Below are 82,731 nucleotides of genomic sequence, written 5' to 3' on the forward strand. Positions count from 1 at the left end.
GGGCGCCCCCCGCGGGCCCCGCGCGCGGGCGCGGGGCGCCGGGGTCGCCCCGCACCCCCCCGCCGGTCCCCCGCCACCGACCTTGGCGAACAGGGATTCTGATCAACCGTCAGGATCTCGGCGTGCACCCGTCACGAGCGCCACCGGGGCCGCCCGCCGGGCCGTGGCCGTGCGGTGTCCGGGGCCGTGGCCGGGCAGGGTCCGGGCTACCCGGAGGCTCCCCCGGCGGGCGGTCCGGCGGCGGCCGTCCGGGCGGACACCAGACCCGACTCGTAGGCCGCGATGACCGCTTGGGCGCGGTCCCGGACGCCGAGCTTGCCGAAGACACCGGTGATGTGGTTCTTCACCGTGGAGACGCTGAGGTCCAGGCTCCCGGCGATGCCGGCGTTGTCGAGCCCGGTGGCCATCAGCCGCCACACCTCGACCTCCCGCGGCGTCAGCTCGGCCAGGTCGGCGCCGCGCGGCGGCGGGGCGTCGTGCGGGGTGCGCACGTAGGTGGAGATCAGCCGGCTGAGCAGGCGCGGCGCGACGACGGCCTCGCCCGCGTGCACGGTGCGGATCGCCGCGCTCAGGTCCTCCGGGGAGCTGTCCTTGGGGAGGAAGCCGCAGGCCCCGGCGCGCAGGGCGCCCACCACGTACTCGTCCATGTCGAAGGTGCTGAGGGCCAGGACCTTGCAGTCGGGCACGGTCGCGGCGAGCTCCCGGCTCGCGCCGATCCCGTCGAGCACGGGCATCCGGATGTCCATCACCACGACGTCGGGGCGCAGCCGGCGGGCGAGTTCCACGGCCTGCGCGCCGTCCTGCGCCTCGCCCACCACCTCGAGCGCCGGGTCGGGGGAGAGGATCAGCGACAGGCCGCGGCGGACCAGCGGCTGGTCGTCCGCGATCAGCACCCTGATCCTCGGCACCCCCGGCGCCGCTCCCGCCCCTGCCCCGGTCACCGGGCCACCTGCTCGTGCTGGACGGCGGCCTCGGCGCTCTCCTCCGCGGCCAGCGGCAGCTCGGCCACCACGGCGAACCCGCCGTCGGCCTGCGGGCCCGCCGTCAGGGTGCCGCCGTGCAGGGCGACGCGCTCGCGCATGCCGACCAGGCCGTAGCCGCCCCTCGGCCGTGACGGCTGCTCCTGCGGTCCGGCGCCCGCGCCGTCGTCCCGCACCTCGACGGTGACGCCGTCCCGGCGGTACGTCAGCCGCACGCTGGTACGGGCGGTGCCGGCGTGCTTGTGGGCGTTGGTGAGCGCCTCCTGGGTGATCCGGAACACCGTCAGGGCGGCGGTCGGCGGCAGCGGGCGCCGGGGCCCGTGGACGCTGAACTCGGTCGGCAGACCGGCCCGTCGGGAGTCGGCGACCAGCCGGTCGAGGTCCTCGACGCCCGGCTGCGGCTGCGCCGGCGCGTCCTGGTCCTCCGGCTCGTCGCCGGCCCGCAGCACGTCGAGGAGCTGACGCATCTCGCGCAGGGCGAGCCGCCCGGAGGACTCCAGGGTGACGAGTGCCTCCCGGGCCACCTCCGGTGTGCCGAGGTTGGCCCGGGCGCCGCCGGCCATCAGCTGCATGGTGGTGATGTGATGGGCCACGATGTCGTGCAACTCCCGGGCGATGCGGCGCCGTTCCTCGGCCACCGCCCGGTCGGCCAGCAGCCGCCGGTTGGCCTCCACCTCCCGCTGCCAGCGGTTGACCACCAGCGCGGCGCCGGCGACGATCCCGGCGGACAGCGGCGCCGACACGGCGTTCTGCCAGGACGGGACGTGGCCGGCCGACTGGCTCAGCAGCGTCACCGCCACCGTCGCCACGACCGCGACCGCCGTCACCGGGCCGGGGCAGGACCTGGCGACCGTGAACAGCGCGACCACCAGGACGGCGCCGAAGTGGCTGGGCAGCGGCAGCGTCAGGGCGGCGGCCGCGTCGAGCGCCAGTGCGGCGGCCAGCGCCGTGACCGGGTGGCGGCGCCGGGCGAGCAGCGGCGCCGCGGCCAGCCCGACGAGCAGGAACCCGGCCACGCTGACGTCGGGCCCGCCGTCGGCGGACGAGCCGCTGCCGGGCGGGGCGAAGAAGACGTAGCTGAGCAGGTTCAGCGCGCAGGCCCCGCCGGCCACCAGGGCGTCGTTGCGGGTCAGCGGGGGCTCGGCGCCCCCGGCGTCCGGCCGTGGCCGGGCGCCGTCGGGCCCGGTGTGTCGGCGCCTGTGCATGGTGGTTCTCCCTGTGTCCGGCTTCTCCGCCTCCGGGCCAGCGTGTCACAGCCGAGGTGGGGGCGGCACCGGCGGCCCCGGAACCGGGCCCCTCGCCCGGTGGCCGGGACAGGGCCGCTGACCAGCACCGGGACGGCCTCCGGGGCCGCGCCGGGGACTGCGCCCGGGCTGCGGCGGGGCCGGGCGGACGGCGGCGACCGGGACCGCGACCAGGACCAGGGTCCTGGGTCCCCGACCGCGGCAGGACCCAGGACCCCTCCCCGGATCCTCCGTCGCCAGGACGCCGACGGGCCGGTCCGGGTGATGGTCTGGAGTCCGGCCGGGAGCCCCCGGTCCGAGGGTCCGTCCCCGAACCCCCGTCGCCCCGTGGACGCGGGTCGGCAGACGGACCCGAGCCCCGTGACAGCCCGTCCGTCGGAGGACAGCACGTGATCCGCGCCCTGACCCGATTCTCGACCAGACACCCGTGGAAGGTCATCGCCCTGTGGGCGGTGCTGGGCTTCGCCCTGGCCGGCCTCGCCCCGTCGCTGATGGCCCGGGTGACCGAGAGCCAGACCGGGGACTTCCTGCCCCGCAGCTACGACTCGGCCGCCGCGCTGCGGATCGCCGAGGAGCAGTTCGGGGTCGACCCGGACGCCACCACGGTCACCGTGCTGGTCGCCCGGGCGGACGGCAAGGCCCTCGGGGCCGCCGACGAGGAGCGGGTGAAGGCCGAGGCGGCGAAGCTCGCCCAGCGCCGGGTCGTCATGCCCAGGGTGGACGACCGGCCGCAGTTCCTCGTCCCCGACCGCTCCCAGACGCCCCGGGTCGCCCCGGCGATGGTGGCTCCCGACCGGAGCTTCGAGCTGCTCTCCGTGGAGCTGGTCGGCAACGCCGCCGACGAGGGCGTCCAGGGGGTGTTCCGCAGCTTCCGGGACTCGGCCCGGACGCAGTTCGCCGAAGCCGGCCTGCGCACCGGGTTCACCGGGAGCCTCGCCGAGGTCGTCGACGGCGCCGACGCGCACGGGACGGCGGCCAAGGTCGGCGGCATCCTGGTCACGGTGCTGATCGTCGTGCTCAACGTGCTGGTGTTCCGCAGCGTGCTGGCGGCCCTGCTGCCGCTGCTCGCGGTGGCCGTCATCGGCGGTGTGGCGGGGGGAGCGGTCGCCGGCCTGGCGCTGCTCACCGGACGCAAGCTCGACGCGAGCACCCCGTCGCTGATCAGCGTCGTCCTGCTCGGCATCGGCATCGACTACCTGCTGTTCCTGCTGTTCCGCTTCCGCGAGCACCTGCGGGCCCGGCCCGAGCAGCCGGCCCGGGAGGCGGCCGCGCAGGTCGCCGGCCGGGTGGGCGGCGCGATCACCTCTGCGGCGCTGACCATCGTGGCCGCGTTCGCCACCCTGGGCCTGGCCAGCTTCGGGCAGTTCCGCTCCCTGGGCCCCGCGATCGCCGCGGCGGTGCTGGTGATGCTGCTCGGCAGCCTGACCCTGATGCCGGCGCTGCTCGCGGCCGCCGGGCGCCGGATGTTCTGGCCCTCCCGGTCGCTGCAGCGGGTGCCGGCCGCCGGCCGCGCCGGTCGCTTCGGCCTGCTGGTCGCGCGCCGGCCGCTGACGGTGCTCACCGCCTCCCTGGCACTGCTGGGCGCGCTCGCCGCCGGCCTGATCGGCATCCGGATGGACTACGGCCGGGGCGACTCCGGGTCCGGGACCCCTGCCGCGGCCACCGCGACGGAGATCTCCCGTGCCCTGCCCGCCGGCGTGTCGGACCCGACGAGCGTCTACGTCGCCGCCACCGACGGCGCGCTCCTCACCACGGCCCGGCTCGACGAGCTCTCCCGGGCGCTCACCCGGGTCGAGGGGGTGGGCCAGGTCGCACCGACCGTCCTGAACCAGGACCACCGTGCCGCCAGGATCGACGTCTACCCGACCGTGGACCCGCAGAGCCCGCAGGCCCGCGAGCTCGCCTCCGGACCGGTCCGGGACGCCGTGGCCCGGCACACGCCGGCCGGGACCCGGGCCCACGTGGGCGGGACGGCGGCGATCTTCGCCGACGTCGCGACGGCCGTCGACCACGACCTGAGGATCGTGTTCCCGGTGGCGGCCGCACTGATCGCACTGATCCTGCTGCTGCTCCTGCGCAGCCTGCTCGCACCGGTCGTCCTGATGCTCGCCGTCGGGCTCGGCTTCGCCGCGACCCTCGGCGCCGCCACGCTGCTGTTCCAGCACTCCCTGGGCAGGCCGGGGGTCAGCTTCACCCTCCCGCTGGTGCTGTTCCTGTTCGTCGTGGCGCTGGGCACCGACTACAACATCCTGATCACCGACCGGATCCGGGAGGAGATGCAGCGGCCCGGTCCGGCGCGCGCCGCCGTCGCCCGCGCCGTCCGGCACACGACCCCGGCCATCGCGACCGCCGGCCTGGTGCTGGCCGGCTCGTTCGCCACCCTCGCCACGACGCCGGGCAGCGAGCAGATCGCCTTCGCGATGGCGCTCGGCATCATGCTCTCGGCGCTGGTGCTCTCCCTGCTGCTGGTGCCCGCCGTCGCGGCCCTGCTCGGCCGGGCGGTCTGGTGGCCGGTCCGCCCCCGGCCCGCCGCGGCTGCGCCCGCCTGGACGCCCTCGGAGCCGTCGGCCGACGAGCGGAGTGACCACTCGTACGCCGACTCCCGCTCCTGGTCACACATGTGAGGAACTCTCGACGCGGAACGCCCGGGCCCCGGCCCGGGCGTTCCGCGCTGCGCGTCCCCGTGCGTCCCGCTGCCCCCGGTCGGCAGGCTCGGGGCGGTGCGGGGCGGTGCGGGGACGCGCGGTCAGTGCGGTGAGTCGGCGGGGAACGGCGCGGGGTAGGCCTCGGCGAAGTCGGCCGAGCGGGCGACCTCGCGCCACTTCGTGTCCTCCTCCAGGAGTCGGCGGTCCATGGCGATGGAGCCCTCGGCCGCGTTGACCCCGAGCGGCAGGTGGTGGGGGACGTCGTTCCGCTTGGCCATCCGGACGAGGATCCCGGCGGCGCGGACGGGGTCGCCGGCGGCGCCGTCGCCGCTCTGCCGCAGGCGCTGGTTGACCGCGCCCACCGTCTGCGCGTAGGCCTCCGGGATGTCGTGGACGACCATCGAGGAGCCGGCCCAGTCGGTGCGGAACCCGCTGGGTTCGACGACCAGCACCTTCACGCCGAAGGGCGCCGTCTCGGCGCGCAGGACGCGGCTGAACCCGTCGATGGCGAACTTGGCGGCCTGGTAGGACGCGATGCCGGGGGAGCCGCCGACCCGCCCGCCCATCGACGAGAACTGCATGACCAGCCCGCCCTTCTGCTCGCGCAGCAGCGGGATCGCGGCCTTGGTGACGTGGTAGACGCCCCAGAAGTTCGTCTCGAACTGGGCGCGGAAGTCGGCGTCCTCGGTGGTCTCGATCGGCGAGACGTTGGCGTAGCCGGCGTTGTTCACCAGGACGTCGATCCGGCCGAAGCGGCGGTGTGCCTCGGTGAGTGCCGTGCGGGCGGCTTCCGGGTCGGTGACGTCCAGCGCGAGCGGGAGGATCCGGTCGCCGAACTCTTCGGCGAGGTCGGCCAGTTGCTCGGGCCGGCGGGCGGTCGCGGCCACCCGGTCGCCGGCCTCCAGGGCGGCGCGGACGAGGGTGCGGCCGAAGCCGCGGGAGGAGCCGGTGATGAACCAGGTCTGTTCCATGCCGTTAGTAAAACACTGTTGCGTTAATAGTGCAACGCCGTTGCGCTAACATGGATGGGTGGAGACATCGGAGTTTCAGCGGGCCCGCTCGCCCGAGGCCAAGCGCCGGCGCGAGGCCGCGATCCTGGAGGCGGCCCGGTCGCTCGGCCGGGAGCGCGGCATCAGGGACGTCACCCTGACGGACATCGCCGCCGCCGTGGGCATGCACAAGTCCGCGCTGCTGCGGTACTTCGAGACCCGCGAGGAGATCTACCTGCGGCTGACCGCGGAGGGCTGGCAGGAGTGGTCCGACGCCCTGTCCGCGCGGCTGAGGGAGACCACCGACCCGGGCCCGGCGGCCGTGGCCCGGGCGTTCGCCGCCACCCTCGCGGCCCGCGGCATGTTCTGCGACCTGCTTGCGCACGCCCCCCTCAACCTCGAACGCAACGTCTCGCTCGACGCGGTGCGCGCGTTCAAGCTCGCCACGCTCGCCGCCCGCGGGCCGATCACCGAAGCCGTCCGCGAGCAGCTGCCCGGCCTGGACGAGCAGGACGTGGTCGACCTGGTTGCCACCGCCGTCTCCCTGGCCGGGGCGCTGTGGCAGATCGCCAACCCGGGCGCGGAGGTCGCCGCCCTCTACCGCAGCGACCCCCGGCTGGCCCACGCCGTGGTCGAGGTCGAGCCCCGGCTCGCCCGCATCCTGACCGCCACCGTCACCGGGCTGGTGCGGTCCGGCTGAACGCCCGGGCCGATCCGGGTCGGAGCGTGGTCCAGGGCCTCCCGTCCGGGCCCACCGGCCACCCGATCCCGCCGGTCACGCCGTGCGCCCGGTGCCGGGTGCTGAGCCCCGGTCCTCGGCGGCCGCGCCCCGGCACAGGCCGAACCGGGCGAGCAGACGGTCGACGTCCTCGGCCGTGCCCTCGACGGCTATCGGGCCGTCGACGCGCAGGGTCAGGTGGGCGAAGCGGGGCGCCAGCTCGGCGAGCGCGGCCCGCGGGTCCTCCAGGTCGTCACTCCCGCCGACGGCCAGCTCCCGGAGGGCCAGGGACTCCAGCCCGGCGAGGACCGGGGAGTCGGCGAGCGCCGACAGGACCTCGACGGACGGGGCGTCGAACTCCACCCTGCCGAGGTCGAGGTGCCTGAGCGCGGGGTACGGCGCCGCCGCGAGCTCGTCGAGCTGCTCCACCGGGCAGCCGACTCCGAACACGTCGCAGCCGAAGTCGACTTCCAGGGAAGCCAGTTCGGGAAGGCGGCCGAGGGCGAAGACGGAGCCGTCCGAGACGGCCGGGCCGCGGACCCGCAGCCGGGTCAGACCGTCGTGGTCCACCGAGTGGAACAGGAAGGCGCCCTCGAGCTCCAGGGTGCGCAGGGCCGGGAGCGAGCCCCACATCGCGGTCTGCACGAGGCCCCGGTCGTGGTGCTCCAGCGGATCGAGCCGACGCCCCGTCGAGGCCGTGCCGTCCTCGTACAGGAACTCGAACCCGTAACCGAAGTACAGGTGCTCCAGCCGCGGGAACGGGCGTGCGGCGACGGCGCGCGCGGCCGGCTCCGCGGAACGGTGGTAGTCGGTGAGGTGCAGCTCCAGGACCCGCAGCCGGCGCGCGGCGGGGTGGGCGAGCAGCGCGCCGATCAGGGCGCCCTCCCACTGCTCGGGGTCGGCCGGGTCGGGGCCCTCCGGACCGGCGGCCGGGGCCGGGCACTCCGAGCGGAGGCGCCCCACCAGCTCCCCCCGCTGCGCGCGGGTGTCCCCGGCGAGCCGGAAGCACGCCTCGTCGAGGAAGCCGCGGCTCCAGGTGAAGCGCCAGGAGCCGTCCTCCCGCAGCGCGCCCAGCCCCAGCCGCCGCTCCACCTCCCGGTAGGCGGCGGCGAGTTGCTCCCGGTCCTGGTCCGTGCCGCCCCGTGCTCCCGCAGCGGTGCTCCAGCCGGATCGCCGCGCCGCGCGGGTCGCCGGCGTCCGACAGTCGCCGCGCGTAGGCGAGCCACGGCTCCCAGTCCGCCGTCCCGGTGCCGGCCGCCCCCGTGCCGGGCGCATCCTCCGAGAGGTGTGCATCGTCGAAGAGGTGTGCATCGGAGAGGTGCGTGCCGAAGAAGTCCATCCGTCCTCCGCAGGTGGCCGGCGGTCTCGGGCCTGATCCGGACGCGCCGGGGTCCACGGTAGGGTCCGTCACCGACACGGTGCAGGGCCGTCCGGTCCCTGGCGCTCCGTCAGGAGTGGTCGTGCCAGGAGATCGCCGCGATCCGCCAGCCCCCGGGGGTCCTGACGAACTGGATCGCCTTGCTGCCGGTGCCCTCGTACGGTGCGCCGTCGAGGACCCCGGACTTGCGGTACTCGCAGAAGCGCGAGGCGATGTCCCCCGCGACGTCCGTCCGCTCGGAGGTCTCCCACTCGGAGAACTCGACCAGCCGGCCGCCCGTCAGCAGCACCTCGCGCGGCGCGATGAACTGCTCCACCGAGTAGACCGTCAGCTCCGGCCCGGTACGGAAGATCACGCCCTCCGGCAGCACCAGCCGGCGGATCCGCGCGACGTCGGGGGCCTTGCCTCCCCGGTTGTCGAAGGCGCCGAAGAACTCGGCCGTCACCGCGTCGATCTCACCCTTGGACATGGCCTCGACGGTAACACCCGCCGTCCTGGCCCGTCCTGCGCCCCCGGACCGGCCGGACGCCCCGGCCGGTCCCGGCCCCGACTTCGCTCCGGAAGCGGGTACGGGCCCGGGGCAGGCCCTACGCCTCCTGGCGGTCGATCTCGCTCTCCCGGACCAGCCAGAGGGCGAGCACCGCGCCCACCAGGCTGACCACCCCGCCGAGCATCAGCACCAGGTTGAGGCCGTCGAGGAAACCGGTGCGGGCGGCGGCGGTCGCGGCCGCCCGGGCCGGCTCGGGGAGGGCGGTGAGCGCCTGCTGGAGGCTGCCGGAGGAGGCGGCCTCGATGAGTTCGCGCGGACGGGCCCCCTCCGCGGTCGGCGAGCCCGCCGTCAGCTCGCGGATCCGGTGCGAACCCCGCCCGACGAAGATCGCCCCCCAGACGGCGATGCCGACCGCGATGCCGACCTGCCGGAAGGTGTCGTTGATGCCGGCCGCCATGCCGCTGCGCTCCTTGGGCACCACGCTCACCGCGACGTCGGCGATCACCGGGTTGATCAGGCCGACGCCCGCGCCGCCGACCAGGAAGCCGGGCAGCAGCCCGGTCCAGGTGTCGGTGGGCTGGATGTCGCCCATCAGCAGCAGGCCCGCGCCGACCGCGACGAGGCCGACGAAGAGCATCAGCCGGGCCGGCACCCGGGAGAGCAGCACCCCGGCCAGCGGCGCCACCAGGAAGCTGAGCACGGTGATCGGCAGGTAGCGCACGCCCGCCGCGAACGGCGAGAGCCCGAGGTAGTCCTGCAGGTAGAGCGTCAGGTAGAGGAAGAGGGCGAACAGCGAGCTGGAGACGGCGAACGCGGCCAGCTGCACCCCGGTGAACGCGTGCCGGCGGAACAGCCCGAGCGGCAGCATCGGCTCCGGGACCCGGCGCTCGATCACCACGAACACGGCCAGCAGGACGGCCGCGCCGACGAACAGTCCGACGATCAGCGCGCTGCCCCAGCCTTCGGCGTTGCCGCGCACCAGCGCGAGGACGAGCAGGAACAGTCCGCTGCTGAAGGCCGCGACCCCCGCCCAGTCGATCCTGGTCGCGTTGGGGTCGCGGCTCTCCGCCAGCTTCAGGTAGGTGACGGCCAGGGCGGCCACCCCGATCGGCACGTTGAGGTAGAAGATCCACTCCCAGCCGAGCGAGCTGGTGAGCGCCCCGCCGATGAGCGGTCCGACGGCGACCGCCACCCCGATCGTCGCGCCGTAGACGCCCATCGCCGTCCCGCGCTCGCGGCCCGGCGGGAACTCCTGCGCGACCAGGGCCAGCGAGACCGCGAACATCACCGCGCCACCGACCCCCTGCACGGCCCGCGCGACGTTGAGGAAGGTCGGGTTCGGGGCCAGCGCGCAGAGCAGCGAGGCTCCGGAGAAGACCACCAGCCCGGCGGCGAAGGCGCGGCGCCGCCCGAGCCGGTCGGCCAGCGAACCGGCCGTCAGCACCAGGGTCGCCAGCGACAGGGCGTAGGCGTCGAACACCCACTGCAGGTCGGTGAAGCTCGCGTTCAGGTCCTCGCGGATGGACGGCAGGGCGACGTTGACCACGGTGATGTCGAGCAGGAGCATGAACGTCGCGACCGAGACGGCGATCAGCGTCCACCACTTGCGTTGCACGGCTGCCGGTCTCCTCATGCTTCGACGGGGCGCACGGATCCGCCGGCCTGCGTGCGGGTGGCGGTGCCGTCGACCGTACGCACCGCCACCGCCCCGACCCCGGCGGAGGCGTTCCGACGCGCCCGGGCAGTCCCCGTCCGGTCCATGGGGGAGGGCCGTCCTCGGCCGCCCGACGCCGGGCCGGTCGGCCGCCCTGGCCGGAGGGCCGCCCGTCGCCCGACCCGGTCGCCCGGCTGGCCGGAGGGCCGCCCGTCGCCGGGCGCGGGTCAGCCGCCGGCCAGCAGGTCCCGGGTCAGCCGGACCAGGTCCGGGATCGCCGGGTGGGTCGGGACGCCCCGGCGCCAGGCGAGGAGCAGCGGCACCGGCGGGGCGTCGGTCAGCGGGCGGTAGGCGATCGTGGGGTGCTTGTGCAGCTGGCGCCCCTGGCGCCCCGGCGCCAGGGGCGCCGGGGCGCCAGGCCCGCGTCGCCGGGCCCTCAGACGATCAGGACGCGGCGCCCGCGGGTGTGGCCGGCCTGGCTGTCGACGTGCGCCGCCGCGGCGTCGGCGAGCGGATAGGACTTCTCGACGGGGATGTGGAGTGCTCCCCGGGCGATCAGGCGGACGGCTTCGGCGAGCGCGGCGGGCACGCTGCCGGCCGTGCCGGAGAACCGGACGCCGTGCTCGGGTGCGCCGAGATCGGCGATCGAGACGACCCTGCGCGGATCCCCGGTGAGCTCGACGAGCTCGCGGATGACGCCCGAGCCGGCCAGGTCGAGCGCGGCGTCGACGCGGCCGAGCCGCCGTACGCGCTCGACCCAGCCCCCGCCGTACGTCGTCGCGGTGGCCCCGAGGCTCCGCAGGTAGTCCTGGTTCGCGGCTCCGGCCGTGCCGATCACCGCGATGCCGCGGTCGCGGGCGATCTGCAGCACCGCCGATCCGACGCCCCCGGCCGCGCCGCTGACCAGCAGGGTCTGCCCAGGCCGCACTCCGACCTCGCGGAGGACGCGCAGTGCGGTCTCCACCACGGACGGGTACCCGGCGGCCTCCGCGAAGCCCAGCCCGTCGGGCATCCGGGCCCAGGCCGACAGCACCGCGAACTCGGCGTAGGTGCTCGACCCCTCGCCGAACACGCGGTCGCCGACCGCGACCCCCTCGACGCCCGCCCCGACCTCGTCCACCACCCCGGCGGCGTCCAGCCCGACTCCGGACGGGAGCGCGATCGGGTGGGCCTTCAGGGCCTGGCCCTCACGGATCCGCCAGTCGACGGGGTTGACGCCCGCGGCCCGTACGGCGATGCGTATCCGGCCCGGGCCCGGGTGGGGCTCCTCGGCGTCCACGAGGCGCAGGACGTCCGGTCCGCCGAACTCGGCGAAGTTCACTTTCCTCATGCCCGCCACCGTAGGGCTAACGGTTAGGGTTTCGCAACGGTTAGGAATTCCTAGCTGGTAGGGTCGGCGCATGCTGCCCCCCGGACGCCGCGAGCGCAAGAAGGCCGAGACCCGGCGGAAGATCGCCGACACCGCCCGGCGACTCTTCCTGGAGCGCGGCTACGACGCGGTGGGCATCCGTGACGTGGCCGCCGAGGCCGACGTGGCGGTGACCACGGTCTTCGCCCACTTCGCCTCGAAGGAGGCGCTGGTCTTCCAGCAGGACCAGGAGTTCGAGCAGGGGCTCGTCCGGGCGGTCACCGACCGGACGCCCGACGAGCCGCTCGTCCCCGCGCTGCGCCGCGAGGTCCTGGCGCTGGTGCGGCACTGCACGGCCGACGGCTCCGCGCCGATCCGGCGGATGGTCGAGGCGTCACCGGCCCTGCGCGCCTACGAGGACTCGATGATGCTGCGCCACGCGGAGGCGCTGGCCGCGGCCGTCGCCGCCGATCCCGGGCAGCCGCGGAGCGCGACGGCCTGCCGGGCGCTCGCGAGGTTCGCGGTCGACGCCTACGGGCTGGCCCGGGAGGCCGACGATCCGCAGGAGGCGGTGGACGAGGTCTTCCGGATGATCGGGGCCGCCTGGGGCGCCGCAGCCCCGGCCGCAGCACCGGCCGGCACCCCGGCCGCAGGCACTGCCACCGGCAGCTGAGTCCGGACGCCGTCCGGCGGGGAGCAGTGGGCCGGTGGGTCGACGACGGACCTACGCGTCCTCCGGCCAGTCGTCGTCCGGCCAGTCGTCCAGGGACCAGACCGGCGCGACGGCGCCGCTGCCCGCGCCGCCCGGCTGCGGGAACTGCTCGGCCCAGATGATCTTGCCCTGGGGGGTGTACCGGACGCCCCAGCGCTCGGTGAGCCGGGCGACCAGGAACAGGCCGCGGCCGCCCTCGTCGTCGGCGACGGCGTACCGCAGGTGCGGGGCGGTGCTGCTGGTGTCCGACACCTCGCAGATCAGCGTGCGGTCGTACAACAGCCGCACCGTGATCGGGCCCGTCCCGTAGCGGATCGCGTTGGTCACCAGCTCGCTCAGCACCAGTTCGGTGACGAAGGCGGCCTCGTCCAGACCCCACGCGGTGAGCTGGCGGGTCGCCCGGGCCCGGGCCCCCGCCACGGACTCGAAGGCCGGGTCCACCTCCCACTCGACGATCCGCTCGGGTTCCAGCACCCGGGTACGGGCCACCAGGAGGGCGATGTCGTCGGTCTGGCGGGCGGGCAGCAGCGCCTCCAGCACCGCGTCGCAGACGTCCTGCGGGGACCGGCCGGCGTGGCCCAGCGACGCACTGAGGACGTCCAGCCCGATGCCGAGGTCGCGGCTGCGGTCCTCGACGAGACCGTCGGTGTAGAGCACCAGGCTGCTGCCCGGCGGCAGCCGCACCTCCAGCGCCTCGAAGGGCATCCCGCCCAGGCCCAGCGGCGGGCCGGCGGGCAGGTCCAGGAGCTCCACCGTGCCGTCCGGGTGCACCACGGCGGGCGGCGGGTGGCCCGCCCGGGCCAGGACGCAGGTCGCGGTCGTGGGGTCGTAGATGGCGTAGAGGCAGGTGGCGCCGGTGATCGCGAGCGCGCCCTCCACCGCGGACGTCTCCTGGTCGATGTGGGAGACCAGGTCGTCCAGGTGCCCGAGCAGCTCGTCCGGCGGCAGGTCCAGGGTGGAGAAGTTCTGGACGGCGGTGCGCAGCCGGCCCATCGTCGCGGCCGCGTGGAGGCCGTGGCCGACCACGTCGCCCACGACCAGCGCCACCCGGGTGCCCGACAGCGGGATGACGTCGAACCAGTCGCCGCCGACCCCGGCCTGGGCGGGCAGGTAGCGGTACGCGACGTCCAGGGCGTTCTGCTCGGGCAGTGCGCGCGGCAGCAGGCTGTGCTGCAGCGTGACGGCCATCGTGTGCTCGCGGGTGTAGCGCCGGGCGTTGTCGACGGACACGGCGGCCCGGGCGGCCAGTTCCTCGGCCAGCGACAGGTCGTCCTCGTCGAAGGGCACCTGGTCGCGGCCGCGCCAGAAGGAGGCGACGCCCGTCAGCACGCCCCGGGCCGTCAGCGGCACGGCGATCAGCGACACCAGGCCGAACTCCACCACCGCCCGGGTGCGCTCGGCGTCCTGCCGGCGCCACCCGGCGTCGGCCGCCACCTCGGGGACGAGTGCGGAGCGACCGCTCACGAAGCCCTCCGCCTGCGGAGTGCTCCCGGCCCAGGTGACCAGTTCCCCCGGCGGGTAGAGCGGGGCGTCGTTGCGCACGCCCGTCACCGCCACCCGCCGCAGCTCGACCGGGGCGCCGACCGCCAGCGGGTGCGGTTCGTCGCCGTGCAGGACGTCGTCGGCGAGGTCGACGGTGGCGTAGTCGCAGAACTCCCGGGCGGCCGTCCGGGCGAGCTCCTCCGCGGTGCGCCGGACGTCCAGGGTCGTGCCGATCGACATGCTCGCGTCGTAGAGCAGCCTCAGCCGGCCGCGGGCGACCTCGGCCTTCCCCGCGAGGGCGAGCAGCTCGGTGGAGTCGCGCAGGGTGGTGACGCTGCCGGACGGGCCGCCGCCGCTGTCGGTGGGGCGGGTGTTGACGGCCAGCAGGAGCTCCCCGACGGGGAGTACCTCGTCGCTCACCGAGCGTCCGGAGAGCAGCAGTTCGGTGGTGCGGGCGTCGAGGCCGAGGTCGGTGACGGCGCGGCCCTCGACGTCGGGCGGCAGGTCGAGCAGCCGGCGGGCCTCGTCGTTGGCGAGCCGGACGGTACCGTCACCGCCGACGATGGCCACGCCCTCGCGCACCGCGTGCAGCACCGCGTCGTGGTGCTCGTACATGCGGGTCATCTCCTCGGGGCCCAGCCCGTGGGTCTGCCGCAGCAGGCGTCTGCTCACCAGCGCCGTCCCGGCCGTGGCCAGGCCGAGCGCGACCGTCCCGGCCCCCAGGACGACCGGCAGCTGGTGGTTGATCGCGCTGCTCACGTTGGCGACCTTCATCCCGGAGGAGACGATGCCCACCACCGCGCCGTTGGGGTCCTCCACCGGGACGACCACCTGGTACTCCTCGCCGAGCGGGCCGTGCACCTGCTCGACGGTGACCTTGCCCTCCAGCGACGGCTCGATGGTGCCGACGAACTTCTTGCCGATCTGCTCCGGCTCGGGGTGGGTGTAGCGGATGCCGTTCCGGTCGGTCACCACGATGAAGTCGACCTGGGCGTCCTTGCGGGCCGCCTCCGTCAACGGCTGGAGCACCGCGCTGGGGTCGGGGCCCTGCATCGCCGCCACCAGCCCGGGGCTGTGGGCGAAGGCCTCGGCCGCGGCGAGCGAGCGGTCACGCGCCGCGTCGAACCGGTCGCTGCGGGACTGGATCAGCAGCGCGACGACCGCCGCCACCACCAGTAGCACCACGATCGACACCTGTAGCAGGAACATCTGCCCGGCGACGCTGCGCAGGCTCATCATCGACCGCAGGGGTCGCACCGACTGCTCCCGTGCCCCCGCGCGTCGGTCGCCCCGCCCACGACGGCCACCCGGCCGACGCCGCGGCGGCCGGGAGGCTGGGCCCGTGTCTCTGGCCATACACCCATGGTCCCCCCGCGCACGACCGGGACACCTCGCGGGGGTCGGGCGGTGCGACGGGTGGGGTGCCACGGGCGCGGCCCGTGCCCGCGGGGTCAGTGCGCCAGGGCGGTGACCACGCGGTGGATCAGGTCGCGGCGCCCGGCCCGGTCGGCGCTGCCCAGGACCGTCAGGACCTCGGGGTTGGAGGCCGACCACAGCATCGCCACGTGCACCAGCAGGGCGAACAGGACCTGGGGCTCGAACCGGGTCGAGATCAGCCCCCGGGCCTGCGCCTCGGCGATGGCGGCGCTGCGGCCGCGCACCTCGGCGACCCCGAGGTCGTTCAGCGCGTCGCCGTGCTCCAGCCGCTGCCAGGTGATGAGGCGGGGCATGTCGGGGTGTTCGGCGTAGAGGTCGCTCAGGCCCGCCGCGAACCCGGGCAGGTCGTCCGCGTCGAACGGCACGCCGACGACGATCTGCTCGACCAGCTCGTTCCAGACGGCGTCGAACAGCCCGGCCTTGTTCCCGAAGTAGTGGTAGATCTGCGCCTTGTTGCTGCGCGCGGCGGCGGCGATCCGGTCGACGCGGGCGCCGTGCAGCCCGTGCGCGGCGAACTCGGCCCGCCCGGCCGAGACGAGTCTGCGCCTGGTGGCCTCGGCGTCGCGCTCCATGCACCCAGCTCCTAACCAACCGTTTACTTGACATGCTCTGCCGGGGCACAGTCTAATCAACTAACCGTCTAGTTGAATAGGGTCGCGGGCGCGCACCCGGGGGCAGGGGAGGGATCCGGGCTTGGAACCGGGCGTGGTGATGGTCGGTCGGGACGGCGAGCGGGAGCAGTTGTCCGCGTTCGTGCGGGCCCCCGGCGGAGCGGCCCTGGTGCTCCGGGGAGAGGCCGGTGTCGGCAAGAGCACCCTGCTCGACCTGGCCGCGCGGCTCGCGGCCGAGGACGGGCACCTGGTGATCCGGGCCACCGGGGTGGAGGCGGAGGCCGAGCTGCCCTACGCCGGGCTCCACCAGATCCTCTACCCGCTGCTCCCGGTCGGCGCACACGCCGGTGGACAGCCCGCTGGACAGGCCGGTGAACAGCCCGGCGATCCGTCCGGCGACGCGGCTCGCGATCCGTCCGACGGATCGTCCGACGGGCCGTCGAACGCCGCGTCCCGGGCGGCCCTCGACGCCGCCTTCGGCCGGATGGAGGGCCCGCCGCCGCCCGTCATGGCCCTCGGCATCGCCGTGCTCAAACTGCTGTCCCGGGCGGCCTCGAAGCGTCCGCTGCTGCTCGTCCTCGACGACGGCCAGTGGCTGGACGAGGCCAGCGCCGACGTCTGCGGATTCGTCGGCCGCCGACTGGCCGGCAGTCCCGGGGTGAAGCTCCTGGTGGCCGTCCGCGGGGACGTCGCCTCGCGGTTCGACACCGCCGCGCTGCCGGAGACGCCGGTCGGGCCCCTCACCGACGCGGACGCCGCGTGCCTGCTGGACCGGCACCACGCGCGGCTCGGCGAGCGGATCCGCGGCCTCGTCCTCGACCAGGCCCGCGGCAATCCGCTGGCCCTGCTGGAGCTGCCCACCCACCTCGCCTCCCGTCCCGGCCACCACGTGGGGGAGGACCTGCTCGGCCCGCACGGCGTCCCGCTGCCCCGGCGGATCCAGGAGATCTACGCCGTCCGCCTCGCCGGACTCGACGACACCGTCCGGAGGGAGCTCCTGACGGGCGCCCTCGACGGTGCGACGGCCCGGTCCGGCGACGGCCCGGGCCCGACCGCGCGGTACCGCATGCGCGGCGTCGACGCGGCGGTGGCGTGCGGCCTGCTGGTCGTCGAACCGGCCACCGGTGACCTCGCGTTCCGCCACCCGCTGGTGCGCTCGAGCGTCGTCCAGCTGGCCACCACCGACCAACGCCGGGACGCGCACCGGGTGTTGGCCCGGGTGCACCGGGAGAGCCCGGAGCGGCGCGCCACCCACCTGGCGGCCGCCACCGTCGACCCCGACGAGCGGGTGGCCGCAGCCCTGGAGGCAGCGGCCCGGTCGGCGACCCGGCGGGGCGGCGCGCGGATGGCCGTCTCCTGGCTGACCCGTGCCGCGGAACTCAGCGAGAACCGCTCCGACCGCTCCCGGCGGCTGGGTGACGCGGCGTACGTCGCCGGGCAGGCGGACCGCCTCGGCCAGGCCCGCAGCCTCGCCCTGGCCGCGTCCGCGCCCGGTGCGGAGGAGAACCCCGCCGCGGTCCTCGCCAACGCCTACCTGGCGCTGTACCAGGACGGCGACGTCCGGGCCACCCACCAGCGGGTCGCCGCGGCGGTGGAGCGACTGCGCGACGGCCGCGCCCCGGACGGGGGCGTTCCGGGCGGCCCGGGCGCCGCCGACGGCCCGGTGGCCCCGGACGGCCCGGTACCGCGCGACGAGGTGCTCGACCGGCTGGTCAGCCTCCTGCTCGCCGTCAGCCAGTACGCCGGCAGCCCCACCGCCTGGCAGCGCACCCACGAGGTCCTCGGGTCCCTCGGCGAGCTCGCCACCGAGCGGGCCCGGATGTACGGCAGCACCTGGAGCGACGTGGTCCGGCACGGCGCCGGCTGGTGCGCTCCGGTGGAACGGGCCGGGGCCGTGCTGGAGGACCAGGACCCGTGGGACGTGACGCGGCTGGCCGTGTCCGCCTACCACCTCGACGTCCTGAGCCCGCTGCGCCCGTACCTGGAGCGCGTCGTGGACCGTGAGCTGGACACCGGGGCGATGTCCAGCGGCATCGTGATGCTGCACCTGATCATGCTCGACCAGATGGGGCTCGGTCAGTGGGAGGCCGCCGAGCGCACCGGACACCGCGCCCTGGCCCTGTCGACCGAACGCGGCCACGGACTGTTCGCCCACCAGACGCGGGCCTACCTCGCCCAGCTCGCGGCCGTGCGCGGGCGGGCGGAGGAGGCGCGCGACCTCCAGGCCGCGGTCGACGCGTGGGCCCGCCCGCGCGGCATCGGGTTCCTGACCCAGATCGCGGACGCGGTCGGCGCGACCACCGCACTGAGCGCCGGCGACTACGAGACCGCGTTCCTGTACGCCATCGGCATCACGGCGCCGGGGGCGTTCCGCCCCTACGCCTACCAGGCGTCCAGGACGCTGCTCGACCTGGTCGAGGCGGCCCTGCACACCGGCCGGGTCGACCAGGCCCGGGCCCACGCGCTGGCCGCGCGCGACGCCGGCCTGCCCGAGCTCTCGCCCCGCCTGGCCCTGATCACGTTCGGGGCGCTCGCGATGACGGCCGACGACGAGGCGGAGGCGGCGGAGCTGTACGCCCGGGCCCAGTCCCACCCGGCCGCCGAGCGGTTCCCGTTCGAGCTGGCCCGGATCCGTCTCGCGCACGGGATCCGGGTGCGCCGCGCCCAGGGCGGCGCGGCGGCCCGCGTCACCCTCGCCCAGGCGGCGGAGACGCTCGACCGCCTCGGCGCCACCGCGTGGGCCGAGCGGGCCCACGCGGAACTGCGGGCCGCCGGCGTGGTGCCCCACACCACCGCGCCCGCCCCGGTCCAGCTGACCTGGCAGGAGCGCCGGATCGCCGAGCTGGCCGCCCGGGGGCTGACGAACAAGGAGATCGGGGATCAGGTGCGACTGTCCCCCCGCACGGTCAGTTCCCACCTCTACCGGGCGTTTCCGAAGCTCGGCATCACCACGCGCGCCGCCCTGCGCGACGCCCTGACCGAACTGGCCGACCGCTCCACCGCGCCCTGACCACGGCCCGGCCCGCGCCCTGACCACGCCCCAGGGTCCGACTGCGGCCCCGACCACAGCGGCCCGGCCCCGCGGGGAGTCCGCGGGGCCGGGCCGGTGGGTGGGGCCGGTCGGGTCAGTGCTGCCAGACCCGCACGTAGTCGACCTGCATGTCGGCGGGGGCGACGGCCGGGTACTTGGCGTCGACCGCGTTGTCGAGGATCAGGTACATCGGCGCCGAGGTGATGCCGGAGGTGATCTGTCCGACCTTCACACCGTCGTAGTAGTAGGTGACCGAGCCCGGCGCCCACTCGGCGCCGTAGGTGTGCCAGCCGCTGAAGTCGCCGTGGGCGCACGATCCGGGGCCGCCGGCGTCGGAGTGGAAGTGGTAGCAGGCGTCGCCGCCCAGACCCTCCATCACGTCCAGCTCGCCGTCGGTCGGCCAGTTCTGGCCGTCCGCCCAGAAGGCCGGCCAGTTGGCGACCTGCGAGCCCGACGGCGGCGAGTAGATCCGGGCCTCGAACGCGCCGTAGGTGAACTGGGCCTTGCCGTTGGTGTTGATCAGGCCCGAGGTGTACGGGTAGGTCTTGCCGTTCACGGTGGCCGGCTTCTGGGCCACCGCCAGGTGCAGGCTGCCGCCGCTCACCGAGACCTGGGACGGGGAGTACGCCGCGGCCTCCTGGGAGTTCACCGGCTGGGTCGTGCAGGTGCTGCAGCCGAACCAGTTGGGGTTCCACTTGGCGGCGTCGAGCGAGGTGCCGTTGAACTCGTCCGCGAAGACCGGGCGCCAGGAGCCCGAGATGCCCAGCGGGCCGGCGGAGGTGCCGGTGGTGGGGGAGGCCGTGGCGGTCGGCGACAGCGGGGAGGTGGCCGTCGGCGACGGGGTGCCGGTGGCGGTGGGGGACGGCTTCGAGGTGGCGGTCGGCGACGGGGTGGCGGTCGCGGTGGCCGTCGGAGACGGCACGGTGGTGGGCTTCGCCGTGGCCGTGGGCGACGGGCTCGGTGCCGGAGTCGTCGCGGTGCCCGAGGTGAAGGTGCTCACCGGGGTCAGGTTGTGCCAGCGGTTGCCGCTCTCGTACGCCACGAAGTAGGTGTACGTGCCGGCCGGGAAGGTGCGGCCCTGCGGCGTGAACGTGAGCTGCGAGGAGGTCAGCGTCGCCGGGATCGCGCCGCGGAAGTCGTAGTGGGTGCCGTCGGCCGCGCGCACCGCGACGGTCAGCGCCTGGACCGCGGTCTGGCGCGTCGCGTGCAGCTTGGCGGTCGCCGTGACCGGGCTGGTGGCGGCGGAGCCGGTCGGCGTGATCGAGAGCGAGTCGACCACCACCGGCTCGGTCGGCGCGCTCGGCATCGCCCAGGCGGCCGCGCCGCTTCCGGTGGCGGCCAGTGCGATCCCGAGGGCGAGGAGACGGCGCCTGGCGCCGGGCGTGCTGCGGCGGTGCTTCGAGTGTCTGGGCATCAGAGGGAGGACCCTTTCGTTCCCCCCTCGACTGCGGACTCGGAGCAGCCTGGGGGAGGAGACGGTCCGTACGCAAGCCCGCTGCCGGGCCCGAGCCGGCGGCATCGATCGTGTACCCGGCGAAGTCTCCTGGTCAGGTGGGGTTTCGGGATCGCGTCACCGGCGGGCTGTGATACGGCGCACAGCGGAGTGCCCGGTCGCCGCCCGGGCCGGCTCGGAGGGGGCGCCGAATTCCCTTGGCAGGCTTGCCGGGTGGTGATGTTTGTGGGCAATCCGGACAAATAGCTTGAAAGTCGAGAATCCGTCCACGGGTACCCGCCGCGGCCCGTCCCGTTCCGCCGGGTCCGCGACTGCCCCGTCCTCGAAGGGCCATTCGCAAACAGATCTCTAGACGCAATCAGTTTGTCATGCAAACCTGTTCCCATGACGACTCACTCCGCCCCGTCCGCGGGCGATCCCCATCACCTCCTCGCCATGAAGCGGGCGCTGGTCCACCGCGTCCGCCGCGAGCAGCGCGGTGCCTGGTTCGCCCTCCTCGTCTTCGCCGCCGTGCGGTTCGGAGCGGCGCCGGTGGTCCGCTACGGCCAGGGCGGTCACCACCCCGGAGAGCTGCCGCCCGCCATGTGGTACTGGCCGGTGGCGCTGGTGCTCGCCTACGCCGCGATCACCTGGTTCTACCTGCGACGCTCCGCCCGTCTCGGGGTGGGGACCCGGGTCGGACCGTACCTGGCGCTGGGCATCGGCCTGGTCGTGCTCATCACCGCCTACGTGACGTGGCAGGTCCTGCATCCCGGCTCCCTCATCACCTTCCGGGAGCGGTCCCTGCTCTCCGTCGCCTTCGACACGGTGGTGAGCCCGGCCGGCACGATCGGCCTGGCGCTGCTGCTGCTCGCCCGGATCGAGCGGAGCTGGCCGCTCCTCGCCATCACCTGCGGGTACCTTGGCCTCATGATCCGTTCCGGTGACCATCCCGCCCTGACCCCGTGGGGCTTCCCGGGCATCCTGTTCGAGGGGGGAGTGCTGCTCCTCGGCGGTGTCGGCCTCGCACTGCTGCAGTGGGTCCAGGGGCGGTCGGCCGCATGACCGAACACCCCACCAGCAGCCTCGACGACGTCGTGCACCAGCGCGTCCGGCTGGGCATCCTCGCCGTGGCCAAGGAGGCCCGGCGGGTGGAGTTCACGTTCCTCCGCAGCACGCTCGGACTCACCGCCGGCAACCTCTCCCAGCACCTCGCGGTGCTGGAGAAGGCGGGCCTGGTCACGATCGACAAGGGTTACGAGGGCAAGCGGGCCCGCACCTGGATCCAGCTCACCAGGGCGGGCAAGAAGGCCCTGCACGACGAGATCGCGACGCTCAAGGCCCTCATCCACCAGCTCGAGGGGCCCGCAGTGCCCGCCGGGCCCGGCGCGCGCGACGGGGAGGCCGACCCGGGGCCGGCCGCCGCCCCCGCACCGGGCTGAGCGTCCGGCGCGCCGGGCCGGGCCCTCGGATTTTGGACTAGACCAATGCTGATCCGGTCAACTCCTTCACGCCTTCTCCATTCCTCCCGCCGCTCCTCGTAGCGTGGCCACGCCTCGCACAACGCGTGGCCACAGCCCTGGGAGAGCTCTGTGAACTCGCTTACGGCCAAGACCCGTTGGGCCATCGCCCTCGCCGCATCCGCCGCACTCCTGTGCTGCGCCGCACCGGCGGGTGCCGCCGGACCCGCCGGTGCCGCCGACACCGCCGTCGGCTGGCGGGTGTCCGGCATCGCCGTCAGCGCCGACGGCAACCACGCCTACGTCGTCGCCCAGGACAACGTCGGCAGCGGCCACCCCAACCTCCTGCGCACCGTCGACACCCGCACCGGCGCCGTCGTGGCCCAGACCCTGCTCAGCCAGGACGGCACCGCCGGCCGGCCGGCCCTCAGCCCTGACGGCAACCGGGTCTACGTCCTCGCCGCCGACCAGCTGCTGACCGTCGACCTCGCCACCGGCAGCGTGCCCTTCCGCACGCCCGTCGACGGCCCGCGTGCGCTCGCCGTCAGCGCCGACGGCTCCCGGGTGTTCGTCACCCAGCAGGGCACCTCCGGCCCCGGCCGGGTGCTGGTCTACGACACCTTCGCCCGCTCCTTCACCGGCGCCGTGACGCTGGGCGACCCCGACGTGGACGGGATCGCCCTGCACAACGGCGGCGCCGACGCCTACGTCGCCACCGGCGGGGGCGTCGTCCACCTCGACCTGACCTCCCCCGTCCCGACCGTCACCCGCACCGTCCGGCCGCTCGCCGCCGCGACGGAGGTCACCGCCTCCCGCGAGGGCACCCGCCTCTACGCCCTGGGCAGCCGGTCCGCCCAGGGCTCCGGCTACGAGCTCGACCCCTTCACCGACACCTCCCGCACCGTCTTCACCCTCGGCGGCCCGGCCTCCTCCGCCGACACCCACCTCGTCTCGGTCACCCCGGACGGCAGCCGCCTGTTCGTCCTCAAGGACGGCTGGAAGCCCTCCGCCACCGTCCTGGCCTACGACACCGCCACCAACACCGCCCTCCCCGCCGCCGACCTCACCGGCTTCGGCCTCGACGGCGTGGGCGCCACCGCCCTCGGCCCCGACGGGCACACCCTCTACCTGGCCGGACCGCGCGGCGAGACCAGCTACCTGAAGGCCGTCGCCTTCTGACGCCGCCGTCCGTCAACGGCGCGCCGCGGGCCGGGGCACTCCAGGGTGATCCACGACGGCGGATCGGCCGCACCGGACGATCCGCCGAGCCCGGCCCGGGCCCGGCCCGAGCCCGCCGGGCGCCCCGTTCGGCCCGTTCGGCCCGGAACCCAACTACCGCCCCCGCCGGGCCCGCTGGGTGACGGCGTGGCGCGGACTCGGGCCGCCCGGTGGCGACGGGCGTCCGGGCGTCGCCGACCGGCCCGCGCCCGGGCCGGTCGGCGACCCGGCCGTGTCCTGCTTGACTCGCGTGACCGGCGCCAGCACAGTGCGGACCCATGAGCACCGACGCGATCTTCCTGGGCCTGGGCCTGACCGCCGTGCTCGCGGTCGGCTCCCAGGTGCTGGCGAGGTGGCTGCGCGTGCCCGCGCTGATCGTCCTGCTGCCGGTCGGGTTCACCGCCGGCGTGCTCACCGACGACCTCGACCCCGAGCGGCTGCTGGGCGCGGCCTTCTCCCCGCTGGTGTCGCTCTCCGTGGCACTGATCCTCTACGACGCGGGCCTCGGCCTGGACCTGAAGCACCTCCAGGGGCACAACCGGCGCGTCGTGGTCAGGCTGCTGCTGCTCGGGGTGCTGCTCACCGGGTTCCCGGCCGCCTTCCTGGCGGCGCAGTTCCTGGGGATGTCCTCCCGGGCCGCGCTGATGCTCGGCGCGATCCTGGTGGTCAGCGGCCCGACGGTGGTCGGGCCGCTGCTCAACTTCGTGCGGCCGGTGGAACGGCTCCAGCAGATCCTCACCTGGGAGGGTTCGCTGATCGACCCGATCGGCGCGATCCTGGGCGCCCTGGTCTTCCACTCGATCGTCGCGAGCACCCATCCGCACGTCGGCGTGCGGGCCGGCCAGTTGGTGCTGAGCTTCGCCGTCGGGATCGCCGGTGCCCTGGTCGGAACGGCGGTGCTGTGGCTGCTGCTGGGCAGGTTCCGGATTCCCGAACCGCTCGGCACGTCCGTGCAGCTCGCCACCGTGATCGGCACGGCGGCGGTCTGCGACGTGCTGCGCGACGACACCGGACTCATCGCGGCCGTGGCCATGGGGGTGGCCGTCGCCAACCTCCCGTCCTTCGACATCCCTTCGCGCAACCCGTTCTTCGAGACCCTCGTCCAGCTGATCATCGGACTGCTGTTCATCTCCATCTCGGCGACCATCACCCCGGACTCGCTCAGCGGCGTCATGCTCCCGACGCTCGGCCTGGTCGCCGTACTGGTCCTCGTCATCAGGCCACTCGTGGCCGGGCTGTCCACGCTCGGGACGGACCTCCCGCAGGGCGAACGCGCCTTCATCGGCTGGATGGCCCCGCGCGGCATCGTCGCGGCCGCCACCGCCTCGACCTTCTCCACGACCCTGGTCGCGGACGGCGTCGGCGGAGCCGAGAAGATCCTCCCCGCGACCTTCCTGGTCATCGTCGCCACGGTGGCGGTCTACGGCTTCACCGCGGTGCCCGCCGCCCGCCTCCTCCACGTCAGGCGCTCCGCCCGCTCCCGCCCCCTGCTGGTCGGCGGCGCGCAGTGGGTGGTGGAGGTCGGCCGGGCCCTGCGTTCGGCGGGCCTCGACGTCCTGATGTGGGCCGGCCTGGAACCGGAACGCGAACGGATCCGGGCCGCCGGCCTGGAACTGGCCCCGGGCGAGCTGCTGGCTGCCGCCACCGGCCAGGGCGCGGAACTGGAGGGCATCACGGCCGTCCTGCTGCTCACCGACGAGGACGACTTCAACGCGCTCGCCTCGACGATCCTGCAGGGCGGCGTCGAGGGCCGGGTCTACCGCCTGGGGCCGCCCCACAGCAGCCACGGAGTGGTGGCGCCGTACACCGGCGGCGAGATCCTCTTCGACGAATCCCTGGCCCGGCCGGCCCTCGCCCGCCGCCACGCCGACGGGGCCCCGCTCCTGGCGACCCCCGGCACCGGTACCATCCCCACCGGCCACGACCTGCTCTTCCGCGTCCGCTCCAACGGCACCCTCGCCCCCGTCGTCAGCGGCCACCCACCCCCCGAGGAACCCGGCGACATCCTCATCCTCCTCGGCCCACCCCGCCACCCCACCCCGCACTGACCGGAGCCCCGGAGGCTCCGAAGCAACTGCCGACGGCCGCTCATCGCACCCTCTTCCCGGGCGAGGACCGGGGCGCCGGTGGTGATGACCCCCGGCCCGTCGAACGGGCTGTCATGGTGAGGAGGTCGGAGCTGCAGGGGCCGTTGCCCGTGGGCAAGCCGGAATTTCGACAACGGAGTCGAGAGGGCGACCGATCCCGCTACTTCGTGCACAGTTTCCGATGCACCGCTGCGTTTCGGCGATCGATGGCGTGATGTCGACCAGTGCCCTTGTCGGCACGCATCGTCCCCGTAGCATGACCGGATGTCGGATTCGGTCGCACAGGGAGGATCCCGCTGGTGCTGCACTTCAGCACGCTCGGATCGCTCAGGGCGCGGCGCGGCGACCGGGAGCTGCGGCTGAACCGGGCTCGGGACCGCGCGGTGCTCGCCGTCCTTCTCGCGAACGCCGGGCGGCCGGTGCCCGTGGCGGAGATCATCGACGGCGTCTGGGGTGAGGAGGCGGACGGGGCGCCGGACCGGGCCAGGGGATTGCCGGCTACCATGTACCGGCTGCGCAGCGCCCTGGCCGGCACGGACGGCACCGTCGAGGGCGGTTCCGTCAAGGGTGGGTCCGGCAAGGGTGGGTCCCCCGACGGCGGCAGTGTCCTGCGGCACGTCGGCAAGGCGTACCGGTTGGAGGCGGACCCGGCCAACATCGACCGCGCGGTGTTCCTCGCCGAGCTCGCCGCCGCCACCGCCGCCCGGCGCAACCGGCAGCCCGAGCGGGCCCACGCCCTGCTCACGGCCGCACTCGGCCGCTGGTCCACGCCGGTGGCGCTGGACGGCGTGCCGGGCCCGTTCGCCGAGCACGACCGCCGGATGCTGGCCGAGCGCCGGGAGGAGGCCCGGCTGGCCCGGCTCGAACTCGACGTCGAACTCGGGCTCCCGCTCGTGGAGGATCCCGCCGCTGAGCAGGCCACCGTCGTTCCCCGCGCGCTGGCGCAGGGCCGGGCCGGCCGCACCGAGCAGGCCCTCGCGCTGCTCGTCGGCGCCGCCCCCGGCAGCGAGGCGGCGGCTCTGGCGGAACGCCTCCGCGACCCGGCCGCGGATCTCGCGGACTGGACGCCCTGGGCCTCCCGGACCGCCCCCCGGCAGGTTCGTCGGCCGTTCCAACTCCCTCCCGACGTCGTGGACTTCACCGGCCGGGCGACCCTGCTGGTGGAGCTCGCCGACGCCCTGGGCGGGCCGGGGCCGCGGTGGGTCACCGTCACCGGGCCGCCCGGCTACGGCAAGAGCGCGCTCGCCGTCCACGCCGCGCACCTGCTCGCCCCCGGCCATCCCGACGGCCAGCTCCACGCCGACCTGGGCGGGAGGGCCCCCGGTACGGATCCGGCCGCCGTCCTGGCCTCCTTCGTACGGGCCCTGGGCGTCGAGGAGCACGCCGTCCCGCCGGGCCTCGCCGACCTGCGCGCGCTCTACCTCCGGCTGCTCGCCGGACGGCGTGTCCTGGTGTTGCTCGACGGCGCCGTCGATGCCGAGCAGGTCCGCCCGCTGCTGCCGGCCGAGCCGGGGAGCGCGGCCCTCGTCACTGCAGGGCGACCGCTGCCCGGCGGACACACCGTCACCGTCGGCCGGATGAAGCCCGACGAGGCGATCGAGCTGCTGTCCCGCGCCCTGGGCGCCGGGCGCCTGGCCCGAGAACCGGACGCGGTGCGGGCCCTGGCCGCCGCGTGCGATCATCAGCCCCGCGCCCTGCGGCTGGCCGCGAGCCGTTTGGTGGGTCGCCCTGCCTGGCCGGTTTCCGCCCTTCTTCAGCACCCCCGCGAATAGCATCCGTCTGCGAATAAACGCGAGCGTTCATCCCCCGTCAACCGGACCATCACAAAATCCCGTCGGCAGCCGCGATCACCATCCGATCAGGTGAGCCACCCGGAATCCCCGGCGATGGGAAGAGGACGAACTGATGAGTGGGACCGCCACACGTATCAACCGCGGGCCGCACGGGACCGACGCCGGCCGACTCCGCGGCAGGATCCCCGGCCCGGGTTCCACCGAGAGCCCCCACGTCGTCCGGCCGGTGCCGGAGAACCACTGAGTCCCGCACGCCGCGCCTCCGGCGTCCGATCCCCGGCCCCCGACCCTCAGCCCCCACCCCGCTGCGGGTCACCCACGCGCCACCGCCATGCACCACCCCCGGCGCGCCGTCCGGCCGGGGGCCCGACGAGCCGCCGGGAGAGCCGCCATCGCCACCGAGCCCGAATCCGCCACCGAGCCCGAGCCCGCCACCGAGCCCGAACCCGAACCCGCCCCCGAACCCGAACCCGAACCCGAGCCCGAGCCCGCCACCGAACGCGCCCCCACCGGCACACCGGACCTGCGGTTCCAGCTGCTCGGCCCGCTCACCGCCCGGGTCGGCGACCGCCGCCTCGACCTGGGCCGCAGCCAGCAGCAGGCCTTCCTCGCCATGCTGCTCGCCCACCCCGGTCGGCCGCTGGCCGCCGCCCGCCTCGCCGAGGGCGTCTTCGACGAGGACAACCCGCCGGCCCGGCCGCGGTCCCTCCTGGCCACGCACGCCTACCGGCTGCGTCGTGCGTTGCGCGACCACCACGCCGACCACCTCCTGGTGACCGTCGACGGCGGCTACCGCCTCGACGTCCCCGCCGAGTCGCTGGACTCCGTCGTCTTCGACCGTCTCGTCGCGCAGGCGGAGGACCCGGTCGTCGACCGCCCGAGGGCACGTGACCTCCGCCACGACGAGTACGGGAGAGCCTGAGGATCGGACCGGGTGCCGGGAAGCCTGGGCCCTCGGTGCAGGCGGACGGCGCCGTCCGCGCAGCCCGAGCCGTGACTGTCCGCCGCGCGGGTTCCGGTCACCACCGGTCCGCGGCCGGCGACAGGCCTGCGGTGCGCGCGGCGGCGCCCGCCTGGACCGCGAAGAGGCGGTCCCGCGCGTCCTGGTCGAGCGTGTGGAAGTGGCCGTGCGCCTCGAGGGTGACGAAGCCGTGCACGGTGGCCCAGGCCAGCATCAGGGCTTCCGCCGCGTCCGGCACCAGCGGGCTGCCGAGCCGGCCGCGTTCGGCCGTGTCGGCGACGAGTTCGACCATGTGCTCCATCGCCCGCCGGCCGGCCACCACGGTCGGTCCGTCCGGTGGGGCCGCGTACCCGGGCACGGGGGCGCCGAAGATGAGGGCGAAGCGCTCCGGATTCCGCTGCGCCCAGGTGCGGTAGCCGGTGCAGGTGGCCACGAAGCGTCCGTCCAGGTCGTCCGGTGGCACGGTCTCGCGGGTCGCCGTCAACGCGTCCGACAGGCTGTCGTACGAGTCGGCGACCAGGGCGGTGAGCAGCTCGTCCCGGTCGGCGAAGTAGCGGTACAGCGCCGGCGGGGTCATCCCCATGCTGCGGGCGATGTCGGTGAAGCGGAGGTTCGCGGCGCCGCGCTCGACGATCAGGCCCAGGGCCGCGCGCTTGATCTCCTCCACGGTGTCGGCGCGCAGCCGCTCACGGCGGCTCCGCCCGCCGCCCTCGTCGGCCGACCCACCCGTCATCGCCACTCCATCCGCTCGCCGCGTCAGTCACCGCGTCAGTCACCGCGTTGACAATCCGTACCCGTCGAGGGAAACGTTACGCTTCGTAAGGCGCGTTATGAAGCGTAACGCTTTGCCGGGGGGCGGAGCCCCTGACGATGCACGGAGGACCACATGCCCCAGGGACTGCGCGAGGACCGGCGGAAAGCCGCCGGGGAGAGCGGGCCGCACAGGCCCGGCCCGCTCGGCCGAATAGCCGGTTGGAGCTTCCGGAACCGGGGCCGCACGGTGCTGCTCTGGCTGCTCGCCGCCGGCGCGGCCTTCGGCCTCTCGGCCGGCCTCGGCGCCAAGTACAGCGCCGACTACGCCGCGCCCGGCTCGGACTCCAAGCAGGCCCAGCAGCTGCTGGCGCGGGACTTCCCGGGGCTGGGCGGTGAATCGATCAGCCTGGTGCTGACCTCGGACGGCAGCGTGACCGACGCCGCCACCCGCGACCGGGTCAAGGACCTGCTCGCCCGGATGGCCGAGGTGCCGCACGTCAGTGGCATCGACGACCCGTACGGCCCGCGCGGCAAGGTGTCGGCCGACGGCCGCACAGCCCTCGGGCAGATCCACCTGGACGTCGCCGTCGCCCCCGACATGCCCAAGGCGGACACCCAGCGGCTGCTCGACCTGGCCCGCCCCGTCGACGGCGGCCTGCGCGTCCACCTCGGCGGCATGACGGTCCAGCAGACCGAGCAGGGCGCGATCGGTTCGGAGGGCATCGGCATCGCGGCCGCCGCCCTGATCCTGGTGATCACCTTCGGCTCGGTCGTGGCCGCCGGCCTGCCGCTGCTCACCGCACTCGGCGGGCTCGCGGTCAGCAGCGCCCTGCTGCCGGTCCTCGCCGCGATCATGCCGGTCCCGGACTGGTCGACCTCGCTCGCCGCGATGCTCGGCATCGGCGTCGGCATCGACTACGCGCTGCTGCTGGTCACCCGGTTCCGCGAGTGGCGCGCCGAGGGGCTCGAACCCGAGGCCGCCACGGTCGCCGCGCTGGACACCGCGGGCCGCGCGGTCGTGGTCGCCGGCATGACCGTGGTGGTCAGCATGCTCGGGCTGTTCGCGATGGGCCTGTCGTTCATGCGCGGCGCCGCGGTCGCGGCGATCCTCTCCGTGTTCGTCGTGATCGCCGCGTCCGCCACTCTCTTCCCCGCCCTGCTCGGCTACCTCGGCCGACACATCGAGCGCCTCCGGCTGCCCCTGCCCCGGCGCCGCGCCGCCCGGGGCGAGAGCCCGGTGGGCGCCGGCTGGCTGCGCTGGAGCAGGCTCGTCGAGCGTCACCGCGTCCTCGGTGCCGTCACCGGGGTCGTCGTCCTGCTGGCGCTCGCGGCACCGTTCCTGGGCGTCCGCTTCGGCTTCCCCGACGCGGGCAACGACCCCGCCGGGCGCTCGAACCGGCTGGCGTACGACGCGGTGGCCGCCGGTTTCGGGCCGGGCAGCAACGGACCGCTGGTCCTGGTCGCCGAGTTGGCGCCGGGCACCCCCGCCGACGCGACGGCCTCGCTGCCCACCGCGCTGAAGGCGGTGCCCGGCGTCACGGCCGTGACCCCTCCGGTGCCCGGCTCCGACGGCCGCTCGCTGCTGCTCACCGTCGTCCCGGACAGCGGTCCGCAGTCCGGCGCCACCAAGACCCTGGTCCGCGAACTGCGCGATCACGTCATCCCGGGTGCGGTCGGCCCCGGCGTCCGGGTGCACGTCGGCGGGGCGACCGCCAGCGCGATCGACAGCACCGACAACATCGCCCGCCGCATCCCGCTGCTGGTCGGCGGCGTGGTCACGGTGTCGATGCTCCTGCTCCTGGTGGCCTTCCGCAGCCTCGCCGTCGCCCTCAAGGCCGCCGTGATGAACCTGCTCTCCGTCGGTGCCGCGTACGGCGTGGTCGCCCTCGTCCTCGAAGGCGGCACCGCCGGCCGGTTGATCGGCATCGACAGCCCCACCCCGCTGCCGGCCTTCGTGCCGGTGCTGACCTTCGCCGTCCTGTTCGGCCTCTCGATGGACTACGAGGTCTTCCTGGTCAGTCGGATGCGTGAGGCCTGGCTGCGCAGCCACGACAACGCGGAGTCCATCGTCAGCGGACTGGCGGGCACCGCGCGGGTGATCACCGCGGCGGCGGCCATCATGGTCGCCGTGTTCGCGGCCTTCGTCCCGTCGCCCGACCTGCCGATCAAGGTCATCGGCGTCGGCATGGGGTCGGCCATCCTGATCGACGCCACGCTGGTCCGACTGCTGCTGGTACCGGCCGTGATGCACCTGCTCGGCCGTGGCAACTGGTGGCTGCCCACCTGGCTGGACCGCCGCCTGCCCCACCTCCACGTCGAAGGACACACCGAGTTCTACCAGCCGAAGGCCACCCCCGAGGCACCCCGCACCCCGGCGGTGGTCGGGTAGCGGCACCAGCGGACCGCGGGCGCCCGACGACACCCGCGGTCCGCCGTCACGGTGGAAGGCGGCGAGCGGCATCGGCGCCCAGCCGGCCACGATGGCCGCGGGGGGAAACGGCACGGGGTGGTCACCGGCGAAGGACGGGACGGCTGCCAGTACGGTCGCCAGGCCCGCTTGCTCCGCGAACCTCGCCCGATGGGCAGCGATCACGTTCCGGCGGGCCGCCGGCCGCGAGGCGGCGGCGAGCGTGGCTCATCGCGGAACTGCAGCGCCTCATGCCCCCCATACGGCCCGGCATCCGCGACCAGACCTCGTCGGCCGTCTGCGCCGGAAGCCACCCGCTGGGCTGCGTCGCCCGGAGGGCGCTCACCGCCGCGCGTGAGAAGACGGTCCTGCGGCGGCGTAGGACCGGTGCAGGCTGCAGCATCGAGGTGAGCTACGGACGTCAAGCACGTGACAATACCCCTCTAGGTATATTGGAAGGGAAGGGAGAACCCCGACTTCTCCCGACCGATCGCGAGGAGTTTCGCCATGTGTCGACGTACCACGTGCCGCACCTGCGGCAAGGCGACCTATGCAGGGTGCGGCATGCACGTCGACCAGGTGCTTGCCGGAATTCGCAAGGCCGACCGCTGCAGCTGCGACCGGAGCACGGCCAAGGGCGGAGGCTTTCTGGCGAGGCTGCTGGGCCGCCGCTGAGCGGGCGCCCCTCGATCGGGCCGTGCCGGGGATCCCCGGCACGGCCCGATCCATCTCCGTCGGCCGGCGCTCCTGCCACCGGCAGCCGGATCGGTCACCCGGGGGAGAAGGCCACATCCGGAAGGATCCGGTCGGCCACGCGGGGGTGGGCCAGGCGGCCCGGGCGGTCAGCGGAAGCACGGCCGGGAGCAGGACGAGGCGGACCCGGGCGGCGTCGAGGAGGACGGCGGCGCCGAGGACGATGCCCATGGTGGACGGCGTCGCTCCGCTGAAGGACGCCGGCCGCCTCGGGAGACCGGACGACGCGCGGCCGCGCCCGGGCGAGGCCATGATGGGAGAGGCAGACCTCGTACGGGCCACCGACGAGAACAGAACCGAACCCGGGCTTTCCCATGACGGATCCAGGTGAGCGCGCGAATACGTCGCTGCCCGTCCCCGACGGCGTCGACCGGGCCGTGATGAACGCGCTTCTCACCGAGTCGCCGGTCGGGCTGTACATCGTCGACACCGACCTGCGGCTGATCCGGTTCAACACCGCCTCGGCGGGTGTGCGCGGGGTGCGGGGCGAGGAGGTCATCGGCCGGCCACTGCGCGAGTTGGCGCCGCTCCTGGTCAACGACGCGAACGAGCGAATTCTCCGGGAGGTCGCCGAAACCGGGGAACCGGTCATCGACCTGGTGCAGCGCGGCTCCCCGCCGTCCGATCCGGAGCGGGAGCACGTCTACTCCGTCTCCGCGCTGCAACTCGTGGGCAGCGACGACCAGCAGGTGATCGGCGTGGCGACGATCGTCATCGACGTCACCGAACGCTACCGAGCCCGGGACAGGCTGGAGCTGCTCGCCCGCTCCAGCGCTCTCATCGGCACGTCCCTGGATGTGACGCGGACGGCGGAGGAACTGACCGAGGTGGCGGTCCCGCAGCTGGCCGACGCGGTGGCGATCGACATCCTCGACCCGGTGTTCCAGGGCTATGCGCTCGCCCCCGGGCCGGTCGGCGACGACGCCACCCTGCGCCGCACCGCATTCCGTTCGGAGCCAGAAGGCCGCCTGCAGCCGGCCTTCCCGGTCGGGACCGTCAACGTGATCTCACCGCCCACTCCCTTCAGCCAGTGCTTGTCCGACCTGCGCCCCCGCCTCGTCCGGGACGTCGAGGCGGCCGAGGACTGGCTGATGCGCGAGCCGCTCAGGGCGGAGCGCATCCGGGCGGCCCAGGTGGACTCCCTGGTGGTGGCGCCGCTGGCCGCCCGCGGGGTGATCCTCGGGGTGGCCTCGTTCTACCGCTGGCGCAGACCCGAGTTCGACGAGGACGATGTGACCACCGCCGTGGAGCTCGCCGCCAGGACCGCCGTCTGTGTGGACAACGCCCGGCGGTACACCCGGGAGTCGCGGGCCGCACGGGCCCTCCAGCACAGTCTGCTTCCCACCCGACTGCCCGACCAGAACGCCGTCGAGGTGTCCTACTGCCATGTGCCTGCAGCCGAGGCTGCCGGCTGGTACGACGTCATCCCGCTCCCGGGAGCGCGGGTGGCGCTGGTGGTGGGCACCGTCGGCAGGGACGGCCTCCGGGCGGCGGCCGCCGCCGGCCGGCTGCGGGCCGCCGTCCACACGCTCGCCGCGCTCGACCTGCCGCCCGACGAACTGCTCGCCCACCTGGACGACCTGATGGTCCGTCTCGGCGGGGCGCCGGAGGAGCTCTCCGACGAGGGCACGCCCGTGCGCGGGCCCTCCGGCGCCACCTGTGTCTACGCCGTCTACGACGCCACCAGCGGTGAGTGCGTCTTCGCCCGGGCAGCACACCCGGCGCCGGAGATCGTCCATCCCGACGGCACCGTCGCGGCCTTCCGTGTCCCGGACGGGCCGCGCCTGGGCCTCAACAGGGCGCCTTTCGAGAGCTGCCGCCTGCACCTCCCCGCCGGGAGCCTGCTGGCCTTCTACACGCCCGAGCTGCTGCGGTGCCTGCACGGCCGCCCCCGCCGCGGCCTCCAACGCCTTCGGCGTCAACTCGCCCACCCCGAGCGGTCCGTGCAGGACACGTGCGACGCGACCATCTACTCACTGGTCCGGGAGCGGCCACGCAAGGACGTCGTCCTCCTGACCGCACGAACCCGGCTCCTCAACGGTGACCGAATCGCGTCCTGGACCTTCCCCGACGATCCCGCCATCGTCGCCACCGCCCGCCGCCTGGCCTCCAGCCAACTGGTCACCTGGGGCCTGGAGGAACTCGACACCACCACGCTGCTCCTGGTCAGCGAGCTGGTCACCAACGCGATCCGGTACGCCGGCGGGAAGGTCCAGCTGCGCCTGATCCACGACACGACGCTCACCTGTGAGGTCTCCGACCGCAGCAGCGCGGCACCGCACGTCCGACATCCCCGGGCGAGCGACGAGGGCGGGCGCGGTCTGCTCCTCGTCGCTCAGCTGGCCGATCGCTGGGGAACACGGCAGACGGTGGACGGCAAGATCATCTGGGCTGAACAGGCCCTTCCGGTGCCCGGTACGGCCCCGATCCCACCCCCCTGAGCTGCCGCCCGGTCTGCGGCGACACCGCGATGCCGACCGGACGGGTCACGGCACCACGCGTGCGAGGCCTTCGAAGCACGGCACCGTCTCGATGTCCGCCTGGATGACCGTGCACCCCCGGCGGGCCTCAGCCCGTCCGAAAGGCTGCGATCCTGGCCGTGCCATGGGCCTGGCGCACCGCGAACGTGCCCGCCACGCCGCCGAGCTCGTCCCTCAGCTGATGACCCCCGGCCATCAGCTGACGACCGGCGCCGCCTGGCACCAGCGGCCCAGCACCTACGTGGTCTGCGCCGCCGCTGGTGTCACTTCACGGATCCGGCCATCGCTCCCTGGACGAAGAACCGCTGGAAGCAGAGGAACACCCCCACGGGGACCAGGAGGGACACGAACGCGCCCGGTGCGAGGACGTCCATGTTGCTGCCGAACTGCCGCATCTGGGACTGCAGGTAGACGGTCAGCGGCTGCGAGTCGTTGCCGGCGAAGATCAGCGCGACCAGCATGTCGTTCCAGACCCAGAGGAACTGGAAGATGCACAGCGAGGCGACAGCCGGTGCGGCGAGTGGCAGGGCGAGGGTGCGGAAGATCCGCCACTCGCTGCAGCCGTCCATCCGCGCAGCCTCCAGGAGTTCGGCGGGGATCTCCAGGAAGTGGTTGCGCATCAGGAACACGGCGAACGGCAGCCCGTAGCCGACGTGGAACAGCACGACGCCGGGGACGGTGCCGAACAGCCCGACGGCGCCCTCGAGTTTGGCGACCGGGATGAGCCCGACCTGGACGGGGACGACCAGCAGCCCGACCACGCCGAGGAAGACGGCGTCCCGGCCGGGGAAGCGCATCCAGGCGAAGGCGTAGCCGGCGCCCGCAGCGAGGGCAACGGTCAGCAGGGTCGCCGGGACGCTGATGAGTACGGTGTTCCACAACGCCTTGGGGACGTCGCCGCCGCCGAGCAGCGCGGTGTAGTTCTGCAGGGTGAGCTGGGCGGGCTCGGTCAGTGCCGTCCACCAGCCTCCGGTGGCGGCGACCTGCTTGGGGCGCAGTGAGGAGACGAGCAGGCCGACGGTGGGTACCAGCCAGGCGACGGCAGCCACGGTCAGCACGGCCTGGACGAGGCCGCTCCGGGTGAGGGCGGCGACCCGGGCCGTGCGCGGCAGTGCGGGCCGGCCGGCGGGCGTCGGTGCGGGCACGGTGGTGGTAGCGGGCGGGGCCGCCTGGGTAGTGGTCATGCGCGGCTCCCTCGGAAGTGTCGGACGTTGAGGAGCATCACCGGGACGACGAGCAGCAGCAGCAGGACGCTGAGTGCGCTGCCGAGGCCCTGGTCGTTGCCGCCGCCGAAGGAGACCAGGTAGAGCCGGAGCGCGAGCACGCTCGCGTCCTGCTGCACCGGTCCGGGCGCGATGATGTACACGAGGTCGAAGATCTTCATCACGTTGATGACCATGGTGATGAACACGACGCCGAGGACCGGGGCGAGTTGGGGCACGGTGATGCGGCGGAAGACCTGCCATTCGCCGGCACCGTCGATCCTGGCCGCCTCGATGGTCTCGCGGGGCAGGTTGGCGAGGCCCCCGGCAATGATGACCATGGCGAAGCCGGCCCAGATCCAGATGTAGGCGCCGATGATGGCTGGGGTGATGAAAGCCGGACCGAGCCAGTCGACGCCGCGGTAGGGAGCGGCGAAGTTCGCGGCCGGTATCACCACCGAGGCGGTGGCGGACGGGGCCGCGCCGAACCGGAAGGTACCGTCGGCGGCGGTGGTGGTGGTGTCGACCGTCCTTCCGCCGTCCCGGAGTTGGACGGTGACGCCGGGCAGGCCCTTCTTCCCGGCGTCCAGCCGGCCGGGGTGGCCGCCGCCGCCCGGGACGAAGTCCAGGAACACCGTGCCGCTGACCCCGTCGCCGGCGGCCGGCTCCCGGGCCGTCCGGGCGGTGGCCGGGACCGCGCCGGGCTGCACGCCGACCAGCGGCAACAGCACGACGCGCGTGGGGGCGGGCGCCGTGACGTCGCCGCCCTGGGCTTGGTCGAGGCCGCCGCCGGCGCGTAGGTGGGCGCCCGGATAGGTCGGCTGGTCGTTGAAGGTGTCGTGGACGGCGACCGCGGCGGCGTTGAGCACGCCGCGGTGCGGGTCCGCGTCGTACACCGTGCGGAAGATGATCCCGGCGGCGAGGAAGGAGATCGCCATCGGCATGAAGACGAGCAGCTTGAACGCGGTGGCCCAGCGGACCTTCTCGGTGAGCACCGCGAACACCAGGCCGACGGCGGTCACCAGCGCCGGGGCGACGGCGACCCAGATCGCGTTGTTGCGCACGGCGGTGAGGGTGGCGTGGTCGGTGAAGGCGGTGCCGTAGTTGTCGAGACCGACGAACCGGTGGCCGGAGGCGTCGAAGAGGCTGCGGGCCACCGAGTAGCCGATGGGGTAGACGACGAGGGCGCCGAGCAGCAGCAGGGCGGGCAGGACGAAGAGCAGGGCGAGGCCCCGGTGGCGCCGGAGGGCGCCACCGGATGCCCGGCCCCTGCGGGGTGAGCGCAGAGACATGGTGGATCAGCCCTTGTAGGCCTTGGCCGCGTCGGCTTCGAGCCTGGCCGCGGCGCCCTGGACGTCGGAGGGGTTGGCGAGGAAGTCCTGGAGGTCCTTCCACTCGCCTTGGCCCGCGGTGCCACCGAACGCGGCAGGGGCCTGGTCCGACATGTCGAAGCGGAAGGTGTCACCGGCGTCGATCACCGACTTGGCGAACTGCCGGGTGGTGTCGTCGGGGTAGACCGAGGGGTCGACGGCCTTGTCGGGCGAGATGAAGCCGCCGGCCTTGGCCCAGACGGTCGCAGCCTCGGGGCCGGCCAGGAACTCGACGAACTTCTGCGCGGCCTCGGGGTGCTTGGCACCCTTGAGGACGACCGCCGCGTCGCCCGCGCCCATCACCGGGGCCTTGCCGCCGTCCACGGCGGGGAACGGGAACACCTTGGCGTCGACGCCGACCTGCTTCTTCAGCTCGGAGGCGATGACGCCGCCGACGAAGTCGCCCTCGTGGGTCATGGCGGCCTTGGGTTGTGCTCCGAAGACCTCCTGGACGGATGTCGGGAAGTCGGTCTGCAGGGCGCCCTGCCCACCGCCGGCGACGAGTTGCTTGTCGCCGAAGACCTTGCCGAGGGTGGTCAGGGCCTTGAGGACCGACGGGTCGGTCCATGGGATCTCGTGCCGGGTGAGCTTGTCGTAGAGCTCGGGTCCGGCCTGGGAGAGGTACACGTTCTCGAACCAGTCGGTGAGGGTCCAGCCGGCTTGGCCGCCGACCGAGAAGGCCGGGGTGCCGGAGTCGGAGAGCGTCCGGCCGGCCTTCAGCAGGTCGTCGAAGGTGGCCGGGGGCTGGACGCCGGCGTTCTGGAAAGCGCTGGGGCTGTACCAGACGGTCGACTTGTCGGCGGCCTTGAAGTAGAGGCCGTACTGGGTGCCGTTGACGGTGCCGAGGCTGGACCAGATGCCGGCGTAGTCCTTCCTCGCGGCGTCGGTGACGGCGGACGAGAGCGGCGCCAGCCAGCCCTTCTCGGCGAACTGCCTGATCACGCCGGGCTGCGCGACCATGACCACGTCCATCGGGTCGCCACCCTCGATCTTGCTGCCGACCACGGTGGAGAGGTTGTCGCCGGTGGAGGTGTAGCTGACGGTGGCACCGGTCTTCGCGGTGAAGGCGTCCAACACCTTCTTGAAGTTCTCCTGCTCGGTTCCGCTCCACACGGCGGCGACGGTCAGGGTCTGTCCCTTGAGTTCCCGGGTCGCGGAGTCGGCGGCGGTGCCGCTTCCCCCGCTGCCGCAGGCGGTTGCGGTGGCGGCCAGCACGACGGAGGCGGCCAGGGTGGGCAGAGCGGTACGGAGTCTCATCGTCGAGTCTTCTTCCGTGAGGCGGGTGGGGGGCTTCGTGATGCGGTGAATGGTCAGATAGCGCTGACAGCGGTGGGATTGATCCACCAGGCGGCGGTGGCGGGCGGCAGGAAGCCGTCATCGCAGGGACCGCTGGTCAGCAGGGCCGGACCGACGACCGGGGCCGGCGCGGGAGTGTCGCCGAAGTTGACGGCACACACCAGGCCCTCGCCGCGGACGAACGCGAGAACGCCGGGCGGGGTCTCCAGCCACCGCAGCGGGCCCTCGCCGAGCTGCGGGAGTTCACGGCGCAGTTGGAGGGCGGTGCGGTACAGGTGGAACACGGATCCGGCATCGGCCCGCTGCCGCTCGGCCGTGTGGGCGGCGAACGAGGCCGGTTGCGGCAGCCACGGTGCGGCCGGGCTGTCCGGCGGGCTGAAGCCGAACGGGGCCTCGGCGCCCGACCAGGGCAACGGTATCCGGCAGCCGTCGCGGATCCCGGTCCGGCTACCGGTGCGGTGAAAGATCGGGTCGGTGATCAACTCATCTGGCAGGTCGATGACTTCGGGCAGGCCGAATTCCTCGCCCTGGTAGATGTAGGCGGCTCCGGGCAGAGCCAGCATCAGCAGGGCGGCGGCCCTGGCCCGGGCGAGGCCGGAGGCCGGGTCCTCCCCGAACCGGCTCACCGTGCGGACCTGGTCGTGGTTGTTGAGCACCCAGGTGACCGTCGATCCGGTGGCGGCGATGTCCCGCACGGCGTCGTCGATGACCCGGTGGAAGTGCGCGAGGTCCCACGGCGCGTGCAGCAGGTGGAAGAAGAATGCCTGGTGCAGTTCGTCGGGGCGCACGTACAGCGCCTGCTCGGCCGGCGTGGGCACGGACGCCTCACCGACCAGCAGCCGCTGCCGGCCGTCGCGGGCGGTGTACTCCTCGCAGATCGCGCGCCACCGGCGCCAGACCTCGTGCACCTCCGGCTGGTTCCAGGCCAGCGGGTTGACCGAGTCGCGGGTGCGCTCGTCCGCGTCCGGGTCGGGCGAGTCCGGCAGCTCGGGGTGCTTGTACAGCCCGGCCGCCACGTCGATTCGGAAGCCGTCGACACCGCGGTCGAGCCAGAACCGCAACACTTCCTCGAAGTGGGCGGCGACGTCGGGGTTGCGCCAGTTGAAGTCGGGCTGCTCCGGGGTGAACAGGTGGAGGTACCACTGGCCGGGCCGGCCGTCGGCCTCGGTGGCCCTGGTCCACGCCGGGCCGCCGAACATGGCCCGCCAGTTGTTGGGCGGCAGCTCCCCGGCCTCGCCGCGCCCGTCGGCGAAGTGGAACCGCGCCCGCTCGGGGCTGCCGGGTCCGTTGGCCAGCGCCTTCCGGAACCACGGGTGATCACTTGAGCAGTGGTTGGGGACGACGTCCAGGACCAGCTTGAGGCCGAGCAGTCGACAGTCCGTCACCAGGCGGTCGAACTCGGCGAGGTCTCCGTAAACCGGGTCCACGGCGCAGTGGTCGGCGATGTCGTAGCCGTGGTCGTGCTGGGGTGAGACGTAGAACGGGTTGAGCCAGACGCCGTCGGCGCCCAGCTGCCGCACGTGGTGCAGCTGGTCCCGGACGCCGGCGAGATCGCCGATGCCGTCGCCGTCGGTGTCACGGAAGCTGCGCACGTAGATCTGGTAGATCACGGCGTCGCGCCACCAGGCGGCGGTGGCGGGGGTGGTGGGGGCGTGCGAACGAGCGCGCGGCAAGGTGACCGCGTCGCCGTCGGGGAGGGTGGGGTTGGGCATCTCGCTACTCCAACGGTTATGCATTCGCGTTAGGTATAGCAGGCAGATGTCAGCGCTGTTAAGCCTTTGTTTGGTGGAGTTTTCCAGGAGTTGCGAGATGACATGCCTGGATCAGTTATAGATATGCGTTAGGTACCGGCTGGTAGGAGCCTGCGAAGCAGGGGCTGAGCGCCCCCAGGTCGTCGTCGGCGTCGGCTCAGCCGACGATGGAGCGCAGGTCCGCGGCCAGCCGGGGCAGCGCCGCCTCGGCGGTCCGACGGCCCGACACGACCTCGAACGCCGTCTCGCTGAGCGCGAGGCTCAGCTGCTGGTACTGCGGCACGCCAGGGCGCGCCCCGGCCGCCAGGATCGCCGTGCGCAGCACGGGCAGGTACGGGAACCGGGCCGTCAGGTCCGGGTCCGAGTAGAGGTCGGCCCAGACCGGCGGCAGCCCGCCGTCGGTCAGCACGCGGTACTGCGCCCGGCGGCTCGTCAGGAAGCCGATCAGTGCCCGGGCGGTGCGCTGGCGCCGGGAGAACCGGCTGACCGCCAGGCCCGAGCCCCCCAGCACACCGCTGCCCGGCCCGTTCGGCCCGGGCAGCGGTACCACGCCGAACCGTCCCTCCACGGGGGACCCGGCGGCGCCGACCGCGTGGTAGACGTACGGCCAGTTCCGCAGGAAGAGCAGGCCTCCCCGGCCGAAGGCCGCGCGGGACTCCTCCTCCTGGTAGCCGAGCACCTCCGGTGGGATCCAGCCGTCGCGCACGCCCCCGGCCAGGAACTCCAGTCCGGCCAGGGCCTGCGGGCTGTCGACCACCACGGTTCCGTCGCCGGCCAGCAGGTCTCCTCCGGCCGAGCGGATGGCCTCCAGCGCGTTGACGGCGAGGCCCTCGTAGGGGCTCAGCTGCCCCGCGTACCCGGACAGCCCGTGCGCGGGGGCCAGCGTCCGTGCCTGCCGCGCCAGTTCCGCCCAGGTGGTGGGCGGCTGCTCGCCGGCGGCAGCCAGCACGTCGCTCCGGTAGTACAGCAGGGCGGCGTTGGCGACGAACGGCACCGCGTACAACTGCCCGTCGTAGCGTCCGGTCCGCACGACCGGCGGCAGGAAGCTGTCCAGTGCGAAGTCCGACTCGTCCAGCGGCACGGTCCAACGCTCAGCCGCGAACTCGGCCGTCCACACCACGTCGAGGTTGAGCACGTCGAAGCGGCTTCCGCCGGCCGACAGCTCGCCGGCGAGCTGGGCGTGCACCTCGTCCGCGGCCTCGGGCAGCTCGACCAGCTCGGCGGGCTGGTCCGGGTGCTCGGCGTTCCAGTCGGCCAGCAGCCCACGCAGGTAGCGGGTGGTGTCCCGGCCGGTGGCCAGCGTGACCGGCCCGACGCCCTCCGGGTCGCCCGCCGCCTGCGCACCGCCGGCCAGGCCGTACCAGGCGGAGGCACCCCCGGCCGCGAGCACCGCCGCCCCGCCCACCAGCGCGCGCACCACGCGCCGACGGCCCGCGTCGGGCCCGGTGGGCGGCCGGTTGTCCATGGAGCTCCTTCGATCCGCCGGCACGGGTGGGCGCCGACGTACGTCCCTTTATACGGCCTCCCTGCTGGTGGGGACCCGTCTGCCCGTACTGTGTGACCGAGGTGTAACCAGCGAACAGGGACGAGAAGGAAGAGGTGACGCCCGGTGCGCCATCAGCTGCTGGCGCTGCTGGCCCGGCAGCCCGCCTACGGGTACGAGCTCAAGCAGGGGCTTGAGCAGACCTTCGGCGCGGCGTACCCTCAGCCGAACATCGGCCAGATCTACGTGACCCTGAGCCGACTGGAGAAGTCCGGACTGATCCGCGGCACCGAGGTGACGCAGGAGGGCAGGCCGGACAAGAAGGTCTACGAGATCACGGAGAAGGGCACCGAGGAACTCGCCGGCTGGTTCGAGGCTCCCACCGAGGGGCCCCGGGTCAGGGACGAGTTCTTCATGAAACTCATCCTGGCCGAAGGCACCGACCTCGCCGACCAGCTGACGCTGATCAACAACCAGCGCCGGCACTGCATCAACACGATGCGCGGACTCAACAAGCTGGCCGCCACCGAGCGCGGCAACCGGACCTCGCTGCTGCTGATCGAGGGTGCGGTCCTGCACCTGCAGGCCGACCTCGACTGGCTGGAGCGTTGCCAGGAGGAACTCACGTGACCGGCTCGGAGCCGATACCGCCGCTGCTGGCCGCCGACGGTGTGGTGCGCTCGCACCTGAGCGGCTCGACCCTGATACCGGCGGTCAGCGGTATCAGCCTGCGGATCGACCGGGGCGAGTTCGTCGCCGTCATCGGCCCCTCGGGCGCCGGCAAGTCCACCCTGCTGCACGTCCTCGCCGGCCTGCTGCGGCCCGACAGGGGCGAGCTGTGGCTCGACGGGCGCCGGGTGGACCGACTGCGCGAATCCGCCTGGGCCCGCCTGCGCCGTCGGCACTACGGCATCGTCTTCCAGAGCGGCAACCTGCTCCCCGACTTCTCCGTCGCCGACAACATCGAACTGACCGCGGTGCTCGCAGGCATGTCCGGCCGCACCGCCCGCGAACGCCGCCGGCAACTCCTCGACGACCTCGGCCTCGCCCACAAGGCCGCCGCCGGGCCCGGTGAGCTCTCCGGCGGTGAGCGCCAGCGGGTCGCCCTGGCCCGCGCGCTGGTCAACCGGCCGCAACTGCTCCTCGCCGACGAGCCCACCGGGAACCTCGACAGCCGCAGCACCCGTGATGTCCTCGCCCTGCTCAGCCGATACCACGAACAGGGCACCACCATCGTGCTGGTCACCCACGACGCCAGGGCGGCGAGCACCGCCGACCGCGTCGTCAGCCTCTTCGACGGCCGGATCGCGGACGACGCCAGGGTGGAGGAGCCCCCGGCCGCGCGGCGCGCCGTCGGGGTCCGCGACATCATCGATTTCGGCGGGTGAGCCGGTGCCTGCCATCCTCCGCTGGATCCGTGCCGACCTGCGCTCGCACCGCCTCCACGCCCTGCTGATCGTCCTCGCCACCGGCGGCACCGCTGCCGCCCTCCTGCTCGCCGGCACGCTGCTCGGCGCCGCCGCCGACCCGTGGCAGAGGCAGTTCCATGCCGCCGGATCACCCCACATCCGGATCGACCTGCGCCCGTCCGCGCCCGCCCGGGGCAGCGCCGACGAACCCTCGGCCGCCGTGCTCGCCGGCGAACCCGGTGTGCTCGCCGTCTCACCGCCCCAGCACACCGCCGAGACCACACTGGTCGGCCGACGCGCCGACGGCGCCACCACCGCGGGCCCGCCCGGCCGCACCACGCTCGTACTGCGCGGCGACGACCCGGACGCGGCGCGCCCGCTGCTGCGCTCCGGCACCTGGCTCGACCCGGACGACATCCACGGCATCGTGCTCGAACAGTCCGCGGCCGACGCCGCCTGGGCCCACCCCGGGGACCACCTGACCGTCCTCGACGCCCGCGGCGGCCCCGTCGACCTCCAGGTCCGCGGCATCGCGGACAGCCCCGACCAGCTGCCCAGCCAGGCCGCCGGCTACGACCTCGGCTGGGCCCCTCCTGCCACCCTCGACCTCGTGCAGCCGGACCGGGCGGCCCAAGGACTCACCCTCGGCCTGCGGCTGGCCCACCCCGCCGACGCCGGGTACACGGCCCAGCGGGTGGTCAGCGTCCTCGGCGCCGAGCGGGTCTCCCGGATCACCACCTGGCTGGACGCGCGGGCCGCACGGCAGCAGGACAACCGGCTGGCCGGCCTGCTGCTGGGCCTCAGCGGACTCGCCGCACTGCTCGCCGCCGCCCTCGCGGTGGCCGGCGCGGCCGGCGGGCGGATCCGCGCCAGGACCGGCGACATCGCCCTGCTCAAGGCGCTCGGTTTCACCGCCGGCCAGGTCGCCTGGATGTTCATCGCCGAACAGCTCCTGCTGGCAGGCACCGGAGTGCTGCTCGGCGCCGGCGGGGCCGCGATCGCCGTCCACACCGTACCGGCCCTCGGCGGTGGGACCGACGCGCTCCACGGGCTCGTCCCCGGCGGCACGGCGACCACCGGCGCCGTGGTCGCCGCCGCGCTCCTCGCCGTCGGAGCCGCCGCCGCACTGCCAGCCCTGCGGGCCGCCCGCGTCGCCCCCGTGCCCCCGACCGACGGCACCCGGCCACCCGTCATGACGGCCCGGCCGGTCCGGCTCGGCCCACTCAGACAGCTGCCGCCGGCCCTCGTGTTCGGGCTCGGCAGCGTCCTGCGCCGACGCTCGGACCTGGTGGGAAGCGCCCTGCGGCTGACCGTCCCGGTCGTCGCCGCCACCCTGGCCCTGAGCACCTGGACCACCCTCGACGCCGTCACCCGGCCCGACGGCGGCGTCACCGTCCCGTCCGTCACCGCCCGCCGCACCACCCCCGATCAGACGCCCGGCGACGGATGGCTCGCCAATGCCCTGGCCGCCGACGCCGCCGTGCAGGGCGTCTACCCGGGCACCGAGATGCAGGCCCTCGCGCCCGGCCAGTCCGCGACGCTCACCCTCCACGCCGTCGGCACCACCGACGCTCCGTACCCGTACACCGTCGTCGAGGGCCGGGCAATCCACGCCACCGACGAGGCCGTCGCCGGACAGGGCGCCCTCGACCTCCTCGGCGCTCGGGTCGGCCAGTGGGTGCGGCTCACCACCGGGAGCACCCCGCGCATCCTGCACATCGTCGGACGCAATCTCGAACCGCAACACGGCGGCCGCGTCCTGTCCACCGGCTTCGACACCCTCGACCGGCCCGGCGACCCCACCCACCCCGACTTCTGGCAGCTGACCCTGCGCCCCGGCCAGGACCCGGCAGAGGTCCAACGCGACCTCCCAGCCCGCGCCGGCCTCGCCGGGCAGACGGAGATCCGCCTCCCCACCGGCCCGGTCACCCGGCCCGGCGCCCTGCGGGCCAGCGTGGTCGGCCTCCTGCTCCTGCTCGCCCTCATCGGCCTGGTCGACCTGCTCACAACGGCCACCGCCGGCTTCCACGAACGCCGCCGGGACCTCGGCCTGCTCAGGGCGATCGGCCTGACTCCGGGCCAGTCCGCCCTCGTGCTCGCCGTCCGCGGGACGGCCATCGCCCTCATCACGGTCACCGTCGGCTCGGCCGTCGCCATCCCGCTCGTCCGCCGGCTCATCGACCGGCAGGGCGAACTGAGTGGCATCGGCGCGGGCATTGCCCGCGCGCCCTCCACCTGGACGGTCCTCGCCATGGCCGCCATCTGCGCCACTGCGGCCGCCGCCCTCTGCGCACTCCCGGTGCTGCGCATCCCCCCGCCCACCCCGGCCCCGGACGGCTCCGGCCGGTAGACCTCCCCGGCCCCACACCCGCTCACCACCGGTTCCATGCTCGCCCTCCCGCCCACGGGTTGTTCGGCGATGGCGTCGACGGCTTCGCGGGCTCCGGCCTTGGTGACGTGACCCGTCGACGACCTGCGCCTCGGGGTGGAGAGGGCGGCCGTCGTCGGCCACGGCCGATGGCCCGGCTGCTTCGAACCCGCACCGCATCGCGCGCCGAGACCGCATCGAGGATGACGGGCATTACCTCCCGACCGAAGCCCAACTACTTTGCGCACCGGGCCCGGTGGGCAGCGATCAGGTCGCGGTACCAGGCGTACGACGCCCTGGGGTTGCGCTTCTGCGTGGCGAAGTCCACGTGGACGAGGCCGAAGCGCTGGTGGTAGCCCTCAGCCCGTCGAACACCCTGTCATTGTACAAATCGGTCGATCATCGTTGTTGGCGTCACACCAACTCGCCGCGCGCCCTGTTCTGGTTCAGCGCTTCGCCGGAGCCTTGATGTATCCGTCGTGCACGTGGATGTCCCTGGTACGCAAGGACCTCCACCACCTTATACACGGCGTCCTCGACGGCCTCGTGCTCCCACACCCTCAGGGGGTGCCAGTCAAGCCGGAGAAGGGTGGCATCGGTGTCCCTGTCACGACGCGTGTTGTCGTCGAACTTCCGCCACCACCACTCGGCGTTGTGCTTCGGCGCGTGCAGGTGTTTAGGACAGGCGTGCCAGAAACACCCCTGCACGAACACCGCCGTTCGCCAGGGCGCGAACGTGATGTCCGCCCTCCGACGCCGCATCGTGGGGAGGGGATGGTTCACCCGGTACCGGAAGCCCATCGAGTGAAGCGCCCGCCGGAGGGCGAGTTCGGGAGCCGTGTCCACGCTGCGCTGTGCCCGCATTACCCGACGGGCGTTGGCATCCCTCGGCGGCGGAACGTCAATCCGGTTGCCCCTGTGTCCCATGCACCGATCAACCTCGGTCGAGGTGCAGTGGTCACCCTCCCGGAGACGGCGATGACATCGATCGGCACGCCGCACCTCGACAACGGCCTCCGCGCCGGCCCCGGAGCTCAGTCGAGTGGCAGGGCAGCCAGGCGGAGCTGTTCCTCCTCCACGATCCGAACTGCCAATGACTGCTCCGAAACGTCCACGGCCTCCGGCGTCGACTCCGCCACCTCGCTCCGCCGTGCGTAGTCGTCGAAGAGCCGCTCCTTCGCCCGCAGTATCTCCAGCATCCGCTGGTCGACGCTGTCGGCGACGAGCAGCCGGTGCACCTGGACGCGCCGGACCTGTCCCATCCGTTGCGACCGGGCGACGGCTTGGCTCTCCAGGGTGGGCTTAACCTGCGGCTCGCACAGGATGACGACCGACGCCGCCTGGATGTTCAGCCCCACGCCTCCGGCCTGGATCTGGCTCAGGAGCACCGCGTGGCCCGCCACCGCGGCGAACCGGTCCACCACCTCCTGGCGCCGCGCTGCCGGAAGACTGCCGTCGATCGGTCCGAACACCCCTCGGCCAAGTGATCCTCGGACGGCCCCCAGGACGTCGTGGAAGAACGAGAAGACCACGACCTTCCGCCCGTTGTCGGCGGCCTCTTCGACGATCTCCCGCAGCCGCTGCAATTTGGCCGACCGCGCGGGGTCCGCGTAGGCGGCGCGGCGCATGGCCATGAAGTTCCCGGCGGCAACGGCGGCCCGATACGCCGCGAAGTCGGCCGTCGTGAACTCCTCCCACTCGTCGACGTGAACGGCATCGGGAAGCTCAGTGAGGACATCCTTCTGGTTGCGGCGCAGGTAGGCCGGGGCGACCGCCTTCCGGAACGCATTCGGACCGACCCCGGTCGAGCCGTTGTGGATGCGGGACAGCAGTTCGGGCTGGAGGTAGTGCACCAGGTTGCGGAACTCCTCGACCCGGTTCTCCATCGGAGTGCCGGTGAGGAAGAGCACCCTCTCGACACGGTCGGTCCACGCAGCCACTGCCCGGGAGCGCTGCGTCGCGTGGTTCTTGACGTAGTGGGCCTCGTCGACGACGACCATTCCCATCGGCTGTTCCGGTGGGACGTCCAGCTGGCGGAGACCGTCGAACGTCACCACCACGACACCACCGTCACGGAGCCAGTCGGCACGTGCCGGTTCCCGCTCCGGGCCGTGGAACCGGTAGGCGCGCAGATTGCTCCGGGTCTCGATCTCCCGGGTCCAGTTGATGAGGACGCTCGCCGGGCAGACGACGAGGAAGTGTGTGCTCCCCCGCGCCCGGAGGTGCGCCATCGCGGCGATGGCCTGAACGGTCTTCCCCAGGCCCATCTCGTCGCCTATGATCACCCGCTTCTGCTTGAGGGCGAATCGGGCGCCGAACGCTTGGTACCCGCGCAGTGAGACGTTGAACTGCGTCTCGTCCAGCGGCTCGGCCCGGACTCCGTCGGACAGTTCCTCGGGCAGGAAACCCTCGGCCGCGCTGACCTGGTCCGGAGCGAGCCCCGCGATGTCGCCGAGAACGCCGTAGAACTCGGCAGAGCGGTGCTCGAAGTCCGTCCACGCCTCGACATCGGAAGCCGGCGACCGCAGGAGGTCCGCCGAAGCCTGTGCGAAGAGCATCGGTACCGCCTGCGCCTCCGACTCCGCCAGCAGAGCCGTCAGCTGTTCGACGGCGGCGAGGGCCTCCTGCTTCCGCTGCCGACCGGCCAACAGGCCGCGGATGGCCCCCCGGGCTGGTTGGGCCGTCGAGACGAGTGCAGCGACCTCGCCGACAACGCGCTGCGCGACCTCATTGGCGTGGGCCGCCTCGGGACCGGCGACGACGAGCCGCTGAAGCGCGGTGACCAGTGCCGTACTCATCGTGTCCTGGTGGTCGACGTCGAGCCGGACGGCCACGCTCCGCCCGGCCGCCTCCGCGATCCGGCGAGCAGCGGCGACGGTCTGGGCAGCTGTCTGCGCACCGATTCCCGGGACCGACTGCAGCGAGTACGCCGATGCATCGACGATCCGCTGGACAGTGCGGAAACCCGCAGCCTCCAACGCGCCGACCCTGAGACGCCCCGCGGTCACGTCCCTGAGCCGTGCGACGGGAATGGTCTCCAGCTCCTCGCGAACCAGCCGGTCCCTCAGAGCGGTTGCGGCCCGGGTCACCTGCGCGACGGCATCCCGGTGATCCTCGATGACCGCGACAGCGGCCCCGTGGAGTCTCTCGGCATCCGCGAGGACGTCCTTGGGCTTACGAAGGGTCCGTTGCCTGTCCGCCACTCACAGCCCCATCTCGGCTCAACCGTCCGTCGTTCTCTTCGGATCGGAGCTCCACATGATTCCACCCCTGCCCTGCCCGTGCCGCCACGATCGTCCTCCTCGTCCGTGACCCGTGCTGGACTCGACGCGCCCCAGCGCGCCCGGCGAGAGGGCGCACGACCCGCGCAATCGCTGAACATCTCCCTACGCCCGTACGCCCAAGTCGTTCACGTCAAGAACCATCCGTTTCCCGCCAAAGGCGAGATCCACAGGCATAGTCCTGGCTACGCTCATCACTCCGCGTGCGAATCGACACGCAGGCTGTTGCGAGGGGGCGTCGTGGAAGAGCTTCAGGTAGCACAACACCGGATCGAGTTCTTGGACAGCGACCCGCTGCGCGCACGGCGAGAGGCCCGCGAGCTGACCACAGCGCTCTCGGCTTCCAAGATCGAAGCGACCCTCCTCCTTCCCGGTACCCAGCCGGCGGCCGGCACCGACAAGGGGGCCGATGTGGCGGAGTTGGTCGGCGTACTGATCTCCGGGGGCTCCCTCGTCGTCTCGATCGTGCAGACCTGGCTCGCCCGAGTACCCAACCGCACAATCAGCGTCACGCGGCGTTCTGACGGTGCGACGCTCACCGTCTCCGGCAGGCGGGTGCGGGAGGATGCGGCGCTCCTGGAGCGCTTCCTCTCCGAGGACTCCGCAGGCCCGGAGGAACAGGACAGCTCCGCCGGATCCGAAGGCTGAGACCGCCCGTGGACAACGACCGCTATGCGCTCCTCCTCGGAGTCTCGGTGTACGAGAACGACGCCTACCACGACCTCCCCTCCGTCCGAGCCGACCTGCACTACATGCGCGCCGTGTTGGAGAGCACCGAAATCGGGATGTACAACGAGTGCGCCGTGGTGGCCGAGCCCACCCGGGCCGAAATGCTGCGCTCCCTTGAGGACTTCCTAGCGGAACGCCAACCGAGCGAGACGACCTCGCACGCCGATGCAGCCGACCGGCTCGCCGCCGCCACCGAGGCGCCGCTCGTCGGTGTCCTCACCGGGTGGTTCAGGGCCCGGGCCACGGCCGCCCGCAGCGCCGAACCCGGCGGACCGACCGCCGCCACGGCAGCAGCGCACTACCGCGCTGCCGAGGACACCCTCCGGACGGCCGGAATGCCTGGGCTGCACCGCGGTCTTTTCCCGCTCGCCCTTCTGGGACTGCGCCTGCTGCACGACCGGCCCGCGCCCACCGACCCGCACCTCGACTGGGGCCCGTACGGGCCCTGGACGCGACCCCTCGTGCTGGTCGCCCAGAACCGGGGCGAGCAGGCCCGTACCGCCCTCGCCGCGGTGCCCGAACCACCGCGTGACCACATGCAGGAGGCCATGCGGTGCCTGATCGCCCGTGCCGCCGTACGCCTCGGCGAGCGCGGAATCGCCGCCCGCGCTGCGGCTGCCCTGCGTGATGCCCGTGCAGAACACGCGGGCGCCGCCAGCGGATTGCTGACCCTGGGCCCGGTGGCGCGGTACCTGGCAGAAGCGGAGGCATGCGCCGGAGCGGGGTGAGCGACCGCTGTCCGCGAGCCCCGGGCCCGTCCGCGCTCACCTCACGGCCCGCGGGATCAGGTCGCCATGACGTTCAGGGGCCTCTGTGGCCGACACCAGGCAGTCGCGACGGCTCGGCGCCACGCGTGGTGATCCACATGCTCACCCTCGTACCCCCGCTCCGTAATGGCTTGAGGTGATCGTGCCGGAGGACCGCGGCCCGGGCCGCCGGCCCGATTCACTTGATGCGGGCCCGTCTGCGATCGATGTGCCGGCGCGGTCGCCGGTGCCCGGCAGGTCCTTGGCGAGCCGGCCTGCGAGTGCGCTCACCGGGCATCGACCGGGTGAGGACGCCGAGTGTGAGCAGAGCGAGCGCCGGCAGCACGGCGACGATGATTCCCATCGGCAAGGCGTCGGTGGCGCCACCCGCGCCGGCCAGCGGAGCGAGTGCCCCGCCGAACATGAACTGGCTGAAGCCGAGCAGAGCGGCGGCCGACCCGGCGTGTCCGCCGTGGTCGGCCAGGGCCTGGGCCGCGGCGTTCGGCATGACCAGGCCCACGCTGGAGACCAGGACGAACAGGCCGATCAGGAGCACGGGCAGGGGTGCCCGTGTCAGCACCGCGCCCAGGACCGTGGTGCCACCGGCTGTCGCGCCCAGCAGACCGGCGAGCAGCAGCACGCGGGCGCCGGCCCGGGCCGCCAGCCGGCCGCTGATCTGGGCGGCCGCGATGAGTCCGGCGGCGTTGACGGCGAACACGGCGCTGTACTGCTGCGGTGACAGGCCGTGGATTTCCTGCAGGACGAACGGCGAGCCGGAGATGTAGGCGAACATCGCCGCGAAGACCAGGCCGTTGGCCAGGACGTACCCGGTGAAGACCCGGTCGCTGAGCAGCTGCCCGACGACAGCCGGCAGCGGCTGGCGTGACGCGGAGGGGCGGGTCTGCGGCAGTCCTGCGGCGGAGGCCGCCAGCATCACGGCGCCGAGTACGGCCAGGGCCACGAAGATTCCGGGCCAGGCCGTGACGCGCAGTAGCTGGCCGCCGAGGACCGGCGCGAACACGGGCGCCAGGCCGGTGATCAAGGTCAGTGCGGAGAAGAGACGTGCGGTGCGGGTTCCGGAGGTGCGGTCGCGGACCATGGCGTTGGCGATGACGATGCCGAACCCCCCGCCGATGCCCTGGACCAGGCGCAGGCCGACGAAGGTCCGGACGTCGGGTGCCACCGCGCAGAGCGCGCTGGCGATCGTGTAGAGGGCGAGGCCCGCCAGCAACGGACGCCGCCGGCCGTAGGTGTCGCTCAGCGGCCCGGCGATCAGCTGCCCGATGGCCAGCCCGGCCAGACAGGCGGTGATGGTGAGCTGGGTGGCCGCGGCGCCGGCGCGCAGGTCGCCGGCGAGTTCCGGCAGTCCGGGCAGGTAGCCGTCGATGGACAGTGGTCCCAGGGCCGCGAGCGCTGCGAGCAGGACGATGGATCGGGTGTGCCGGCCGGCGGCGTCGTTGCTCATGGCTCAGTACGCCACGGTGATGCGGCGGCGGATCGCGGTGCCGCTCTCGATCGTGTCGGCCAAGGCGATCGCGTAGTCGGCGTACGAGATGCGGCTGTTGCCGTCGGCGTCGGTGAGCAGGGTGTCCCCGGCGCTGCGGTAGGCCCCGGTCCGCTCGCCCGCTGCGATGACCGCGGCGGGCGACACGTACGTCCAGCCGAGGTCGTGCACGCCGCGGTAGAGGTCGAGCGCTTCGGACTGGGCCTCGGCGTTGGCCTTCCACAGCGCGGGGAAGTCCGGGTCGTCCATGACCCGGGCGCCGGTCGGCGTGCGCAGGCTACCGGCGCCGCCGATGGTGACCAGGCGGGTGACGCCGGCTCGGCGGAGTCCGTCGATCAGCGCACGGGCGGCTCCGACGATCGTGGCGCGGTCGTTCTCCTGGCCGATCCGGGGGCCGACGGCCGACAGTACGGCGTCGTGGGAGGCGGCGAGGCCGGCGACCGCGGCGGCGTCCGTGACGTCACCGGTGGTCACGGTCAGGGCCTCGTGCTCGAGTCCGTCGACGTGGCCGGCTCGGGTGACCGCGGTGACGGTGTGGCCGCGACGCAGGAGTTCCTCGGTGGTGGGCCGGCCGATGTTGCCGCTGGCACCGAACAGGACGATCTTCATGTGTGGCTCCTTGTTTCCGATGGTCACAGGACGGGCCGGCCGTCGGCGATGACGGCCGCGGTGATGCCGCGCTCGGCGGCGGCGTGCCGGAAGCGCTGCTCGATGTCGGGTTGTTCGGTGTAGAACGGCGGGTTGTGGAACAGGCCGTAGTGCATGGCGCAGACGGTGGCGGCGCCGAGTGCGACGGCGGCCTCGACGCCCTGCTCGGGGGTCATGGTCGCCGGGACGTTGGCCGCGTAGCCCTCGAAGTGGGCGATGACGCCGTTGACCGGGACGAACGCGACGTCGAACGGGCCGTGGTCGCGGGCGATCTGCCACCAGCTGCCGTGCCACTGGGTGTCGCCGCAGTGGATGATCCGCCGGCCGGCGCCTTCGACGACCCAGGCGACCTGGTCGCAGTCGTTGCCGCGCCAGTCCAGCGAGGTCACCGGGGTGACGGTCAGCTCTCCGATGCGGCGTGGCTGGCCCAGGTCCTGGGCAACGGGGGTGATGCCCGCCTCGTGCAGCGCCGCCGCGCTCGGGGTGTGGCAGCCGATCGTGCCGGTGGCCGCGATCCGGGCGATCAGGTCGTGGTCGTAGTGGTCGGGGTGCAGGTGGGTGATGAGGGCGTGGGTGCCGGGCGGGGTGTCGACCGGGTCGACCGGCCGGTGCGGCGGTCCCATCACCGGCGCCAGCGGAGCGACGTTCTCGAGCGGGTCGATCAGCAGGCGGGTGTCGCCGAGACGGATCTCGACGCCGGCCCAGGCCAGCCGACGCACGGAAAGGGTGGTGGTCATGGGCAGTGACGCTAGACCGCCGTTGTTGAGAAAGTCAACAAGAGAGTTTTGAATCTCAAAGCCGCAAGGTAGGGTGGTGGCATGCGCACCTACGGGCAGTACTGCGGCATCGCGAAAGCACTGGACACCATCGGCGACCGGTGGACCCTGCTGATCGTCCGTGAACTGCTCGCCCTGGGTCCGTGCCGGCACACCGACCTGCGCAACGGGCTGCCCGGGATCGCCAGCAACCTGCTGGTCGACCGGCTCCGCGAACTGGAGGAAGCCGGCCTGATCCACCGCAAGGCCGCCCCGCCGCCGGTGGCCACCACCCTGTTCTCCCTCACCGAGCGTGGCCGCGCGCTGGAGCCGGTGCTGCAGGAGCTGAGCCGGTGGGGCGTGCCACTGCTGCGTGAGCCGGGCGGCAGCGACACCTTCCGCACCCACTGGCTGGACATGCCCGCCCGGGCACTGACCGACCACCGCCCCGACCAGCCGGCAATCGCCCTGCAACTGCACGCCGACGGCAACGAGGACCTGGTCATCGAAGTCAAGGACGGCTCGGTGCACACCCACGCCGGCCGGGTCGACCACCCCACCGCGTCCCTGAGCGGACCGCCGCACCTGCTGGCCGCGACCCTGCTCGGCGACCTCGACCTGAGCACCGCACTACAGCAAGGCCTGCGGCTCAGCGGCGAACGCGAGGCAGTACTGCGCATCCTGCCCCGCTGATCGACCGGGTGCTCGCGGACCTGCGACCTCAAGCCCTACCGAGTCCGCGCCGGTCTCAAAACGGTCCTTTGCCGTGCGCAACGGGCTGCTGGGACCGGCTGCCGTGGCCGCGGCGATCACCACCACGGTCTCGCTCGGGCCGTGGCCAACGGAACCAGAGCATCATGTCGCCGTGACTCGCGAGGGGCAGATGCTCCCGCACGCATGGGGGACCGAAATTCTCGTGGTACTGACCGGTCTGAATCCCGGTCGGACCTACCGTGTGCTGACCGCCAACGCCGCTGGGAATCGCGCCCTGGGCGGCGGCGTGCGCATCCCCGAGGGTGAGACCGTGCACATGAGGATCACGACGGCCGTACCACGCCAGGCCGTAGCGGTGGTGCTCGTGGAGGACGAGAGCGGCCGGGAGATGGCGCGGATGTCCGTTTCCCCGACTGCCCGATGACCCCAGCAGCGGACCGTGCCGGACTCCCGGAGAGGTCTGCGCTGTGCTTCCCCTCGTAACGTAGAGTTCTGACCCGATGTGGAGTTGAGGGCGGGTAAGCGACGTGGCGACGACGCCGAGTTCCGTGAGGGGGCGGTGTGGATCGTGCTGGAGACTGCACGACTTGTCCCCGGGCCGGACGGGCACGCCTCGCCCCGGTGGCCGGAACCCGTGGCGGCGGTTTCAGTTCCGCGCGCGGCATATCGGTCCAACACCCCTGAGCCTGCGCGGCCCGCCCCCAAGCCGGCCGTACCTGTACGGCTCACAGCCTCAGCGTCGGTGCCGGGCCTGATGGGCCGCGATCAGGTCGCGGTACCAGGCATAGGAGGCCCTCGGCGTGCGCTTCTGGGTCTCGAAGTCGACATGAACGAGACCGAACCTCTGATTGAACCCCTCCGCCCACTCCAGGTTATCGATCAGTGACCAGGTGTAGTAGCCGCGGACGTCGGCGCCTTCGGCGACGGCTTGTGCGAGGGCGTCGAGGTGGGCGGCGAGGAAGTCGATGCGGGGTTGGTCGGGGGTGGTGGTCTCGGCGACGGAGCAGCCGTTCTCGGTGACGGTGACGGGCGGGAGTGCGGTGCCGTAGGTGTCGCGGAGGCCGAGGAGGAGCCGGCGGAGGCCGTCGGGGACGACGGGCCAGCCGAAGGCGGTGTGGGGGACGTCGGGGATGTCGACGAGGTCGAAGGGGAGGACCGGGTCGGTGGGGGCGGCGATGCGGGTGGGGTTGTAGTAGTTGAGGCCGAGGCCGTCGAGGCCGGGGGAGTGGATGAGGTCGAGGTCGCCGGGCCGGACGGCTCCGAAGATGTCGTCGGGGACGCCGAGGGCGGAGAGGTCGGGGTAGCGGCCGAGGAGGACGGGGTCGGTGAACAGGCGGTTGTGGAGCGCGTCGTAGGCCGCCGCGGCGGTCGCGTCCGCGGGCGAGAGGGTGGCCGGCTCGACGGGGGTGAGGTTGTTGGAGAGCATCACCTCCAGGCCGCGCTCGTGGAGCAGTGAGGCGGCCAGGCCGTGGGCGAGGAGTTGGTGGTGGGCGGCCGGCAGGGCCTCGAACATCAGGGTGCGGCCGGGGGCGTGGATGCCCATCGCGTAGCCGAACACGGTGTGCACGAAGGGCTCGTTGAGGGTGATCCAGGTGGGGATGCGGTCGCCGAGCCGGTCGGCCGTGACGGTGGCGTACTCGGCGAAGCGGTACGCGGTGTCGCGGTCGAGCCAGCCGCCGCGGTCCTCCAGGGCCTGGGGGAGGTCCCAGTGGAAGAGGGTGGGCAGCGGGGTGATGCCCGCTTCCAGCAGGGCGTCCACCAGCCGGTCGTAGAAGGCGAGTCCGGCGGGGTTGACGGCGCCGGCGCCGGTGGGCTGGATGCGGGGCCAGGCGATGGAGAAGCGGTAGCCGTCCAGTCCGAGGCCCTTCATCAGGGCGATGTCCTCGGGGTAGCGGTGGTAGTGGTCGCAGGCGACCGCCCCGGTGTGCCCGTCGCGGATGGCCCCGGGCCGGACGGTGAAGGTGTCCCAGACGGACGGTCCGCGTCCGTCCTCCTCCACCGCTCCCTCGATCTGGTAGGCGGCGGTGGCGGCACCCCAGCGGAAGCCCGCCGGCAGGTCGTAGCGGTCCGGCATGGCAGCCTCCAGGTGAGCTTCCGATTCAGAAATGTGAGGAGTGCTCATGTTAGCGCTGCGGCGCCGAATCACTAGAGGCAATCAAGAGAGCGCGGAGGCCGCCGATCGACACCGGCACGCTCGACGCTGCGGCTTCGGGCGCAGCAGTGCAGTTCGCGGGCCCCTTGTCGATGCAGGCGCCGAAGCCCCACCGGGTCGCGGGTGGCGCTGCAGCGGCGCGGCGCGCTTCAAAGCGCCATTCCGACAACTGCCTCCATGGCCGGGGCGCCGAACGCGCCGGGCCATCGGCATCAGCCCTCCGAACCGTCAGCACGACAGCCACGGCAAGCCGGCCGAGGAGGGTGGACGACAGGTGTAGGTGCGCACGCTGACGGCGTGGTTGGCGAGGGGGCAAGTGGATCACTGGTGCTTCTGTAAAGCCGAAGCACTGCAGACCGGCAGGGGGCTCACCCTCTCGGAGCCGCGAAGCGGGCACATCAAAGGATGCATTGAGCCATCCTTGTTTCAATAGAGGCGCTATCGGCTCTCTTTGGCGCGGGGCCGTCCGTGCCAAGGCAGGCGGCCGGGCTCAGCCCTGAATCCCCCCGATCGCCCCCCTCGCAAGCGGCAGATGGCAGCACATGGCGGAACCGCATGGCTCGCGCGGGCGGACAGTGCGTCGTTCAAGGCCGGCCGACGGGCGTAGGAGGGTGTTCACCGACATCCTCGTAGTCAGCACGTAGCGGACCGTAGATCGGTGGACAGCCATGTCGATGCATCGCCGACGCTTCCTGAAGGGCGCTGGCCTGGGTTTGCCCGGCCTCGCCCTGCTCTCGTTCCTGTCCGCCTGTGACGACAGCGGCGGCGATGGGGAGTCCAGTCCGCCGGGTTCCTCCGGACGCCAGAAGGTGATCGTCGTCGGAGCCGGTGTCAGTGGCCTGGGCGCTGCCCGCTACCTGGCGGACAAGGGTCACGACGTATCGGTACTCGAAGCGCGCACCCGCGTGGGTGGGCGCATCTGGAGCAGCTTGCAGTGGCCCGGGGTGCCGCTCGACCTGGGCGCGTCGTGGATCCACGGCATCGACGGCAACCCGATCACCGACCTGGCCCAGCAGGCCGGCGCACGCACCGCGGTGACCGATCCAGCGAGCTCCACCGACTACGCCCCCGACGGCCAGGAGCTCGATGGCACCCAGACACAGGCCCTGAAACGCTGGCAGGAGGAGACCGCGAAAGCACTGTCGACGTTCCAGAACGACGACAGCAAGGACGAGGCTGTCCGCACCGTCGTGCAGGACGCACTCGGGTGGCCGAACCTCTCGGACCCCGACAAGACCCTGATCTCCTACGCACTCAACGACTACGAGCACGAGTACGCGGGCAGTGTCGACCAGATGTCCGGACTGTACTTCGACGACGACGCCAAGATCAGCGGCAAGGACGTCCTCTTCCCCGAGGGTTACGGCGCTGTCACCGACTACCTGGCCAAGGGACTGCCGGTGAGGACCGGGCAGGTGGTCAAGCAGATCGACTGGACCTCCGGCGGTGTCACGGTCAGCACCGGCCAGGGCACCTTCCAGGGTGACCACGTCGTCGTCACCCTTCCTTTGGGCGTCCTGCAGAGCGGGGCGGTCACCTTCGGTCCAGGGCTGCCCCAGAACAAGACCACCGCGATCAGCAAGCTCGGCATGGGTGTGCTCAACAAGTGCTACCTACGGTTCCCGAAGGTGTTCTGGCCCGACACCGACTGGATGACCTATGTCCCGGACCTGAGCCATTACGGCCAGTGGGAGCAGTGGATCAACGTCGCGCGTGCCGACAACCAGCCCGTGCTGCTCGGCTTCAACGCCGCCGACTTCGGCCGCACGATCGAAAGCTGGAGCGACAACCAGATCGTCGACAGCGCCATGACCACGTTGAAGACCATCTTCGGTGGCGACATCCCCGCCCCGACCGAATACCAGATCACCCGCTGGGCTTCGGACCCCTACGCCTTGGGCTCGTACTCGTTCAACGAGCTCGGCTCGACGCCCGACATGCGTGACCAGCTGGCGGCCGCCGTCGACGGACGTGTTCATTTCGCCGGAGAGGCGACCAGCCGCCAGTCCTTCGCCACCGTTCACGGCGCCTACCTGTCGGGAATCCGAGCGGCCAAGGAAATCGCCGGCTGACACCTCCTTTCGCAGCGGGGAGACCGTCACATCGCAGGCTCCACCCCGGCCGTACGCCCACACGGCTCGTCAGGCTGCTCGCCGGTAGTAGGTGATGGAGACCTTGACCGGTCCGTCGTTCGAGGCGGTGTTGAGGGTACGGACGATGGCGATGTCCTGACCTCCAGGGGCCCGGACGCAGAAGCTTCTGTCGGCGCGGAGAGTGCTGTACGGCAGGTTCGCCGTGGGCTGGGTCTCGATGCCCTTGAGGCAGTCGGGCAGGGTGAGAGGCCCGGCCGGCGGAATGTAGGCGTCGCTGTCCTCCGGGATGTAGAAGGCTCCGGCTTGGCGGGCGAGGTACCAGGCTGAGGCGTCCTGGGTCACCTTGCCGCTCTTGAGATCGAACTCGTAGTCGCGGTCGGGCGAGGTGAGTTCTAGGTTCGCGTAGGCGGCGCTGTAGCCGGGGACCCCAGCCGGCGGTTCCGATGCGGACGGCGTGGCGGGGCTGGAAGCAGTGGGCAGGGCCGAACCGCTCGTCGCCGCGGCGGGCTGGGGCTGGTCTGCGGACTCGTCGAAGTACTCGGTGTAGTCGAGCAGGAGGAACGCTGCGGCGGCACCGACGAGGAGCGCGGCGCTGGTCACCAGCGCGGTGCGACCGCCTCTACCCCTGCGTCCGGCGGGAACGGCCGCGCGGCGGCCGGTCGTGACGGCGTCCACGCTGGTGGGCGTCGGCTCCAGCTTGGTGGGTGACGCGGCATGAAGGACGCGTGCGGTCCGGGCCTCCGCTGACACTGCCGGCTGGGCGGCAGCGGGCGTGGCGGGCAGATCGGTGTGGTTCTGGAGGTCACCACTGACGTGCGGAGGCAGCCAGCCGTCGGAGAAGCGCAGCTCTCCGCCGGTGGCGGGGTGGTTCCGTGCGGCCTCGATCAACCAGGCGGTTCCCGGACGGTCACCGGGGTTCTTGGCCAGGCAGAACCGGACCAGGTCGTGCAGTCCGTGCGGCAGGTGCGAAAGGTCGGGTTCCTCGTGCACCGCTCGGTACAGGGCCATGGGCTCCGGACCGTCGCCGAAGGGGGGCTTGCCGGAGCCGATGAAGGCAATCAGGGCGCCGAGCGCGAAGACGTCGGTGGCCGGGCTCGCGGGCTGTCCGAGGGCCTGCTCGGGGGCCATGAAGCCGGGTGAACCGATCCGCAGGCCGGTTCCGGTGAGCGGGCTCGCATCGGCGGCGCGGGCGATGCCGAAGTCGATCACGCGCGGCCCGTCGGGGGCGACGAGGACGTTGCCGGGCTTGAGGTCGCGGTGGACGACGCCCGCGGCATGGATGGCCTGCAGGGCCTCGGCGATGCCGGCGAGCAGGAGCAGAACGGTGCGCTCCGGCAACGGTCCGTGCCGGCGGACGACCTGCTGGAGGGAGGGGCCGGGCACATACGTGGTGGCGAGCCAGGGGCAGACGTCGTCAGTGCCCGCATCCACGACCTGGGCGGTGTACAGACTGTGGATGCGCCGAGCGCTTGCCACTTCCTGGGCGAAGCGGTAACGGAACTCGGGGTCTTCGGAGAGTTCGGGCCGGACCACCTTGAGCGCGACCGGACGCCCGCCCGGAGTGTAGGCGAGATAGACGCGCCCCATGCCACCCGCACCGAGCCGGGCACACAGACGGTAGCCACCGATCTCGCCGGGGTCCTCCAGGCTCAGAGCCTGGAAGGCCGGGGAAACGGGCGCGCCGAAACGCTCTGTGGTCATGCTGGCTCCCAGCGGGTCGTGCGGTGGAGATGGGGACGCGGAGGAAGGTGCGCGACTGAAACGCGCCCTCGGCGAATGCCGGCGTCCGGATCGCACCGGATCATAACCGGATCCTCCGTCTCCCCTTGTGTCGGACCTGTGCACCTGATCCGTCCCCTGCCAGGCTCACATCTGCCTCCCGACTGGCCGGCGGCCGCCGGGGTTCGGGGACATGCCGCTACGGGCACCGACGGCAGGGCGTTCGCCCCTCGTAGGAGGGGCGAGTCCTGGGCATCGGTGCCCGCACGGTCGTTTCAGCCAGCGATTTCCTTGGCCGCGCGGATGCCCGAGAGGTAGGCCCCGTGGACGGTCGCGGACGACTCGCGGTGCGTGGCCTCGCCGGCGAAGTGCACCCGATCACCGATCCGGGCCGCGAGCGCGTCGCGCATGCCCGGGGTGGAACCGGTCTTGTAGTACGAGTACGAGCCGCGTGCGTACGGGTCGGAAGCCCATCGGGTGATCTGGAAGTCGGTCGGCTGGGGGATGTCACCGCCGTACATCGTCTTCAGCGTCTCCATCGCGCCGCCGACGATCTGCGCGTCGCTCCAGCCCTCGATCGTCCGGCCGAAGTCCGCGGCGTTGAAGCCGAGCAACACCGGCTGCCCGACCCCACGGTTGAGGTTGATCCACTGCTCCCACTGCCCGTACTTGTCCAGATTGGGTGCGAACATCAGCCAGTCGGTGTCCGCCCAGAACACCTTGGGGAAACGCAGGTAGCACTTGTTGAGCACACCCATTCCGAGCTTGTCGATCGCGGTGCGCTTGTCGGCGGGCAGGCCGGGACCGAACTTGACCGCGCCGCTCTGCAGCACACCCAGCGGCAGCGTCACCACCACGTGATCACCTTGGAAGACCCCCCTGTCGGTGGTGACCGTCACACCGGCGCCGTCCCAGTCGATCTGCTGGACGACGTGCTCGGTCCGCACGTCCAGGTCCTTGGCGAGCAGATCGGTGATCTGGTGGTAGCCGCCCGGGAACAGCACGTCCTTGCCCCTGATCGAGGCCCCGTTGTCGAAGTAGAGCGCCGACATGTCACTCACGCTGCCGGAGTACTCGTGCTCGTAGTCGTTCAACGCGAAGGAAGCCAGCGCCTTGTCGCCGTTCGACAGCGACGACCAGTTCAGCGCACGCTCGACCACGCTGCGCATCGAGACGTCCTTCTGGTCGTCGTTCTGGTCCTGGTTCGCCTCCAGTGCCTTTGCGGCGGCCTTGCGCCAGCGCTGCATCGCCTGCTCGGAGGCGTCGTCGGCCTTGTGTCCGTTGGCCAGGTAGTCGGTGGCACTCTCGGGGTCGGTGGTGACCATCCGGGCTCCGGCCTTCTTGGCCAGGTCGGTGATCGGATTCTTGTCGACACCGTGGATCCAGGAGGCACCCATGTCCACCGGGGTGCCGCCCCACTGCTCACTGGTCCAGATCCGGCCTCCGATCCGGCCGCGGGCTTCGAGCACCAGCACGTTCTTGCCCTTGTCGGCAAGGTATCGCGCCGCCGCCAGACCGCTGGCCCCCGCACCGACGACGATCACGCCGCTGCGGTCCGACGGGGAGGAGCCGGCCGGAGCCGACGGTGAGCCGGTCGGGTCGCCGTCGCCGTCGTCCACGCCGTTTGTGCAGGCGGCCAGGGTGCCGAGGGCCGTGGCGGCGGTCAGGCCGAGGCCCATGTTGGTGAGGAAACGTCGGCGGTGCATCGTCATTGGCTGTATACCGATCTGGATCTGCCACGGGCGTGAGGAATCACTGGAGCAGCGCGCTCGGTCGATGCCTGGCCCGTGGGGTTGCGAAGAGGGACCGCGAAGCCTTCGGCGGCGCGCCCGACATCTCCCGGAACCACCGGATGCGGTGGTGCGAATCCGCCTCGTGATTCGCTCGTCGGGCGGCACCGGTGATGCCGCGTACCGAGATCGGAGCCGCGCGACGCTGCGCGGCTTGCCTGGTCCGCCGACCGCTCCCATGCCGACACCGGCTCCCGGGGGATACGGTGGCCGAACGGAACTGACGGATTCACAGCAGGTTCCGGAGGCCCTACCGACGCGCACGGTGCGAGCGCGAAGGAGATTCGCATCACCAAGGAGCAGGTCCGACCGCGGGCGCGGCAGGTGTCCCTCTCTTCAGTACAATGAAGCTGATACTGCAGAGCATATATTGAGGCACTGATGTGTCAATAGAGGCATGGGGAGTGGGTAGAGGTTGCGCACCGACGCGACAGAGGTACTGGACGCAGCGATCCCGGTTCTGGCCAAGGACCGCGGGGCGTCCATGCAGGTGATCGCCACACGCGCCGGCATCAGCCGGGCCACGCTGGTGCGCCTGTTCCCGACCCGCCAGCACCTGGTCCAGGCCATGGCGGAGAAGATCCTCGACGACTGCGACCGCGCCCTGTCCCGGGCGGAGAGCGACGACGCTCCCGTCGAGGTGCTGCTCACTGCACTGGGCGCCGAGTACCCGCCCTTCGCGCAGCTCTGGAACCTGGTCTACATCGAACCCGACGTTCTGGGCGTGCCGGACGCCAGCGCCCGGGCCGGAGACATCTTCAAACGGACCGTGGCGTTCGTCGAACGCGCACAGGGCGCCGGGCTACTGCGTCAGGACATGGCGGCCACCTGGCTGGCGTCGACCTTCTGCAGCCTCGCCGAAACCGCGTGGGAACTGACCCTCGAGGGCCACATGGGTTCGCGACAGGCGCCGGAATTCCTCATGTCGGTCCTGCTGCGAGGTACGGCCGCCTGACCGCAGCCCGGTTTCCCGGCCGCGTCCGTTCCGTGCGTGCTCACGTAGCGGTCGGACGCGGTGCCAGCTCGACCGGCGCTCCCCTCGGCACCACGTAGACCACCGAGAACGCCACGATGGCCTCGGCCCACAGGAACGCGGTGTAGTCGAGCAGGCAGCCGATGGGCGGCGCCCCGGGGGCCAGGTTCCGGAAACCTGCCAGGGCGAAGAGGGTCGCCGCCATCCAACCCAGTGCGGGCCACCGCGTAGACGGTCTTGATGGTGGCCTTTCCGGTCGTGCGGTCGCCACCGTGAACAGGCTGCTGTTCCCCGGCGCCCGGCAGGCCGTCCAGATCAAGCGCCGCCGCACCGACCGCAAGACCGGCAAAACCACCGTCAAGACGGTCTACGCCGTCACCAGCCTGACCGCCGAGCAGGCGCCCCCCGCCCGGCTCGACCGGCTGGTCCGCGACCACTGGGGCATCGAGTCCCTGCACCACGTCCGCGACACCACCTTCGCCGAGGACGCCTCCCAACGCGGACCGGCAACGCACCCCGGGCGATGGCCACGTGGCGCAACCTCGCCATCGGCATCCTGAAACGCTCCGGCGTCACCAACATCGCTGCCGCCCTCCGCCGCAACGCTCGCGACCCCCGCCGCCCACTCGCCCTCCTCGGCCTCGGATGATCAGAAGCCGGGCATCATCCGACTACGCCGAAGCCCTGGGGATCGATGTCCAGTCCCAGGACGTTGCAGCCGAGGTGGTGGATGTTGCGTTCGATGCCCGACCGCGTGCTGAGCCCGGGGGTCCTGGCGATGTCGTTGACGATGGTGAGTACGGCCTGTACCCGGATGCGGGCCTCGGCCGGCGACATGCCGGGACGGACGGTGCGCAGCAGGACCAACCACTCGTCGATGTAGTCGCGCTGGACCTGGCGGATCCGGTGCCGTTCGTCGTCCGGGAGGTGCTCGGTCTCGGTGACGATGAGTGTCACCAGGTCCGGGTGGGCCAGTGCGAACCGGGTGTACTTCAGCACGAGAAGCCGCAGGGCGGCCGCGTGGTCGTGCGCGGAGGCGAGCGCTTCTGCCAGGTCGAGCCACAATCGCTCGGCACTGCGGTTCATCGCGGTGGTGAGGATCTCGTGCTTGCTGGAGAAGTGGTTGTAGATGCTCTGCCCGGCGATTCCGACCGCGGCGCCGGTTTCCTCGAGGCTGATCGAGGCGTAGCCGCGTTCGGCGAACAACGTGATTGCCGCGGCCAGCAGGCTCTCCCGGCGGGACCGGTGCGGGATTGCCCGGCCACCTCCGAGGCGGTCCGCCGCGCGATCCCCGAGATCCGGGAGGTCGGCGATCGCCATGTGCCGCACGAGGCCGGCGAGCAGGTTCGGATACTCGGGTGTGGGCAGCTCGACGTGCTGGTAGGCGATGCTGGTCGCGATGTCGAGCGTGCTCCAAGCGAGGAGTTCCACGTGGGCGGCGTCCAGGCCCGGCCGGAAGACGGTCAGCTGATCGACGAACAGACGTCGGGCAGCTCGCAGTTGCTCGCCGAGTTCGGCGTGCTGTTCGGGCGGCAGGTGCCGGGCTTCGCGTTGCCACAGCACGCCGAGTTCCGGACGGGCCAGTGCGGCTTCGGCGAACTCGTCGGCCAGTGAGTCGAGGTCACCTGGCGTAGCGGAGCGCAGCCGGTCGAGGAACGTCTCCAAAGCCTCGGCGACAACCGCGCGGAGCAGTTCCTGCTTACCGCTGAAGTGCCGGTACAAGGCCGAGGGGCCGATACCGACGGCCGCCGCGATGTCGCTCATCGCCACGTTGGCGTAGCCGTGGCGGTAGAACAGCTCACGGGCCGCGGCGACGAGTGACGCTCTTCGATTGCGGGGCCGGGTGCCGCGCGCAGAAGCCGCCGAGGCCTCGGTGTCGACCGTCAACTGTCTTCTCCTGGCTCTGGTCCGGTTGCTGGGCGAACGGGTTCGGTACGCCTTCGCCGTCCGCCCAGTATTTCCGGTGCAGCCCGCGCGTGGAAATCCCCGCCCACCCGAAAGCGTGCAGGTGAGGGCAGGGCAGGAGAGGACTGAGGCCTCCAATACACGGCACTCTCATGTTCCGCCGGTGCGGCCGCCGGGCGCGCCCGGCCGCCGCGGGCTGTCATCGGGCAGTCCGGGCTCCTTCGGGAGGACGCCCCCGCACTGCTTCGGACACCGGCATCAGGCGCTGTCCCACGTGATCGTCATCCGAGGTCGAGGGATCGGCCGATGATCTCCTTCATGATCTCTGTCGTACCTGCGTAGATGCGGGTGACCCGGCTGTCCTGCCACGCCCGGGCGATCGGGTACTCGAGCATGTATCCGTATCCACCGTGCAGTTGGACGCATGCGTCCACGACCCTGCCCTGCAGTTCGGTGCACCACCACTTGGCCTTGGCGGCGTCGACGGCCGTCAGCTCGCCCTCGTTGAGCGCGACGACGCAGCGGTCCAGGTAGTGCTGGGCCACGTCGATCTCGGTGACCAGTTCGGCGAGCCGGTGTCGGATCACCTGCAGCGATCCGACGGGCTTGCCGAAGGCCTTGCGCTCGCGGACGTAGGCGGTGGTCCAGTCGAACGCGGCGGTGGCCTGTGCCAGGCCGGACACCGCGACGGAGATCCGCTCCTGCGCGAGGTTCCCGGTCAGGGCGAAGAAGCCCTCGCCCTCGGTTCCGAGCAGGTTGGCCACCGGTACCCGGGCGCCCGCGAAGGACAGTTCGGCGGTGTCCTGGGCGTGCAGTCCGACCTTCTCCAGTTTGCGACCGCGTTCGAAGCCCGGGGTGTCGCGTTCGACGACGATCAGGCTCAGGCCGCGGTGCGGGTGATCGCCGGTGCGGACCGCGACGATCACCAGGTCGGCGTTGATTCCGTTGGTGATGAAGGTCTTCGCGCCGTCGATGACGTAGTGGTCGCCGTCGCGGACCGCCTTCGTGCGGATCCCGGACAGGTCGGATCCGGTGCCCGGCTCGGTCATGGCGACTGCGGTGATCAGTTCACCGGAGGCGATGCCGGGAAGCCAGCGGGTCTTCTGCTCATCGGTGGTGGATTCGAGGAAGTAGGGCATGCAGATGTCGGCGTGCAGTGCAGGGCCGAGCAACGCTGGGAAGACCGCCGCTCGGGCCGCCTCCTCCTGCAGGACGACGTTGTACCGGAAGTCGCTGGTACCCGCACCGCCGAACTCCTCGGGAACGGCGATGCCGAGCGCGCCGAGGCGGCCCAACCCGGTGAACAACTCGCGCGGCACGATGCCGGCCTTCTCCCAGTCCGCGAAGTGGGGCACGACTTCCTTGTCCAGGAAGGTCCGCACGCTCTCGCGGTAGGCCTCGTGCTCGGCGTCGAACAGGATCCGTTCCACTTGTGTCTCCGAGTGTTCGCAGGGTGAAGAGGAGTCTCGAAGGTCCGCGCGGAGCGCGGTGTCAGATCACGAACCCGCCGCCGCAGACCAGGGTCTGCCCGCTGACGTAGTCCGACTCGGGGATACAGAACAGGTACACCGAGCCCGCGGCCTCCGCCGGGGTGCCCGCACGGCCGAGCGGGATCGCGTGCTCCATCGCGGACATCAGGTCGGGGCTGACGCCGACCTTGATCTCCTTGCCCTGCACGTCGATCGTTCCGTCACCGGCGGGGGTCTCCGTCAGTCGGGTCCTGATCAGCCCGAACGCCACCGTGTTGACCGTCACGTTGTAGCGGCCCCACTCCTTGGCCAGGGTCCTGGTCAGGCCGGTGATCCCGGCCTTCGCGGCAGCGTAGTTGGCCTGGCCGGCGTTGCCGCCGAGACCGGCGATCGAGGAGATGTTGACGACCTTGCGGCACGGCACCGGCTCACCGACCTGCGCGGCATGCTTGGCTGCGGCGGAGATCACCGGCTGCGCGGCCCGCAGGATCCGGAACGGCGCCTTGAGGTGCACGTCCAGGATGGCGTCCCACTGCTCATCGGTCATCTTCTGGATGACGCCGTCCCAGGTGTAGCCGGCGTTGTTGACGATGATGTCCAGCCCGCCGAAGGTGTCTGCGGCCGTCTGCACGAAGTGCTCGGCGAAGCCCTTCTCGGTGACGCTGCCCGGGCAGGCCACCGCCTGCCCGCCGGTGGCCTCGATCGCGGCCACGGTCTCCTTGGCCGGCCCGGCGTCCAGGTCGTTGACCACGACGGCGGCGCCGTCGGCGGCCAGCTTGAGGGCGATCTCGCGGCCGATGCCGCGGCCCGAGCCGGAGATGACGGCGACCTTGCCGTCGAGCTTTCCCATGCGGATCACGTACCTTTCAGTCCAGCGCGACGACGGCGTCGCCGGCGAGGGTGAGGGTGCCGTCGTCCAGGGCGACGGTGAGGGCGAGCGTGGCCAGGCCGCCCTCGACGGACACGACGCCGGCGGTGCAGGTCACGGAGGCGTGCACGGGGGTGAGGGCGGCGAAGCGCACCCGGTAGGAGCGGATCCGTTCCTGCGGCACCCAGTCGGTGAGCAGCCGCGCCAGGTAGGCCATGGACAGCATCCCGTGTGCGAACACGTCGTCCAGGCCGGCGGACCTCGCGACGTCGAGGTCGATGTGGATCGGGTTGTGGTCGCCGGACGCGCCCGCGAACAGCGCCAGCGCGGTCCGGGAGATCGGCGCGATGTGCAGTGCGGGCAGCTCGGTGCCGACCTCGATGATCTTCGGGATCGTCACTGAGTCACCTCCGGGTTGCGCACCACGAGGACGCCCTGCATCTCGGCGATCAGCTCGGTTCCGCGGTGGACCTCGGTCTGCTTGACGAGGAAGTCCAGCGCGCCGCCCTTCTTGCTGTACACGTCGACGATGCGTGGTTGCAGGGTGAGGGTGTCACCCGCGTGGGCCGGTCGGTGGTAGGTGAACGCCTGCTCGCCGTGCAGTACCCGACGCAGGTCCACGCCCAGGGAGGTGAGGTAGCCGAATGGGTCGGGCGCCTCCAGTTCCAGGCTGAAGAAGAACGTCGGCGGAACCGGCAAGTCCCGGTGACCGGCCCGCCCGGCGGCATCCACATCCGTGTAGACGGGGTCCGTCTGACCGGTGGCCTTGGCGAAGAAGCGCAGTCGGCCGCGCTCCACCTGGACGGTGATCGGATCGAGCGCCAGCTTCATGGCCGCCGCTGTGTCGATCGCCATCGCTCAGCCCACCTTCTGGTAGAGCGTCACCACGGCGGCACCGCCGAGGCCGATGTTGTGCTGCAACGCCACGGTCGCGCCGTCCACCTGCCGCGCCTCGGCGTGGCCGCGCAGTTGCCACGCCAGCTCGGCGCACTGGGCCAGCCCGGTCGCGCCCAGCGGGTGGCCCTTCGACAGCAGGCCGCCGGAGGGGTTGGTGACCACGCGGCCGCCGTAGGTGTTGTCGCCATCGCAGACGAACCTCTCCGCCGTGCCCTCCGGCGTCAGTCCGAGCGCCTCGTACGTGAGCAACTCGTTCGTGGTGAAGCAGTCGTGCAGCTCGACGACGCGGACGTCCTGCGGCCCGATGCCGGCCTGCTCGTAGACCTGTTTCGCCGCGGCTTTCGCCATGTCGTAGCCGACGACCCTGCGCATGTCCGTGTCCGCGAAGGTCGACGGGAAGTCCGTGGTCATCGCCTGGGCCGTGATCGCCACGTCGCTGGGCAGCCCGTGCCGCCGTGCGAACTCCTCGGTACACAGGACGGCCGCCGCCGCGCCGCAGGTCGGAGGGCAGCACTGCAGCCGGGTGAGCGGTCCGTAGATCCGCGGTGAGGCGAGCACCTCCTCGACCGTCACCGGCTCGCGGAACACCGCGTACGGGTTGTTCGCCGCGTGCCTGCGCGCCTTGACCGCGATCTTGGCGAAGGTGTCCTCGGCCAGGCCGTACTCCCTGGCGTAGGCCGCGCCGGCACCGCCGAAGTACTGCGCCGCGAACGGGGCGTCCGATTCCCCCTGCACTGCGAGGGCCACCTCGTCGAAACGAGCGAAAGGGCTGGTCCGGTCCTGCCAGTGCGACGCCAACGCGCCGCGCTGCATCTGCTCGAAGCCCAGGGCGAGCACGCAGTCCGCCGTTCCGCTCTCGATCGCCTGCCGGGCCAGGAAGAGTGCCGAGGACCCGGTCGAGCAGTTGTTGTTCACGTTCACGATCGGGATGCCGCTCTGGCCCACGCCGTACAGGGCGGCCTGGCCGCAGGTCGAATCGCCGTACACGTAGCCGACGTACGCCTGCTGCACCAGGGCGTAGTCGATCCCTGCGTCGGCAAGCGCGGTCCGCGCCGCCTTCTCACCCATCACGTCATAGGACTCGCTCTTCCTCGGGGTCGTGAAGGGGATCATCCCCACGCCCGCAACGATCACCCTCGATGCCATGCCAGCTCCAGCCTTCCGGTCCATCTGTTGCGCTGGAGACTACTGGTGATTCACTTACTGGGGAAGATGCCTCTTTCCAGTGGAGTAAACCCGGTCGATTTGGTAGATATGGACTTTCATGTATTCACTTAGGAAGGCGTCCACCGCCAGGGTCGGGGTCTGCGGCGCGTTGTGGTCGGTGACGTGACGCAGCAAACGCCGGCCTGCTACCGGGCGCGCCCGGGAGGTCTCGCGGCGGCTCCGGCTCAGACAGGGCGGAACGGACACACACACCCCGACCGGCCACGCGAGACGGGAACCCGGAAGGCGGGAAACGGACCGGGGGGCAACCACCCCCCGAAGCGGAGGACCCTCCCGAGTCGGGCTCCGCCGCCGCGGACTCCGGGCGCGGCGACGGCGACAGAGTGTCAGAGACGTAACCAAAGAACTGCCATGTCCTCAGCTGCGGCCAGGTGTACCCCCACTTGGATAATCAGCGCTTCATCGGCCTGTCGCCTCACAGAACGGGATGGGGAATGCAACCGATTTCCACGGATACGACCAGCCCCGCTTCCGCAGCTCAGTCGTCCTTCCCGCTACGGCGGGTGAAGCTCACGCCATTGATCGCGCTGATCTTCTTCAGCGTCTCCGGCGGTGCGTACGGCATCGAGAAGCTGTTCTCCACCTCGGGGCCCGGGATGGGCCTGCTGCTGCTCGTGGCCACCCCGCTGATCTACGGCATCCCGCACGCCCTGGTCTGTGCCGAACTCGGCACAGCCATCCCCGTCGAAGGCGGCCACTACCACTGGGTCCGACGCGGACTGGGGAAGTTCTGGGGGTTCCAGCAGGGCGTGCTGAGCTGGGTGTGCAGCTTCGTGGACATGGCCGTCTATCCTGTCCTGTTCACCAGCTACCTCCAGTCCATGGTCGCCTCGGTCGCACCGGGCAAACACGTGCTGTTCTCCATCGGCGCCATCAGGATCGACCTGAACTGGATGATCTGCCTCGCGGTCATCGCGACGTTCACGCTGCTCAACCTGATGGGTGCGGCCTGGATCGGCGGCTCCTCGGTCGTGTTCGCCGTCATCTGTCTGACTCCCATGCTGCTGCTGACCGTCGTCGGCCTCGCTCATCTCGCGACCGACGGCGTCAGCCCCGTAGCGCCGTTGACGAGCGCGCCCGACCAATCGGCCTGGAACGCGTTCGGCGCCGGGCTCTTCATCGCGATGTGGAACTACAGCGGCTGGGACGCCGTATCGACGGTCGCCGGCGAGATGGAGAACCCCCGCGCACACCTGCCCAGGGCACTCGCCGTCTCGGTGTTCCTGATCACCATCGGCTACCTGCTGCCGGCGATCGCCTCCCTGTCCGTCGGCGCCGACGGCTCGGCCGGGTGGCGGAGTTGGGAGAGTGGCTCCTTCTCCAGCGTGGCCGAGTCGCTGGCCGGACCATGGCTGCAGGTCACCGTCACGGTCGGCGGCATGTTCGCCTCGGCGGCCATGTTCTCCGCCCTGCTCACCACCAACTCGCGCCTGCCCTTCGCCCTGGCCGAAGACGGCTACTTCCCCCCGTGGCTCGCCAAGCGGAGCGCCCGGAGGCAGGTCCCCGTCGTCTCGGTCGTCGGCTCGGCCGCGATATACGCTCTGTTCTGCCTGAGCAGCTTCAGCAATCTGATCATCGTGGACGTCTTCCTGACCAACCTCGCGCTGCTGATGCAGGTCGCAGCGCTTCTGGCGCTTCGCGTACGGGAGCCGGACCTGGAACGGCCCTACCGCATCCCCGGAGGAGCCCTCTCGCTGGTCCTGATCACCACGGCGCTGACCGGCGTCACCGCATGGGCGGCATGGCAGCAGTACATGGAGAACGGCACCCAGGCGGTCACCTACTGCCTCGTCGCCGTGGCCGGCTCCAGCCTCCTCTACTTTCCGCTCGCCCGTCGCCGCAAGAGGGCCGCCGCCGTCGCCGGGATCTGACACCAAGAGGGTCCTGACGGCGCCGGAACGACGTTCCATCAGGAACGTTGCTCCGAAGGTCAATGAGCGAGCAACCCGATGCCGATGCGACAGATGGAGGCGGCGACAGGGGTACGCGGCGGCCGGCCCCACCCGAAGGCCCCCGGGACAACTGCTGTTCCGCTGCTCGGCCTGCTCGATCCCACCGCCGCACGAAGCCGCCGTCGCGGCGTTCCCGTCGCCCGCACCGTCCGGTGCCACACCCCCGGAGGTGCGGTGTCCGAACGGCAGGTCAACCCGCGCCGGAGCCCGCGTGAGCGGGCAGCGCGACACCGGGCGCACGCCACGTGGAGAACATCCGACGCCACGCGGGGCGATCGCGGCCGCCAGGGATCATCAATGCCTCTATTGACACATCCTTGCCTCAATATATCCTTTGCTGTGTCCACCTTCTGAGGCGGCAGCAGGTCCCGCTCCCCTGCCTGCCGCGCTCGACCCTGAGGAACACCTCCCTCCCCGTCCCCCGGCGGGGTGGTCGGTTGCCGCACTTCCCGGCGCGGTGCCCCCCAGCCCTCAGTGAACGAATGCACGCATCGCTGCGTGCAGCCCGAAGGTGCGCTTCGTGTTTCGCCACGCAGCGGGCAGTCCGACACCGACTTCGGTGTCCGGCCGCCGACATGATCGGTGAGGTCCGCCGGTCGCGCTCCCACGCCGCGGCCGGCGGACCGATCATCTCGACCGGAACCAGTTCACCCCCACGTACGAACGAATCCCGCGTCAGATCGCAGATGGGTTGACCACCATGAGCATGCAACGCCGAAATCTTCTGAAGGCCCTCGGGCTCGGCATACCCGCCGCGGCCGTCCTGGGCGCCACCGCAGTGCCCACCGCCGAAGCGGGCGTTTCCTCAGCCAGGAACGTCCCAGCCGTCGACCGGCCGGACGTGATCGTGATCGGTGCCGGCATCAGCGGTTTGTCCGCAGCCCGCTACCTCGCCGACCGCGGCGAGGACGTCCTGGTCCTCGAAGCCCGGGATCGGATCGGAGGCCGGATCTGGACCAGCGCGCGCTGGTCCGACTCACCCTCCGACATGGGGGCGTCCTGGATCCACGGCGTCACCAACAATCCGATCAGCGCACTCGCCGCGCAGGCAAAGGCCAGGACCGTACCGACGAACAACGACAGCACCACCTACTACCTGCCCTCCGGCAGCCCCGCCACCGCCGCTCAGGTCCAGGCCCTCAACAGCTGGGCCGCCAAGACCGCGAACGCCCTCACGTCGTACCAGGACACGCAGGACTCGGACGCCTCCGTCCGCTCGGTCGTCCAGAAGGCCCTCGGCTGGTCCTCCCTCTCCGAGTACGACAAGGCCCTGCTCGGCTACGACCTGAACGACTACGAGCACGAGTACTCCGGCAGCATCGACCGGATGTCGGCCCTGAACTTCGACAGCGACGCCGACCTCAAGGGCGGCGACGTGGTGTTCCCCCAGGGGTACCACCAGATCACGGACCTGCTTGCCGCAGGACTCTCCATCCAGACCGGGCAGGTCGTCGAACGCGTCGACTGGAACTCCACCGGCGTGACCGTCACCACCGACCAGGCCGTGTTCCAGGCCGACCACGTGGTGGTGACCCTTCCGCTCGGTGTGCTTCAGAGCGGAAGGGTGACCTTCGGCCCCGGCCTGCCCGCGACCAAGCGCACCGCCATCGGCAAGCTCGGCATGGGCGTCCTCAACAAGTGCTACCTGCGCTTCCCCCGCACGTTCTGGCCCGGTACCGACTGGCTCGGGTACGTGCCGGCCTCGGCCAAGTACGGCCAGTGGGCACAGTGGGTGAACGTGACCCGCACGAACGGGCAACCGGTACTGCTCGGCTTCAACGCCGGCGACTTCGGCCGCTCCGTCGAGAGCTGGAGCGACGCCCGGATCGTCGACAGCGCCATGGGCACGCTCAAGACGATCTTCGGCGGTGCGATCCCCGCTCCGATCGACTACCAGATCACCCGGTGGGCGTCCGACCCCTACTCCCTGGGCTCCTACTCCTACAACGGGGTCGGCTCCACGCCGGCCATGCGCGATCAGCTCGCGGCCGCCGTGGGCAGCCGGGTCCACTTCGCGGGCGAGGCGACCAGCCGGACCTCCTTCGCCACGACCCACGGCGCCTACCAGTCGGGCATACGTGCCGCCAGGGAAGTCCTGGCCTGAGCCAGGACTTCCCTGGAGTCCCGGGTTTCGGCCCGCCCCTACAAGCGGGCCGAAACCCGCTCCACCGGCCGGTCCGACCGACGGGCGACGGAGTGCCGCGGAAAGCCGAGCCCCTCATATCGTCCTGCACGTCTTCGCACCTCACAGCCCCGCAAGGCGTGCCCTCACTGAGCCACGACGCACACGGAAGCAGGTCTGAAGTGACCACGCCCATCACGGTCAACGGCGGTGTCTCCCACTGGTACTCCGCACTCGGCCTCCCCGTCCCGCGTCCCGCTCTCGAAGGCTCCACCGAGGTCGACGTCGCCGTCGTCGGCGGTGGCTACACCGGCCTGTGGACGGCCTACTACCTCAAGCAGGCCGAACCGGGCCTTCGCATCGCGGTCCTGGAGGGACACTTCTGCGGCTACGGCGCGTCGGGCCGCAACGGTGGCTGGCTCTACAACGGCTTCGCGGGCCGCTCCGTCTTCGCCCGGCAGTACGGCAAGCCGCGCGCCATCGCGATGCAGCGGGAGATGAACGCCGCCGTGGACGAGGTGTTGCGTGTGTGCGCAGTCGAGGGCATCGACGCCGACCAGGTCAAGGGCGGTGTTCTGGAAGTCGCCCGCACCCCTGCCCAGGTGGAGCGGCTGGACGCGTTCGTCGCCGGCGAGCATGCCTTCGGAGAGGCGGCGGTGCAGCGGCTGAGCGCCACCGAGGCGTCGGAACGGATCGCGGTCGACGGAGTCCTGGGGGCGAGTTGGACCCCGCACGGCGCCCGGATCCAGCCAGCGAAGCTGGTCCACGGGCTCGTAGAAGCGGTCCGGCGCATGGGCGTGGAAGTCTACGAGCAGACCCTCGTCACCGAGATCATCCCGGCAACCGGCCCGGTTCCCGCCCGAGCGATCACCCCGCAGGGCGCCGTCTCGGCACGGTACGTGCTTCGTTGCACCGAGGGGTTCACCGCGAATCTGCGCGGCGAGAAGCGATCCTGGCTGCCGATGAACTCCTCGATGATCGTCACCGCTCCGCTCCCCGCGTCGTTCTGGGAGTCCGTGGGCTGGGTGGCCGGTGAGACCTTGGGAGACTTCGCCCACGCGTACATGTACGCCCAGCGCACCGCGGACGATCGCATCGCTCTCGGAGGCCGCGGCCATCCCTATCGGTTCGCGTCCCGGACCGACGATGACGCAGCCACACCGCACAGGACCGTCGAGCAGCTGAGCCGGATCCTCACCCACTTCTTCCCCGCGGCACGTGACGTGGCAGTCGAGCACGCGTGGTCGGGCGTGCTCGGCGTTCCGCGCGACTGGTGCAGCACGGTCAGGCTGGACCGAGGCACCGGCCTGGGCTGGGCCGGAGGCTACGTGGGCAGCGGTGTCACCACCGCCAACCTCGCCGCGCGCACCCTGCGGGACCTGATCCTCGAGGAGCGGACGGAACTCACCGGGTTGCCGTGGGTCGACCACCGGGTCCGCAAGTGGGAACCCGAGCCGCTGCGCTGGATCGGTGTGCACGGTCTCTACGCCGCCTACCACTTCGCCGATGCACAGGAGCGCGGAGGCCGGCCCCGTACCTCGCCGGTGGCGCGGGTCGCCGACGTGATCTCCGGCCGACACTGACGTTGCCACGTCGACGGGCGTTCGGTTCCGCATGTCGCCTTCAGGCTGACCCCGCCTTCCCGGGGCGGGCCGGAGGACAGTCTCGAATCCGATCAACCACCAGCCGCAGGTGACGAAGCGGCAGGGAACATCACGCCGTGACGGCACGAAATGGTTCTGCGTCCCGACCTTCACGCAGACACCCGAACCACACAGATGAGCAGGCGTCATCACACCGGTTCGCAAGAGACCCGCTACAGCGATCACCACACCCAGGAGCCTCCGTGACCATCGTCCTCCACCGCGCCGACCGAACGGACCTCGGAGCGCCTCTGCCCAAACCGACGAGCACCACAGTGGGCCAGGTCGAGGCCGCACTCGTGGTCTGGGAAGGCACGGAAGGCGTGGAGACCGGCGTATGGGAGGCCAGCACCGGCACCTTCACCGCCAGTCGGGACGGCTACCACGAGGTCTGCCAGATCCTCTCGGGCCGGGCGACCGTGACGCAGACCGGAGGCACGCCGGTGGAGATCGGCCCCGGTGACACCCTGATCACGCCTGCCGGATGGACGGGTGTCTGGGAAGTGCACGAAAGGCTGCGGAAGACCTACGTCATCGTATCCGCGCCTCGCCGCCTGTGAAGCACCAGCCAGTACGTCTCCGTCCGCCCGCGCCATTCGCGGGTGCTTGACCTCAGCCGCGGAACGATGGTGCCCTCGGCGTCGAGCCCGCGTCGAAACCACGCCTCTGCTGAGGCGACCGGCCAGCAGACCGTTGGCAGCGTGCCGGCGACCTGCAGGGGGGTGCGTCCGCGGCTGGAGGTGAGGGCGGTGTGGCTGCACGCGGGACGCGCGAGGTGCCGTCGCCCGAGGACCGGTGCCCTCGCGGTGCCGATCGCGTCGTCGACGGACCCGGGAGATTGCCGTGCCGTCCATCGGGTGCACGGTTGATGAGGCTACTGACGGGGGAACGGGCGGGTGGAGCGCTGTACTCCACCCGTACGGACGGCCCGCGCCCGTCCTCCTCCACCGCTCCCTCGATCTGGTAGGCGGCGGTGGCAGCACCCCAGCGGAACCCCGCTGGCAGGTCGAAACGATCGGGCATGACAGCCTCCAGCAAGAATATGAGGAGCCCTCATGTTATCGACGCTTCACCGGAACGCCGGAGCACCGTCGACCGCGTGCCGGAGACCTCGCAGCCGGCCCACTCTGTGGTGGCTGAAGCCCGGCAGGGGAACAGCGGCCTCCTGTCGGATCTCCTCGAGGGGCATCGTTGACGTCGTATCAGGGTCGGTGCCCAGTCGGAGGGGCGATTCGCCGCCTCCGCATCCGGGCTGCCGCTGGGCCGAGCGGATCACCTGATCCTTCGTCAAGGCGACCTTCCCATAGGGGTGCCGAAGGCTTTCGGCCGGCCGGTGAAAGGGAGGCGGACGTGGCCATTGACGACGGGCCCGGCCACCCGGATCCTCTGCCCTACGGCCCGGCCACCGGCCCCGGCCGCACCGACGATCCGGGGGTGGTCACCGATGACGAACCAGTTGGCGGACGAGCGGATGCCGACATCGCTCAAGTGGGTGGTCGCGGGGGTCTGGCTGCACGCCGTCCTCAACGGTGCCGGTGGGATCTTCCTCTTCGTGCTGATTCACGGCCAGCACGGTAACGGCCTCGTCCTGGTGACGTTCATCGGCTTCCTCTCGATCGCGATCGGCGTCCTGCTCGGCATCTGCGCGGCCCTGGCGCCGGGTGGGGCCCGGTGGACCCGGAAGACCGTGCTGGTGATCGAGTGGCTCACGATCATCACCGGCGTGATCCAGCTCCTCGCCGGCGCGACCATCGCGCTGGTCGGCATCGCGATCGCGGGCATCATCGTCCTGGCGTACAGCTCCGCCGAGGGCAAGTAGTGGTTCACGGTCTGAAGTGGCCGACCGTCATCACCGGGCTTCCGATCCAAGGGCATGACGAGTGCTCATGGTGCCGGCGGACGGCCGGGACGCCGGAGGGGTCGGCCGGGCGGGTGCCGCCGGGGCTGCGGACGGGTCAGTCGACGACGACGGCCATCTTTCCCAGGGCCAGGCCGGCCTCCATCACCCGGTGGGCCTCGACGATCTCGTCGAAGCGGAAGATCCGGGTGGGGCGGGCCCGCAGGGTGCCGGCCTCCACCTGGGCGTAGATCTCGTCCAGTGGTACCTCCGAGAGGGGGAAGGCGGGGGTGCCCAGGACGAAGGCGCTGCCGAAGAAGCTGAGCCGGACACCGCTGGGCAGGTCGGCGATGGGGTTGAAGTCCGCTACCGGGGCGAGTCCGCCGAGGAAGCCGACCTGGCAGACCCGCCCGCGCGGCCCGACCGCGCGGAGCGAGTCGCGAAGGGCGGTGTTCCCGACGACGTCGAGCAGTGCGTCGACGGTGAGGCCGCGGCGCTCGACCTCCGCGGCCAGCTGCCCGTCGTCGATGAGCACGTCGGCGGCCCCGAGGTCCCTGAGCAGGGCCGTGTGGGCCGGGTTGCGGGTGGTGGCGAGCACCGTCGCGCCGTGGTGGACGGCGAGGTTGACGGCGGCCTGTCCGAGGGAGGAGGTCGCGCCCCGGACGAGCAGGGTCTCCCCGGCTCGGAGGGCCAGGTTGCCGTGCAGTGCGCTGTGGGCCGTGGCGTACACCTCCGGCACGGCGGCCAGGTCGGCCCAGGGCAGTGGCGAGTTCACCGCCACCACGTTGGTCGCGGGGACGGTGACCAGTTCGGCGTAGCTGCCGTTCCTGGTCCGGCCCATGCCGCCGAGGATCGCCACCACCTTGGCCCCGACGGGCAGTCGGCCCGATGGGTCGGCCTCGACGAGGCCGGCGCACTCGATCCCGGGGACGGCGGCCACCGGCCCCCAGGCGCCGCTCCGCATGTACGCCTCGGCGTGGTTGAGGCCGAAGGCCTTGACCCGGATGAGGATCTCGCCGGCGGCGGCCACCGGGTCGGGCAGTTCCGTGATCGTGAGGACCTCGGGGCCGCCGTGGGTGGAGATGACAATGGCCTTCATGTCCGAACCTCGTTCTTGAGTAGTCATTCAACTATGGGGCCGACGAAAGGGCCACCGCGTACGGTGGCCCGGGGTGCCGCGCCGTCAGGAGAGCGTGGCGAAGGCGTTGTCGACGATCGCCCGCAGGACCGTCTCGTCGGGATCGGCCTTGCCGACGACCATGAGCCCCTGGCACGTCGCGACCAGCAGCTTGGCGCTGCCTGCCGGGTCGACCGAAGCCCGTACCTCGCCCCGGCGGACGGCGTTCTCCAGGGCGTGGGTCATGCACCGCTCCAGGCGTGCCAGGTGGCCGCGCACGACGGCCGCCGCGGCGTCGTCCTCCGCGGCGTTCTCGATGGCCGTGTTCACCAGGAGGCAGCCCTGGCGCCCCTCGGGGCTGAGCAGGTCGCGCACCAGCCCGTCGAAGTAGCCGCGGACCTCCGCCACCGACGCGCCCGGCGTGTCCAGCTCGCCGAGTTTCTGCGGCACGACCAGCTTGGAGTAGCGCTCCAGCGACTTCACGAAGAGCGAGTGCTTTCCGCCGGGGAACGCGCTGTAGATGCTGCCGGGCTTGACGCCCGAGGCCTTGACCAGGTCCTCGATGGAGGTGGCCCGGTACCCGCGCTCCCAGAACCGGAGCATCGCCTGGTTCAGCAGGGCGTCGGGGTCGAACTCGCGCGGTCGGGGCATGGGGGAAACATACCTGAGCGACCATTCAAGAACAAGGGTCGGCCGGGCGCGGAACACGCCTCCGGCCCGGAAACGCCGCGGGCCCGGGCCGCCCGATGGCGGCCGGGGCCCGCGGTGTCACGTCGGGTGCCGGATGGATCAGCCCTCGCGGGTCTCGCCCCAGGGCTCCGAGGAGTGCGGGTCGCAGTCGATCCGGAGCTCCAGGCAGTTCACCTGCTCCACGTTCTGCGCGTGGTCGACCGAGCGGTACTCGACCGTGTGCGTGCCGTCGCCGCTCACGGTGAACGGCCCGGTGTAGCGCGTCCACTCCCCGCCGTCGATCCGGTAGTCGGTCATCGCGACGCCGCTGATGTCGTCGGTGGCGTCGAGGGTGACCGTGACGTCCGAGTGGTAGACGCCGTGCCGGTCGGGGTGCGGGTGGGTGCGCGCCGTGGTGACCGGCGGGAGGGTGTCGAGGGGCAGCTCCATGGCGGCGTCCTCGACGGTCATCTCGTTCTCCTCGGTGGGCGCCGGGGCGCCGCCCGTACCGGAGTGGGCGATCGAGCCGCCGCGCAGCTGGATGCTGCCCCAGTCGTCGTGCCCGGGCAGCAGGGTCTGCACCTTGTCGTTGTTGGTGTCGAACGCGACCGGGCTCTGGTTGATCATGCCGTCGCAGTCCCAGTCGACCTGCCCCGCACTGGCCTGGACGGTGACGAACCGGGAGCCCTGCAGGGTGTTCGGGCACCAGTGCATGACGTCGTAGCCGGCTGCGCTGGAGGGGAACTGGCGCTCGTTCAGCGAGGGTTCGTTGAGCGAGCCCACCTGCCGGGAGTAGTCCATGACCCCGGAGGTGGTGCCGATGGAGAGGCCGCCGAGCTGGTAGGAGTAGTTCATCACGCTGAAGTACTGCGGCTGGTGGTTGGGGGTGTCGGCGTTCCCCGCGTGCTTCAGGCCGAGGTTGTGCCCGAGCTCGTGCATGAACGTGCCGGCCTGCTGGTCGAGGTCGCCGACCTTGTTGGTGAAGCTGCCCAGGCTGACGATGAAGTCGCTGCTCGGGGCACCGGCGGCGATGCCGCTGTAGGTCACGCCGGGCTGCAGGTCGTGCGCCGACACGGCGTAGTGGAAGATCGAGCTCCGGCCGGTGCTGATGAAGCCGCCCTTGGCCGTCTTGAGCTTGTTGAAGTCGTCCCACAGGTAGCGCCCGCTGGCGTCCACCGTCCCGAGGTTGGCGGCCTCGGTCTGCTTCTTCGCCTTGCTGAGCGTGCCCCAGGTGGTGTTCTTGGCGAAGTCGAGGATGCTGTCCGGCCCCTCGTCGACGTGCAGGTTGATCCCCGTGGTCGGGCTGTGCCGGTTGTACGGCGAGTTCTTGAAGGAGTCGACCACCTTCCTGATCGCGTCACTGGTGAGCGCGTGGCTGTGGGTGTCGTCGGCCATCCAGTCCACCTGGACGAAGATGTCCGGCTTGTTGACGTCGGCGCCCATCGCCTTGAGGTCGATGAACTGCTCGGGGCTGCCGTCGCTGGGCTTGATGGTGACGCCGTTGCGCTTCCAGTCGTCCGGGATCCCGTCGCAGGTGGTGGAGTTGCAGTCGACGGTGAAGGTGACGGGGGTGAAGGGGTCGGTGCCCCCGGCGCGGTTCACCACGTAGCCGGTGGGCGCCGTCTGGGTGAAGGTGTTCGGCTGGTCGAGCGGGGCCGGGACGTTCCAGCCGAGCGTGATCACGGTGCCCTGGGCCTCGCCGGTCACCTGGTAGGTGACGGTTCCCGACGCTCCGGTGGAGCCGTTGCACACCCCGACGTTGAAGTCGCCGGTGCCGCCGAGGGCGTTGAGCCGTGCCGGCGGGTTCGAGTTGGCGCAGCCGGTGGTGACCTGGAGGTTGACGAGGGTCAGCTCGCGGTCGCTGCTGTTGACGAGGTTCACCCCGAGCAGGCCGCCCGCCCGGCGTGCGGCCGCGGCGGGGGCGATGGTCGCCACGAGGGTGAGCAGGACGAGGGCGAGCACGAGGAGGGGGGCGGGGCCGCGGTGCCGGAGGAGCCGCGGGAGCGCGGCGGCACCGAGTGGGTGAGCTGTCGTCATGCGGTCACCGTAGGTGTTCGTCCGTCGCGGACCTGTCATGCCCCGTCGAACAGTCACCCCGACGGACGCGCCGGTCACGCGGCCGATCGAGGTGCACCCGTCCGGGCCGCCGCGGCCCGCCGAAGCGGCCGACACGGCGGACGGTGACCGGGTGCTCCGGCTCGCGGCAGGCCGGGGCCGCCGTCCTCGGCCACTCATGGCAGATCGTCACCTACCGTGTCAAAGGGTCACCTGGCGAGCTCCCCTCGTGCCGGTCACCGCCGACGGGGCCCGCCACCACCCTCCCTCGTGTCGCTCTGACCTCCGATCACGCGCCCGGGACCCGGGCGGGATCGGCCCCGGACCTCCAGAAGGCAGAACCTCGTGCAGAAGATCACTCGGCTCGTCCTGGCCGCGGCCACCGCCCTCGCGGCGGCGACCGCGGGCGCCCCGTCGACCGCCGCGGCGTACGGCGGCGGCGACCAACCGCACGGCGGACACCACGCGGTGTTCGTCCAGACCGACAACCCGGCGGGCAACCAGGTCATCGCCTACCGGCGGTCCGACGACGGACGGCTCACCCCGGCCGGCACCTACGACACCCACGGCCTCGGCGGTGTGCTGGACGGATCCGTCGCCGACCACCTCGCCTCCCAGGGGTCGCTGACCTACGACCCGCGCCACGCCCTGCTGTACGCGGTGAACGCCGGAAGCGACACCGTCTCGGTCTTCTCCGTCGACGGCGACCGGCTCGCGCTGCGCCAGGTGGTCGGCTCCGGCGGTCGCTTCCCGGTGAGCGTCGCCGTGCACGACGACACCGTCTACGTCCTCAACGCGCTGGACGGCGGCTCGATCCAGGGCTTCACCGTCCGCGACGGCCGGCTCCACACCGAGGCCGACTGGAACCGCTGCCTCGGACTCGACCCGAACGCCACGCCCCAGTTCACCAACACCCCGGGCCAGGTGGGCTTCACCGGCGAGGGCTCCCAGCTCGTGGTCACCACCAAGGCGAACGGCAGCAGCCTCCTGGTGTTCAACCTGGACCGCTCGGGCGGCCCCGGCGACAGCCCCGTCACCACGGCCCTGCCCGGGGCCGTGCCGTTCGCGTTCGTCCCCAACGGCCCGCACGGCCTGTTCCTCGCCGAGGCCGGCACCAACGCCGTGGCCACGTTCGCGATCCACCGCGACGGCACCGCCTCGCAGGAGGCCTTCGCGGCCACCGGCCAGGCGGCCACCTGCTGGATCGTCGGGGTGCGCGACCTGCTCTACGCCTCCAACGCGGGCAGCTCCACCCTCACCGGCCTGCGCACCGCCGACCAGGGCCGACGGCTGACCGTCCTGGGCAACACGCCCACCGACCCGGGCACCGTGGACGCGGCGGTCTCCTCGAACGGCCGCTACCTCTACGCCCAGACCGGCGTCAACGGCGTCCTCGACGAGTTCGCGATCAACGGCGACGGCTCGCTGACCCGGATCGGCTCCCAGACCGTCCCCGGCGGCGCCGGCGGCGAGGGCGTCGTCGCCTTCTGAGCCATCGCTCGGCGGACCGCCCGGTCCGCTGTACGGAGGCCGCCCCGGAAACGGCCGGGGCGGCCTCCGCGTGCCGGGACGTCAGGGCCCGGCCGCCTTGGTCCGCTCGTAGTGGCGGGCCGCGCGGGCCCTGGTCCCGCAGCCGGCGGAGCACCACTCCCGGCGCGGATGGTTCTTGACGAAGTACAGGACGCAGCCGGGGGCCTGGCAGGCCCGCAGGTCGGCGGCCTGATCGCCGGTGAAGAGGTCGACGGCCTGCTGGGCGATCTCGGCGAGGGCGGTGGTGACGGGCGGCGTCGCGCTGCGCGCGAGGGCCGACGGCCGCTCCCCCCAGGACAGCTCCCGCCAGCGGGCCGCGGCGCGGACCCGCCGGTTCACCTCCGCGACCGCGTCCGACGGTGCCTCGCCGCCCCGGACCGCGACGCCCGCCAGGGCGCGGATCGCGTCCCTCAGTGCCCGCGTGGCGTGCAGTTCCCCGGCGCCGACCTCCAGCAGGTCGGCGTCCGTGCAGGGTTCGGCGAACCGCTCGCGGTTGTCGCGGAACCAGGCCGCCACGTGCTCGACCGTCTGCAGGCCGTCGACCAGGCGCCCGCGCACGGCGTACGTGGCGTTGGCCAGCTCGATGGGCAGCGGCTCTCCGAGCAGGGGAGCCCCGCCGTTCTCCAGGTCCTCAACCTTCACGACCTCATGGTAGCTCGGCCTTGCAACCGTGAGAAGAATCTGCCTACAGTTCTCACGGTTGCAGCGCCGAGCAACCGTAAGAACCTTCCGTTTCGTGTCCTTGGAGGATCACCGTGTCCCGACTCCCGATCATCGAGCCCGCCCACGCCCAGGCTCCCGCGGCCGGCTTGCTGGCCGCGGTCCAGAAGGCCCTCGGCGTCACGCCGAACATGACCAAGGTGATGGCCAACAGCCCGGCCGTGCTCAAGGGCTACCTGGAGTTCTCGGGCGCGCTCTCCGGCGGCGCGCTCTCCGCGGCGGTCCGCGAGGGCATCGCGCTCACCGTGGCCCAGGAGAACGCCTGCGACTACTGCCTCTCCGCCCACACCCACATCGCCACCAACCTCGCGGGGCTCACTCCCGAGGAGGCCGGGGCCGCCCGCCGCGCCGAGTCCGCCGACGTCAGGACCCGCGCGGCCCTGGTGCTCGCCGCCACCCTCGTCCGCACCCGCGGCGGCCTGGACGACACCGACCTCAAGGCGGCCCAGGACGCCGGCCTCACCGATGCCGAGGTCGCCGAGGTGATCGCCAACGTCGCGCTGAACGTCTTCACCAACTACTTCAACAAGGCCGCCGACGTCGACATCGACTGGCCCGAGGTCAGCCACCTGTCCTGAGTCCGGCTGCCGGTGGCCCGCCGCCCCACCGGCGGGGGGGGGGCCCGCCGCGGGACGCGGCGGCCCCCCGCCCGGGGGCACCTAGGCCCCCGCCGC

The 82,731-nt window shown here is 72.2% G+C and carries 64 protein-coding genes and 2 pseudogenes; 29 read left to right on the plus strand and 37 right to left on the minus strand.

The window, feature by feature from the left end:
* Positions 1–206 precede the first annotated feature (206 nt).
* Together AB0N04_RS29940 and AB0N04_RS29945 are read right to left on the minus strand one after the other, a co-directional pair.
* Positions 207–908, minus strand: a complete 702-nt coding sequence (locus AB0N04_RS29940) for a response regulator transcription factor (protein WP_360223035.1) — start codon at positions 906–908, stop codon at positions 207–209.
* A gap of 29 nt (positions 909–937) precedes the next feature.
* A complete protein-coding gene (locus AB0N04_RS29945) occupies positions 938–2,185 on the minus strand; it encodes a sensor histidine kinase (RefSeq protein ID WP_360223032.1) in 1,248 nt (415 codons plus the stop codon).
* 428 nt (positions 2,186–2,613) lie between these two features.
* Here AB0N04_RS29945 and AB0N04_RS29950 point away from each other — a divergent pair, with 428 nt between their 5' ends.
* Positions 2,614–4,848, plus strand: coding sequence for an MMPL family transporter (locus tag AB0N04_RS29950; protein WP_360223029.1), 2,235 nt, complete (start codon positions 2,614–2,616; stop codon positions 4,846–4,848).
* A gap of 122 nt (positions 4,849–4,970) precedes the next feature.
* Here the strand turns inward: AB0N04_RS29950 and AB0N04_RS29955 are convergent, their stop codons facing one another.
* Positions 4,971–5,840 carry an SDR family NAD(P)-dependent oxidoreductase gene (locus AB0N04_RS29955; protein ID WP_360223026.1) on the minus strand — a complete coding sequence of 290 codons (870 nt, stop codon included), beginning with the start codon at positions 5,838–5,840 and terminating at the stop codon, positions 4,971–4,973.
* A gap of 58 nt (positions 5,841–5,898) precedes the next feature.
* Here AB0N04_RS29955 and AB0N04_RS29960 point away from each other — a divergent pair, with 58 nt between their 5' ends.
* Positions 5,899–6,558, plus strand: coding sequence for a TetR family transcriptional regulator (locus AB0N04_RS29960; RefSeq protein ID WP_360223023.1), 660 nt, complete (start codon positions 5,899–5,901; stop codon positions 6,556–6,558).
* A 75-nt stretch (positions 6,559–6,633) separates the two neighbouring features.
* Here the strand turns inward: AB0N04_RS29960 and AB0N04_RS29965 are convergent, their stop codons facing one another.
* The 4 genes from AB0N04_RS29965 to AB0N04_RS29980 all read right to left on the minus strand — a co-directional run bounded on the left by AB0N04_RS29965 (position 6,634) and on the right by AB0N04_RS29980 (position 11,428).
* On the minus strand, positions 6,634–7,668 hold the full coding sequence (locus AB0N04_RS29965) for a hypothetical protein (protein WP_360223020.1): 1,035 nt from the start codon (positions 7,666–7,668) through the stop codon (positions 6,634–6,636).
* Positions 7,669–8,024: 356 nt separating this feature from the next.
* Positions 8,025–8,423, minus strand: coding sequence for a DUF4440 domain-containing protein (locus AB0N04_RS29970; protein WP_360223017.1), 399 nt, complete (start codon positions 8,421–8,423; stop codon positions 8,025–8,027).
* Positions 8,424–8,541: 118 nt separating this feature from the next.
* The gene (locus AB0N04_RS29975; protein ID WP_360223014.1) at positions 8,542–10,059 is read right to left on the minus strand and encodes an MFS transporter; all 1,518 of its coding nucleotides are present in this window, start codon (positions 10,057–10,059) and stop codon (positions 8,542–8,544) included.
* A 475-nt stretch (positions 10,060–10,534) separates the two neighbouring features.
* Positions 10,535–11,428, minus strand: coding sequence for an NADP-dependent oxidoreductase (locus AB0N04_RS29980; RefSeq protein WP_360223138.1), 894 nt, complete (start codon positions 11,426–11,428; stop codon positions 10,535–10,537).
* Positions 11,429–11,498: 70 nt separating this feature from the next.
* On the opposite strand from AB0N04_RS29980, the gene AB0N04_RS29985 reads away from it, so the two are divergent.
* Complete coding sequence (locus tag AB0N04_RS29985) at positions 11,499–12,119, plus strand: helix-turn-helix domain-containing protein (RefSeq protein WP_360223135.1); 621 nt, start codon at positions 11,499–11,501, stop codon at positions 12,117–12,119.
* A 51-nt stretch (positions 12,120–12,170) separates the two neighbouring features.
* Here the strand turns inward: AB0N04_RS29985 and AB0N04_RS29990 are convergent, their stop codons facing one another.
* The gene (locus tag AB0N04_RS29990) at positions 12,171–14,879 is read right to left on the minus strand and encodes a SpoIIE family protein phosphatase (protein ID WP_360223141.1); all 2,709 of its coding nucleotides are present in this window, start codon (positions 14,877–14,879) and stop codon (positions 12,171–12,173) included.
* Between the two features lie 212 nt (positions 14,880–15,091).
* On the minus strand, positions 15,092–15,649 hold the full coding sequence (locus tag AB0N04_RS29995) for a TetR family transcriptional regulator (protein WP_360223132.1): 558 nt from the start codon (positions 15,647–15,649) through the stop codon (positions 15,092–15,094).
* Positions 15,650–15,770: 121 nt separating this feature from the next.
* On the opposite strand from AB0N04_RS29995, the gene AB0N04_RS30000 reads away from it, so the two are divergent.
* A complete protein-coding gene (locus AB0N04_RS30000) occupies positions 15,771–18,698 on the plus strand; it encodes an AAA family ATPase (RefSeq protein ID WP_360223129.1) in 2,928 nt (975 codons plus the stop codon).
* A 115-nt stretch (positions 18,699–18,813) separates the two neighbouring features.
* On the opposite strand, the gene AB0N04_RS30005 is transcribed toward AB0N04_RS30000, so the two are convergent.
* Entirely contained in the window at positions 18,814–20,133 is a 1,320-nt protein-coding gene (locus tag AB0N04_RS30005; protein ID WP_360223362.1) for a family 16 glycosylhydrolase, read from the minus strand.
* Positions 20,134–20,556: 423 nt separating this feature from the next.
* Between AB0N04_RS30005 and AB0N04_RS30010 the strand changes: the two genes are divergently transcribed.
* The 6 genes from AB0N04_RS30010 to AB0N04_RS30035 all read left to right on the plus strand — a co-directional run bounded on the left by AB0N04_RS30010 (position 20,557) and on the right by AB0N04_RS30035 (position 27,631).
* A complete protein-coding gene (locus tag AB0N04_RS30010; RefSeq protein WP_360223359.1) occupies positions 20,557–21,216 on the plus strand; it encodes a hypothetical protein in 660 nt (219 codons plus the stop codon).
* Positions 21,213–21,593, plus strand: a complete 381-nt coding sequence (locus tag AB0N04_RS30015; RefSeq protein ID WP_360223356.1) for a transcriptional regulator — start codon at positions 21,213–21,215, stop codon at positions 21,591–21,593. Before AB0N04_RS30010 ends, AB0N04_RS30015 begins: the two co-directional genes overlap by 4 nt.
* A gap of 150 nt (positions 21,594–21,743) precedes the next feature.
* Positions 21,744–22,790 (plus strand): hypothetical protein, encoded by a 1,047-nt coding sequence (locus AB0N04_RS30020; protein ID WP_360223353.1) that lies wholly within the window; start codon positions 21,744–21,746, stop codon positions 22,788–22,790.
* A 317-nt stretch (positions 22,791–23,107) separates the two neighbouring features.
* The gene (locus tag AB0N04_RS30025) at positions 23,108–24,877 is read left to right on the plus strand and encodes a sodium:proton exchanger (protein WP_360223114.1); all 1,770 of its coding nucleotides are present in this window, start codon (positions 23,108–23,110) and stop codon (positions 24,875–24,877) included.
* A gap of 338 nt (positions 24,878–25,215) precedes the next feature.
* On the plus strand, positions 25,216–26,688 hold the full coding sequence (locus tag AB0N04_RS30030; protein ID WP_360223117.1) for a BTAD domain-containing putative transcriptional regulator: 1,473 nt from the start codon (positions 25,216–25,218) through the stop codon (positions 26,686–26,688).
* A 352-nt stretch (positions 26,689–27,040) separates the two neighbouring features.
* Positions 27,041–27,631, plus strand: a complete 591-nt coding sequence (locus tag AB0N04_RS30035; RefSeq protein ID WP_360223120.1) for a helix-turn-helix domain-containing protein — start codon at positions 27,041–27,043, stop codon at positions 27,629–27,631.
* Positions 27,632–27,728: 97 nt separating this feature from the next.
* Here the strand turns inward: AB0N04_RS30035 and AB0N04_RS30040 are convergent, their stop codons facing one another.
* A complete protein-coding gene (locus AB0N04_RS30040) occupies positions 27,729–28,403 on the minus strand; it encodes a TetR/AcrR family transcriptional regulator (RefSeq protein ID WP_360223123.1) in 675 nt (224 codons plus the stop codon).
* Positions 28,404–28,556: 153 nt separating this feature from the next.
* Here AB0N04_RS30040 and AB0N04_RS30045 point away from each other — a divergent pair, with 153 nt between their 5' ends.
* Positions 28,557–30,812: an MMPL family transporter gene (locus AB0N04_RS30045; protein ID WP_360223126.1), complete on the plus strand. Its 2,256-nt coding sequence runs from the start codon at positions 28,557–28,559 to the stop codon at positions 30,810–30,812.
* A gap of 1,085 nt (positions 30,813–31,897) precedes the next feature.
* Positions 31,898–34,024, plus strand: coding sequence for a SpoIIE family protein phosphatase (locus tag AB0N04_RS30050; protein ID WP_360217474.1), 2,127 nt, complete (start codon positions 31,898–31,900; stop codon positions 34,022–34,024).
* A gap of 302 nt (positions 34,025–34,326) precedes the next feature.
* Here the strand turns inward: AB0N04_RS30050 and AB0N04_RS30055 are convergent, their stop codons facing one another.
* The 5 genes from AB0N04_RS30055 to AB0N04_RS30075 form a co-directional block, all read right to left on the minus strand.
* On the minus strand, positions 34,327–35,247 hold the full coding sequence (locus tag AB0N04_RS30055) for a carbohydrate ABC transporter permease (RefSeq protein ID WP_360217477.1): 921 nt from the start codon (positions 35,245–35,247) through the stop codon (positions 34,327–34,329).
* Positions 35,244–36,557, minus strand: coding sequence for a sugar ABC transporter permease (locus AB0N04_RS30060; protein ID WP_360217480.1), 1,314 nt, complete (start codon positions 36,555–36,557; stop codon positions 35,244–35,246). The genes AB0N04_RS30055 and AB0N04_RS30060 overlap by 4 nt, the downstream gene beginning before the upstream one ends.
* 6 nt (positions 36,558–36,563) lie before the next feature.
* Positions 36,564–37,892 carry an extracellular solute-binding protein gene (locus tag AB0N04_RS30065; RefSeq protein WP_360217483.1) on the minus strand — a complete coding sequence of 443 codons (1,329 nt, stop codon included), beginning with the start codon at positions 37,890–37,892 and terminating at the stop codon, positions 36,564–36,566.
* A gap of 53 nt (positions 37,893–37,945) precedes the next feature.
* Positions 37,946–39,643: a glycoside hydrolase family 13 protein gene (locus tag AB0N04_RS30070; protein ID WP_360217486.1), complete on the minus strand. Its 1,698-nt coding sequence runs from the start codon at positions 39,641–39,643 to the stop codon at positions 37,946–37,948.
* A gap of 196 nt (positions 39,644–39,839) precedes the next feature.
* Positions 39,840–41,147: an ABC transporter substrate-binding protein gene (locus tag AB0N04_RS30075; protein WP_360217489.1), complete on the minus strand. Its 1,308-nt coding sequence runs from the start codon at positions 41,145–41,147 to the stop codon at positions 39,840–39,842.
* A gap of 144 nt (positions 41,148–41,291) precedes the next feature.
* On the opposite strand from AB0N04_RS30075, the gene AB0N04_RS30080 reads away from it, so the two are divergent.
* From AB0N04_RS30080 to AB0N04_RS30090, 3 genes are read left to right on the plus strand one after another with little or no spacing between them, the layout of a single operon-like run.
* Positions 41,292–41,795 (plus strand): PadR family transcriptional regulator, encoded by a 504-nt coding sequence (locus AB0N04_RS30080; RefSeq protein ID WP_360217492.1) that lies wholly within the window; start codon positions 41,292–41,294, stop codon positions 41,793–41,795.
* Entirely contained in the window at positions 41,792–42,553 is a 762-nt protein-coding gene (locus tag AB0N04_RS30085; protein WP_360217495.1) for an ABC transporter ATP-binding protein, read from the plus strand. The genes AB0N04_RS30080 and AB0N04_RS30085 overlap by 4 nt, the downstream gene beginning before the upstream one ends.
* 4 nt (positions 42,554–42,557) lie before the next feature.
* Positions 42,558–44,924 (plus strand): FtsX-like permease family protein, encoded by a 2,367-nt coding sequence (locus tag AB0N04_RS30090; protein ID WP_360217498.1) that lies wholly within the window; start codon positions 42,558–42,560, stop codon positions 44,922–44,924.
* 253 nt (positions 44,925–45,177) lie between these two features.
* Here the strand turns inward: AB0N04_RS30090 and AB0N04_RS30095 are convergent.
* The 3 genes and pseudogenes from AB0N04_RS30095 to AB0N04_RS30105 form a co-directional block, all read right to left on the minus strand.
* Positions 45,178–45,297, minus strand: a pseudogene (locus AB0N04_RS30095) (family 1 glycosylhydrolase); the annotation flags it as partial.
* Positions 45,298–45,356: 59 nt separating this feature from the next.
* Positions 45,357–45,869 carry a very short patch repair endonuclease gene (locus AB0N04_RS30100; RefSeq protein WP_360217501.1) on the minus strand — a complete coding sequence of 171 codons (513 nt, stop codon included), beginning with the start codon at positions 45,867–45,869 and terminating at the stop codon, positions 45,357–45,359.
* Positions 45,870–45,976: 107 nt separating this feature from the next.
* Positions 45,977–48,145: an SNF2-related protein gene (locus AB0N04_RS30105; protein WP_360217504.1), complete on the minus strand. Its 2,169-nt coding sequence runs from the start codon at positions 48,143–48,145 to the stop codon at positions 45,977–45,979.
* A gap of 318 nt (positions 48,146–48,463) precedes the next feature.
* Here AB0N04_RS30105 and AB0N04_RS30110 point away from each other — a divergent pair, with 318 nt between their 5' ends.
* Both AB0N04_RS30110 and AB0N04_RS30115 read left to right on the plus strand, forming a co-directional pair.
* The gene (locus tag AB0N04_RS30110) at positions 48,464–48,871 is read left to right on the plus strand and encodes a hypothetical protein (RefSeq protein WP_360217507.1); all 408 of its coding nucleotides are present in this window, start codon (positions 48,464–48,466) and stop codon (positions 48,869–48,871) included.
* Positions 48,872–49,104: 233 nt separating this feature from the next.
* Positions 49,105–49,680: pseudogene (locus AB0N04_RS30115) on the plus strand (SARP family transcriptional regulator); the annotation flags it as partial.
* A 217-nt stretch (positions 49,681–49,897) separates the two neighbouring features.
* Here the strand turns inward: AB0N04_RS30115 and AB0N04_RS30120 are convergent.
* From AB0N04_RS30120 to AB0N04_RS30130, 3 genes are read right to left on the minus strand one after another with little or no spacing between them, the layout of a single operon-like run.
* Positions 49,898–51,163 carry a multidrug effflux MFS transporter gene (locus AB0N04_RS30120; protein ID WP_360217510.1) on the minus strand — a complete coding sequence of 422 codons (1,266 nt, stop codon included), beginning with the start codon at positions 51,161–51,163 and terminating at the stop codon, positions 49,898–49,900.
* A 3-nt stretch (positions 51,164–51,166) separates the two neighbouring features.
* The gene (locus AB0N04_RS30125) at positions 51,167–51,811 is read right to left on the minus strand and encodes an NAD(P)H-binding protein (protein ID WP_360217512.1); all 645 of its coding nucleotides are present in this window, start codon (positions 51,809–51,811) and stop codon (positions 51,167–51,169) included.
* Positions 51,812–51,834: 23 nt separating this feature from the next.
* Positions 51,835–52,587 carry an MBL fold metallo-hydrolase gene (locus tag AB0N04_RS30130; protein WP_360217515.1) on the minus strand — a complete coding sequence of 251 codons (753 nt, stop codon included), beginning with the start codon at positions 52,585–52,587 and terminating at the stop codon, positions 51,835–51,837.
* A gap of 81 nt (positions 52,588–52,668) precedes the next feature.
* Here AB0N04_RS30130 and AB0N04_RS30135 point away from each other — a divergent pair, with 81 nt between their 5' ends.
* Together AB0N04_RS30135 and AB0N04_RS30140 are read left to right on the plus strand one after the other, a co-directional pair.
* Entirely contained in the window at positions 52,669–53,298 is a 630-nt protein-coding gene (locus AB0N04_RS30135) for a helix-turn-helix domain-containing protein (RefSeq protein ID WP_360217518.1), read from the plus strand.
* Positions 53,299–53,371: 73 nt separating this feature from the next.
* A complete protein-coding gene (locus AB0N04_RS30140; protein WP_360217521.1) occupies positions 53,372–53,743 on the plus strand; it encodes a hypothetical protein in 372 nt (123 codons plus the stop codon).
* A gap of 309 nt (positions 53,744–54,052) precedes the next feature.
* Here the strand turns inward: AB0N04_RS30140 and AB0N04_RS30145 are convergent, their stop codons facing one another.
* The gene (locus tag AB0N04_RS30145; protein WP_360217524.1) at positions 54,053–55,393 is read right to left on the minus strand and encodes a GH1 family beta-glucosidase; all 1,341 of its coding nucleotides are present in this window, start codon (positions 55,391–55,393) and stop codon (positions 54,053–54,055) included.
* A 746-nt stretch (positions 55,394–56,139) separates the two neighbouring features.
* Between AB0N04_RS30145 and AB0N04_RS30150 the strand changes: the two genes are divergently transcribed.
* The gene (locus tag AB0N04_RS30150; protein ID WP_360217527.1) at positions 56,140–57,543 is read left to right on the plus strand and encodes an NAD(P)/FAD-dependent oxidoreductase; all 1,404 of its coding nucleotides are present in this window, start codon (positions 56,140–56,142) and stop codon (positions 57,541–57,543) included.
* 69 nt (positions 57,544–57,612) lie between these two features.
* On the opposite strand, the gene AB0N04_RS30155 is transcribed toward AB0N04_RS30150, so the two are convergent.
* Positions 57,613–59,265: a serine/threonine-protein kinase gene (locus AB0N04_RS30155; RefSeq protein ID WP_360217530.1), complete on the minus strand. Its 1,653-nt coding sequence runs from the start codon at positions 59,263–59,265 to the stop codon at positions 57,613–57,615.
* A gap of 293 nt (positions 59,266–59,558) precedes the next feature.
* Positions 59,559–60,989 carry an NAD(P)/FAD-dependent oxidoreductase gene (locus AB0N04_RS30160; RefSeq protein WP_360217533.1) on the minus strand — a complete coding sequence of 477 codons (1,431 nt, stop codon included), beginning with the start codon at positions 60,987–60,989 and terminating at the stop codon, positions 59,559–59,561.
* A 499-nt stretch (positions 60,990–61,488) separates the two neighbouring features.
* On the opposite strand from AB0N04_RS30160, the gene AB0N04_RS30165 reads away from it, so the two are divergent.
* Positions 61,489–62,028, plus strand: a complete 540-nt coding sequence (locus AB0N04_RS30165; RefSeq protein ID WP_360217536.1) for a TetR/AcrR family transcriptional regulator — start codon at positions 61,489–61,491, stop codon at positions 62,026–62,028.
* A 40-nt stretch (positions 62,029–62,068) separates the two neighbouring features.
* Here the strand turns inward: AB0N04_RS30165 and AB0N04_RS30170 are convergent, their stop codons facing one another.
* Positions 62,069–62,401 (minus strand): DUF4436 family protein, encoded by a 333-nt coding sequence (locus AB0N04_RS30170; protein WP_360217538.1) that lies wholly within the window; start codon positions 62,399–62,401, stop codon positions 62,069–62,071.
* Between AB0N04_RS30170 and AB0N04_RS30175 the strand changes: the two genes are divergently transcribed.
* Positions 62,319–62,606 (plus strand): hypothetical protein, encoded by a 288-nt coding sequence (locus AB0N04_RS30175; protein WP_360217591.1) that lies wholly within the window; start codon positions 62,319–62,321, stop codon positions 62,604–62,606. The genes AB0N04_RS30170 and AB0N04_RS30175 overlap by 83 nt on opposite strands.
* Before the next feature lie 103 nt (positions 62,607–62,709).
* Here the strand turns inward: AB0N04_RS30175 and AB0N04_RS30180 are convergent, their stop codons facing one another.
* The 6 genes from AB0N04_RS30180 to AB0N04_RS30205 form a co-directional block, all read right to left on the minus strand.
* Positions 62,710–63,933, minus strand: coding sequence for a TetR/AcrR family transcriptional regulator (locus tag AB0N04_RS30180; RefSeq protein WP_360217540.1), 1,224 nt, complete (start codon positions 63,931–63,933; stop codon positions 62,710–62,712).
* A gap of 299 nt (positions 63,934–64,232) precedes the next feature.
* Positions 64,233–65,381 (minus strand): acyl-CoA dehydrogenase family protein, encoded by a 1,149-nt coding sequence (locus tag AB0N04_RS30185; RefSeq protein ID WP_360217542.1) that lies wholly within the window; start codon positions 65,379–65,381, stop codon positions 64,233–64,235.
* Between the two features lie 61 nt (positions 65,382–65,442).
* Entirely contained in the window at positions 65,443–66,270 is an 828-nt protein-coding gene (locus AB0N04_RS30190; RefSeq protein WP_360217544.1) for an SDR family oxidoreductase, read from the minus strand.
* 16 nt (positions 66,271–66,286) lie between these two features.
* The gene (locus AB0N04_RS30195) at positions 66,287–66,688 is read right to left on the minus strand and encodes a MaoC/PaaZ C-terminal domain-containing protein (RefSeq protein ID WP_360217547.1); all 402 of its coding nucleotides are present in this window, start codon (positions 66,686–66,688) and stop codon (positions 66,287–66,289) included.
* Positions 66,685–67,143 carry a MaoC family dehydratase N-terminal domain-containing protein gene (locus tag AB0N04_RS30200; protein ID WP_360217550.1) on the minus strand — a complete coding sequence of 153 codons (459 nt, stop codon included), beginning with the start codon at positions 67,141–67,143 and terminating at the stop codon, positions 66,685–66,687. Before AB0N04_RS30200 ends, AB0N04_RS30195 begins: the two co-directional genes overlap by 4 nt.
* 3 nt (positions 67,144–67,146) lie before the next feature.
* Entirely contained in the window at positions 67,147–68,331 is a 1,185-nt protein-coding gene (locus AB0N04_RS30205) for a lipid-transfer protein (protein WP_360217553.1), read from the minus strand.
* 584 nt (positions 68,332–68,915) lie between these two features.
* On the opposite strand from AB0N04_RS30205, the gene AB0N04_RS30210 reads away from it, so the two are divergent.
* The 4 genes from AB0N04_RS30210 to AB0N04_RS30225 all read left to right on the plus strand — a co-directional run bounded on the left by AB0N04_RS30210 (position 68,916) and on the right by AB0N04_RS30225 (position 74,689).
* Positions 68,916–70,283 (plus strand): APC family permease, encoded by a 1,368-nt coding sequence (locus AB0N04_RS30210; RefSeq protein WP_360217555.1) that lies wholly within the window; start codon positions 68,916–68,918, stop codon positions 70,281–70,283.
* Positions 70,284–71,064: 781 nt separating this feature from the next.
* Positions 71,065–72,468: an FAD-dependent oxidoreductase gene (locus tag AB0N04_RS30215; RefSeq protein WP_360217558.1), complete on the plus strand. Its 1,404-nt coding sequence runs from the start codon at positions 71,065–71,067 to the stop codon at positions 72,466–72,468.
* A gap of 200 nt (positions 72,469–72,668) precedes the next feature.
* The gene (locus AB0N04_RS30220) at positions 72,669–74,069 is read left to right on the plus strand and encodes an FAD-dependent oxidoreductase (protein WP_360217561.1); all 1,401 of its coding nucleotides are present in this window, start codon (positions 72,669–72,671) and stop codon (positions 74,067–74,069) included.
* Positions 74,070–74,332: 263 nt separating this feature from the next.
* A complete protein-coding gene (locus tag AB0N04_RS30225; RefSeq protein WP_360217564.1) occupies positions 74,333–74,689 on the plus strand; it encodes a cupin domain-containing protein in 357 nt (118 codons plus the stop codon).
* A gap of 52 nt (positions 74,690–74,741) precedes the next feature.
* Here the strand turns inward: AB0N04_RS30225 and AB0N04_RS30230 are convergent, their stop codons facing one another.
* Positions 74,742–75,152, minus strand: a complete 411-nt coding sequence (locus AB0N04_RS30230; RefSeq protein WP_360217567.1) for a family 1 glycosylhydrolase — start codon at positions 75,150–75,152, stop codon at positions 74,742–74,744.
* A 421-nt stretch (positions 75,153–75,573) separates the two neighbouring features.
* On the opposite strand from AB0N04_RS30230, the gene AB0N04_RS30235 reads away from it, so the two are divergent.
* Positions 75,574–75,948, plus strand: a complete 375-nt coding sequence (locus tag AB0N04_RS30235) for a hypothetical protein (RefSeq protein WP_360217570.1) — start codon at positions 75,574–75,576, stop codon at positions 75,946–75,948.
* Positions 75,949–76,084: 136 nt separating this feature from the next.
* On the opposite strand, the gene AB0N04_RS30240 is transcribed toward AB0N04_RS30235, so the two are convergent.
* The 3 genes from AB0N04_RS30240 to AB0N04_RS30250 form a co-directional block, all read right to left on the minus strand.
* Entirely contained in the window at positions 76,085–77,065 is a 981-nt protein-coding gene (locus tag AB0N04_RS30240) for a zinc-binding dehydrogenase (protein WP_360217573.1), read from the minus strand.
* A gap of 84 nt (positions 77,066–77,149) precedes the next feature.
* A complete protein-coding gene (locus AB0N04_RS30245) occupies positions 77,150–77,734 on the minus strand; it encodes a TetR/AcrR family transcriptional regulator (RefSeq protein ID WP_360217576.1) in 585 nt (194 codons plus the stop codon).
* A gap of 138 nt (positions 77,735–77,872) precedes the next feature.
* Positions 77,873–79,789: a hypothetical protein gene (locus tag AB0N04_RS30250; RefSeq protein ID WP_360217579.1), complete on the minus strand. Its 1,917-nt coding sequence runs from the start codon at positions 79,787–79,789 to the stop codon at positions 77,873–77,875.
* A 363-nt stretch (positions 79,790–80,152) separates the two neighbouring features.
* Between AB0N04_RS30250 and AB0N04_RS30255 the strand changes: the two genes are divergently transcribed.
* Entirely contained in the window at positions 80,153–81,298 is a 1,146-nt protein-coding gene (locus AB0N04_RS30255; RefSeq protein WP_360217582.1) for a beta-propeller fold lactonase family protein, read from the plus strand.
* A gap of 81 nt (positions 81,299–81,379) precedes the next feature.
* Here the strand turns inward: AB0N04_RS30255 and AB0N04_RS30260 are convergent, their stop codons facing one another.
* Complete coding sequence (locus AB0N04_RS30260; RefSeq protein WP_360217585.1) at positions 81,380–81,979, minus strand: ABATE domain-containing protein; 600 nt, start codon at positions 81,977–81,979, stop codon at positions 81,380–81,382.
* Between the two features lie 113 nt (positions 81,980–82,092).
* Between AB0N04_RS30260 and AB0N04_RS30265 the strand changes: the two genes are divergently transcribed.
* Complete coding sequence (locus tag AB0N04_RS30265) at positions 82,093–82,635, plus strand: carboxymuconolactone decarboxylase family protein (RefSeq protein ID WP_360217588.1); 543 nt, start codon at positions 82,093–82,095, stop codon at positions 82,633–82,635.
* Positions 82,636–82,731: the final 96 nt, after the last annotated feature.

The organism is Kitasatospora sp. NPDC051702, from assembly GCF_040681575.1.
In the GTDB taxonomy this organism is placed as follows: Bacteria; Actinomycetota; Actinomycetes; order Streptomycetales; family Streptomycetaceae; genus Kitasatospora.

Bases quoted from the DNA above. Each gene is read 5' to 3' on its own strand.
- AB0N04_RS29945 (WP_360223032.1), bottom strand. From the start codon at position 2,185: ATGCACAGGCGCCGACACACCGGGCCCGACGGCGCCCGGCCACGGCCG.
- AB0N04_RS29955 (WP_360223026.1), bottom strand. From the start codon at position 5,840: ATGGAACAGACCTGGTTCATCACCGGCTCCTCCCGCGGCTTCGGCCGC.
- AB0N04_RS29970 (WP_360223017.1), bottom strand. From the start codon at position 8,423: ATGTCCAAGGGTGAGATCGACGCGGTGACGGCCGAGTTCTTCGGCGCC.
- AB0N04_RS29980 (WP_360223138.1), bottom strand. From the start codon at position 11,428: ATGAGGAAAGTGAACTTCGCCGAGTTCGGCGGACCGGACGTCCTGCGC.
- AB0N04_RS29985 (WP_360223135.1), top strand. From the start codon at position 11,499: ATGCTGCCCCCCGGACGCCGCGAGCGCAAGAAGGCCGAGACCCGGCGG.
- AB0N04_RS29990 (WP_360223141.1), bottom strand. From the start codon at position 14,879: ATGATGAGCCTGCGCAGCGTCGCCGGGCAGATGTTCCTGCTACAGGTG.
- AB0N04_RS29995 (WP_360223132.1), bottom strand. From the start codon at position 15,649: ATGGAGCGCGACGCCGAGGCCACCAGGCGCAGACTCGTCTCGGCCGGG.
- AB0N04_RS30005 (WP_360223362.1), bottom strand. From the start codon at position 20,133: ATGCCCAGACACTCGAAGCACCGCCGCAGCACGCCCGGCGCCAGGCGC.
- AB0N04_RS30010 (WP_360223359.1), top strand. From the start codon at position 20,557: ATGACGACTCACTCCGCCCCGTCCGCGGGCGATCCCCATCACCTCCTC.
- AB0N04_RS30015 (WP_360223356.1), top strand. From the start codon at position 21,213: ATGACCGAACACCCCACCAGCAGCCTCGACGACGTCGTGCACCAGCGC.
- AB0N04_RS30025 (WP_360223114.1), top strand. From the start codon at position 23,108: ATGAGCACCGACGCGATCTTCCTGGGCCTGGGCCTGACCGCCGTGCTC.
- AB0N04_RS30035 (WP_360223120.1), top strand. From the start codon at position 27,041: ATGCACCACCCCCGGCGCGCCGTCCGGCCGGGGGCCCGACGAGCCGCC.
- AB0N04_RS30040 (WP_360223123.1), bottom strand. From the start codon at position 28,403: ATGACGGGTGGGTCGGCCGACGAGGGCGGCGGGCGGAGCCGCCGTGAG.
- AB0N04_RS30045 (WP_360223126.1), top strand. From the start codon at position 28,557: ATGCCCCAGGGACTGCGCGAGGACCGGCGGAAAGCCGCCGGGGAGAGC.
- AB0N04_RS30050 (WP_360217474.1), top strand. From the start codon at position 31,898: ATGACGGATCCAGGTGAGCGCGCGAATACGTCGCTGCCCGTCCCCGAC.
- AB0N04_RS30055 (WP_360217477.1), bottom strand. From the start codon at position 35,247: ATGACCACTACCCAGGCGGCCCCGCCCGCTACCACCACCGTGCCCGCA.
- AB0N04_RS30060 (WP_360217480.1), bottom strand. From the start codon at position 36,557: ATGTCTCTGCGCTCACCCCGCAGGGGCCGGGCATCCGGTGGCGCCCTC.
- AB0N04_RS30065 (WP_360217483.1), bottom strand. From the start codon at position 37,892: ATGAGACTCCGTACCGCTCTGCCCACCCTGGCCGCCTCCGTCGTGCTG.
- AB0N04_RS30070 (WP_360217486.1), bottom strand. From the start codon at position 39,643: ATGCCCAACCCCACCCTCCCCGACGGCGACGCGGTCACCTTGCCGCGC.
- AB0N04_RS30075 (WP_360217489.1), bottom strand. From the start codon at position 41,147: ATGGACAACCGGCCGCCCACCGGGCCCGACGCGGGCCGTCGGCGCGTG.
- AB0N04_RS30100 (WP_360217501.1), bottom strand. From the start codon at position 45,869: ATGGGACACAGGGGCAACCGGATTGACGTTCCGCCGCCGAGGGATGCC.
- AB0N04_RS30120 (WP_360217510.1), bottom strand. From the start codon at position 51,163: ATGAGCAACGACGCCGCCGGCCGGCACACCCGATCCATCGTCCTGCTC.
- AB0N04_RS30125 (WP_360217512.1), bottom strand. From the start codon at position 51,811: ATGAAGATCGTCCTGTTCGGTGCCAGCGGCAACATCGGCCGGCCCACC.
- AB0N04_RS30130 (WP_360217515.1), bottom strand. From the start codon at position 52,587: ATGACCACCACCCTTTCCGTGCGTCGGCTGGCCTGGGCCGGCGTCGAG.
- AB0N04_RS30135 (WP_360217518.1), top strand. From the start codon at position 52,669: ATGCGCACCTACGGGCAGTACTGCGGCATCGCGAAAGCACTGGACACC.
- AB0N04_RS30145 (WP_360217524.1), bottom strand. From the start codon at position 55,393: ATGCCGGACCGCTACGACCTGCCGGCGGGCTTCCGCTGGGGTGCCGCC.
- AB0N04_RS30150 (WP_360217527.1), top strand. From the start codon at position 56,140: ATGTCGATGCATCGCCGACGCTTCCTGAAGGGCGCTGGCCTGGGTTTG.
- AB0N04_RS30155 (WP_360217530.1), bottom strand. From the start codon at position 59,265: ATGACCACAGAGCGTTTCGGCGCGCCCGTTTCCCCGGCCTTCCAGGCT.
- AB0N04_RS30160 (WP_360217533.1), bottom strand. From the start codon at position 60,989: ATGCACCGCCGACGTTTCCTCACCAACATGGGCCTCGGCCTGACCGCC.
- AB0N04_RS30190 (WP_360217544.1), bottom strand. From the start codon at position 66,270: ATGGGAAAGCTCGACGGCAAGGTCGCCGTCATCTCCGGCTCGGGCCGC.
- AB0N04_RS30200 (WP_360217550.1), bottom strand. From the start codon at position 67,143: ATGGCGATCGACACAGCGGCGGCCATGAAGCTGGCGCTCGATCCGATC.
- AB0N04_RS30205 (WP_360217553.1), bottom strand. From the start codon at position 68,331: ATGGCATCGAGGGTGATCGTTGCGGGCGTGGGGATGATCCCCTTCACG.
- AB0N04_RS30215 (WP_360217558.1), top strand. From the start codon at position 71,065: ATGAGCATGCAACGCCGAAATCTTCTGAAGGCCCTCGGGCTCGGCATA.
- AB0N04_RS30230 (WP_360217567.1), bottom strand. From the start codon at position 75,152: ATGCCCGATCGTTTCGACCTGCCAGCGGGGTTCCGCTGGGGTGCTGCC.
- AB0N04_RS30235 (WP_360217570.1), top strand. From the start codon at position 75,574: ATGACGAACCAGTTGGCGGACGAGCGGATGCCGACATCGCTCAAGTGG.
- AB0N04_RS30240 (WP_360217573.1), bottom strand. From the start codon at position 77,065: ATGAAGGCCATTGTCATCTCCACCCACGGCGGCCCCGAGGTCCTCACG.
- AB0N04_RS30245 (WP_360217576.1), bottom strand. From the start codon at position 77,734: ATGCCCCGACCGCGCGAGTTCGACCCCGACGCCCTGCTGAACCAGGCG.
- AB0N04_RS30250 (WP_360217579.1), bottom strand. From the start codon at position 79,789: ATGACGACAGCTCACCCACTCGGTGCCGCCGCGCTCCCGCGGCTCCTC.